Origin of the sequence: Sulfurospirillum sp., assembly GCF_036802865.1 — a bacterium.
Classification (GTDB): Bacteria; Campylobacterota; Campylobacteria; order Campylobacterales; family Sulfurospirillaceae; genus Sulfurospirillum.
Map to the genome: position 1 here is coordinate 114,389 of NZ_DAIRVK010000002.1, position 113,474 is coordinate 227,862.

The window sequence follows — 113,474 nt, forward strand, 5'->3', positions numbered from 1 at the left end:
TTCGCTCGTTAATCGTAATGCTGATGAGGCTGGCAATGCCAAGTAGTCCCATCAAAAATGCCACCGCACTGATGACGTTGGAAGAGGTCTCAATGATCTTGAATTGGTTGTAATTTTCCACAAACTCATGTGTGGTTTTGGCTTCGATGTCAGAACTCAGTGCACTGATGTGTTGCATCAATGCATTTGCGTCGGTGTTTCGCTCGATGCTTACCAGTAAGATGGACGCCTCTTTGTTGAAGATAGCACTGGCATCTTCACGGTTCAGCACAGCACCACCATCTTCAAAGCCCACACCATTTTCAAAGATGCCTGAAACGGTGAAGGTTTTGTTCGAAATTGAGACAAATTTAGGCGAATGAAGTCTTGCATTGATATTTTTTCCTAGAATGACTTCGCCTTTTTTAGGGTAAACACCATCAGTTAGGGCATAGGTTTTAAAGCGGTTTTCACTTACGCCGTAAATGGCAGCGATAGGAAGGTCATTGATAGGGCTAGCACCTAAAATGAGCGCATAGACCTCTTTAACACCTGTGATTTTTTGAATGGGAAAAGTGAGCGAAGCGTTGACGTCACTGAAAAAGGTATCGGCGATTTTGGCTTGCGTGACAATAATGTCACCCTCTGTTTTAAGCATAGTGGAGTACATACCGATGATGCCACGAGAAATGGAGGTAATCATAAAAATAGCCATAATCGCAACGGTAATGCTCGTATAAATCAAAAAGGTTTTAAAGCGGTTTCGATTTAGCGCTTTAAAGAAAAGTGAAATCAATAGAATTCCTTTTACGTTATATTTTAATGACAATTTTAGATGATAAAGATGAACACAGTATGAATTTTTCGCAGATATAAAACATTTGAAAGCTATGTCGAAGTACAATGTAGACAATGTTGCAAGAAGGATCGTTATGAAAATCATAGTTTTAGATACCGAAACCACGGGCATGCTTGAAAAAGACCGCATTTGCCAGCTGAGCTATTTAGTGCTCAACGAAGAGTTTGAGATCGAAGAGATTCATAACGATCTTTGCACCCCACCACTTCCTATCTCATTCGAGGCGATGGCGATTCACCACATTACCCCTGAAATGGTTGAAGGCGAGCCAACGTGCGTGCAAACCAAAGCGTTTAAACGGTTGTGCGAGCTCAATGTTCCAACCAACATTCTCGTTATCCAAAATGCCGCGTTTGACCTTGGAATGCTTGCTAAAGAGGATTTCACCTCACAGATGAATCTCATCGACACATTCCGTATTTTGCGTGCCTACTACCCACTTGATGGCTCTTTTGGCTTACAGTTTAAACGCTACCAATGGGGACTTTACAAAGAAGAAGAGGGTTTAAGCAAAAAGCTTGGTATCACCATCAAAGCACACGATGCCCTAGGCGACGTCATCGTTCTTAAACACCTCTTTGAAAGGCTGTGCGAAGAACACTCCATGCCAAAGATGATCCTCCTTTGTTCCGAGCCTATCGTTTTAAGTCACATTCCTTATGGTAAAAACAAAGGCAAAAAATTTGTCGATGTCGCCCGCACCGATCGCCAAGACCTCCACTACATGCAAAACGCCAACGGACTCGATGAAGACATGAAAGCCTCCATACTCCACGCCCTTGAAAGCACCAAAGAGAACGTCACCCTTACCATCAGCTTTGGCAAATACGCAGGTAAAACACCAGAGGAAGTTTTAGAAATAGACCGTAATTATCTTTTATGGATGGTCAATAAAATGGATAACCTGAGTGCTGAGTTGAAAGAGGCGATAGAGAAGGTTTTGGGCTAAAATCCGTAATGTTTTTATTTTCACTATTTTAAGATAAAATTGTACTAAATCAATAAAGGTCTAATGATGAGTAACGATATAAGATGGCAACAACGGTTTTCAAATTATAAAAAAGCTCTGTCTCAATTAAAAAATGCCGTTAATTTATCAGGAGAAAGAGAACTTTCATTATTAGAAAAGCAAGGGCTTATTCAAGCATTTGAGTACACTCATGAATTAGCATGGAAAACGATGAAAGATTTTTTAGATTATAAAGGCTCAACTGAGCAGATATATGGTTCAAAAGACGCAACACGCCAAGCCTTTCTTATGGGTTTAATGACGCATGGGGAAGATTGGATGAAGATGATACAAAGCAGAAATCTAACATCTCACACGTACGATGAAAAAACAGTTGAAGAAATAGTGGATGAAGTGTTGGGGAATTATATTTTTAGATTTGAAGAGTTAGAGCAAAAATTGTCAACTCTTTTAGAAGAAGAGAGCCACTAAAAATGCCCTTTGGTTTGAGCCATGATGTCATTGAAAAAATCAAGCACATTTTCGCGCAGTTTCCAAACATAGAGCAAGTGCTTGTATTCGGGTCTCGTGCTAAGGGAAATTATAAAGAAGGCTCCGATATTGATCTAGCACTGAAAGGCACTGCTCTAAACCTCAAAACGCTGCAAAATCTTGAACTCAAACTAGACGAACTTTATTTACCTTATAAAATTGACATGGTGATTTATGAGAATATTGCTAATGAGGCGCTTAAAAATCACATTGATAGAGTTGGTATTGTTCTTTATCATGTGTAAATTAATTGGCTAAAAAAGGATTTTAATGGGTAATTCAGACGATAATATGAAGTTATTATTTAACACACTGTGGTTGACGAGTAAATTATGGCAAAGATTATTTATTTATGTAGCTATTTTAGGCATTAGCTATGTGGTGATGTCTTTTTTTGTTTTAATGGGAAATTGGATGATACCAATTGATAAGTTTTGTGGAACGACAAGATTAAATACAAATTTTTTAAAAGAATTTTTATTATATTTAATAGCTTTTGGTCCAGGGGTGTTAGTATCTCTTATATTTGAATTAGAAATTCGTCAAAGACAAAGAAGATTAGGTAAACATACAATTCGAGAAATAAAAGAAAATACATATAAAATCATTAAAAATGAATAGAAAAAACAAAGGGTCAGGGTTAAACTTTTAACTTTGCCCTAACTCCTCTTTTACATGCAACAACAACCTGTTAAAATCTTCAAAATACGCAATTGAGCGTTTACGCAGTTCTGGTTCATCGGTTTGCGCATAGGTGTCACGTATGGTTATCACATCGATGCCCGCATTTTGAGCTGCTTCAACGCCTACCAAAGAGTCTTCAACGACCAAGCATTCATGAGGCTGAACGCCAAGCTCTTGCATGATGAACTGATGCACTTCGGGATGCGGTTTTATCTTGCTTACGAGTTCTCGCCCTAAAATCAGTGAAAATGTTTTTTCAAAGTCCACTTTTTGCCTCATGGCATCATTTTCGTTACTATAGATGTTTAGGATGTTTTGGCTGGTCGTACTTGCGATGACAAGCTGATAACCTTGCTCTTTTAAGTAATACAACAACGTATGCGCATCTGGTTTAAAGTCGATGACATTTTTGAGATAGTGCTGAGCAATAGCATAACGCATGGAGCGGATCACATCTTTGGAAAAAGGTGCATGATAGGTTTGTGCTAAAAAGTCACAGTACTCTATGTACGCATCTTGGGCGTGGCTGAAAGAGCGCAAAAGCTCATCGCGCCGTTGTTGAATGTGTAGCTCTGGCAATGTTTCTCCGCCAAGTTGTGCTATCAGCTCTCTGTCGACAATGTTCCAAATGCCCACCGAATCGATAAGCGTGCCATCCATGTCGAAGATAATGACTTTTTTTTGATAAAACATAGAACTCCTTGATGGTATCTATAAAATAAAAGGAATAATTCTTTTTGTGTGTTGCATGTACTCTTTGTACTCGCTAGAGTGTTCCATCCACAATATCTCTTCTTTTTTCGCTTTTAAAAATAGCGTTACGACTAAAAGCACGTAGATAAAATAACTAAATAAAGTAGGCTTAGACACCACAATGCCAAGTATCATTACAAGCACTGAAAAATACATAGGATGCCTGATGTAGCGGTATGCTCCTGTGGTAATGAGTGTGGCATTTTCTTTGATTTCGGGCGTGATGTTGAAGTTGCCAAGTTTGTTATGGATTATCGTATAAAGCCCGAAAATACAGCCTAGTAAAAAGATCAGTAAAGAAACTAAATTGGGTGTGTGCATGTCGTGATGTACTACGAGAAGTGCGATGAAGATGAATTGTAACGAGACTAAGAGGTAAGAAGTGCGTTTGCTTTTCATGTTGCCTCTTTAAGCTCCAACTTTAGAAGTTGAAGCTTTACATGTAAAAAGTTTTATTTTTTTTCTTCTTCTGTTTTGGCAGGTGCAACAGGTTTTTTAGCAGGTTTCGCGATAATTTCGATGTAACATTCGCTCCATTTTTCACTGTGTGCTTTGTCAACTTCAGTGCCAAGGTCAGCTTGGTGCACAACACTTGCGTTTTCACTTGTTTGTCCGAATTTGCAGTCAAAGTCCCAGAAATGAAAACCTTCGGGTGTTTTTTTAGCACGTTCACGTTTGATGTATTTGCGGATTTCGTGTTTGATGGACTCTACAAGTCGGTCACTGTTTTTATTTTCTTCTTGAATGAGAAATATTTTTTTCAAGGATTGCCTTTTAGGGTGTTAATTTTTGAGTTTCTTATTGTACTTTATTTCACCTTTGAATGTCTCGTTATTTGAACTCTGCTTTGTATGCGTTTTCTAAAACAGTCATAAATGAGGCTGGGTCCATATAGCCCGTATAGCCTTCGATGATACTATGGCGTGTTGGCGATAGAATGGCATTTGCAGGGGTGTATTTGGTGCGTAAATCAGCAGGCAAGGCTGGATCGTAAAGATCGATGGAGACAAAAACAAACTTTTGGTCTATCTGTTTTCGATAGGTCGCATTATTGAAAATCTCTTTTTGCATTTGCTTACAGTATGGGCATGTCTCCGTGACAACATTGACAAGAATAAGCTTTTTTTCTTTGATTGCTCGTGCACTCTCTTCTTCTAAAAAACTCGCATGAAGCATTGTAAAGCTGATAAATACCATAAATAGGGCTTTAAAAAGTGTGTGCATACTAATCCTTTGTTTCAAAAATTTAATTTTAATCAAACTCTAACACAAGCTTAATAAAAGGATATTGAACATTGTCGTTATCTATTTTTAAAGCGCTGATATGTTAAATTGCACATCATATTTCAATGCTAAGGAAGCGTCAATCATGGCAAATCTTCGTGAAATTTATCAACTGGGTTCTGAGGTCATTCGAAGTATAGCTGAGCCCGTAAAAGAGATTCACACTCCTGAAATTCAGGCATTAATAGACGATATGATTTTAACGTGTCAAAATTCCAAAGGCGTGGGAATTGCTGCACCACAAGTGAACTGCTCTAAAGCAATTGTTATCATAGCATCCTATCCCAATGAACGCTATCCAAATGCTCCTAAAATGGAGCCAACTGCGCTGATTAATCCTAAAATCATCTCTCATTCTAAAGAGATGTTCAAGGATTGGGAGGGGTGTTTGAGTCTTCCAGGCATTAGAGCACAAGTCCCTCGTTATAACGAAATTAAAGTTTCCTATACCGATCGAGAAGGTAAATCACACACGGTTGTTTACCATGACTTTGTGGCACGCATCTTCCAACACGAATATGACCATTTAATCGGAAAAGTCTTTATAGACCGAGTTGAATCAACACACGATATTGTCATGGAGCAAGAGTACAGACGTATCATTGGAATGTAATAGCCTTAGGTTAAAAAGAGTATCTCATGGATAACATAGCATTTCTAGGTGCTCCATAAACCATAAGATTTGTTCCAATGCCTTCATAATAGGTCTTGTCAAAAAGATTGTTGATGTTTAACTGTAACTCAGTATGCTTGTCAATTTGATATTTTGCCATTAAGCTCGTAAGTGTGAATGCCTCTTGTTCGATGTAAGAGCTTCCCGTACCTGTATAAAACTTGCTATAGTAATTGAGCCCACCACCAAGGCTGAGCTTATTATCTATTTTATATTTGGTAAAAGCTGCCATTGTTGTTCGTGATGCTTTGGTATTGAAGGTATCGCCTTTTGCGTCTTCTGCTGAAAAATTTGCTAAACCAAAAGAGAGGCTCCATCTATCGGTTAAATCACCCGATGCGCCAACCTCAAAACCTTTACTGGTAACACCTTTTGCCGCTTCATATGCCCACTCTCCGCTGAGTAGTTTGACACCATTCGTTGGGGCATTGTCTTGTATAATTTTAAACAGCGCAAATGAAGTATTGAGTTTTCCTCCAAAATACTCTCCTTTGATGCCCGTTTCATAATTTTTACCTACAATAGGGTCTAAATAATCACCATTGATATCTTTAACACTTTGAGGTTTAAATATATCGGTATAACTTACGTACACAGAGTGGTAGTCATCTACGTTATAGACCAAGCCCGCATATGGGGTTACAATATTATTAAAAGATCTTTCTGGAATGCTCAGGTTTTCATTATCGTATTCCCATTTAGAGACTCTCACGCCTGAGATTAGCTTAAGACTTTTACTGAGCGAAAATCTTCCTGCAAGGTAGGTTCCTTGTTGCGTTGTTTTATCACTTGGTTCATCTTTATACATTGTTGAAGTCAATGCATCTTTGACTTGATAATTGTTTATATTGCTAATAGTGCCTGTTAATGGCCATAACTCTTTATCGCGCCAGTCTTTTGTTCTTTTGTTATAGGAAAATCCAGATATCACTTCTTGTGACAAGCCATAAAAAGAAAAAGGAACACTAAGATAAGAGTCAAAGTTTGTTTCATCGTATTCTCTTTGCGTGGCATATTGATTATAGGTTATGCCACCTCCTGTTGCTTTATTGATTTTGCCTGAATATTGAACCGTGTTGGACTCTTCATTGGAGCGGTTAAAAGATGAGGCAAGGTGCAACGCTATATCATCGTAGAGGTATTGTTTAATCGTTGCAAAAACCTCTTTTGTCTCTAAATTTGCATATGCCCATTCTGGGGCAAGTGCAGTTGAGCGAGAAAAATTGGTACGGGTATTGTCCGAATAAAATGCAGGCAACCCAAAGTTCCATGCACCATCTCTTTCCAAATCTTGATACGTTACGCCAAAAGAGACGCTTGTCATATCGCCCATATCCGCATCAACAACGCCATAAAATAATTTATTTTTTTTATCGTAATTGTTGTAAAAAGCTTTAGAATCTTCATTTTTAACGATAAAACGGCTTCTTACAGTTTTGTCTTCGTTGATGGGTGTTGAAATATCAAGTGACTGAGCGTAAGAGTCCCATGAACCTGCATTGAGCGACACATTACCTTCAACTTCTTTACTGTTGGCATGTTTACGAATAAAATTCATAGCAAAAGAGGGGTCGCCTTCACCCGTAGTCAGTCCATTTGCTCCCTTTACAATTTCAATTCTATCGTAGATAATGGTGTCAAAATTGTTTTGATTGACTGTTGAATACGTGGGCATTCCATCAATCTTAAAATAGTTCAAATTAAACCCTCTTACAAAAGAGACATAGTTGTCACCTCTGTTGTTAATGGTTAATCCTGGAATGTTTGCCAAAACATCGTGAAAGGAATTGATTTGTTTGTCTTCCATCTCTTGTGCTGTCATAACGCTAATACTTTGAGGGGTCTCTTTGATGGATAAATCCAATTTAGTCGCGGTATTCATTGACTGTGTGGTATATGTATCTACTTCTTCGGTTGTGGAATAAGCCTTATTGGTAGTTGTAACTTCAATGGCATCTAAAGACACTGTCTCATTGCCAAGCGTATGGGTATTAAGGGCGATGATAGTGACAAAAGATAATAAAACAGCATCTTTTTTGTTTTTATACATAGGTATTCCTTAAATAAAATAATTGATAAATTAAATATAAATTAAATTTATAATTTAAAAGTTTGATTTTTACGAAGCAGTATTAAAATAGTGTTAAATACTCTCATGTATTGCAGATGAATAGAATGCAAAGTGGTGTTAAAGAGATGGTTTAGTACAATAATCTTTTTCATAATCTATTAAAAAATGAATGCCTCAAAGAAGGAAATAAACGATGAAAACACGCATTTATTACGATGATACAGACGCGGGTGGTGTAGTTTACCATGCCAACTACCTCAAATTTTGTGAGCGCGCAAGAAGTGATCTTTTTTATGAAAATGGCAAGAGTCCTGCAGTTGATGGTGGGCATTTTGTTGTACGTCATTTAGAAGCTGATTACATTAAGTCTGCCAAATTGGGTGATCTTATTGAGGTTAAAAGTGAGATGGTTGAACTTAAAAATGCTTCGCTTATTTTAAAACAAGAAGTGTGGAGAGATGATGTTAAACTTTTTGCGATGACTTCCACTCTTGCGTATGTTAAAGAGGGAAAGCCATGCAAAATTGATGAAGAGACAAAAGCCTTTTTTAGGGGCTTTTTCATTTAAAAAGCTCTTCTAAGCAAAGCTCAGAAGGCTACGTATTTAATTTCCGCGAATAAACTCACTGCGACCAGGTTGATATAATGAGGTATTATAAACAACTTGGTTATTGGTGACGTTCTCTTTAAAGGTTCTTGCAATTTTGCCATCAAAGAACTGCTGACACAAATAATCCGCTCCGATAGACGTCGAATAATTGACCCAGTCATAGACAATGTCATGCCCAAACATCGTGTTAATTTCTTCCAGTGCGGGTGGCGCTTTTTGGATGGAGTTTGCGATGTACATATGATCTCGGTCTTCATACTGTGTTAACGTTAAAAGTAATGGATTGTAATTCACTTGCGTTGAAAGTAGGGTGTATGGGTGGATGTCATTTGCACGCAGTTGTGATGCAATTAAGCTTGAAGTCACAAGCTGAGTGTTGAGGTAAAGCGAAGCATTACTCAGTGAGCTGTTACCTTTAAACATCTGTTTAAAGTTTGTTTTTGGACTCTCTACTCGTTTCTCATAAAAGACACGGCTGTTATTTTTTTTCACAAAACCATTGAGTTGATAACTTAAGCTACTGCCATCTTCAAAGGTTCCAACACGCTCATTGGCTTTGGTCGCCAAAAGGGCAATTTGTTGGTCATAATCAATACCACCAAAGATGATGTTTGAACCCGTACTGCGTACACTGGAGCGATGCAATGTCGGAATGAACACAAGCGTATCTGAGACACGACTAGCAATAATATTGGCACCATCCGCTGTTACAGGGGCTATAATGTAGTGATAACCACCTGCTTGAATATCGGCAAGTGCTTTTGCAATGGACTCTTCTCTTTCATCGCCTGAGTTAAAGACGTTAAGGTCAAAGTAGTAGTTTTTATACAAAAGATACGAAATGACCGAGTTAACGGAAGTGATAGCGTATTTTTTAATCGTTTTTTGAGGCACTAAAACAGCAATTTTGATCATCGTACTGTCATCATTCAAAGGCTTTGGCATCGGTGCTGCAACAACAGGTACCAATGAAGGTTCTTGTGTTGCAGATGCATCTATCGTTGATGATGGCTCAGCAGGGGACTCAACACTTGTTTTAGGTGTGGGAGTTGCCATGGCTAAGGTGGTTGAACTAATGGTGCTATCAATGATGACAGGCTCAGAAGAAGGCAGTGTCTCTGCTTTTTTTGCAGCCGTTATTGAACCATTGGTGATTGTCTGTTTTTCAGAACCTGGATAGGACGCAGTACTTTTTTGATTGACTGCGGTACCTTTTTTAGCGGTAGATGAAATGTTGTAGGTACTTGGTTTATAAGGCTCTGGGGTTGGGCTTGTTGTTGTACAGCCTGCAAAGATGAATAAACTCAGGGCTAGGGGCAACCAAAATTTCATAACATGCTCCTTACTTTTAGCATATCTGCAAAAACCTCTTTTTTAGCACTGGGGTTTCGCAGTAAAAAACTTGGGTGGAATGTCGGGATCAACTTGGCTTCGCCAAAATTGAGCACGCTTCCTCGTATTTTATCGATAGGTGTATCATACTCTCCGGTGAGATGATGAAAACTGGTTGATCCAAGGGCAACGATGATTTGCGGTCGAATCGTTTGGATCTGTTGCATCACATACGGTTTGCAACACGCAACTTCTTCAGGTGTGGGAACGCGATTATCAGGTGTTTTACACTTTAAGATGGTGGTAACATAGACCTCTTCTTTAGGGATGAGGAGGACTTTTTCGATCATGTTCGCAAGCAATTCACCGCTTTTACCTGTGAAAAGCATACCGGTTTCATCTTCACTGACACCAGGATTGTCGCCAATGAACATGACTTTGGCTTTCAGATTACCTGCACCAAAAATGACGTTTTTACGACTTTTTGCAAGGGCACAAAGATGGCACTGTGCAACACTGCTTTTAAGCTCTTCTAAATTGTGCGACAATACAGGTTGTTTGCTTTGGGAAAGTGGTCGATACTCTTGAAAGTATTCAAATCCCATAGCTCTGTACTGGTACAAAAGTTTTAAAAGTCGTATTTTTTCAATGTGAGTCATTCTTATATGGTAGCCAAGCAGGAGTTAAACTATCCTTATTCGACGTCACAGTACTCTAAAGAGGGGAGGTTTGGCTTCTCTAAATTGTGGTTATTGGCGATAAAAAGATTTTTAAGGTTTGTCAGCTTTTGAATTGAGTTTGGAAGCGATTGCAAGAGATTTGCTTCAACGTCCAATTCATAAAGATGTGAGAGATTTCCAATGCATTCGGGAAGTGATGTGATGCGGTTTTCACTAAGATCTAAAGAAGTAAGTTTGCTAAGCTGGCACAGAGCGTTTGGTACACTCTCAAGCAAGTTGTTTTCCAAAGAGAGAATTTGCAAGTCTTCTAGCTTTGAAAGCTCAAAGTCAATAGACGTGAGATGGTTAGAGGCTAGATTGAGTTTGACGAGCATATCGTGTGCTTCTAAGGAAGGGAGATTTTGCAAAAGATTTCCCTCTAGGATGAGCGTTTCTAGCTCTTTAATTTCCCCAAGTGATTCTGGCAAAGTTGTTAGTTTATTAAACGAAAGGTCTAAATAATAGAGCGATTGCATGGAGTTGAACACTTCAGGCAAACTATCAAGATAGTTCGTATCTAAGCTTAAATGCAGCAGTTTTTTGAGATTTTTAAAGGCAATATCTAAGTGGCTGAGGCGATTGACAGCAAGGGTGAGACGTGTCAGTTGTGTCAAGTTGTAAAAGCTCTGTGGTAAGGTGCTGAGTTGATTTCCGTTGAGATTTAAAATAACAAGGGAACCAAGCTCTCCGAAATTCTCTGGAAGGCTCTGTAAAAGGTTGTTCTCACACTGCAAATTACGAAGATTTTTAAGCGTTGAAATGCTTTTTGGAAGCTCACTTAAACGGTTACCTGAAATTTTTAAAACTGTAAGATTTTGAAGTGCTCCGATACTTTCAGGTAAGCTTTTGAGCTTTTTACGGCTAAGATCAAGGGCTGTGAGGTTTTCAAGTTTGGAGAGTTCACGAGGCAACGTATGCTCTAATCCTTGGGATTTAACCCAGTGTGCAAAATCTCGAATGCTCTCACTCATCGCTCGCTCCTTCATCAAACCGGCTATTTTTCTGATCGATCAAAAAGGCAATCTCTTCGTAGTCAATTTCTCCAAATTCTACCATGTTGAACAGCGCCATTAACGGTCTTCTGCAACAGGTTTGGTTGCATTCGGTTACCAGTTTTTTGGCTTTTTTATAGGGTAGGGTAGTGGATTTAAAAATATCAATCGCATCTTGAATGCTCTTTTGTCCGCATTCACAGATGATTTTTAAGGCATATTCTTGCATGGTTTTATCCCGCTTTTGAAGCGATATAGAGCGCTTTTAGCTCCTTCTTGTTGAGAACTTTTTTACGGTTTGTCACTATTTCTCGTACCTGAGGAAGCATCTTATTGATAACCTCATTTTCAGGCTCGTACCCCATGGAACGCAAATGAAAGAGAAGCGTTGAACTACCCGAATGCTTGCCAATAGGATAACTGCGTGTCATACCCACACTTTGGGGCGTAAAGGCTTCGTAGGCTTTTTCATGCTTAATCATGCCATTGACATGAATACCCGATTCATGTGAGAAGATGTTTTTACCCACAATCGGCATCGTTGAGGAGATAGTTTGGTTTGAGGCTTTTTCCACAAGTTCCACCACATGTTTGAGTGCGTCAGCATTAATGATGCGCTCTTCTCCAAAAAGGTGCGCAAGGCTCATCAAGACTTGTTCAAAGCTTGCATTTCCTGCGCGTTCACCAAGACCTATGACTGTGGTGTTAACACTTGTTGCTCCTGCTTCCAGTCCACTGATAGCATTTGCTGTTGCCATGCCAAAGTCATTGTGTGTGTGCATTTCAATGTCTAAAAGGTTGAGGCTTGTGAGGGTGGAGATGTGCTCATAGATTTGGTGAGGTCGCATAATGCCCACAGTATCGCAGTAGCGAAATCGATTGGCTCCCATACTTTGTCCTAACTCCATCACTTCTTTGAGAAAGCCGAGGTTTGCACGTGAACTATCTTCACCACCGATACAAGCGAAAATTCCCTCTTGTTTACTGATGCGTAAAACGTCTTCCAGTTGTTTTAGAAGGCGTGTTTTATCGCCTCTAAATTTGGCTTCGATGAGAATGTCCGAAACGGGGATGGAGAGATCAACCGCTTTTAAACCACACGAGAGTGAAGCTTCTAAATCACTCATAGTGGCACGATTCCAACTCATGATACGAAGCGGAAGATCAAGGGCTAATATCTCTTTGATGTCGGCTTGCTCTTTAGCACCCATCGCAGGAATGCCCACTTCAAGCTCGTCGGCTCCTGCTAGGTACAGTGCAGAAGCGATGGCGATCTTCTCTTCGGTGTTAAACGCAACGTAGGGCGCTTGTTCACCATCTCTGAGTGTGGTATCGTTGATAATCATTGTGTATTCCTTTGCTTCTTATGAAGCGGCAAAAAAGTGTTTACGTACACCTTTCAATACTGAAATTTCAATAGGCTCATCCGCAAAACTATCATCACACGTGAGGTGAATACTCTCTAGCTCTTTTTGTGGGCATTCACCAATTTTTTGTGTCAATAAAAGATGGCAATCCGAAAGTGCATTTTTAATCTCTTCGATTGGGTAGCTTCCATCGCATCCCTCTTTACCCATGCAGTAAGACTTCTCCACTTTGCGGTGCATGATAAATTTGATCGCACGATCTCCTGCTTCATAGATCAGAAACTCTTTGGCACTACCGAAGTGATCGTTGATGAGACCATTACCACGTGTGGTAACGGCTACCAGCATCGTATTTCCTGTGGAGCTGAGTTCTTCTTTGTTGGCTGCTTCTTGGCTGATTTGTCCATTGGCTGCACGTAAGGCTCTTCTCCATGTCTCGATATTTTCATGTGTTTTCATACGCTGATTTAGGTCATAGTGATGGGAGAGTTCTTCAAAGCTTTTATCTGCAAAACTCTCTTTGAAAAACTCATCGCTTCTATCTTCACCTAAAAGTCCTACTGCATCGGCACGACATTGGCGGCAGTGGCGCATCATTTTGACATTGACATCACACGCTTCTTGGGCACGCATGAGTTGTTTGTGGCTCGCACTCGGAATGCCATCTAAGCCAAACTTTGTACCAAACTCTGGTTTGGACATAAGTGGCATGACGTTAAAGATAAAGACACCAAGCTCTTTGACTTTGCGCGAAACAAATGGTAGGTGTTCTTCATTTACACCTGGGATAAGTACCGAGTTCACTTTAACTAAGATGCCTCGTTCAACGAGCATTTTAATGCCTAACAGTTGCTTTTCAAGGAGAAGTTTAGCTCCTTCAATACCACGATGTTTTTTGTGGTCGTAAAAAACCCATGGGTAGATTTTTGAGCCAATTTCACCTGTCTCATCGACCGTATTTAGCGTGACTGTAACATGTTCAATGTTGTACTTTGCAATCTCATCAATATGCTTATGAATCATCAAACCATTGGTTGAAAGACAGAGTTTGATGTCTGGCGCATACTTTTTAAGAAGAGAAAACGTTTTAAAGGTCTGCTTTGGATTGGCAAGTCCATCACCTGGGCCTGCGATGCCTACGACGCTCAGTTGTTGAATCAGACCGCCTACATGTAAAACTTTTTTGACTGCCTCTTCAGGGCTTAGTTTATAGCTCGTAACACCAGGGCGACTCTCGTTGGAGCAGTCGTATTTGCGGTTACAGTAGTTGCATTGTATGTTACAAGCAGGTGCAACGGCAACATGGATACGCGCATAATGTTGGTGGGCATCTTGGCTATAACAAGGGTGATTGTTAATCTTTTGCAAGATGCTGGCATGAAGTTCATTTTGGGTGTTGGTTGATGATGTACAAGAACAACTCATGTGCGATCCTTTAGAATTTCTTTACTCTAAAGTTTGCACAAAGTGTTCCTTAGGCAGGAAACGATTAGTCTTTCAGTTCCTGATAAATGGCGTGAATTTTTTCGATATTTTCATTGAAAAGAGTGATTAATACAGGATCAAAATGGGTACCGCTACTTTTGTTCAAATGTTCATGCGCTTTTTTAAAACTCCAAGCATCTTTATAAGGGCGTACTGAAATGAGTGCATCAAAAACATCGGCAATGGCAACAATTCTTCCATAAATAGAAATTTCTTCGCCTTTTTTACCCCGTGGGTAGCCCGAGCCATCCCATTTTTCATGGTGTTCCAGTGCAATAAGTGCAGCCGTTTTGAGGTACTCATTTTCGTCATCAAACAAAAGGTCATGTCCTAATTGTGCATGAGTTTTCATCATCTCAAATTCTTCCTCATCTAATTTACCTGGTTTGAGTAAAAGTTTGTCCGCAATACCAATTTTACCAGCATCATGCATAGGTGCAGCGAGTTCTATTTTGGTAATGTCATCACGGCACATGCCATATTTTTCAGCTAAAAGCGCACTATAGAGTCCTACACGTTTGGTATGTTTGGATGTCTCTTGGTCTTTAAATTCAGCCGCACTTGCTAGTTTATTGATAATCTTTGTTTGTGTATCGCGAAGTTTGTCATACAAAATGGCATTTTCAATGGCAGAGGCTGCATAATTGGAGATAAGAAGTAAAAGTTCAGCATCAATATTGGTAAAGATACCTTCATCTTTTTTATTGAGGGCTTGAAACACACCTATCGTATTTTCTTGGTTATCTAAGAGTGGAACGGACAGGATTGTTTGAGTGAGATAGCCTGTTGCTTTATCGACTTCTCGGTTAAAGCGGTAGTCATTATAGGCATCCACAACAATTTGCGTCTCTTTGGAAAGTGCGGCATAGCCTGCAACGCCTTGTTTTGTGCTGATACGAATTGGTTTAGTGCCATGTGCTACTTTAGACCAAAGTTCATCTTTTTGTTTATCGTAAACAAAGATAGAGCAACGATCTGCTTGAAGGATGTCCCTTGCAAAATTTGCCATAGACTCTAAAACATCATCTAAACTTTTTGTTCTGTTGATGACTTTACCAAACTCTAATAAAATAGCGAGCTGTTTTTCCGCTGTGTTCATGGTGGTCTCTTAGCTATAGAAGATGTAACAGAATTATAACAAAGTTTTAATTTGTTATATGCAAAATCATATCCTTTATGTATAATACAAAACAATAAAAGTTTGGAGTGGTTATCAAAATGCAAAAGAAAATTAAAGTCCTCTTAATAGAAGATGACTATGATGCGGCAGGTCAGGTCGCTCAGTATTTAGAGAGTGTAGGGTTTGAGCTTGATATTTCAGAAACAGCCGTCGACGGTCTTTTAAAACTCTCAGCACAACAGTATGATATTTTATTGCTAGATCTTAGTCTCCCTGATTTTAGTGGATTTGAAGTCATTAAGCAAATTAACAATCAAACAACTATTCCTATCATCGTTTTAAGCTGTCACTCAAATTTGGAAGCCAAAGTACAAGCCTTTCGTTTCGGGGTAGACGACTACTTATGCAAGCCTTTTATGCTTGAAGAGCTCGAAGTTCGTATGTGGGCAATTTTAAAGCGTTGCTCGATGATCAAACTTGAATTTAAGAAAAATAATTTAGCGGTTGATTACAATAACCAAACCATTTTACTGAACCAAAAACCTCTTTCTTTAACTGCCATCGAGTACAAAATCCTTTCTTTCCTCATAGAGAACAAAAATAGAGTGGTTTATCGCAATGTTTTAGCCATTCACCTCTCATCTTTGAGCTCACCACAATCTTTAAACTATCATATTCAAAATATTCGTAAAAAGCTCGGAGATGACCCAAAGAAGCCACGCTACATTATGACTGAATATGGAACTGGGTATCGTTTAGTGTTATAAAAGTGTTACATTTCTTATGATCCTCATAAAAAACTGATAATAGACCATATTTTTGGAGTATAATCCAGATATAGATCTAAAACATGGGGAAAATGATGGACACATCAGCAATGGAGAGTCTGAAATCTCGATGTAAAAATATTCGTATTTTATACGTTGAAGATGATGAAGTAACGCGAAAATATACCCACTCAATTCTAAATGAGTTTTTTGACTCTGTTGATGTTGCCAGTGATGGGCAGAGTGCATATGATATGTTTTTAGATGCTGAAATTGCTATTCCCCATTTAGGTATTCCCCAAGAAACCTCTACACAACGCTATAATCTTATCATTACAGATATAAAAATGCCTAAAATGGATGGCATTGCACTCATCGCTAAAATTCGTAAAATCTGCAAAGAAACGGCTATTATCGTGACATCAGCGCACAATGATGCGGAGTATTTGATTGAGACGATTCGTTTAGGTGTGGATGGGTATATTCTCAAACCCATTGAACTCGATCAACTTTTAGATTCTCTGGCTTCGACGGTTGAGACGATTTTACTGAAAGAAGAACACAGAGCTTATACCAGCTCACTTAAACAAACCATTGAATTGCAACAATCTGCCTTAGAAGAGCAACTGCATACGGATGCATTGACGAAACTGCCCAATAAAAATACCTTAGATAACATTTTGATGCAGATACAACCTGTAGAAGTACCCTCTTTATTTCTAATAAATATTGACAATTTTAAAAACTACAACAAACTCTATGGTCTTGAAATAGGCAATCAGATCTTAAAAGAGTTTGCTCGCCATCTCAAAGATGTCGCGATCTCCTTGTGCTATGATGTTTTCCGTATCTCTTCCAATGAGTTTGTGATGTTACGCCTTGATTCACAGCTTGATCCTGAGCATATTTACGAAGATATTACGCAAACGCTTGAAGTGCTCAATGGTATTGAGCTTAAAATCCCAGACCTCAATGAAAAAATCTTAGTCAATATCTCTATGGGTGTGACATTTGATCAAGAAAATCTTTTCAATAAAGCCTTTACAGCACTTGATTTTGCAAAACAAACAGGCAAAAGCTTTGTCGTTTACACCAGTAATTTGGATGAAACGGAATCGTTAGCCAATGATTTTTATTGGCAAGATGTCATCGCTGATACACTTGATAAAGACAATGTTGTTCCTTTCTTTCAGCCTATTTGCAACCCTGATGGGCAAATTATAAAGTATGAAGCACTGATTCGTATTAAAACCAAAGATAAATTAGAGCAAGAACAGTACGTTTCTCCGTACTATTTTTTAGATATTGCGCGTCGGACAAAACAGTACGATAGTCTAAGCCATCGAATGATCGAAAAAGTTTTAGAGATGATGACACTGCATCCTACCGTGACATTTTCCATCAACTTTAGTTTTAGAGATATGCTCAACAAAGATATCCGAGATATGGTGCGTTCTAAGATTGTGGCGATGAAAGAAGAAAAAAGAACGATCAATCTCGTTTTTGAAGTCATTGAGAGCGAAAAAGTGACCGACTACAATACCATTAAAAGTTTTTTGAAATACATCAAATATGATGATGGTCCTATCGCGATTGATGATTTTGGAACAGGATATTCAAATTTTACGTACATAATGGAAATGAACCCTGCATACCTCAAAATTGATGGTAGCTTAATTAAGTGTATTGATACCGATGAAAAAACGTTGAAGCTTGTTAAAGGTATTGTCTCATTTGCCAAAGCTTTACATGTTAAAACCATTGCGGAGTATGTTCATAACAAAGCAATTTTTGATCTTCTTGTAGACATTGGCGTGGATGAGTTTCAAGGCTACTATATCGGTGAGCCATGTTTGGAGCTACAATGTCAACTATGATGTTTATTATCCTTGGGGGTATTTTACTTTTAGGGATGCTGTGGATTTATGTGCTTATTATACAGCGTAAAAAATTTCAACAATTGATTGATTTTGCGATTGAGGGATTGGTTATTTCACATAAAGGGCTTGTTGTTGAAATTAATGCACAAGCATTGAAATTTTTTGGTGGAACCGATAAAGAGGAGATTTTAGGTAAGTCTATGTTTACTTTTATTGCCCCAGAATCAAAAGAATTGGTGCAAAAGCAATCCACCAATAGCCATACTGAGATGTACGAATGTACGCTTTTACGTAAAAATGGAACAACTTTTCCAGCCCTTGTACGCGGTTCTGATATGAAAAGCTTTGGAAAGAAATTGCGCGTTTCAGCTGTCATTGATCTGAGTGAACTTAAAGAAGCACAATACGCACTTCAAGCACTCAACGACAACTTAGAGATACAAGTCAAAGCTCAAATCGAGAAAAATCGTCAGCAAGAGATGATGCTTTTTCAACAATCCCGTCATGCCCAAATGGGTGAGATGATCAGCATGATAGCCCATCAATGGCGTCAACCCCTTAATGTACTCTCTCTTTTAGCTCAAAATATTGTTTTTAAATACAAACTGCATAAATTGGATGACTCGGTTATGGATGAGTTTAAAAATGATTCCATGCGCCAGATTTTACAGATGTCTAAGACGATTGATGATTTTAGAGACTTTTTTAAACCCGATAAATCGACAAAGATTTTTGATGTAAAAATGCAGTTAGCCCATGCGGTCGAGATGGTGAAGCCTATTGTCGCAGCCCATGGCATCGAGATTAGCTTTCATGGAGAAGATGAGCTTAAAGTGGAAAGCTTCCCCAATGAGTTTGGTCAGTCCATTATCAACATTCTTAACAACGCTAAAGACGTGCTTTTAGAGAGTTGTGGTGATTATGCCAAACAGATTGTTGTTGAGGCAAAACGTGGGGAAAATAACACGGTGATTGTTACCATAGAAGATAATGGTGGCGGTATTGACAAGGTCGTTATGCCTTATATCTTTGAGCCTTATTTTTCAACCAAAGGTGCAAAGCACGGAACGGGGTTAGGGCTTTATATGAGTAAAATTATTGTTGAAGAGCATATGCATGGTAGCCTCAGTGTGAAAAATGGCACAGAGGGTGCAAAGTTTGAAATTGTACTGCAAGGATTAGCATAATGGATTTGAGTCGACTCAAAGGTATTCGTCCTTTGATCATAGAAGATGAAAAAGATGTATTAGATTCGCTCTTTTCGATTTTTGATACAGTTTTTGATGAGTTTTATACCGCACGAAATGGAGAAGAGGGTTTGTACCGTTTTTACAAAGATACCCCCGATATTGTTATTACTGATCTTCAAATGCCCTTTATGGGCGGCTTTCGCATGTTAGATCGCATTCGCATTGAAAATAGGGACATCCCCATCATCATCACTTCTGCTCACAGTCAGGACAGCCACATGGAGCAAGCCAAAACGCTTAGTGTGAATGAATATCTCGTGAAGCCTTATGATATGGATGAACTTTTTGAAAAGATTTACGACTGTTGTATTCCTGAAAGATCAGGCAAGATCGATCTCGATCAATTTTCCTTGTAAAATTTCTGCAAATTCGACGCCAAATTCATAGCACGTTTGAAGCTCTTCTTGAGAGGGAATCAATTTAATCTTTAAAGGTGTTAGTGGAGGAACCCTTAATTTAAGGGATTTGAGTCGTGCCAAGATATGATCGACCGCTTCACCACTCCAACCGTATGAGCCAAAAGCCCCCGCACACTTTCCTTGTTTGTCTAAAAACATCAAACATGAAAGCAAGTCCCACACAGGTTTAGGGGCATCGGCATTGATAGTGGGTGTGCCGATTAAAAAGCCATCGCTCTCTTCTAAAATGGCCATCATATTTTGCTCTTCAATGGAAGCTAGATCGTACATATTTGCGACGACACCTTCAACACTCTCACACCCTTCAAAGATCATTTGTGCCATCTCTTGCGTATTTTTATAGCTGGTTAGATAGAAGATCGAGAGGATTTTTTTACCAGAAATTTCAGTGTCAATTTTATGGCTCCATTGCTTATAGGACTCGATATATTGCTGTGGATTGTCGCGTAAAATTGGTCCATGAAGTGGCGCAATCAGGGCTATATCAAAACGCTCATACAGTTTCAACGCACTTCTAACGTAGCTTTGAAACGGACGCATAATGTGGTCATAATAGTACTGAAACGCATAGGAAAAATCACCCACTTTATCGTTAAATAGACGCTTGTCGTAGTAGTGTGAACCAAAGACATCGCCACTAAAAAGTAACTTGCTTTCATGGACATAACTGCTCATAGTTTCAGGCCAATGCAGATAGGGTGTGGTTAAAAAGGTGATGGTTTTACCGCCCAAAGAGAGCTGTTTGTTGGTCCAAATCGTCTCAAAGTTGATCTCTTCGGTGTTCGTGAGGGCTTTAAGCATCGTGGTTGCTTGAGGCGAGATGAGAACCTTGGCTTGGGGTGCTTTTCGGATGAGTTCAGGCAGTGCCCCCGAGTGATCAGGCTCGATATGATGGATGATGACGTATTTGATTTCATCATACGTGCACAATGCCTCAAGATGAGCAAAAAATTCAGCTTGAAACTCTTTTTTAACCGTATCGACGATGATGACACCTTCATCAGTCTTGATAAGATAAGCGTTATAACTTGAACCATTTGCAGTGCGCATCACAATGTCAAAGGTTCGAATATTGGGGTCAAATACACCTATATAATAGATGTCCTTAGCTATGATTATGGGATGTTGGTGCATGGAGAAACCTTTGCATCCAAAGAGGCGGATTGCTATTTTTTAACGTAATGAGTGAGTTTAAAAGCGCATCAATGCGCTCATTTTCTTTTTCAACTTTGAGAACAAAAATACCTGAACCCTTGACCATCAATGAAGCGCGCGGGCCTATGTGTGAAACACATAAAATATTGGCATCTTCTAAGCATTCGATTTTATAAGCGAGTTTGTCGCCTTCTTCAGTAATCTCCTTGGAAGAATCCAGCGCTTTAAGAAAGACAAAACTATCTTCCAATAATTCATAAAGATAGTAGCATTTGCACCAGCCAAAGTGGTCATTGGCATGAATGTTATCTGTCGATGCAAATGCTATTTTCATGTTTTTACTCCGCTACAGGCGTTTGAGCTTGACGCGCGGCAATAGAGATCGCTTCGCGGTAAGGCTTAGGAGAAATCTCTGGGAACATGATGCCGTTTTTCTTATGCTCACGAATGTTATAAAGACCACTCTCATGACCCGCTACATAGTACGCATTGTACTCAGCCGTATAAGGCATATCCCATACGATAGCACCCTCTGTTGGACAGGCATCTGCACATTTTGGTGTTGTACCATCGGAACACTCGATGCATTTTTCAGGTTTAACATACGTTGTGTCACCATTAATCGGTGAATCGCTTGCACTAACGATTGCTGTTGCTGGGCACTCGTCGATACAACTGTCACAATTGATACATACTTCTGTAATTCTTACTGCCATGATAAATCCTTTTGATGGGAATGGATTAGTAACTCAAAAAAGCCTTGCTGAAAAATAGCCCACGATGCAAAAAGGGCTTGATCGCATCGTGGGTGTTGAGTAAGGGTTTTTAAAGGTACACATCTGTGTATTTGCAAGAGGTGTTCCATAAAGGATTTTTCAAAGTCAGAGAAAAGACTAAAAAGAAAAAATTATATGAGGAAAGGCTTAGTCTTTTAATTGGTGCACTACTGCTTCGAGGTTAGCATAGAGTGCATTTGTAGGGATTTGCCAACGTTTTTCTTCTCTTTGAGCAATAAATGTTGGAACACCATTGGCGCCAAATTCCTGCATGAAAGCCTGTGCTTTGGTGATGCGCGTGTGATTGGCTTCGATGAGTGTTTTATCGTTAGCCTCAAGCATCATGGAGGCATCTTCAAGCTCAAGCGTTTTTAAAATATGCGTCAGCGTTGTGAGGGAAGTGATATCTTTACCATCAACATAGCGTGCGTGCTGAATTGCTTTAAGGACTTCAAATTCTTTTTCTTGATTTGTTAACATGACAGCCGTCAACGCCATTGTTGCGGCACTGCTATCAAAAAATTGTTGACGATCGCCAAGAACATTTTTACGATATGCCTCAGTAAAACTTTGCCCTGTCATATGTGCAATCTTTTGATCATTTTCCCAAGCATATGCTGCGAAGTCAGCATCCATTTTGCGCACTTTTCCTGTGGAAAATAGACCCGTAGGCATTAAGGAAACATCAATGCCATACGTCTCAACAAGTTTAGAAACAGCGCCTGAAGCGCCATAACACCAACCACACAATGGGTCGAGTAAATAATATAATTTAGCCATATTGTCTCTTTTGGCTTAATTGTTGTAAAACATGGTGTTGTTGTTTTCTGACTTCTCAGGAACGGCTTGGGCTACATCCCAATGCTCAACGATTTTTCCATTTTCCAATTTGAAAATATCGATGATGGCTCTGCCAAGTGTTCCTGGTTCACGTACAGCATGTACATGTAAAATGACATAATCACCCTCAGCAAAAGAGCGTTTAATCTCACTGTGAGATTGTGGGAACTTCTCACGTAGAAAAACAATGTAATTGCTAAGCCCATCAGGACCATCTTTGACATTGGGATTGTGCTGGGTGTAGCGATTGCCAAGATAGGGCATAGCCGCATCGAGGTTTTTTTGATTGAGCGCTTTTTCATAAAAATCAAGCACAATTTGGCGGTTTGTTTCTTCTTTTGCATGGGTGTTATCACTGGCAGTTGCAGCTGGTACGAGTGCAACAAACGAAGCGATGAGTGCCGTCGAGATAAGTTTCAACATTTTTTTCAATAACATCTTTTTGTCCTATTTATTTGATTTCGGTAACGGTTCCGCTGAGTGGAATAATTTCAGCGTCAATTTTCAAAAAGGCATTGATTTTTTTCTCTTTGAGATTTAAGACAAGACTTACACCTAAACCATCTGCTTCAATCCATGATACAAAGAAGGTATATGGATTAAGTTGCTGTAATGCGTATGTTTCATCTGATTCTTTTCCAGCTTCTTCGCCTTTGATGGCTTTCCAATGTAATGTCTCGGTTGATTTATAGTTAACACGATACACGGCAGTACCATAATCGTACTCAAATGTTTTTCCAGCCAATGTCAAGGGTTCACTTTTTTCTGGCGCATCTTTTGTACAACCTATAAAGCTTAATACGAGTGTTAAACAACACAGTGACATCAATAATGTTTTAAAATTCATGGATTCTTTGCCTTTAAGGTATTTTACGAATCAAGTGCTCTAACGTAACCGCTTTTAAAACAGTTTCCATGGCACTTTGAGCTTCATTCATAATGGTTTCAAGTAAAAATTGAATGGAAGCACCTATCTCACAGTCTATATTTGGATTTTCATGGATGCTAAAAAGTTGCATTGATTCATTCACTGCAACAGCGTTGTAAATATCCAAAAGTGTTATTTCATCTGTTTTTTTCTTCAACACATAACCACTTTTCCCCCTAATGCCAGACAGTAAATCCGCTTTTTGCAAAAGCCCTATAATACGTCTTATAACGACAGGATTTGTATTGACACTCCCTGCGATAAGCGCGGAAGTACAGGGCTCTTTTTCTGTCGCAACTAAAAGTAATGCATGCACAGCAACAGAAAACTTTGTGCTAATTCTCATAAAAATCCTTTTTAGTTGTAACCATTATAGTTACAAGTTGTTAATATGTCAAGGGTAACGTGAAATTATACTTTTAAAATTTGTAAGAAGTCTATTGCACAGAATGGAATGAATTGTGCAACTCTCTTAGTATGGTAAACAAAAAACTGATCAAGGATTTGTTAAACGAGAGTGCTTGTTCTCATAACAAAACCAAAAAAGCGAGCTGTGATAAACCGAAACCTGGAGCGACGAGCGGAGGGTGTGCGTTTGAGGGAGCGCAAATATCACTTTTTCCTTATGCGGATGCTGTGCATTTGGTGCATGGTCCCGACACTTGTCTTGGCGCTTCGTGGGAGACTCGAGCTACGCTTACAAGCTATGAGGGTGAAAACAACACACCACTAGGCTATTGCACCAACGTGACCACGCAAGACATCATTTTTGGCGGTGACAAGAAGCTTGCTGACGCAATCTCGTACATCGTAGAACATAAAAAGCCTAAGGCGATTTTTGTCTATGAAACCTGTGTCACAGCGATGATCGGTGATAATATGGACTACACCTGTCAATGTGCAGAGGAGCAGTTTAACATACCCATTGTCGTGGTACATTCTCCTGGGTTTGTTGGCAGTAAGAACTTAGGCTCACGTCTTGCGGGTGAAGCGGTTTTAGATGCACTGGTGGGTACACGCGAGCCAGAATTTGTGCATCCGTATGGCATTAATTTGATTGGTGATTATAACGTGACAGGTGATATGTGGCAGTATAAGCCTATACTTGAACGCATTGGTATCAAAGTCGTTGCTACACTTTCAGGCGATGGACGCATTGAAGATATCCAAACAGCTCATACCGCGAAGCTCAATGTCATCGTCTGTGCGAAGTCCTTAGTCACCTTGTGCCGTAAAATGCAAGAACGCTACAACATCCCTTATGTCAGTGTCTCTTTTTACGGTAAACGTGATACTTCAAATGCCATTCGCTCTATCGTGAATGCGTTTGGTGATGCTGAACTTATTGCCAAAGCGGAAGTGATTATTACCGAGGAAGAGGCGAATTTGGTTGAGCGTTTGAAGCCGTACCATGTGATGCTCAAAAATAAAAAAGCCATCTTAAACACAGGTGGCAACAAGTCGTGGTCTATTGCTTCGGCATTGCAAGACATCGGCATCGAAGTGGTGGCAACTTGTGTTCAAAAAGCAACCGAAGAAGATGTCGCGATAGCAAGTTCGTATGTGCCCATTGTCTTTAAAAACCCTGGCGTTGAACAGCCTAAACTCATTGATGAGCATAAAGTGGACATTTTGCTGGCGGGTGGACGTAGTCTTTATACAGCGATTAAAAAGCGCATCGCTTTTGTGGATGTCAATCAAGAAAAAAAAGTGAGTTATGGCGCATACGGTGGACTTGAAAACCTTGCCATCGATGTATGCGCAGCACTTGCAAATCCAGTCTTTAAAATTGTTGGAAAGGTCGCACCATGGGAGCTACAATGAACATCAAGGCGTTTAAAACGGCTACGGTAAAGCCTTTACATGTAAACCCTCTTAAGCTCTCCCAACCGATGGGCGCTACTTTGGCATTTTTAGGCATTAAAAACTGTATGCCTTTGATGCATGGAGCGCAAGGGTGTGCTTCGTTTACGAAAGTACTTTTTACACGCCATTTTAATGACCCTATCGCCATTCAAACCACTGCGGTCAATGACATTACTGCGGTCATTGATGGCGGTGAGCGTGGCATTTCCGAAGCGATTGAGAACATCACCAAAAAGGTTACGCCTGATTTGGTAGGGCTTTTTACCACAGGTATGACGGAAACCAAAGGCGATGACATTAAGGGAGCGAGTCTGTTACTCCAAGAAAAGCAAAAAATTGTTTATGTGCATACGCCTGATTTTGAAGGTGGGTTGGAGAGTGGTTGGAGTTTGAGTGTTCAAAATATCATCTCACAACTCATCGCTCCAACGAGCAACATGCGAAAAGATAAAGTACTTCTCATCCCCAATGTCAATCTAAGCCCGATAGAGGTGGAAAAACTCAAAGAGACACTAGAAATTATGGACTTTAATGTATTCGCACTTCCAGATTTAAGTGATTCATTGGATGGGCATTTGGGGGTTAAACAAGGTGCACTTAGCAGTGGTGGCATCAGTGTCGCCGAAATAGAAAAGCTTGGAGATGCTGGGCTTGTTCTCTCCATCGGGCGTTCGGTTCAAAAATGCGGTGAGCTTTTTCATGAGAAATTTCCTCAAAGTACGCATCTGCATTTTGATAGTCTTATAGGGTTAGAAGCCAGTGATGATTTTTACGCGAAAATATTAGCGTATACCCATGAAATGAGTGTTCCAAGTGTTGTCAAACGCTGGCGTGCTCGCTTGCAAGATGTTCTTTTAGACACCCATTTTACGCTTGGAAAAGCAAAAATAGTCATAGCCGATGAACCAGATAGTGTGTATGGCATCGCCAAAGCGTTACAAGAAGTAGGGGCAAGTGTTGAGGCGTTCATCGCTCAGCGAAGTTCCATTCAAGAAAGCTTTACGTGTCATGTTTCTGTTGGAGATTTTGAAGATGTTGAAAAGGCACTGCCCAAGTATGACATGCTGATGGCTAACTACCATGGCGAGAGAATTGCACATCAACATCATAAAGCGCTTCTCATTCGAGGATTTCCAAATTATGAGCAAGTGGGTGTTGGACTTCGTCATAACATTTTGTATGAAGGCAGTTGCAATTTCCTTTGTGAAGTAGCAAATCTTTTAGGGCATCATTAAATAACAAATGTTAGTATGTTCCAAAAAGAGGGAGAATATGCAATGAACCCTATTGCGGAAATACTTTCAAAGCAAAAAGTACTCATTATTGATGGAGCCTTTGGTACAGAGCTTGAGCGTAAAGGTTATGACATCAACGACTCTTTGTGGTCAGCAAAGTTTTTGATGGAAAAGCCTGAAGCGATTGGTGAAGTGCATAAAGACTACCTCGAAGCGGGCAGTGATTGTGTGACAACGGCGAGTTACCAAGCGACGTATGAGGGTTTTATGAAGAGAGGAATGAGCGAAGCAGAAGCCAAAGCACTTATTCAATCATCTGTCAAAATCGCTCAAAATGTTCGTGATGATTTTTGGAAAGACTCCAAAAATCATACCAAAAGGCAAAAGCCTTTGGTTGCCGCTTCCGTAGGACCTTATGGGGCGTATTTAGCTGATGGTTCGGAATTTACGGGCAATTATGGGCTAAGCGTGGAAGAACTGATGCGTTTTCATCGTAAGCGTCTAGCAACACTCATTGAAGCCAAGCCCGATCTTTTAGCGTGTGAGACGATTCCGTGTTTGATGGAAGTGAGAGCATTGTGTGCGCTTTTAAAAGAGTACCCAGAAGTATCGTCATGGGTAAGTTTTAGTGCCAAAGATGGAACACACATTAACAGTGGCGAAAGTGTGCGTGAATGCGCTCAGTTTTTAGAGGCTCAAAAGCAGATTGTAGCTATTGGGATAAACTGTACGGCTCCGCAATACATCGAATCGCTCATCAGTGAGATCAAAGCGGTCTCTTCAAAACCCATCATTGTTTACCCCAATGGTGGCTCTACCTACAATGCGCTTACAAAAACATGGGATGGCATTTCTAAAAGCACGTCGTACGGTAAAATGGCATATGGGTGGTTTCAAAAGGGTGCTAAGATAATTGGAGGATGTTGTCAAACGACGCCCGAGGACATTGCTCAAATAGCCAAATGGGTGAGAGCTTAAAGAACCATTATGATTTTTTAAATGTACTTCCTGCAATGGCTATAACGATGAGAAAGATGGCAATCCATTGATGGCGTAAAAGTTCTTCCCCTAAAATGATCCAACCGCATAAAGCCGCGATGATGGGAGATGCACTGACGATAATGCTAAAGATATGCGTCGGCAAGCGTTTAAGCGCCATCATCTCCAAGGGAAACGGCAATGCGCTTGAAAACAGAGCAACTAGCAGTCCCATCCACAAAACAGAAGGGGAGAGTAAAGCCATTCCTGCTTCCATAATGCCAAATGGAGCAGCCACACAGGTGGCGATAAACATACCCAGTGCTACGGTGTTTAAGGTTGAGCCAGAGGAGAGTTTTTTACCAACAAGGATGTAACACGCCCACGATAACGCAGCGGCGATGGCAAATAAGATACCCACAAGGTCTAACGAAACTTCGTTGGTTTGTAATGGGAGAAAGAGACAAAGTCCCACGACTGCAAGTATAAACCAAACAAAGTCAATCACACGTCTGGCACTGGCAAGTACCACGCCTAAAGGTCCCAAGATTTCAATAGCGATAGCAATACCGATAGGAATTCTGGCAAACGCTTGGTAAATCAAAAGATTCATAAACCCTAAAATAATGCCATAAAGTGCGATTGTTTTCAGGCTTTGAAGATCAGGAAGTTTGCGCCATGGACGGCAAATAATCATCAAAATAAGTGCTGCAAAACCGATGCGCAATGTGGTCATGCCTGCCGCACCGATGAGGGGGAAAAGATGTTTGGCAAATGCCGCACCTGCATTGACACTGATGCTTGATGCTAAAATGGCAAGTATGCCTAAAGTTGTTTGATTTTCGGTTTGTTGGGTTTTCATGGTTGAAAAGTATATCTTTTGAATGCGATGAGTTGCCTTAATGCATGGATCTATGGCATACCTTTTTAGTTTGCTTTATATGCAAGAAAAAATCCTTACATATAAAACATTAAGCAGGCTTATTAGCCATCGCAGCAGCTGCCATTGCGGTTGCTTTTTTCTTACTACGCTCCATGGATTGAAGGACTAAGTATTGCTCGCCGAATTTCAGCATATTTTCCATCTCATCATCAAATTCAGCGTAATGACCTTCTTCGTCCACGACAAGTTCTTCAAAGAGTTTTTTACTTACGCTATCGGCATTGTTTCCACATTCAATGGCAAAGTTATTGTAGGTTTCGATAGCTTCTTCTTCACTGGCTCTTGCGAATTCAAGCATCGCTTTTACCTCGGTGATCTGTTTAACTTCTTCGGAAGCTTTCATCTCAATCGTTCCTTTTAAGAAAAGCACACGATCGGCAAGGCGTTCTATATGCAACATCTCAGCAATAGCTGTACGTTTAAAGAGGGTTGAAAGTAGGTCATAGCCTTGGTCATCACAATGAAAGTGTAAGAACATATATTGATGCACTGCTGAGAGCTCATCGGCAATGGCACGGTTGAGTAATTCGATACTTTTATCTCTTTTCATAAGGCACTCCTTCAAAATTTCTTTGTGTAAATACTACCATAAAAACAGGATTTGAAACGACTGTTTGTGAAGGAATTTCTACGGAACACTTTTTGTATAGTATTGAAAAAAATACCATCTGCTTTTTAAGACAATTCCAGTTTTTATTTCTCAATTCTATCACGAAAGAAGGTCTATTTTTATGTCCGAACAAAGCCATACTGCACGATATAATGCCTACATTCCTGAAGTTGTTGCTTATCAAAAGTCACTCGATCAACTCTCTGAGCGTTGGAATTTACTCTCACTTTTGGGGCAGATGAGTAACATTGGTATGGACATTTCTGAGACCAGACAAGCCTTTAGCAACCTTTCTGAACAACTCTTGCAGCGACTTTCCGAAGAGACGGTTAAAAAGCTCTCTGTGGAGCTTGGTGCTAAAGCGCAAGTGGCGATTGATATTTTAATTCGCAATCTCTTTGAACGTACCGCAGACATAGGCTTCTTAGCGATGGATACCATCATTTGTGATTTTGCAAAGAAAAATAAAGAAGAGCAAGAGGCTTTTTTACCTTCGCTTCAAAATCGTTTCCATGAATACATCGAAAAATACAGCGTTTATAATGACGTGTTGCTGTTTGATATTGAAGGTACGCTTATCGCTTCATGTGAAGACGACAAAATAGGAAAAAAGATAGAAAGTTCCTTCATTTATGAAGCGATGCATACGTCACAAGAGTACGTGGAGTGCTTTGGCATTTTCCCTCTGGTCAGTGAAAAAGAGAGCCTGCTCTACAGCTACCGTGTTTGCGATGCTATGGGTACACCGCTTGCCGTGCTTTGCCTTGTGTTTAAATTTCAAGATGAAATGCGTGTCATCATCTCCAATCTTATAGAGAATGAAACATGGGCTGACATTCTTCTCTTAGATGAAAACAATAGTACCATTTACAGCAGTGCCCCTTTTCATTACGCTCTTGGCGCACCCCAAAAGACTGCCTTAAAGCACTTTGATATTGTCCCTTTTGCAGGAAGCGAATATGTGGCAAAGACACAAAAAACCAAAGGTTATCAAGGTTTTTACGGGCTAGGCTGGATGGGACATGCACTGATGCCATTAGCTTTTGCTTTCCAACAAAAACAAGCACAGGTGCCTTTTACAGAAGAGCAGATCAAGATCATTAAAAACTCCTCGCTTTTCTCTGAAGAGTTTACGAGTATTCCCACCAAAGCCGAAGCCATACAAAGACGTCTTGATATGACCATTTGGAATGGAAACGTGCAAATTGCTAACCAAAAAAGTGGCGATAACTCTTTTTCAAAATCACTCTTAAATGAGATTTCACGCACAGGGGCGCAAACCAAAAAAACATTTGAAGAGTCCATTGGCAATCTTAACTGGACGGTTGTCGCTTCGTTTATTAACGATGCAAGCTTTAATGCCAAACTTGCTATAGATATTATGGATCGCAACCTTTATGAGCGTGCGAATGATTGCAGGTGGTGGGCGTTGAGTCCTGTGTTTATTAAAGCATTTAGCGCAAAATACAAAGAGTTTGCGAGCATTCGCAAAGAGTTTGGACATGAGATTACTGAGGTACTCAGTGCCATTAATGCCCTTTATACGGTCTATAGCAATCTCTTTTTATTTGATGCACAAGGATGTGTGATCGCGGTGAGTCAAGAAAAGTACGCACACCTCATTGGTAAGCGCATAGGCGCACATTACATTGCACAAACACTGGCACTTAAAAGCTCCAAAGAGTATGTGGTTAGTCCTTTTGAGAGAACAGAGCTTTACGATGGAAAACACACTTATATCTATAGTGCGCCTATATTTATTGAAGGGGTTAAAGAGGCACAAGGTGGCATTGGCATTGTCTTTGATGCGGAAGTACAATTTGAAGCGATGCTTCAAGATGTTGTAGGCGTAGATGAACGCTCCTTTGCACTGTTTATAGAGAGTAAAACCAACAGTGTCATCGCTTCGACCAATCCTGCTATTCTTATAGGAGAGCGATGTGTTTTTTGTGATTCTATGGAAAATATGGTGTTGATTAAAGATGAGTACTACATCCTTGGTAAAGGCAAATCGCAAGGCTATCGAGAGTTTAAATGCAGCGATGGCTACTGCAATGATGTAACCGCCATTGTGTGTATTAAGATCGCAAACCAAGAGGCTTGCGTGGAAGATGTACGTAAAAATGGCAAGAAACAGTATCTCTACCCTAAAGTAGGCGCATCAGAGAAGACGGTTGAACTCTCGACATTTTGGATGAATGGCAATCTTTTTGCCATCGAGAGCCAGCAAATTTATGCCGCACTTGAAGGTCAAGATGTCACACAGGTGATCGGGTGTGATGAGATTTATGTAGGTATGATTACGTGGAATAACAAAATGATCCCCGTAGCATCCTTAGCCAAATATTTTCACCATGACATCGCATACTCTAAAGAGTTGCATCACATTGTTGTGCTAAAAGGCAGTGAAGAGAAGCCATTTGGTTTGGTTATTGACATGGTACAAGACAGCCCCGAAGTGCCCGAGCGTTGTGTGGATGAGACCAGTCAAGCGATGATGGGTCAGCACACACTCACCAAAGCCATCGTGAAGTCTGATGTCGGGCAAGAAAAGGCAGAGATGCTCTCTATTCTTGATCCTTTGAAGGTAGAACGTTACTTAATGATGGAGAAAAACACCCTTTAATGGTCTTTACAATTCTTCTTTTTTTGCTTGTATCTCTAATTTTTCATTGGCATGTGTGTCAATACTTTTGATATGCAAATCTTGCTGTGGAAAAGGAATTTCTATACCATTTTCGTTGAGTGTATTGTAGATGAGAACGTAAAACCTCGACATTGTTTTGGTGGGTGCTAAAATCTCTTCACCGTGTATCCATACTTGCAGTGCAAAGTTAACGCTGCTATTTCCCATACCTGTCATGACAACACTGGTAGAGCGCTCTGGTGTCTTGATGACGTCTTTATAGTTACATTGATCTACGGCTTTAACGATGATATCTATCACCTGTTCAGGCTTTGTACCATAGGCAACACCAAAAGGAATATCGAAACGTTTGAGTTTATCGTGCATGGTCCAGTTAATAACATTGCTTTCAATAAAATTGCGATTGGGGACGATGACATCTATATTACCATTGGTATTAAGCGTTGTTGAACGCATACGAATGTCTGAAACATGACCACGTAATGTATCGGAGAGTTCTACAAAATCGCCAATTTTTATACTTCGCTCAAACATCAAAATAATGCCAGAGACAAAATTTGAAACGACATTTTGCAAACCAAAACCAATACCCACAGAAAGGGCACCTGCAACAAGTGCGATGGAGGAAAGATCAATACCCAAGATATTGAGGGCTATAAAAAAGGCGGTAATGACGATGAGGTAATAACCAATATTTGCCAACATGGTACGGGTTGCTAAATTGATAGATTTGCTGTTAGACGCTATCTTTTTGATACTTGTTTTATAAAATCCACCAATAAAAATGCCGATGACAAAGATGAGCGCTGCTAGGATAAGTTTAAAAATATTAACGGGTGTTCCATTGACCGTAAAAACAGGCTCACTAATCATCATCCATGAGGCTTTTAGGATGTTTTTGAACTCTTGTGTGGTTGAACCCGTTATCGTATCAATCGTTCCAAGATAGCTCTTTTCCATGCTGTGCAATAAAGAAGCGATGTCATCTTTGATGGCGTGAGGTGTTTCCATATTGGAAATTTCGTCAAGCATCTTTTTTTCTAAAGCAAAGGCTTTGTTATCTTTCAGTTTTAAAGCATTGGAAAACTCTAAAAATAACGAGGCAACACTCGCTTGTAAGGCTTTGTTGTAATTCTCTTTTGTGCTTGCAATTAAATTAGGTGAGACCCCTCTATCTCGCTTATCTCCCAAAAGCTCAAATCGTTCTTTTTTGACCAAGATATTTTCCATGGAAGAGCGCAATTTAAAAGCTTCTTCTTGATTGGAGAGTGTTTTCGCTGCTAAACTTTGTGGCTCAAACGTAAAAGTGTTCAATGTGTCGATTAACATTTTTTCAATCAATGGCATTTCTTTGCTAATGACATCATTTTGCTCTTTGTACTCTTGGACTGATTTAAGATACAAAGCACTTTGCAGTTGCAGTGTACGTTGCGCTAAAGGATCATTGTCTAAGTTTTTAAGCTCTTTTTCTAAGGTTTTAATTTTCGTGCTAATGGAATGTATTTTTGTAGTAAGCATGTCTTTTTTAACAACATTGTCCATGTAACGGCTAAAGAGTCGACTATAATCATCCATGTTTTCAGGTGTTTTTGGAGGTGTAATCGTGACCGAAGGTGTCACATTGATGAGCTTTTCAAGCAATATTTTTTGCAAAGCGGTTTCGTCATTGGATATTTTAGAGTCATTAATGGTTTTTAAAAGATTGGTATAGGTTGTTTTGTCGGCATTGATTAAAGTGCTGTTTTGATCATCACCAAACAGAGGGTTGCCTAGCAGTAGGGCAAAAAATAGACTGATATGAAGCGCAATAATCCGCATTAATTTTCTCCAAAATAGTTGTAATTTATAAAGAGTGATTATATCGCAATTTACATTTCCCCTTTGCGTATCATTTTTTAATTTTGGCTGTATCTTTCAATGGAACACTTCTTGTAAATGAATGAATAACGTTTAGCATAGGAGGATAAAAAGATGGTCAAGGTAGCGTTTTTCACAAACGATCTTAAAAACATTGATGCCCATTTTGGCTCAGGAGAGCAATTTGCCGTGTACGACGTGGGTGCTGAAGGTTTTAGCCTTTCTGGGGTTATTCCAACAGGCGAAGAACGAACCGAAGGTAGAGTCGAGATGTTGCAACATGAGAACGTTGACATTATGTACTGTGTCGAAATTGGACCTGCTGCGGCTGCAAAAGTCGTCAACAGCAAAATCTTTCCTATCAAATACAAAGAAGTGGTGAGCATTGAGACAGAACTCAATAAACTTCAAACCATGATGGCAACCAATCCTCCACCGTTCATCAAAAAAATCTTAGAAGCGAGAGGATAGGGCGATGAATGAACTTGAAAAGTTGTTCATCGAAACCCTGACATCTCAAATCAGGGCGCTTGACCAGTTTGGTACATGGGCGAAGAAAAGTGATGAAGAAATTTTGTCTGAGAAGTATGTTAAAACCAAAGAGCAACTCAAAAACGTCCCTATAATTGCGGATATTGATGAGATGCAGATTAAAGATATTCGTCTTATTTTTCAGTCCATTGCGTTGGCGTTTGAACTGAAGCTGGGTATTATGTGCTCGGTTGTCATGGAGATGAGTCACGAGGGATTTGGTCGCGCTGTGGTTTTAGCTGAGAAGATTGTTGTCACCAACAAGTTTTTCAAAGACGCGCATCGTTACAGTTTTAGAACCTATGATGATCTCATCAAAGAGGGTGGCAAGATGTTAAAAGAGGCCATCGAAATTTACGAAACGTATAAAAAATAAGCAGGATAGAACATGGCAAAGGTTGGTATATTTTACGCAAGTGCGGGCGGGTCAACAACATTGGTAGCGGATGCTTTAAAAGAGGCGTATGAGCTTGAAGATGATGATTGTATTTTGATGGAAGATGACTTTGATAGTGTTGAGCAATTTGACAACTATGATGTGCTTTTCGTTGGTTCTTCAACATGGGGACAAGGCGACGTGCATTTTAGTTGGGTTGACCCACTTTTTGAGATCACTTCTGAGAACATCAGCTTTGCAGGTAAAAAAGTTGCGTTTTTTGGCGCGGGTGATAGTAAGACACATGGCGAACATTTTTGTTCTGCGCTTGGTAAGTTCAATCAAATTTTTACCAAAGCGGGTGCTAGTGTTATCGGCTTTGTGGACAAAGAGGGATATAACTATACGGCATCTTTGGCAGAAGTGGGCGATAAACTGTGTGGTTTAGCGATCGATAACGTCAATGAAAAAAGTAAGACAAGCGAGCGCATTGAAAACTGGATAGAGCAGTTACAAAGCGAGATCTAAATTTCTGCCTCGAAAGAGGCAAGCTTTAGCGCCACAGTGGCTAACGTAGCCATAAAAAGCTTTGCTTTGTTGGCGTATAAAGAATAAGTACACAGTAAAAGGAAATAACATGAGAACGCTTGAGCAATATTATGAACTAAAAGATGCAGAAGATTTTTTTGAGTTTTTTGGTGTCGAGTACGATAAACACATTGTTGAAGTCAAGCGTTTTCATATTATGAAAGAGTATGGAAGCCTTATTAAAAAAGGGTTTGAAAACTTTAATGGCGATGAGAAGTACCTCATGGATTTTTTAAAGTTCGCTTTGATTCGCGTTTACATGGACTACAAACATGGACATGCCCCAAGTGCGGCTGAAGTTTGGGGTATGCTGGAAGATGGCAAAGCGAAGGGCTGTTTGGCATGTACCACATCATCTGAAGGAGGAAACTGTGCTTGCTAGTGAAGAAGTTGTTTTGCATAACAATGTAATGGCAAAACTTTCAGGAAAAGACGAAACGAAAGCCAAGTATTTTCTCGGGCAAAAAGTGAAACTTTTGGAAGATGTCAAGAACGATGGTACCTATCCGTATCTTGGGATTGGTGAGGTGATGATTAAAAAAGGCTCAGTTGGGTACATCCGAACCATTGGTGAGTTTTTACAGGTCATTCGTGTCTATGAAGTCCATTTTTTAGATGCCGAAGCGGTCATTGAAGTGATCGGATGTAGGGAGCATGAGCTTGAAGCGCTTGAACCTTACCGCGACCTTGAAGCCGAAGAGACAGAATGGATGATGAATCACTACAAAAATAAGTAGTAAATTCTGCCTTGTAAAAGGCAAGCTTTAGTGCCCTAGTGGCGAACGTAGGCTAGGAAGCTTTGCTTAGTAGCCGTTATAAAAATAAAAATAGTTAGTAAAAATCTTAGTAGGGAGGAAAAGTCATGGCGAAAGTAATCTTTATGCATTTTGATAAAGAAAAAGACGGTATTTATGATGCCAAAATAGGCGAGCCAGTTGTGCGTCTAGCAAAAGAGAAAGGGATTCCAATTCCTTTTGATAGCAAAGACTATGCTCAGTGTTTGGTCAGCGTTGAAAATATCAGCGATGAAGAGCCAACAAGTTACATGGAAGACGAAGAGCTTGATGAGCTTGTAAAGCTTGGTGCCATCACGCAACAAGATGCAGATATTTGTCAACAGTTTACCGTTAGTCCTAAAGTTCGCATCGCTTCGATGATGATGATTAAGGGCGATGTTTTGATTAAACCATTTAAGATTTAAAGGAGATAAGATGACAACAAGAGTAGAAATTATCAACGATTTTTTAGCAATTAACGTAAAACCGGGCGCCACCATTCAAGATGTCGTAGAAGCAAGTGGTAGTGCACTTCCTTTTGGCTGTCGTGATGGTCAATGCGGTACATGTGTGGTTGAGATCGTTCAAGGTATGGAGTTTTTATCTCCAAAAAATGAGAAAGAGTTTAAAGTTCTTAAAGAAGTATGTGCGGGCACATGTTCAGAAAATTCACGCCTTGCCTGTCAGATGAAAATTGACAAGCCAAACGGCGTTGTACGTATTAAATACTAAGATATATTCTGTAAAAAACACTTTTCAACGCCACAGCAAAGAAAACTCTCTGGTGTGGCGTTGAGACTCTCTCAAAATTCCGAAAACCTCCTTTTTTATGCATAAATTTTAATCACTAAAAACGATAAAAAGTATCCACACTTTGGCATAATTTACGCATGAGAAGTATCAACCTAGAATTCAAACAAAAGCAGAGCTTAAACCTCTCTTTGAAACTTTGGCTCCCACTGTTACAGCTACCTCTTCAAGAGTTAAGTACGCACCTAGAGACGTTGTCGTACGAAAACCCTTTTTTAGAGGTCAAGCGTCCCTTTGAGCAAAACCTAGGCTCTAGCCATGGCATTGTCGAAGAGTTGGTACTTGGCAGTGAGTCTTTGCACGAGAAAATCATTGAACAAATCGTGCCGCCACTTTTCCCAACCCCCATCTCTCAAAAGGTCGCGCATGAAATTCTCTGTGATATCAACGAAGATGGCTATTTTGATGGTGACATTGAAGCGATTGCGCAAACCTGTGGCGTTTATACCGAGTATGTTGAGCGCATTCGTCAACGATTCTCCAAGCTAGAGCCGTATGGCATAGGATCACTTGAGAGCCACGAGTCTTTTGTGTTTCAACTCGATGCGCTCAGCGATGACATCGATGATGAACTCTATAACTTGGTGCTTAAGATGATCGATCAGATGGCAAAGGTCGATAAATTTTCCAGACACGGACGTTTTGAAGAGGCCAAAGCGATCATCAAAAAGTTTGCTAATCCTCCAGCGATTGAGTATCAAGCGACACCAAAGCAGATCATTCCTGATTTTTTTGTGGAAGTGGGCGATGACATTAACCTTCGCATCAATAACGACTATTACCCCGATATACTGATAACAGACCCTTTTTCAAGTAAAAGTGATACTATTAAAGAGAAGCTCAAAGAGGCACGTGACATCGTTAATCTTTTAGAACTTCGTAAAACAACGCTGTATAAAATTGTCCTTTTGGTGGTTGAGCGACAACTCTCTTTCTTTGTAGGTGGCGAGCTAAAGCCCCTCAATATGGCACATTTAGCCGATGAACTCTCATTTGCAGAGTCCACCATTTCGCGGGCTATTTCAAACAAATACATTGAGTCTAAGCAGGGCGTTTTTCCGCTTAAATCGTTTTTTACCAATGCTGTTGCCACCAAAGAGCTTTCCTCTTCAGAGATAAAGAATTTTATCAATCAACTGATAGAATACGAAGATAAAAGCGAGCCGCTCACCGATGATGATCTTTTAGAGCGCATTGAAAAACGATTTAGCATTAAGATGGTCAGACGTACCATCACCAAATACCGCAAATTGATGAACGTAGCATCATCCAAAGAGCGCAAGAAAATTTATAAGGTACAAGCATGAACACAACACTAAATGAGAGCTTGGATAGCAGGTACAGCAAACTGGAAATGCTCAAACTTGAACGTGAAGTCATGGTCTTTTTACAAAAATATGCCAAAAATCGTTACTCAAAGTATGTCATAGCACCCCACATCGCGGCAATGTCCTTGCAGATGAACCATCTCTATGAAGCGATGGGCTTTCGTAACCGCGTGCAGATGGGAAAGTACATGAAGTGCCATTTCCCTGAGCTTGTTGCACTTAAACCAGTCGATAAACTCTGGAAGAAATTCATCTACGATTCCATCGATAGAATCGCCCCTGCGTGTTTTACATGTAAAGATAATTCCAACTGCTTTGCGTGCCAGTTGGCGGGATAAGGAAACGTGATGATTCGAGTTGCACATGAAAGTGATTTGGAAGAAATATTAGCAATTTACAACGATGCAATTTTAAATACCACTGCGGTTTATACTTACAAAGAAGAAGATATACATGAACGCAGAGAATGGTTTTTAAGCAAGAGAGAAAAAGGTCATCCAGTTTGGGTGTACGAAAAAGATCATCGCGTGGCAGGCTTTGCAACGTACGGTTCTTTTCGAGAATGGCCTGCTTACAAATATACGGTTGAACATTCTATTTACGTTCATAAAGATTTTCGCAATTATGGTATTGGAACTGTTCTACTCAAAACAGTGGTAGAAGATGCTCAAGAAAAAGGGTATGCCACCATCGTTGCAGGCATTGATGCCTCTAACGCCAACAGTATTCATCTGCATGAAAAATTAGGTTTTGTCTCCGCTGGGCTTATCCATAAAGCAGGGTATAAATTTGGTCAATGGCTTGATTTGGCATTTTATCAATTGATACTTGATGGACCAGACAATCCTAGTGAAGAAAATCGTTAGTCTTCTGGCCCTATCGTCATAAAAGGGTTATGAGCGATTTCCCACAAATGACCATCGGGGTCTTTAAAGTAGCCACTATAGCCACCCCAGAAAACTTTTTGAGGTTGTTTGGTTGGTATTGCACCTGCTTTTAGGGCTTCTTCAAAAAGTGTGTCAACTTCTATTTCACTGTTTAAGCAGTGTGCAAGCGTAAATCCATGAAAGCTACTCTCTTCAAAAGCAACATTTGCATCTTCTGCAAGCGCCTTTTTTTCGTAGAGTGCAAGCCAAGTGCCATTGAGTGCAAAAAATGCGATGCTCTCTTCGTAGGGTTCAAGCCTAGGAAACCCCAGCCCATGTTGATAAAAAGCAATCGACGCATTCAAATCACTCACGCCTAAGCTGATCATGCTGATGAAAGGTTTCATTTTTTTCCTTTAAAATACCCTATAAAAGCATCAAGATGGATTTGCCAATGTATTAACCGTAAAAAATTCTTTTAGAGCATCATACGCCAAAGGTTTTGTGTACAAAAATCCTTGAAAACGGTCACAGCCGAAGCGTTTTAAGATGGCTTCTTGCTCTTTGGTTTCCACACCTTCTGCCAAAATATGCATCTCTAAATTTTTACCGATTGAGATGATGTTTTGTACCATCTTTTCAGCGGTAATGTCATTTAAAATCGTATCGACAAAGCTTTTGTCGATTTTGAGCTCATCAATAGGAAGTTTACGCAAAATACTCAAAGACGAGTATCCTGTGCCAAAATCATCCATAGAGATAGAAAGCCCCATTTCATGGACTTTTTGCAGTATGGGTAAAATGTAGTCAATATCTTCGATAAACAGACTTTCCGTGATCTCCAAACACAAAGAAACACGCTCAAGTCCAGCATGTTCTATCTCTTTCATCAGGTTTTCTAAAAAGTGCGTTTGCATGAACTGTTTGACCGAAATATTTAAAGAGGTTTGAAATGAAACTCCTAAGTCGGATTGTAGTTTTTTCATCTCTTTAAGTGTTGTATTGATAATAAAATGCCCAAGATGAGGCATAATCCCAGAGGCTTCTGCGATAGGAATGAATTGATCGGGTGGAACAAGCCCGAGCTCTTCACTTTGCCACCTTGTCAGTGCCTCAACACCGTAAATGTTTCCATTTTTATCCATTTGGGGATGGTAAACCATATAAAGTTCATGTTTATCGAGTGCTTTGCGTAATGCTTGTTCTACATTCACACGGTTCAGATACCCCGCTTGTAAAGAGGGATTAAAAAGATGAACACTGTTTTTATATTTTTTAGCTTCATACATCGCAATGTCAGAGGCTCGCAAAAGCATATCGAGTGATGTGCCATGTGCTGGGAACTTAGCGATGCCTATACTCGCACCAATAACGAAATTAAACTGTTTAATATGATAAGGTTTTGAGATTTCATCTATAATGTTTTGTGCATGTGAAAGAAGCTCTTCATCATTGTTTCGATAGCTTAAAATGATAAATTCATCGCCCCCTTGACGAATCACAACGCTCTCTTGTTGCACCATTCTTGAGATGCGTTTGGCAAACTCGATGAGCACTAAGTCTCCAAACTGGTGACCAAAACTGTCATTGACATTTTTGAAATGATCCATGTCGAGATAATAAAGGCTAAATGGCGGTGCCCCTTCATAAATCCAATGGTTGATATTTTGCAATAAATAGCTACGATTTGGTAGCTGTGTCAATGCGTCATGGGTTGCTTGAAAAACCAGATCTTTTCTTCGTATAGCTTCAGCATTGCCAATCATTTTAAAGAGTAAGAACAAAATGACATGAACGATAATAAAGACAAACACATAGCTTGTAAAACTCTCAACAAACTCTTTTACCAGTTGGGAATGGTCTATTTCTGAGAGTATCCAAAGCTCATAGCGAGGGTCGTATTTCAGAGAAATTTGCACACGTTTTCCATTGGCATTGGAGGTTATCAATTCATAGATTTCAGGCTTTTGTTTCATCTCATCAATAGAAATGCGGTACTTTTGTGCAATGTCACTCAGAAGCGTATTGAAAAAGTCATTGGGTAAAGGCGTTTCATAAAGATTTTTAGGTGTTTCAGTTTGGGAGGATTGAAACTGCACAAACTGGTCACGATCTCGTATGAGCATTACCTTGTTGTAATCTCCAATCGAGAGGTTTTCTGTGAAGATTTTAAAAGCACCTTCTATCGCTAGTCCTGCGGTCATAACGCCTATGACTTTGCCCTCATTGTTATGAACGCTTTTGCGAATGGGTATGCCCCATCTCCCACTTGCCGCTATAAAATACGTGCGTCCAAGAACCATCTGTTCTTGGGTCATTGTGTAGTCAAAAGAGTCTCTTGTTATGGCTTGTTGCCTGAGATTGGGGAGTTTTGTTTTATTGAAATTGGAGCTAACGTGAAGATAGTTACCTTCTGTATCTACAAATCCAAATGCAACCACGGAAGGATTAAGAACGAGCAAATCATCCATGATACGCGGGTCTTTATCTTTTAAAATCTGGTTACCTAAAATATTAAGGGTCATCTCTTGCGATAAAAAAAGTGTATGTGTCGCGTTGGAGATAAGTTTGACAAGATTGGCTTGATCGGTCGTATAATCTTCATGTATGCTGTTCCATTTTGCATACGAAACAACTCCTAAAAAGATAAAAGCACCTGCTAAAAGAATATAAAAAATCATCCATATGTTTTTTTGAATAATAGCCATATGAACCCCCTCTGTCTTCGTAAAATAATCATAGCATAATTTTATTGTCACATACTATGATTAAATAATCGACAAAGATTTACGGTACTTTGAGCACTGCGCTATTGCAGAGATCATCACTTTCAAATTGTGTTATGTCGCCTGCTTTGAGGTTTGGAACGGGAAAAAGTCTCACGGTGAGGGGTTTGTTGAGTCTAAAAGCCAGCGTGCCTGTGTCACAGCAGATGTCGGCTATCTTTTGTGCGGTGGTATCGCCTTCTATGGGCACGGTATCAAGACCTATGCCACATACGGCTGAGTATTGGAGTAGGGCACGTATATCAAACTCACCTTTGGTTGCAGACTCTGCCAACCCACTGTCTTCAACGACTGCTAACATAAGCCCTGAAAAGCCGATGAGTGTGCATCCTTTTTGCGCTTTAAAAACCTTGGTTAAAAGCGCAGAAGCTTCCAGTGTACCTGATGCCCCAAAGTAGGGCACTCCAAGAAGTTTATACACATCAACCATTGAAGCACAGTTTTTTGAAGGCGCGGCAGAAGTGTCGATGCCTGCAAATGTGGTTTTATATGGGTGCTCGAAGGCGTTTGTGATGTTAATAATATCGGTTATATGGTACTGCAACGCATCTTTCATGACGGTGTAGGACTTGTGCATCTTTGTATTGTGGTTGGTTTCTGGTTTTAAACTTTTAAGGGCATCTACTAAAAGATCAGGCGTTTCCAGTCCTAGTGCAAAACAGTTCTCATCGTGGCTATTGTGGTAGGATGCTGGAAAATAGGGAATGAGAGGCTTACAGTTATAGTTGATCGTGAAGTTAAAATTACCTTCGCCTCGGGTCGTGATCTTTCCTATCTCAACGACGGCTTGCGCACAACTCAGCGTGAGTTCTCGATCAGGAACGCCCAGTTCATCGACACTGACGTTAACACAGGCATTGCAAATGTCTCCGTACGCTTTGATAAGCTCCGGTAACATTGCTATCTCTTCAGCACTTTTGGCTTCACCAATGGCAAAACGAATGCGAATTTTTGGCATAGCAGGGCTTTTAAGAACTTCTTCGAGTTGATGCATATCTTTCATGATTGCATGGTAAGACGAGGTGTCAAGGTATTCGCCAAAAGCATTTGTTACAATGCGAATAGACTGCACGTGGTAGCCATGTGTTTTAAATTCATTTGCCAAGTCTCCACCAAAGTTTGCTGCTTGAGAGATGGTTTTTTCCCATTGGCTTTTGTCTTGGGTTAGTGTGACAAAGGAGGTGATGGTGCGAATTTTGCATAGATCTTTCTTTGTGAGATTTTCGTTTAGCATCGCTTATCCTTAGTACATTTGTGCAAAATCATAGCTAATTCATTTTTACATGTAAAGGTAAAACGGTATAATTTTCAGTGATAAACCAGAAAGGAAGCAAATGTTTCAAAAATTACTTTTAATAATTGGCTTGGTAGGCTCACTTTGCTCTGAGGATGTCAGCATTGCTAAACTTTTTGAGAATGAAACTATAAAAGGATTGATGCTCATTGAGTCTTTGGATGGTAGCGAGCAGTATGTCTACAATGAAGAGCGCGCCAAGATGCCACTGCTCCCTGCTTCAACGTTTAAAATTCCCAATACACTTATAGCCCTGCAAGAAGGCGTTGTCGATGAAAACTCCACGATCAAATGGGATGGTGTTGAGCGAAGTGTTCGAGCTTGGAATCAAGACCAAACGCTCAAATCTGCCTTCAAAAGTTCATGTGTTTGGTGTTACCAACTTTTTGCACGTACCATTGGAGTTGAAAAATACAATGACTATCTCACAAAACTTCACTATGGCAATGAAAAAGCAACCCCTGATCTGGAGCGCTTTTGGCTCGATGGAGAGCTTCGTATCAGCGCATATGAGCAGATCGCTTTTTTGAAAAAGCTTTATCTGAGTGACCTGCCGTTCAAAGCAGAACATATTGATCTACTCAAAACGATTATGATAGATGAGCAAGGTAAAAATTATACTATACGAGCAAAAACAGGTTGGGCTATTCCCAAAGATGCCGAGCATCATGGTTGGTATGTAGGCTATGTAGAAAGTTCTCGTGGTGTTTATTTTTTCGCAACCAATCTGATAACATCTTCGTTTGATGAGTTACCACTTCGTAAATTACTAACACTTGAAGCATTAAAAAGCAAGGGTATTATAGAGTAATTCAGGCGTTATTTTTAATCAGCTATAGTTTTTTAACTCGACTTTGCATAAAGTTTGACTCCAAATCGTAAACGAATTAATAAAATGCAACACTTTTGTCACATATGTTCGGTATACTTTTTACGTCATTTAGACAATCAAGGAGTCCGTATGTTACCAAGCACAATTCGTTTCAAACTTTATATATCAGCTTCTATTTTAACTTTTGTTGCCATTTTTGTTGGTTTATTGGGATTGTACAATCTTAACAATGAAAATGAAAATTTTAAATCAGTCTATGAAGATCGTATTGTTCCCTTAAAGCAGCTCAAGATTATTTCGGATTTATACGCAATCAATATTGTCGATACGGTACATAAAACAAATGCTCAGGCATTAAGTTATGATGATGCCTTTAAGTCAATAAAAAACGCTAGAACGACCATTGCTAAAACGTGGAGTTCATACATTGCTACAAAATTAACGACAGAAGAAGAAAAACTTGCAGAAACAGCTCAAAAACTGTTTATCCCTGCTGAGCGTATGGTTGATGAACTTTTATCTGTCATTGAAAAAAAAGATAAAGAGAAATTGGCGTATATTGGTGCAAAAGAGTTGTATCCAGCGATTGATCCTATAACTGCATCTATTGGCGATTTAGTAGATCTCCAAATAAATGAGTCTGAAAAAAGTTATTTAGAAGCGGTTTCTCATTATGAGTTTACTAAACTATTTTTTAGTGCTGTACTCATTCTTGGTATTGGATTTGGTGTTCTCATCATAGGTTATACAATTCAAACGATTATTAGCTCGCTTAATGCACTGAAAGATAAGATGGTTTATATTGAGACCAATAAAGATTTTTCTCAAAAAATCCAATTAAAACACCGAGATGAGTTACAAGAGCTTGCTATCACATTCAATGCCCTTATAGAGTCTGTTAGCCATGCGCTTTCCGACGCTAAACATATGGCACATGAAAATGCGACAGTATCGGAAGAGCTTTCTATGACATCCTTACAAATTGGTAAAAGTACGGAAGAAACCGTCTCACAGATGAACGCAACCATAGCGACTACTGAGTCAGTTGTTCACATATTACAACAGGGTGAAGCTAGTTCGGAGGAATCTGGAAAAGTTATTGCTGAAATGACAGAAGAGATCAATAGTGCCGCAAGCAATGTTTTAAATGTTTCTCATGATTTGGAAGATGTTGTGGTGTCCCAGTCTGACCTTTCTGAAAGGTTAGAAAGACTGTATCAAGAAATAGACCAAGTTAAAAATGTACTCTTGGTGATTAATGATATTGCCGATCAGACAAATTTATTGGCACTTAACGCAGCGATAGAAGCAGCACGTGCAGGAGAACATGGTCGTGGCTTTGCTGTTGTTGCCGATGAAGTTCGAAAATTGGCTGAACATACCCAAAAAAGTTTGAATGAGAGTAATTCCACTGTTCAGGTGATTATTCAATCAGTGAGTACATCGGTCGAATTAATGCAAAAAAATGCCCAAAATATTAAAATGCTTAGCGGTCGTGCCAAAGAGACAGAAGCATTGATGCGTATTAGTGTCAGCAATGTTGCAAATGCTAAGATAATTGCTGAACGAACAGCCGAAGATGCTAAAAAAGGAAGGAAACAAGCAAGCGAGGTCATCGAAAGAATTCATACGATTCATCAAATTTCTACAACCAATGCTCGAAGTGTAGAAGAGATTGCCTCAGCATCAGAACATTTAGCAAAACTATCAGAAGAGCTAAGTACCACAATTTCTCAATTCAAAACAGCTTAATAAGCCTCTACCGAGGCTTATTATTTACTCTTTTTTGTTTAAAAAGGTTTCGATCTCTTCAATGGCTTTTTTGTTGGAGAGGTTAAACTTAATCTCAATACGTCTGGATGCCTCTTTATCTTCCACCCCATTTTTCAAAATAAGATCGCTGTAAGCCCTACCATTGGCACTGAGGTATTTTTGAAGCATAGCGGTGCGTTTTTCATCTAAAGAGTAGATAAATGCCATCACCGAATATGCACGTTTTTGGGAAAGATCAAGGTTGTGCATATAACTTCCATCAGAGTCAGTATGTCCTTCAATGACGATATGATCGATATTTTCACGTATAGTATCATCATTGAGCAGTACATCGAGGTATGGTTGGAGTGTCTCTTTGAGCTGTTTTTTGGCTTCTGGTTTAAGCTCATACGAATCGACAGCAAAAAGTACGGAAGCTGGCAAACGAATGGCTCCACTGTTAGGGTCGATGTTGATTTTTTTGCCCAGTTTCTCTTTAAGTTCTTGTACCACTTTAATGCGAATACCCGTGAGGTTTTTAATACGTGCTTTCGTGAGATTAAGATCTTCCACCAACTGTTGATGTGATGCCGTACTTTCCAAAAGCTTGGCACTTAAAAGCTCAAGCTCGCCGTCTTTGAGTTTGAGGGTTTGCGTTGTCGTACCAAGCTCCATTTGACTTGCTACAAGTTCACCTTTAACTTCATCGCGGGCAAGTTCGGTGTCGAGCAGAAGCTTCTTGAGGTTTTCGATTTCTCTATCTGAAAGTTGCAATTTTGCAGTAGCTTCATCGAGGTTGCTCTCTTTTTGCATGAGTAACTCTTGCGCGATTTGCAAAGAGGAACTTGTTACGTTCATATCGGCACTGAGGCGTAAGAAGTCACGTTTTTTCTGTGAGAGTTCTTGTTGGTTTAGGTGCAAAACGCGTGTTTGCTCTTCGAGGTCATTTTTAATGCCTTTCAGATCGGTCTGCACGTAAACATACTTCACGACAATCGCCCCAATGAGCAAGATAAACACAAAAAGCAATCCTGCCATTAAGTCCGCATACGAGACCCAGAAGTTTTGGTCAGAACTTCGTGAACGGTTGTAACGCATTATTTTAACGCATCCATTTTTTGGATGATCTCTTCGGTTTCAGCATCGATGATTTTAAGGCTCTCTTTCAGCGACTCAACCTCTTCGTTTGGCGCACTCTCTATACGTGCTGCACTGGCTTCTTTAAGTGCTCTTAACACCTCCAAGTTGGTGGCGATCATCTCTTCATTGCCTTCAACTATTTTCCCGTGTAATGCCATTGTCTTTTCATTGAAAAGGTCCAGTTGCTTCACCATGTCTTCGTGGACAAGGGCTAAATCTCGTTGTTTTTCTTGTGAGCGAGCAAGTGCTTCCATACCTTCTTTGATGTGCTCAGCCCCTCGTTTAACGGCTTGGGCTTCAAGGGAAAGCATATTGTCAAAAAGGCTAAATTTTGACTCGATTGTTTGACCTAAATGCTCAAAAAAGTCATTGGAGCTTAAGCGTTCAAACATCTTACCAATGCGCTCAAAGTGTTGGAGATTTTCTTGTAAATAAGCTTGTTCTATCTCTTCTTTTGTCCAAAAAAGTGCAGCAGTTGAGCTTTGGATGGTCGCAACTTCTCTATCAAAACGGCTAAGACCTCTTTTTTCAAAGAAAATCCACCACAATGAAAGCAAAATACCATAAATAGAGACATAAAAAGCAGTTCCCACACCACTGAGCAAAAGTGAAATTTCATTTTCAAGTGCACCCGCTGTTTGGGATGAAAAGTCAGGCAAGGTTAACGCAATAGAAATAAACGTACCCAAAATACCCATCGTAGGGAAAATAGAAGCCGCTACTGAAGCGTAGTTGTCGTTGCGAATCCCTTTAGCATAGGTGTCGATGAAATTTTCAAAAGAGGCATTGGACTTAAGTTTATCGCCTATGGGCATTAAATTTTTGGAGACATATGCGTGCAGTTCATTTTCAAACTCTTTAGAGTAACGTCGAAACGTACAGACACCAAACTCGCCATTGTGCTTTGCAAAAATGAGCGCAACAATGTAAATAAACCCAATAAGCACGATACTGTGAACGCCTACTTTAAAATGCAAAATCCCTAAATAACCGAGCAAAAAGTAAACGTAAGCCAAGGTTGGCAACAAAATGAGCTTGAGGTAAACCAAAGCACAGTTACGTTTTGGCGACTCGAGCGTGGCTAGATTTTGGAGTGTTTCGTTCATATCTTCTTGCATTAAAAAGCCTTTGTGTTAGATCAATTTATTTCTTTACCTACATTATAACGCGCCTTTATATACAGATGCTTAACAAGGGTGAAAAAGGCACTATTAACGTGGAATTAATCTTAAAAGACTACAATTTTTCATATCAAAAAAAGATCGTCTCACCTCACTAAACGCGCGTTTTACACATACCAAGGTGGTCAAATGTCTTCAAAAATACCTAAGTTAGATCGTCACAGTGTCAAGTCTTTGCTCAAAAACACACTCTTAAATACCATTGAAAACATCGCAACGCATTTGAGTGATTTTTTAGAGAACCATGAGCCCGAAAGCTTACACCAATACCGTGTTAACGTGCGTATGGCACGTTCTGTTTGCTTGGAATTTAGCGAATTTATGGAAGAAAAGCGTAAATTTAATTTAGAAAAAATCCTCAAAACACTCCAAAAAGAGACAAACGATATGCGTGACCTCGATGTCTTTTTAGAGTGCATAGAAGCGTATAAAAGTATGGTTAATCCTTCGTGTTTGAACGAGTTTCAAGACTTGGAAATGAAGCTTAGAATGGAAAAAGAAGAAGCGTATAATACCTTTGAAGCGAAATTCACTCAGGCATTTAAAGAGGACTTAATCGCACAACTGCAAGCCATCCAAAGCGATAATAAGCTCTGTCTTCCAAAATCGGAAGAAAAGATATACAAATACGTCAAAGAGATACTCTTAGCGCGTCTTAAAAAGATCGCTAAGGCTTCTCAAAAACTAAGCTTAGATTCGCCCAATGCACATTTTCACAAGCTCAGACTTCACTACAAAAAGCTTCGTTACAACACCGATGCCATCAAACTCAATCAGTTTTCAAAAAGTTTTAAACCCATTCAAACCGCTTTTGGGCGAGTGCAAGATAAAAACAGCCAAATCGAGCGCATCAAACGCTACAATACACAAAACAGTACGTGTTTAGAGCAGATCGCCGCTCTTTTAGAGCAAGAACTCATCGCCGATAAACAAGCGTGCATCGAAAAATCCAGTAAAGAGAACATCGCAAAAATGCAAAACACCATTCAAAAAACCTTTACACATAAAGCCAAATAGCCGTGCCAAATTTAGAATTTATTGCTCATTATCCTGAGCATCTCAAAGATCAAATCCGCCGTCTCATTCACGAAAAAAAGCTTGGTGCATACCTGCTTTCAAAGTACTCCACAACCCATAACATTTCAAGTGACAAAGCGCTTTATGCTTATGTTATGGAGCTTAGAAGTGAATTTTTGCGCAAAAGTGAGCCTATAACCAAAGTGCTTTACGATGGAAAAATAAGCGACATCAACGACGCGTTAGGACTGCACCGTGTCACCATCAAAAACCACGGAGGACGTCTGCGAAGTAAAAGTGAAATCCGCGTGGCATCGGTGTTTAAAAATACCCCTGAAGCCTTTTTACGCATGATAGTCGTGCATGAACTTTCCCACCTCAAAGAAAGGGAGCACAATAAAGCTTTTTATGCCATGTGTGAAAAAATGGAGCCAAGCTACCACCAACTCGAATTTGATGTCAGGCTCTATATGACACATTTGGAGTTGTTTGGGAAGTTGTACTAAAGAAGTTTTATGTGTTGCACCGTTGTCTATACGAGTCAAAAAATAAGGAAAATCATCTATGTCCCAAATGCCAATCTCTCTTGAACCTATGCACTCAAAATTCACTCCCGCTGTGTGTGAATTGCTTACCACACGGTTTCGACGGAACTTTAAACAATGCCAATCCTTAAGTGATGCACAGTTAACACATTTTTTTGAAAAACAGTTAGCGGCTTCTTTGTTAGATGCATCTGCCCATCACATGATCGCTCTATGCGATGACAAAGTGGTAGGAAGCCTTTTTCTTACATGGAAAACTGAGTTCGATCAACCTAAAAAACAATACACCTTTGTTTCAAAAGAACATTTAGCGTTGTTTGGGAAATGGGACTTTTTAAAACTCGGGCTTTCGCTTCATCTCTTAGCACACAAACCCCAACTGCAAGAGTGTTACATCGCACATCTTTTGGGGCATTCCCAAGAAAGCGAAAGTAGGGTTGAAACAGCACTGCTTCAATACGCCAATGATTTTGCTCACAACGACGCTCGTTTTGATCTTTTAACCGTACACGCTGCAGGAAAGGACGAAGAATCCATACGTTTGTATGCAAAATATTTTTTCAAAACGTGTCTGCAAAAAAGTAGTCTAACACGTTCTGTTTTCTTCGGCGACGCTCGATGGAACTTTATGACGTTGCCATTGAAGTAAGCAAGATAGTTCACTATAATAAACTGAGTCGTAAATAAAAGGATTTTATATGAAAAGCTCCCAATTTCCCCTTTACATTGTAGATGCCTTCACCAGAGAACTCTTTCGCGGCAATCAAGCCGCAGTTGTGCCACTCGATAGTTGGTTACCAGAATCTGTCATGCAAAATATCGCTTCTGAAAACAACCTCTCAGAGACAGCCTTTTTTGTGCGAAACGATGCAGGTGTGTATGAGATACGTTGGTTCTCGCCGCTTAAAGAGATTGATTTTTGTGGTCATGCGACGTTGGCGAGTGCGTATGTCATTTTCAATCATCTGGGTGAGAAAGAACGCATCACTTTTTGGGCAAAAGCGGTCAATACGGTTGAAGTCCACGAAAAAGAAAATGGGCTCATCGAGATGAGTTTTCCTAACCGTGCGCCAGACGTTGTGAGTGAAGTGCCAGAAGCCCTAAATACTGGGCTTTCTATAAAGCCTTTGGAATTTCATAAAAACCAACAAGCCTATTTTGCGGTCTATGCAAGTGAAGATGATGTTAAAAATGTTGTGCCTGACCTTGAAAAGCTCAAAACACTTGCACCATTTGATGTCGTGGTAACGGCTCCTAGTCATGCGTATGACTTTGCTTCACGTTACTTTTGGCCTGCCAATGGGGGTGTTGAAGACCCTGTAACGGGTTCTATTCATGCAGGGCTTGCACCGTTTTGGGCAAAACGCTTAGGTAAAAATGAGCTGATAGCACTACAAGCTTCACAACGTACGGGTGTACTGTACTGTCGCGTGAGTGAAGAGCGCATCTTTATCTCGGGAGCTTGCAAAGAGTATTTGGAAGGTAACATTAGCATTATGTATTAATGAAAAGGCATCATTTTTTGGCATTCCCTTTAAGCAGTAGCAATGTTGAAATAGCTGAAATTCCAATGCCTACAAGCACTTCTCCTGAAAGTGTTATACCATCCAAGAGAAAAAGCAGTAATGCAATGGTCGCAGGACTGAGGTATATATACGCCATAACTTTTTTAGGACCGATGGCAATGGTTGCTTTTTGGTACAAATAGACAGTAAAAAAAGTCGCAACAATCGCCAAGTAGAGTAAATAATTTAAAGACTCTAAACCTATAGTCGTCCATTCTAAGGGGATGCTGAAGATGAGGAGTGCGCATAACATCCAAAAAGAGCCTCCTACAAGAGTCATGAAAACAAGCACACTGAGTTCATCGTCTGTGCGGTGTAAATATTTCATCGTAATAGAATAAATCGCCATGCTTATAACAGCTCCTAGGTATATGAGATCGCCTTTGCCCAGTGTAAAATGAAGCAATAACGTAACATCACCTTTAAAAACAACGATCAGTGTTCCAACGATACCAAAAAAGTAAATACCAAGTTGAGCCTTACTGATGCGCTCTTTAAAGAAGAAAATGCATAAAATGCCTGTTATAAGCGGTACAAGTGTATAGAGTGTTCCAGTGTTGAGCGCTGTGGTGTACTCAAGTGCTTTAAAAAAGGCGATAAAGTAAAGCGCGTAAAAAAAGCTGATAATGAGCGCTCTTGGAATGGTACGAAGTATGTGCGAACGCTTTTTAGGGTTTAACAGCACAAAGGGTGCAAGAACAAGGGACGCGATGATAAAACGAAGCAGATTGAGTGAAATGGGATGAATGACGCCTGCTAGTTTTTTAGAGATAATAAATGAGCCTGCAACAAGCAATGTCGCAAGAAGCACCATAAGATGGGCTTTAAATCCGTTTGTCATACCAATCCTTGAACTAAAATGAGCGTTATGGTAGCGGGTTTAAAAACGGTTGTCATTTACCTATGTTAAGATTTTTACGAATACGGCTTAATTGAGTGGGCGTAATGCCAAGATGTGTAGCGATGTGGTACTGTGAAATTCTTGTTTCGATTTGTGGATATTTATCTATAAAGTTTTGGTAACGCGTTGTGGCGTTATCGATGATGAGCGAGATTTCATTTTTTTCTTTTTCAATAATCCAATTTTGCTCTAAGTACCCAATATAAAAGTTTTTAAACGCTTCTTGTGTGTCGATAAGATGACGATAGCCTTTATAGTCTATTTCGATGACAGTACTAGGTTCAAGTGCTTCGATGCACAAATAAGAGTTCTCTCCTTTAAGCAGTGAAACAACAGACGCTGAAAAGTAGTTTTCCATAAAAAGATTTTTGTTATAAGTTGTACCATTTTCGTGAAGATAATAAGTACGCAATAGCCCTTTACAGATAAAATAAATAGCACTAGCCGGTGTGTAATTGTCTTGCAGTAAATCGCCTTTTGCGACATTTTTTAGTTTGAGATACGGTCTAAAAAGTACAAAATCTTTGTGGCTTATGGGTGCATAACGGTTTAACACCTCATAAAACTGCTCCCAAAATTTTGTTTCATTTTCCATACCATTCTCCTTTTAAAAACCGTTTTATCATAACGCATTTTAGGTGACATGTAAAGCAGTAAAGCTTATTTTTCAAGCACGAATTTTGCGTGAGTATGGGTATAATGACGACTCATTTAAAATTGTAGGAAGACGTATGGTAGCTTTGATCGCACTTGGGTTACTCTCAGCCCTGTTTTTTAGCTCAACATTTGTGTTAAATCGTTTGATGAGTTTAGAAGGCGGTCATTGGGTCTGGTCAGCTTCACTTCGTTATGTTTTTATGATTGTTTTTTTACTCATAGTGATTCGTCTTTTTCAAGGTAAAAAGCCATTGAGCGAACTGTTAAAGCTTTTTAGAGAACATTGGCTTTTTTGGACGGTTGCTGGAAGCATAGGTTTTGGTTGTTTTTACGCTCTTTTGTGCTTTAGCGCAGACTATGCGCCGGGATGGGTCATAGCCGCTACTTGGCAACTGACTATCATCGCTTCGTTGTTTGTTCTCATGCTTTTTGGACGAACTTTTCCCAAACGCATTTGGGTTTTTTCAACTATTATCGTCATCGGGGTAGGGCTTGTCAACACGTCACATACCATTGAGCATTTTCACTTTGTTGAGTTTGCAAAAGGGGCTTTTCCTGTACTGATTGCAGCGTTTTGCTATCCATTTGGGAATCAACTCGTATGGGAGTCAAAACATGGGCACAAACATTTCCCAAAGATCGATTCGGCGTTACTTGACAATGCTTTTAACAAAGTCTTTTTGCTCTCGTTAGGCTCACTCCCTTTTTGGGTGTTGCTTGTTGTATGCATTCGCCCATCTGCACCGACGTTTGGGCAGGTGTTTAACACCTCTTTGGTTGCATTGCTCTCTGGTCTTGTTGCCACCACACTGTTTTTACTCGCGCGCCACCGCGCACACAAATCCAGTGAATTGGCGGCTGTTGATGCAACACAAGCCAGTGAAGTCATCTTTGCACTTATAGGAGAGATGCTTTTTTTAGGTACAGAATTACCCAATGCGCAAGCGTGGATTGGCATCAGTTTAGTGTTTATAGGGCTTGGTTTTTTTATCTATTTTCAAGAAAAAAAAAGCGCTATTCACGATTAATTCATAATAATGCGTTACAATACCGCAAAAGTTTATAAGGATTTTTGAAATGAAAACGCTTAAAAAAGCATGTTTGGTTTTAGGATTGGCTTTAGGAGTTTATGTGTACGCAGAAACTCCTAAAATGACACTTCCTTTTAACATCACCCCTGAGATGTACGCCTCTTTTATGGCACAAAATTTAGCAGGGAATTTGCCTAAAACCTTTAAACATAAAGATTTGTCATTGGTGGTCAACAAAGTACACGCAGAGCAAAATAAAGTCTTTTTTGATTCAACGACAAAGCAGTATAAAGAAATTCTTGCAGAGCTTAACAAGTACCATACTTTGCCAGATGATCTCAAAAAACAGTGTAAAGATTTTTCTCAAATTGCTATGGTGAACAAAGGCGTGGAGTACTACTTAAGTGTTGAAGAAAATGAGAAAAAATTTATAGTAAAGTATGACAAAGACGCTTGTTCAGACAATTTTGACCCAGCGCAAAAGATCTATATAGGCGGTTATAATCGCTATGGTTTTGATATCAATGGCGTCAACAAAAAAGACACACTTGCTAAAAAAGCGAGCAATTAATTAACGAACGCAGTTACGCCCCGCGTCTTTCGCTTCGTAGAGCTTTTCATCTGCTTGGATGTAAAGCTCATCAAAGCGTTTGATGTGTGGGGCAAGCATAGAAAGTCCGATACTCACTGTAAAATTGAGTGATTTCCCATTTTTTAATGTTACCGCTAGATGGCTCATCTCACGACACAATGTTTCAAGCTTTTTGTGTGCTTCTTCTTGGGTTACATGTAAGAGTAAAAAGGCAAACTCCTCACCACCTAAACGTCCTACAAGGTCAGTCTCTCTAAATGCATGATTTAAAGCGTGACTAATAGCTTGAAGTACGGCATCGCCCGCTGGATGTCCGAACGTATCGTTGATATTTTTAAAATGGTCGATGTCAAGAATAGCAAAGCAGATAGACTCATCATAACGCAAGGCACGTTGCAGCTCTTTTTCTGCTTCTTTCAAAAAGTAGCCACGGTTGTGAAGTCCTGTAAGGGTGTCCGTTTGGGCAAGGTACTGTAACTCTTTTTCAAGAACTTTGCGTCTGTCTATCTCTTCTTTTAGGAGAATTTGCTCAAAACAAAGCGCTTCATGTGTCTGTGTAGACTCTTCTTGAAAACGAGAGCGATGGTACTCAATCCAACTGCTAATAGTCATTACCATCATATAAGAGATACAAAAACGCACTTGAAAAGGAGTATGATAAATCGTTTGCATTTCAGGGACAAAGAAAAAAAGCCCTATGACCATCATTAAAAAGAAAAAACTCCAGATAAATCCTAAGCGATTGCCAAACAAGAAGATAATACCAATAGGATAACAGTATGCCCATAAAATGCGTGATTGCTCTGTGTCAGCATAGATGATGTAACCCAGTAACGAAACGAGAATGAGATTTGCAGGGTGGTAAAAAAGATAGGTTTTATCTGTCTTGTGAATGAGAAAAAGTGTACCTAGCAAATAGAATGAAAGAAAAGTAATGCCACCTGCAATAATAAATTCATGTTTGAAACTGTTGTAGAGTCCAAGTCCTATAGCAAGAGGTAAAATCATAAGTGTTACCCAGACGTAATGATTGAGTCTCGCTAATTGATCTTCGTTATGGACTGGCGATTTTGCAACAATAAGATCAACAGTTTGCTGAATATGTTTCGCAAATATGAGCATCAATCTTCTTTATGATAGAGTAGCTACTATTATAGACCACTCAAGCTTGTTTATATGTAAAGATAATTCCCTACTCACCAAAGTTTTTATCTGCTCCTACCAATGTGATACTTTTCATTAACGCACGCAGTTACGTCCTGCATTTTTTGCTTGGTAGAGCTTTTCATCTGCTTGAATGTACAGTTCATCAAAGCGTTTGACCTGTGGTGTAAACATCGCCAATCCAATACAGACAGTGACACTCAGTGTTTTTCTACCATCGTAAGGAACGTTGAGTTCACTTATTTCTTGTCTTAATTTTTCCATCTTTGCTCTCGCTTCATCTGCGTTTACATGTAAAAGTAAGAAAGCAAACTCTTCACCACCAAGACGTGCTACAAGGTCTGTTCCTCGTATGGTAAGAAGGCAGTGCTTTGCTATGCTTTGCAGAACACTATCGCCTATGGGATGCCCAAATGTATCGTTGATATGTTTAAAATGGTCTATATCAAGGATCGCAAAACAAAGAGAAGTGTTATAGCGTTGAGCGCGTTTGAGCTCTTTTTCGGCGGACTCTAAAAAGTAACCTCGGTTGTAAAGAGAGGTAAGAGGATCCGTTCTGGCAAGTCGTTTAAGCTCTTTTTCCAATATTTTGCGTCTTTCTATCTCCTCTTTAAGTAATTTTTGCTCTAAAAAAAGTGCTTGATGAGAGCGAGCCCCATGGTATTCCACCCAACTGCTAATAATCGCTACAACAAGATACGAGATACCAAAACGTACTTGAAAAGGGATACTGTAAATGGTGTGAATTTCAGGGAGAAAAAGAAAAAGCCCAATGATCATGCCTAAAAGTAAACAGCTCCATAAAAAGCCAAGGCGATGCCCCAATAAAAAGATGATACCAATAGGATAGATATAGGCCCAAAGAATGCGGGAGTTTTCTGCATCGGCATGAAATACCATAAAAAGAACCAAAAAAGCGTAGAGAAGATTGGCACTATGGTAAAGCAGATAGGTCTTTTGGATGGTGGGAATAAGAAAGAGTGAGCCAACCATATGCCCTGAAAAAAGGATAATCAAAATGGCTAGAGTATAGTTGTGAATGTAGATATTGTATGCGCCTGAACAAAATGCAACAGGCAACATTAAAAGGGCGATCCAGACATAATGGTTGAGCCTAAAAATCTCGTCTTCATTATGTGTGAGTGCTTTTGCGACAATAAGATCAACTAAATGTTGAATTTTTTTGGCCAATATAATCATCTCAGCCCCCTTTTTCAAATTGTACATCAGCTATGTGACAAAGGTGTTGTATGGAGAAAAAAACGCTATGGAAGAAATGACACAATGAAGCATTAAGGCGTAAGTGTTTTTATCCATATTTTTTTTAGAAGCATTACTGCATCGTCTATCTCCGTTTCTTGCAATCCGCCAAAGCCCATTTTTAGGGCTTCCCATGCTTCACCATAGTCATCGCTTCCTAGATAAAGTTTTACGCCTTCTTTGAGGGCATTAACACGTAACTTTTGAAGATCTATACTGATGGTTGGACGCACCATGATGGCAAGTCCACCGCCTTCGCTGATAATCTCTATATCATCGCCAAACACATTTTTAAGGGTCTCTCTCATCAGGTCATGCTTTTTTCGGTTGAGTGTGCGCATTTTACGTAAATGACGCTCCCAATGCCCCTCTTTCATAAAAAGCTCTAATGTTGCCTGTGTGGAAAGTGCCACGCAGCATCGAAGATGATGTGTATGAGCTAAAGTTTTATACGTTTCCAAATAACGATGTGGAAGTACAAGGTAACTGACCCGAAGTGCAGGAGAGAGTGATTTTGAAAAGGTTCCAACATACATAACACGGTCATCGTTATCAAGCCCTTGGAGTGAGGGAATAGGGCGATTTTGGTACCTAAGTTCACTGTCGTAGTCATCTTCGATGATGATCCCACCAACTCTCTTTGCCCAATTTAAGAGCTTGATGCGGTTTGAAATGGGCATATTGACCCCTGTTGGGTACTGATGCGAAGGGGTAATGTAAACCAGTTTCGCCTTGGTTGCTTCGAGTTTATCGACATCTAAGCCGTTATGATTGATGTCAATAGGTGTCAAAGCATAACCATAATCTCCAAAAATCTGACCCGTGACAGGATACCCAGGATACTCAATAGCAATCTCATGTAACTGTTCCACAAACAGTGCTGCTATAAGGTTCATGGAGTCTGTAAACCCTCCGCAGACAACGATTTGTGAAGCATCGCAAACAACACCACGGGATTTGATAAGGTAGTTTGAGATCTCATCTCGCAGTCCTCTTTCACCTTGCCTATCGCCATATTTTCCAAAATCCAATTTTGCTTCCATTGCCTTGATGAAAAGGCGTTTCCAAAGTTTTAAAGGAAATGTATCGGGGGTTAATCGCGCGGGAAAAAAATCATAACGTAAAGCCGTTTGCGATAACTCGTGCTTCTTTTGCATCACAGCGGTATCATGATGCGTTTCCAGTAAAGTATCGGCAACAAAATAGCCACTTTTGGGAATACTCTCGATGTAGCCTTCGGTGTAGAGCTGTTTGTAGGCCAATTCAACCGTATTTTTGCTGATTTTGTATTCTAAAGCGATTTTACGAACAGAGGGGAGTTTTGCACCCGCTTTTAAATGGTGTGAAATCTCATCTTTAATGGCATCGTAGAGTTGTATATAAAGAGGTTTGCTTGATTCTTTTTCTAAGATGTACATAACTGACCCCTAAAATATTTAATAAACTGGCTCTTGTGTAGAGTACAGTTTGAGAATATAATACCGAAATTATGATTTAAATTAATTTTATGGAGTATCCAATGATTTCTGAGACGTTAAAGAGTGTTATGCAAAAAGAGGGCGTTGTTGCCATCGTCGCCCAAGGAAAAGAGTTTCCACATGTTGTCAACACGTGGCATTCTTATGTCAGTGTAGGTAAAGAGAGTTTTATCGTTCCAGTAGGTGGAATGCATGGCATGGAAGAGGCGTTAAACCATGATGAGAGAGTCTTGGTAACGGTTGGGAGTAAAGAGGTTGAGGGTCTGCATGGGATGGGAACAGGGTTCTTGCTGAGTGGTCATGCGAAGATGATTTCTGATGGTGAGGAGTACGATCTTATGCAAAAGCGCTATCCTTGGGCAAGAGCTATTATGAACATTACTATTTTAAATGCCACTCAAACAGTCTAGGAAAAACAATGCGAAGATCTGAATTTGAAGTCAATGACATTCAACTGGCACAAGAAATACTAGCGTCATGCGAGCATGGAACACTCTGTTTAGTTGATGGTGATGAGCCTTATGCTGTTCCACTTAATTTTGCTTGGTATGATGGAAAAATCTGCTTTCATGGCTCAAAAGAGGGACGTAAGATGGAAGTAATCGCTAAAAACCCCAAAGCGAGTTTTAGCGTAGTCAAACCTCTTTCATTGTTGCCGTCTTATTTTAGCAATACCCGCGCTGCTTGCCCTGCCTCACAGCTCTATATTTCGGTGCATTTTGTAGGCATGATTGAGCTTGTGGAAGAGCTGAGCCAAAAGGCAAATGTTCTCAATGCGCTTATGCAAAAACTTCAGCCAGAGGGCGGGTATGAGAACATAGAAGCATCAAATCCTATGTATAAAAAAGCAGTTGAAAACATAGGCATTGGAACGCTTATTCCAACATCAATTTCGTTTAAAATCAAAGCAGGTCAAAATCTGAACGAAGAGCGCAGAGCTTTGTTAATTGAAAAATTGAGCGAACGTGGAGAGCCACTGGATCTTTTGAGTGTAAAATTGATTAAGCAGATGAACGAGAAAGTGTAAAGAAGAAAGAGGCTTTACATGTAAAGCCTCTTGTGAGAAAATTTTAATTAAGCGTTTGCTTCTTTGAGCGCTGCTTCAACGTACATATCACGTAGTTTTTTCACCATAGGACCAGGTTTTCCACTGCCGATAGGTTTACCATCAATCTCGATGATCGGTAGAACAAAAATAGTTGCACTTGCCATAAATGCTTCATCGGCATTTAACGCTTCTTCAATGGTAAATAAACGCTCTTCGACTTTAATGTTATGCTCTTTTGTGTACTGCATAAGAAGTTTTCGGCGAATACTTGGCAAAATAGCATTTGAAAGTGGACGTGTAATGATGACATCGTCTTTAATGATAAACGCCGCTGATGAAGTTCCTTCAGTCACAAAACCATCTTCAACCATCCAACCCTCATAAGCACCTTTTTGGTGGACTTCTTCTTTGGCTAAAACTTGACCGAGAAGTGAGATAGACTTAATGTCGCGTCTTTTCCATCTGATGTCCGCACAACTGACTACTTTAATACCTTTGTCTGCAAGAGGGTTTTTGATGATCTCTTTTTTAAAGGTAAATGCCATAAACGTTGTTGGAGTATTTTCAGGGAAGTAGAATTCACGAGGCGCAACACCACGTGTCACTTGCATATAAATGCCACCTTCCACAACATCATTTTTAGCAATCAAAGTGTCTAAAATAGTTTCAATCTCAGCTTTACAAAAAGGTGCTTTAAGACCAATTTTGCTCATGCTCGCATTGAAACGCTCATAAAAAGGCTCTTTATCAATTACTTTTCCATTAATAACAGGTACAACTTCGTAGATGCCATCACCAAAAAGATAACCACGATCAAAAATCGATACTTTGGCATCTTCCTCTTTACAAAAATCTCCGTTTAAAAAAACAATACTGCTCATTACAGACTCCAAAAAAAATAGTGATGAAATTGTACCAAAAGGTTTCTTAGGCATGTGTGCAATAAGTAGGCAGAAGGTCTTTTTTTGTTTGTTCGTTGTTCTATTCTTAAAGATTAAAGAGATATTATTTTTGAAGCGTTTGTGGTAGATTGGGTTGCAGTGCAAAAAGTTAAAAGTTTAGCCATCTCCCTAAAGTTCTTAAGTTCTCAACTAAGATGTTATGCTAAAAGGATAAAACATGAAATTTTTACTAACTAGTTTACTTTTTAGTTCAATCTTATTTTCTGCTAGTTTTGATTGTTCAAAAGCCACGACAACATTAGAGGAATCAATTTGTGAGAATGTGGACTTAAATCAACTTGATGATATGTTAGGAAAAAAGTTTTTTTCTATAAAAAAACAACTCAATGAGACAGATGTCAAACTCTTACAAAATGAACAGAAACAATGGCTGAAAGAAAGAACATCCATATGTAGTAGAAATGATGTTGCATGCCTCATAAATTTATACCAAGTCCGAATTAATTCCCTACAAGATGAATATGCTAGCAAACTTCAAAAAAACATGCATTTAAATGTCCTCTGCAATCAAATTAAATCTGATTTTGAACAAGCTATTGAAAAATGTGTGTTTGATCAGGACTGTATATCATCGGCATTATCGAAAAGTGCGTCCGGACTTAGGAGATATGAACATCCTGAAGTTGCAGTCAATAATTTTGGATATACCCAGATAAAAACCGCTTCAGCAAAGACCAGCGCTAAGGGAACTAGCTTGGTGCAATTGGATAAATTTCAAGGAGACAGATTCCCTAGATTTCGTGAGAGTAGATTGGTAGACTCTGCTACTTTATCAGAAATTCTTTCGCTACCTCGTAAAGAGTCTCACAAAAGAAGCGATAATGCCGAAGAGTTTCAACAAGTATTAGACAAAGGGCAAAAAGTATCTGACTATATGGCATATCTCTACTACGTAGATGGAGTTGGCGATATTGTAGTAATACCTGATTGCGAAATAGAAACTGAGTATGGTGCAATTGACAAGTGTGCTCAAGTGAACACTTTAGATGTATTATTAGTTTACAGTAACACAAATACTAAAAAAATTTGTCATTTCGATACACTTGAAATAAATCCACAAATAACAAAAATAGAAAATATTTTTTTATCTTCAGATGAACCTTCTGAAAGACTTGAAGCTTTAAAAAAAATCAACACATTGTCACCAGATAAGCAATATAAATACAATTGTATTGCATTGAATGATCAAGATGCAAATGTAAGATATTATGGAATCATGAAGTTTAGAGGACCTGCAAAAGAGACTATACCTTTAATGTTAAACACTATAATTCAGGATCCAGTAAAAGACAATAGAGATATGGCTTTATTTATTCAATTAACCCCACCATTTACTGACAACGGTGCAGATCCATGCGAAAACTTTTCTATTATTGAAGAAAATCTTGATTTAGCATTCGAAGTATATGATCGAGTAAGCTATTCCTCAGAATCTACAGTTGCTATGCGTAATCTTCTTGGTTCAGGTTCTCAGTGTTGTACAACAATGAAAAAAGAAAATATTGAGAGGATATATAACAAACTTGCATCTCAATTTTGGTCTGAAGATAAAAAGAGATATGAACAATGTTTAAATTTGAAATAGGAAAAAAAAGGGGGGACAGCTACTTTAATGACTGCCCCCCTCATTTTAGGGGTCAGGGCTAAATTTTTAACTTTTGACAATTTATAGAAAATGGAGACAGGCTATTTTTACAGAATTAGACAATAAATCTTTTACATGTAAATAAAAAGTAGCCAGTGCCGAATGGCACATGGCTCAAACGCTTTTTTTCAACAAAACTGATGGATTACGTGGCACGAAAATCAAGTGATTAAAGCCCTAAAATAGGGCTTTAACTTATGTTCTAAATTGATTGAGAATGGTGTTGAGTTTTTCGGTAAGGGTATTGAGGTGATCACTCGCCCCTGCGATTTCTTCCACACTTCTTGTATTTTGCGTTGCTAACGTATTGATTTCTTCAATTTTGGAAACGATGGTATCGATTTTTTCACCTGTTTGGATGTAGTCGTTAACCGTTTTTTCATTGAGTTTGGTTGCAACATTCATCATAGAAACAGTGTTATCCAGTTTGCTTTCCACATCCCCTGCGAGCACGTTTAATTCTTGGATTTGTGCTGAATTAACATTCATTCTCTCTGAGCTGTCCGTGATAGCTTGAACTATGACATTAATGGTTGCGTTGATTTCAACCAAACTTTTTTGGGTGCGCTCTGCTAAGGTGCGTACTTCATCGGCAACGACTGCAAAGCCTCTTCCATGCTCTCCTGCACGTGCAGCTTCGATGGCAGCATTGAGTGCTAGAAGGTTTGTTTGATCAGCAATATCGCCGATGACGGTAAGAACATTTTTAACTTGGTCGGCATCAGAGCTAAGTTGTTGGATTTTTTGTGCAAGTTCTTGCTCTGTTTGCGCGCTCTCTTGAACACGCTGTCCCAGTTTTTGAAGGAACATACGAGCACTTTGGAGTTCATTATTTGCCTTAACAATCTCTTCTTTTGAAGCTTTTGCTTCATTGACGGAAGAGACAATTTCTTGTTTGGTCTCGCTTGACATGTGTGTGGCTTGAGAAATGATGATTGCAGAGTCTTCCACGCGTTTGCCCACTTGCAGGGTTGTCGCTGAGAGCTCATGCGCAATCGATGCATTTTCAGAACTGGTGTCTTTTGCTAATTTGATGGTTGACTGAACTTTAGCGATAAATTGGTTAATCTCATGGGAAGCATCACCAATTTCATCTTGATTTTTAATAGCTAATTTTTTGGTTAAATCACCATCACCCGTTGCCAAATCATGGGCAGTTTCTTTAAGGCTTAAAAGAGGTTTGGCAATAATACTGGTGGTAAGAAAATAGATGGCAATAATAGCCAGTAAAGCAACGATAAAACCAACGACAACTTGCAACGAAGCATTGCTGTAAAGTCGATCGCTCATGTCTTTATCAAGTACCAACGCTTTAGCCAAGATAACTTCTCGTGGTACTTGAATCAAAACCGCCCAAGGTTTGCCCGTTTGTCCAAGCTTGATTGGCGCAACTGTTTCTATCATTCCACTATCATTGTTGATCCTAACTAATGCCTTACCTGATTGAATAGCTGTATAAATCTCTTCCCAACCTTTAGGCATCACTTGTTTAAAATGACCTCCAATCATAGAAGGGTTCTCACTTTGAGCTACCAAGAGACCATTGTCAGAAATGATGGACACTTGCCCATTAGCTTCAAACAATGCTTTATCAGCTTTTTCAGCAATTTTTTGAACAAAGTCTAAGTTATAATCAGCTCCAGCCACGCCATAGAATTTACCATTGACATGAATTGGCACAGACATCGTTGCGAGGAATACTTGCTTACCTTGTACGATATAGGGCAAAGGTCCAAGTACACTTTCTTTATTCTGCTCACGTGGTGTAATGTACCAGCCACCTTTAAGAACACCGTTAGGATGCTTGTCGTAGGTGTCGTACTCTACTAAAGGTTGAACGGCAATATTGCCTTTATCATCACGCGTCCAATAAGGAGTAAAGCGCCCCGTAGTCGGATTGTTCCCGTCTTTGTCCACATGGAAGTTGGCATCCATGCCATCGATTGCATTTGGCTCCCAACAGGAGTATGTACCATTAAAGCTCTTGTTACTTTTCAATACATTGAGAAGCACAGCATTGAGCTGGTCGCGACCAATGCCCAGCGCTTCTTTACCATCTTTAGGTTTGAGTTTACTCACTTCAAAGGTATTAGCCATCGTACGAGCAGCATCCAAAGCTAACTCCAACTCGGACTGAATGGTACCACTTTGCTCACCAGCTAAATTTTGCAGTCTCTCCATGTTGAGCTCTGTTAACAAAGAAGAAACCTCCGCGGAAACGCGATCTTGTGTTCTCGTGGATGAAAACAACCCGTAACCCACCAATAGGATAACTGCTGAAACCAAGCAAAGCCCAGCTATCAAAACAATTTTAGTTTGAATCGACTTAAATATCATCGTACGTCCCCCCTTTTATTATTATTTATTGTATATAAAAATATACAATGAACTGATATTGCTATCCATTGTTTACCAATTAACATGAAACTCCTTATTTGATATTTGTCACGCTATAACAAATATTAGTATTATGAGAAATATGGTCCCATATTCTTCATGCTATAACTTAAACATTTAAGATTTACTTAAAAGTAAGCTTCATATGGTTAACACGTGATAAGAAATCACAGATTGTAGAAAAGTTAACAAAGAGCGATAAATAGCATTCTAGGTACAATTATTTAAACTATTTTAGATGAAAATTGATTCGTAATTTGAAGTAACTAATGCAATTTTTTGAGATTAGAAACGAAAAATGAGCTTTGATATTTTTCAAGTCTAGCTTCATCTGTTTAAGCGTCATCCATAAATCACCAAGCTTGCCTCCATTCTTCCTTCTTCCTATAACTATAGGGATTTACTACAACCAATCAATATTTTGCTTTTTGTTGAAATTTTTTTTCAAAAGTATTTTTCTACGGAACACTATATGCAAAAGTGTGTAGTGAAATAAAAACTCACAAAGGAGAACAAAATGGCAGAGCTTCGACAAATTGCTTTTTACGGCAAAGGCGGAATTGGTAAATCTACCACTTCACAAAATACACTAGCGGCAATGGCGCACTATTTCGGTAAAAAAATTCTTATCGTTGGTTGTGATCCTAAAGCAGACTCTACACGTCTTATCTTGCATGAAAAAGCACAATGTACCATTATGCAACTAGCAAGTGAAGCAGGTACAGTTGAAGACCTAGAGCTTGAAGATGTATGTAAACCAGGTGCGGCTGAGTTTGATCCAGATAACACAGATATTACAGAAGGTTTTATTATGTGTGCTGAGTCTGGTGGACCAGAGCCAGGAGTTGGTTGTGCAGGACGTGGTGTTATTACAGCGATTAACTTCCTTGAGGAAGAGGGCGCTTATGACCAAGATTTAGATTTCGTCTCTTATGACGTACTAGGGGATGTTGTTTGTGGTGGATTTGCGATGCCAATTCGTGAAGGTAAAGCACAAGAGATCTACATCGTTATGTCAGGTGAGATGATGGCTATGTATGCGGCAAACAACATCTCTAAAGGTATTTTGAAATACGCAAATACCGGTGGTGTTAGACTTGCAGGACTTATCTGTAACGCTCGTATGACAGACCGTGAGTATGACTTGGCAAAACATCTTGCTGAGCAAATCGGAACACAACTCATTCATTTCGTACCAAGAAGTAACCACGTTCAACGTGCAGAGCTTCGTCGTATGACCGTTGTTGAGTTTGCGGATAAAACAGACCAAGCGTTTGAGTACAAAGAGCTTGCTCGTAAAATCATCGCGAACGATCTTAAAGTAATCCCTAAACCATTAGAGATGGATGATCTTGAGGCATTGTTGATGGAATTTGGTTTAGAAGAAGAAGTCGAAGCAGACGCTATCGGCAAAAAAGCAACAGCATAAGCCATTTGTGACACGCTTTTAAAGCAAAGCTCTAAAAGCTACGCTAACGCTGAGTAACGCTTGGCGGGATGCCCACGCACCCTTGGTGCTATAAAAAAATTTAAATGTAATAAGGAGCACACCATGTTTATTTGCGGATACCACTTCCCAGCATCTTTGGGAAATAAAATTAGTCATGAGCAAGTCGTAGAGAGAGTCACAGCAGAAGTTGGCGATCTTTCAGACGTTAGTTACGCAGTCCTTACCAGTGAAAACCGTGATGGCATCAAACAAGAAGACCTTCGCGTTGAGAAAGGAACATTTCTTTTCACTGCATTGGCTGATTACTATAAAAAGTCAGACATTGAGGGTGAATACAAAATGATTTTTTACACCAACAAGTATCAAATGAGTGAAGTTTCAAAAGCAGTCGATGGTGGCGTAACAGCAGCTGTTTGCAAAAAGCTTGATGATATGCTTCTGTATCGGGTCAAAGTCGCTTAAGTAGCGGCTTACATGTAAAAGGAAAAGAGCATGACAACAGAAACACTACTAAGCCAACAAGAAGCTGCGATCGCGGAAGTGCTTGCTGCTTACCCTGAAAAGGCGAAAAAAAGTAGAGAAAAACACCTCGGCGTTGATATGCCTGATGGTGTTAAAGGTGCTTGTGATGCAACCAAGAGCAACAAACAGACCGTTCCAGGTGTCATGAGCCAAAGAGGTTGTGCTTATGCTGGAAGTAAGGGTGTTGTTTGGGGTCCTGTGAAAGATATGATTCATATCTCTCATGGACCGGTTGGTTGTGGTCAATATAGCCGTGCTGGTAGAAGAAATTATTACATCGGAACAACAGGCGTTGATACCTATGTAACGATGAACTTCACAACAGATTACAATGAAAAAGACATCGTTTTCGGTGGCGATAAAAAGCTTAAAGCGGCACTCGCTGAGATTGATGGTCTTTTCCCACTTAACAACGGTATTTCTATTCAAAGTGAATGTCCAATCGGTTTGATTGGGGATGATATTCAAGCGGTGGCTAAAGGCTACAAAAAAGAGTCTGGAAAGCCTACTGTTGCGGTTTCGTGTGAAGGTTTCCGTGGTGTTTCCCAAAGTCTTGGTCACCATATCGCGAACGATATGATTCGTGATGAGGTTTTACCTGATAACTCGTATAAAAAAGATTTTGAATCAACACCTTATGATGTTGCGATTATTGGCGACTATAACATCGGTGGGGATGCGTGGAGTTCAAGAATTTTACTTGAAGAGATGGGTCTTCGTGTTATCGCTCAATGGAGTGGTGATGCAACCTATAAAGAGTTGACCATCGCTCCAAAAGCGAAAATCAACCTTCTACACTGCTACCGAAGTATGAACTACGTTGTTCGTCACATGGAGCAAGAATTTGGTGTGCCTTGGATGGAGTATAACTTCTTTGGTCCTAGCAAAACAACAGAGAGCTTACGCAAAATTGCGGCGTTCTTTGATGAGACTATTCAAGCTAAAACCGAAGCGGTTATCGCTAAATACACTGCAATGACAGACGCTGTCGTTGCTAAATACCGCCCGAAACTAGAAGGTAAAACCGTTATGTTGTACGTCGGTGGTTTACGTCCTCGTCACGTTATCGGTGCTTACGAAGATTTGGGAATGAAAATTATTGGAACGGGTTATGAGTTCGGACATGGTGATGACTACAAACGTACCAAAGACGAACTTAATGGCACAACCTTGATCTATGACGATACCAACGAGTACGAATTAGAGCAATTTGTCAAAAGACTTAAACCAGATCTTGTAGCGAGCGGTGTTAAAGAGAAGTACGTTTTCCAAAAAATGGGATTACCATTTAGACAAATGCACTCTTGGGATTATAGTGGTCCGTATCATGGATACGATGCCTTTGCAATTTTTGCAAAAGACATGGATTTGGCGTTGAACTCCCCTGTATGGGCTCACACCAAAGCACCATGGGAATCTAACTAAGGAGAGCACAATGCAAGACGTAGAAAACATAGTAAACGGGCAAAAGCTCTTTTTAAAACCAGAGTATCAAGAAGTTTTCAAAAACAAAAAGCAATTTGAAAGTAACACAGGTTCAACAAACCCTGAAAAAGTAATCGAAATTGCTAAGTGGACAACCACATGGGAATACCGTGAGAAAAACTTAGCACGTGAGCACATCACGATCAACCCAGCCAAAGCGTGTCAACCTTTGGGTGCTGTTATGGCAGCACTTGGGTTTGAAAACACCATGCCGTATGTTCATGGAAGTCACGGTTGTGTAGCTTACTTTAGAAGCTACTTTACACGTCACTTTAAAGAGCCAACACCGTGTGTGTCTGACTCTATGAGTGAAAGTGCAGCGGTTTTCGGTGGTTTGGCAAACATGAAAGAGGGTTTACGTAACTGTAAAGCACTCTACAAACCAGACATGATCGCAGTTTCTACAACCTGTATGGCAGAAGTTATCGGTGATGACTTGAACGCGTTTGTGATCGGTGCGCGTAAAGATGCTGAGGGTGAGCTTGACAACACGCCAATTCCAGCGGCACACACACCTTCATTTGTTGGTAGCCACATCACAGGTTATGACAATATGATGAACGCGATTCTTCAAGAACTGAACATGGTTGAAGAGGGCGTTGAAGTAGAAAAAGATGCTGAGCGTATCAACATCATCCCTGGTTTTGAGCCATACCTTGGAAGCTTGAAAGAAGTGAAAAAAATCGCTTCTATGTTCAGCGACAAGATCGTTATGATCGGTGACCATGAAGATCAGTGGAATACACCAGCAGGTGAGTATAAACTCTTCTCTGGCGGTACGCCTTTAGCCGTTGCTAAAACAGCAAGAAGTGCAGGTGCAACTATCTCTTTGCAAAAGTACTCTACACAGGCTACTGCGAAGACGATCAAGGGTGACTGGAAACAAACTTACGCTACGTCTAATCCAATCGGCTTAGGTGGAACAGATGAGTTTGTCATGAAACTTAGCGAGCTTACAGGCAAGCCAGTCCCTAAAGAGTTGACATTGCTACGCGGTCAACTTGTAGATGCGATGCAAGACAGCTACCCGTATATGCACGGTAAAAAGTTTGCTATCTGGGGAGATCCTGACTTCTTGTTAGGTGTTGTTTCTTTCTTGGTTGAGATGGGTGCAATTCCTGTACACGTTCTTTGCCATAATGCACCACGTAAAAACTGGGAAAAAGAGATGCAAGCCATCCTTGATAAATGTACCTTCAAAGAAGAGTGTCATATCTGGGCAGGAAAAGACTTGTGGCATTTAAGAAGCCTTCTTTTCACAGAACCAGTTGATTTTATGATTGGTAACGTTTATGGAAAAGAGCTTTACAGAGATACCAAAATTCCTTTGATCAGAATTGGCTTCCCAATTTTTGATAGACATCATCTACACCGATACTCTATCAGCGGATACGAAGGTGCGCTAAACCTTTTAACTTGGATTACCAACTCCGTCTTAGACGCGTTGGATGAAGAGACAAAAGATATCGCAAAAACCGACTACTTCTTCGACTGTGTGAGATAAGAAGAGAGCCTAAGCTCTCTTCTTTTATACTTTTAATAGTGTGTCAAAATTTTCTTTAATATACTCTGCAACGCGAAATGCATTGGCATAAATTGTCCATGTATAAGGCACACTACCACCTGTTGGCATGAAGCTACCATCGGTTATAAAAAGATTGTGTATGTCATAGCTTTGGCAATAACGATTGAGTACATGTTTTTTCGGATCATTTCCAAAACGACATCCTCCTGCTTGAAGATTTTGCGGAGGCAGTGGCGAGATAGCGTAGGTAATGTTTTTTGCTCCCATTTTTTCAAGCACTTGTACCGCTTTTTGGGCTAAGAATTCTCCTACTATGACATCTTGAGGATGCGCTCCTATACGAATGTTTGCAACAGGAATACCGTATTTGTCCTTGTATACTTCATCAACAGAGACAAAACAGTTGTCATTGGGCATCCAATCATTAAAGACTTCAAAATTGAGTACCCTCTTTGTTGTTAAGGTTTGAAAAATTTTATCTTGAAGTTTTTTCCCAAAGATCAATGTCCCATCTTCTCTTTTCAGGCTGTTTGCACGTCGTATTGGATTGGCATGTTCAAATAAAAAATCAACAACGCCCCCTTTAAACTCTTTCGTAAAATACCAATCTTTGAGCGCACGATTGACAAAAAGGCCTGCTTGTAAAAGTGTCTCTTGATTGAAATGGCTTAAATCAAACTCTCCTGAACCGATACCTCCACCTGAAAAGACCATATTTTTTCCAACAGCCCCTGATGAGTTAGCAAGTCCTTTTGGAAATGCCTTGTTTTTTGAATTTAATAATAAGCGCGAACTCTCCACCGCTTGTGCTGCAAGGATAAAAAGCTTAGCATGGACATACTTTTTCGTCCCTTCTTGTGTGAGGTACTGGGCTCTTTTAATGGTGTGTGTGTTGTCTGTTTCTAATTTCACAACGAACGCATTGGCGATAATATGCAGATTTCCCGTTGCTAAAGCGGGCTGAATAAGCGCAGCACGTGAACTTCCCTTTGCTCCACTCGAACAGGCATACGAACCGCAATAATTGGAGTAATAACAAGGGTTTCGCCCTTCCTTGGGCTCTGAGAGAATAGCCCTAGGCGTTTTAAAAGGCGTAAAATGCAAAGCCTTGCAAGCCGTGTCAAAATTTTCAACAATAGGATGTTCTGCTAAAGGAGGGTATGGATATTGCGCGGTACTGCGCGGTTCTTGGTGCGCGTACTCTGTCATCTCGCCTGAGACACCTACGATTCTCTCTGTGCGTTCATAAAAAGGTTCAAGCTCTTCATACGTAATAGGCCAATCTTCAATATTGGCTCCTTCATAAGCCCCATAAAGAGATTTTAACTTAAAATCATTGGGTTTAAGACGATGAAAAAATCCACTCATAAAGTTTGAAGAACCTCCTAAAAGGCTACCGTTCCAGAAACTCCAGTTATTTTCATACGAAGGTGTTTTGACCCATTTTCCCTCTTCAAAGCTCTCAATGACATGGTATTCGTCTCTTAATTTTGGGGTAAAAACATCACGCTTGGTATAGGCTATCTCATCTTTTGAAAAATCTTTTTCACTGTAGATGTCTCCTTTTTCAAGGATCACCACTTTTTTGCCCGCACGAGAGAGTTCATAAGCAAGAGGCCCAGCACCTGCGCCGCTTCCTACAATACACACATCATATGTCATATTTTTCTCCCATAGGTACTTTTCGGACGAGGTTCTCCCTTTACATGTAAAACAGATTTCCATCCTATTTCCTCTGTGTTACCCCCGTAAATTGGATCGCCAAACATTGCTTCAAGCGTGTAATAAATCAGCCGTGAGAGCCATTGCTCCAAATACGCATCCTCACTTGCTAGCTCTACGATATGGTATTGAGCTTCTGCATTTTCTTGAAAAAAATGAGAAAATTTTTGGTTAAAAACAGAAGCTCCTTCGATCAAAAGTTCCAAATCATTTTGATCAAAATAGGGGCTGGTGCTATTGACGATTAAAAAGGAAAGGGCATTGACATTTTTTGCAGAGGGCATCTGTTCGGTTGCAGGCAATAAGACTTCTTGGACACTTTCGATGGTTCTCCACACAGAAGCAGGAACATCTTTAGCATACGCGTCTATGCTTAAAAAAAAAGGTGATGAAGCACTCAGTGCCATAAATGTACGTCTATTCATAGGGTGCATTCTAACACATGCATGTAAAACTTTTGTGTAATACGACTACATATTCACTACACAAAATGTCATTATACTGTCACTATCCAAACCCAAAAGGAGATCTACAATGCAAGTATTTTCAAACGTTAAACCTCTCGCAGCACTCTTCATCGCTGCTATGTTCGTAAGTGGCGCTATGGCAGCTGATAGTAAATGTGGTGGTGATATGAACGCTACGAAAGATGCGAAAGAGATGAAAAAACCAGCTGACACTAAATGCGGAGGCGACAAAGCGAGTGATGCTAAAAAACCAGCTGATGCCAAATGTGGTGCTGCTAAATGCGGTGGCGAAAAGAAATAATCTGCAATGCGGTTATTTTTTGTTAACACAATGCAATCAATCGTATTGTTGAGTGTGAGAGTTATGTTGGCATATGGATTTTATGAACCATCTGTACGGAAGTGGAGCGATATTCACTCCGTTGCAGAGTGGTTTGAAACACTTAATATTCCTCTGCCTTTACTCAACGCTTACCTTTGCGCAAGCATTGAGAGTGTGGGTGTCATTTTACTGATTTTAGGCTTGTTAACGAGATGGATTTCGTTACCATTAAGTGCTGTTATGGTGGTTGCAATTCTAAGCGTTCATTTAAGCAATGGCTTTAGTGCAACCGATGGAGGTTTTGAAATTCCTCTTTACTATCTACTATTTCTTGGGGTACTATGTGCCTTTGGTGCAGGAAAAATCAGCGTAGATTATTTTCTTTTTGAGAAAAAAAAGCCATCATCATGTATGCCATAGCTTTGCAAAAGGCTATGGTATAATTGGCTTAAAAGGAAGTGGTCGATGAAAATTTTATTGCTAGAAGATGATCCAATTTTATCTGATATTCTACTCTGTCATCTAAATCGCCATCTTCATCAAACGACTCACTTTAGCGATGGACAGTCGGCTTCTGATGCGCTCAGTACCCAAAAATTTGATCTTTTAATCCTTGATATTAATGTCCCAAAACTCAGTGGTATTGATCTTATTAAAGAAATTCGTACCTATAAGGACACGACACCTGCTATTATCATTACCGCGTTTCAAGATACGGCTCATTTGAAAAAAGGATTTGAAAATGGTTGCGATGATTACATCAAAAAGCCTTTTGATCTTGAAGAGCTTGACTTGCGCATCAAAAACATTCAAAAACGATTTAATCTTATCAATGAACAAGCCATCATTATTGATTCCCATCTTTCATTAATGGCTTCTAAAAACCGCTTGTATGTCAATGAAGTACCTTATACCCTGACGCGTAAAGAGTGCAAAATCTTACTCTATTTAAGTAACCACAAAAGTAAGGTTGTCTCCTCAGAAGAGCTGATGCAAAATTTATGGGATTATGATGAAATGCCTAGCGAAGCGACGATTAGGGTTTACATTAAAAATCTACGCAATATTATTGGAAAAGATAAAATTCAAACCGTTAGAGGGAATGGATATATTTTTGAATAAAGAAGAGCAGGGCGCATTATGGCGATTTTTAATCATCTATGTCACTTCGGCACTCTTTCTCATGAGTATTATTGCTATCTTGTACTACAACAATGAAACCAATAAGCTTCATGAAAAACGTTCAATGGAAATTAAAACCGTTGTGATGAGTTACGAAAAAGAGTTGATGCAAGCGGAGATGGATAAAGTGCCGTATCTGTTTCATCCACCCAAAGAATTTTTCACGGTTGCTCTGTTAAAAGAAGATAAACAGACTCTTTTTTCAAGCTTCAAAACGCCGTTGCTTGATTTAAATACAACACCCTATGCTGTTCATCAATTAGCAACTCCCATTAATGGCGTAGCTTACATTGTTGTTGATGAAGACATGAGCGAACGAGAGATACTCAGGCTTAAATTTATTATTTTGTTTACAATGGTTATATCTGCGCTCTTTGTGGGTGTTGAAGGCTACTTTTTAAGCCGCTTGTTGCTTAAGCCGGTTCACTTGCGCATTGAAAAGCTCAATCATTTCATTAAAGACAGTTCTCATGAACTAAATACACCCGTTGCCGCTTTAATGATGAGCGTTTCAAACTTGAAGCAAAGCTCTTTTAAAGATGTACGTGTTATCAACCATATTTCCATTAGCACAAAACTCATTTCTCAAATTTACAATAGCCTTAGTTATATTGCATTTCATGATATTGATGAAGTGTTTGAAGAGTCATTTGATCTTGCCCTTTTAATTCAAGAGAGCGTTGGATTTTTTAATGAAATAGCTTCGACTAAAGACAATACAATTACGGCACAACTTCAAACAACATTTGTTTACATGGATAAATCACGTATTCAAAAAGTGATCCATAATCTTCTCTCGAATGCTATTAAATACAGTTATCCCAAAACAGCGATTTGCGTTGAGCTTTCAGAACATCTTTTAACCGTTAAAAATGAAGGTGTTGGCATTTGTAAAGAGAATCAAAAGAGCATTTTTAAGCGCTTTGAGAGAAGAAGCAATGCGGTGGGAGGCTTTGGTATAGGGCTTGATATTGTGAATTCTGTTTGTAAAATGTATGATATAAAAGTATGGGTTGAATCCATCCCAAATAAAGAGACAAACTTCTTTTTACAATTTCCTATCACTCAAATAGTTGTAAAAGATTAACTTCATTAATACGTTTATTCAACCAACCCTAAATTCAAACTGTGCTAAGATGACCCTTATACTTTTACCTCTATTTTGGGAATAAAAAGGAATTTTTTTATGGCAACGAATGACGATTTAAAACAGACAAACAAACTGATACTCCGCAATTTACAACCCGAAGATTATGCGCAAGTTAAAGAGATTATGGATCGAGTTTATCCTACATTGGGAGGATGGACACTTCTTGAATTCAAAGCTCAATTAAAGACTTTTCCTGAAGGGCAGATCTGCATCGAAGATGATGGCAAAGTGATCGCAGCGGCTCAGAGTTTGATTGTGGATTATGATAAATACGGCGATCGCCATACGTACAATCAAATTACAGGGGAAGGGCTCATCTCAACGCATGACCCTAAAGGCAATACACTTTATGGTTTGGACATCTTTGTTGATCCTGATTACCGTGGTTTGAGGTTGGGAAGACGTCTTTACGATGCTCGAAAAGAGCTTTGTTACAGGCTTAATCTCAAACGCATCATCGCAGGAGGGCGCATCCCTGGATATGCAGAACATGCCCATGAAATGCCCCCTTCCAAATACATTGAACTTGTCAAAGATAAAGAACTTCAAGACCATGTTTTGGGCTTTCAACTCGCCAATGACTTTCACGTTAGACGTGTTTTAAAAGGCTACCTTAAAGGTGACACCGCTTCAAAAGAGTATGCAACACTGCTTGAATGGAGCAATATGGACTATGAAGAGCCACACATCAATCCTAAGATCAATCGTGGCATCGTGCGTGTGGGCATCGTTCAGTGGCAGATGCGCAGTGTTAAAAGTGTGGAAGAATTTTTGGATCAAGTCGAGTTTTTTGTGGATGCCATGGCTGGGTATAACGTCGATTTTGTACTCTTTCCCGAATTTTTTAATGCGCCACTCATGGCACTCCGAACAGATGAAAGTCCTGAAACGGCGATTCGTACGGTTGCGGCACATACGGAGACCTTAGTCGAAAAAATAGGACAATTTGCAGTGCGTTACAATGTCAATATTATTGCAGGAAGTATGCCAGAGTATTACGATAACACGCTTTACAATGCAAGTTATTTGTGCAGACGTGATGGTACGAAAGATTCACAGAAGAAACTGCACATTACCCCTGATGAAGAGGCGTATTGGGGAATGCACGGCGGCGATAAACTGTGTGTTTTTGAAACCGATGTGGGGCGTATAGGCATACTCGTTTGTTACGATGTCGAATACCCAGAACTTCCACGCCTTTTAGCCGATAAAGGCATTGATATACTCTTTGTGCCGTACTGGACAGATACCAAAAATAGTTATCTTCGAGTACGTCGTTGCGCGCAAGCAAGAGCGATTGAAAATGAGTGTTATGTGGCAATATCAGGCAGTGTCGGTACACTTCCGAGGGTTGAAAATATGGACATACAGTATTCACAATCAGCTGTTTTTAGTCCCTCTGACTTTGCTTTCCCTCACGATGCGACCATTGCAGAAGCCACGCCAAATACCGAAATGACGTTGGTGGCTGATCTTGACATTAGCCTTCTCAAAGAGCTACGAGAGCGAGGCAGTGTCCGAAACCTACGTTCACGTCGTAATGACCTCTACAGCTTACGTTGGAAAGGTGACAAGGAAGACTTTGTCGTGGTAAGCGGTTAGGTGTCACGCATCTTACTGTTTACTGATGGCAGTGTCAATACGCAAAGCAATGTGGGGTACGGCGCATACTTGAGCGTCAATGAAGGTGAGCCTTTTGATGCCGATAATCTTCCATCTATTCATCTCAAAGTGTTTGAGCAAACCTCTTCTACCAAGCTTGAACTGCAAACCTTACTGTGGGCATTGGAAGAGGTTAAAAGCTCTGGAGCGCACATCGTCATTCACACCGATTCTCAAAATATCATTGGTTTGCCAAACAGGAGAGAACGTTTTGAAAAAAGTCATTTTTTAACTAAAAAGAACAAACTTATTGGCAATTATCTTCTGTACCAAGCGTTTTATAAAATGATGGATGAATTGGAGTGTACGTTGGTGAAAGTGAAAGGGCATAAGCTTTCAGGTGATAAAGATGAGATCGATCGCTATTTTACGCTCGTTGATCGTGCATCGCGTGAAGGTGTGCGAAAGCGTTAATGGACACTCAGAGAAAGCAGTGATACTTCCTCTGAGTCTGAAATGCTATTTACCAAAATACTTTGTAGCATGGTGTAGGGTTGATTTGGTTGATTGCCAAATGGATTCAACCCCTTTTTTCATAGCGTCAAATTTCTCTTCGCTTGCAGCTACAAGTTCAGCAAGTTTGATTTTGCCCTCACTCATTTTTTCTTCAAGTTGTTTGATCTGTTTATGCATCTCTATTTGAGCTGCTGCTGTTGCACTTGAAGCTTCTGTTTTAAATTTTTCAACTTGAGTTTTACACTCATCAAATTGTGCCTTGATTTTTTCTTCATATAATTTTTTATCGCTCATTGTAAATCCTTTAAGAGTTTGGTGTATCAATTTTTATTGGTAGTCGTATAGACGCTTTCTCCTTTATGCGATAGCTTTAAATTTTGCAGTCGTGTCATCAACCGTAGCAATGATAGAATCCCATGTTATTTCAAAACCTTTTTTCGCTGTTTCAAAACCACTTCCTGTCGTTTTATGTAATTCTGCAAGTTTTATTTTTCCCTCTTCCAGTTTCCCTTCAAGAAGTTTGACGTGTTTGTTCAACTCGACTTGTGAATGGGCGCGTGCGGCTAAGGCTTGAGTTCTTAGCTGTATCATTCCCGATTTCCACTCATTGAGTTGTGTCTGTTTTTTTTGTTGGTAAAGTTCTTTATCATTCATGGTATATCCTTGGTTTCGTTCATTTATAGATATTGGATAGCGTGTTGTAGCTTGAAATGTGCAGGGCTTACAAAATGTTATTGAACACTTTTCTCTGAGATGCGTTCAAATATGCCTAAGGGTAGAAATGACGTTTAAAACGAAGAAGATAAGGTGTTGTGAGCATTTTATGGAGTTAAGAGTCCTATCTACTGTTTTCACTATACTCTTATTTGGAAGATTGTGGTGCTTTTAATGAATTTAACTGAAATATAACTTAATTCATTACGAAAGTACCCACCACATTTTTTGTGTGATGCGTATAGAGCTTTACATGTAAAGCTCTATACTTTCAATAAAGAGAGAGTCAAGAGACTCTTTTTTATTTTAAACTTTGAATTCATTAAGCTTTTCATGAAGCGCAACACCCCAATTATCGAGGACTGTTGTTATCTCCATAATTTCTTCACTTTTTGTATAGTTTGCATGAAAAATAGTTTCTATGGTGTGTGAAGCGTCTTTCATTTGCTCTGTCTCGTGCTTGAGGTCAATTGATTTGTTGGCAATGGCATTGGAGAGTGCGATGTTTTTATCGGCTACATGAACCAACTGGTTGAGCACAGTAGTGGCATTGGTTGAGACATCTTGAAGAATGTTGATCTCAGAGGCATTGTCTTTCATCTGCTGACTGATGGAGGTGATGGAGCTTACGATGGAGGTAATCGTTGCATTAATCTCTTCAAGGCTTTTTTGTGTCTTCTCTGCCAACAGTCTTACTTCATCGGCAACAACGGCAAAACCACGCCCATGTTCACCTGCACGTGCTGCCTCAATGGCGGCATTAAGAGCGAGTAGATTGGTTTGATCTGCGATGTCGTCAATGACACTAAGAATATTTTTGGTCTCTTGCGTATCTTTACTTAACGCATTGAGTTGCGTGACGAGAAGGTTCTCTTTTTGAACACTTTGTGCGATTTTTTCACCTAATTCGATAATGTTTTTTTGAGTATCGCTAAGGTAGTGTCCGATTTGTTGCATCTCTTCTTTACTGGTGTGCGCACTGTTGCTGATGTCATCAAAGACGACTTGCATATTGTTCACATGTTTCGTACTCTCATCGATGATACGCTTCTCTTTTTGCGTTTGTGTATGGAAAAAAGAGGCGATTTGTTGCAGTTGCGCTGAGATTTGACTGTGCGTTGTAGCGTGGGCTTGAAAGCCTAAAATCGCATGTTTGATTTTCTCTTTAAAAAAGACAACGGAGTCTAGCATCTTGGCGGATTCTGCGTTAAAACTTGTGTTGATTTTGATCTCTTTGGTAAGGTCCATCGATGCTAAGGCTTGGTTGATTTTAAGGCTCAGGTCAACACCCCATTTCTTTTCATCAATATCATGCACGATGAGGATAACAGCGATAGTGTACTGGATGATCGCACCGAGTGTATTGGTGGTAAAAAAGAAAGCATTGAGTGGGAGTATCAAAAAAGCTGCAATGTGTATGACTCTCATTCTAAGAAACAGAGATTTCATTATTTTTCTCCTGTATGAAATAGAATTCGCATTCTACTTCATACGGAAAAATAAAGGATTGATCTGTGTCAAAAAATGAGATAGATTTCCTCTCTTTTAAAAAAGAGACAATTATCGGTCGTATTTTTTGGCGTACTCAGCGTCGTTATAGATTGCTTCACCGTAAAGTTCTTTTCCAAAATTACGAATAATCGTCTGTCCTTCGCCCTTAGCAACAAAGTCTATGAACTTCGCACTGATATTTTTTTGAGGTGTATCTAAGCCATTTTGTTTGAGGGCATTGTAGGTATTGACGAGGAAAATATCACCTCTAAAAAGAATCTTCATGTTTTTAAGCTCTTTTTGTGCCGCTACCCACGTGCTACTGTCGGTCATAAAGTAAGCACCTGTGGTATCGGCTTTTTTGAGAGTTGCCAGCATGAAGTCTTTATTGGCAGTGTACCAGTTGCCTTCAGGTGTGATATTTGCTTTTTTCCAAATGTCGAGCTCTTTTTTGTGCGTTCCAGAGTTGTCTGCACGGGTATAAAAAAGGGCTTTTTTCGTAGCAATGCGTGAGTAAGCCTCCACAACACTGGAAGAGTCTTTAATCAACGCAGGATCACTTTTGGGACCTGTGATGTAAAATTCATTCGACCCAATCAAAGAGCGATCACTTGCCCAACCCTCTTTAAGCGCATCTTTTTCACCCTTAGGTGCATGCACCATAATGAGATCTACATCTTTGTTTTTAAGCATAGAGAGTGCTTCCCCTGAGCCTACTTTGATCCAACAGAGAGATATATCATTGGTTTTTGCAAACGCTTCGGCTAAGACTTTGACAAGACCCAACTCTCCCGGACTTCCTGTTGCTAGTTTGATTTCCAATGAGCCTTTACCATAGCGCTCCGTACACTCCGCACCAAACATGAAACTGCATACCACCAGTATTGATGTAAAAACTTTTAAAAGCATCCTGCCTCCTTGTAAAGTTATATGATTTAACCTAACACATGCAATGCAACAAAGCCCTTAAATAAGCCGTGCATGATGAAAATGATATGAGTAATGTGTAAAATTTACATATTTATTTTAAGATAAAATTGTTGTAATAGAAGATGCAAAGAATATTAAAGATAGATGTAAATATAGATACTTAAATCATGTTACAATAATGGCGTTATAAAAGAATGGAGTGCATTAATGGCAAATAATGACAATGAAATTGTAAAAATACAAAAGATATTTAAAGATAATAATGCAGAATTAAATCAGCTTGCATTAAAGCTACAAACACAATTTAATAATTCATTGTATGCCAAATTATCACCAATTATTCAAAACCAAGAGTTCCTACTAGCATATGGAAAATCGCAAAAAGCATGGCAAAGTTGTATTCATAATGTAGCTAAACAAATAAGTCAAGTCAAAATTCCTATTATAAATAATGATTTACAGTTAACTATCCAAAAGATAGCAGAACAAAATCGCTCGTTTCAAAATATAGATTGGAAAGCTATAGAAAATACTCTAATTAGATATACGGAGCTTCTAATTGAACAGCAATTACCACCTTTGAATGAAATTGAATATGTTGAAATAAGAATTCTTATTGAAATGGAAGATAAAATTGAAGCTCGTAAATCTTTGATTGAACATATGACGCGTGTTTACAATGAGCGTAGAATTACAAATATGTTAGAAGAATGGAAATCTTTTGATATAGCCAAAAAAAGAATACATATTTTTGAAGAAATTATTTGGGCACATCAAAATAAAAAATATAACATTGTTATTCCCGCATTAATCGCGCAGTTTGAAGGGTTAATCTGTGATATTGTTAATGTGCAAGGAATTCGGCTTGATGATGTACTAAAAAGTCATATAAAAACAATTTTAACGACAGACGATAAGTGTGAAGTTGCGAATGTTGCAAAAGAATTTTGGATTAATGTACTTCTTGATAATACAGTCAAGAAAGACAGATTTTTAAGTAGACATGCCATTTTACATGGACAAGATATAAATTATGGTAATTATGAAAAATCATTAATTCTTCTTATAACGATGGATTCTATTTTGGAATGGTTTAATAAGGTTTCTGAAGATGTGATAGAACATTCAAAAGAAGAAGCGCAAAAAATAATTCAAGAGAAACAAAAAAAAGATTTATTAAAGTAAAAATATCGTCTGAAAATTCTCAAATAGAAATTTCAGACCATTTTCTTAATGTCAGGAAAATGGGTCGAAATAGGCTCAAATGCACAACGAGAGATAAAAGACTGAGGAGCTAGATTTTAACTCCTCATTTAACTTACATGTAAAGCTTCTGATCCTCAACAACGCCCAATTTTTGGGCTATCGCAACAGCGGCAGTTCTTCCATCAAGTGCAGCATTAACAACCAAGTTAGCGCCTCTTACCACGTCGCCACCTGCGAAGATGAATGGGTGCGACGTCTCTTTGTTTTCATCCACGATAAGCGTGTTTGAACGTCCCACAGAGAGGTTAAGTTCATCGTAGAAGCTAAAATGCTTGGCTTCAAAACCAAGCGCTAGGATGATGCTATCGGCGGGTAGGGTTTGAACGCTGTGTGGTTTGGTTTGCAGTTTTTTATTTTCATCCATGTAGGTTTCAAGAATTTCAAGTCCGACGACACGGTGTTCTGCATCGACAAGTGCTTTTTTAGGCAGGGCGTTGAAGATGAACTGTACCCCTTCTTCTTTGGCATTGAGTACTTCGGCTGGACTTCCTGGCATACTTTTTTCATCACGTCTATACACACAAGTCACACTTTTGGCTTTATGGCGAATGGCGGTACGCAGGGCATCCATCGCAGAGTCACCTCCACCGATGACGACAACGTGTTTGTTTCGTAAAATGGACTTTTGAAGGGCGTGATCAAAAAGGTTTTTTTGCGTTTGTGTGAGCAGTGTCATGACTTGATGTACGCCATCAGCATCTTCATTTTCCATGTCGGCACTGCGACCTTTTGGCACGCCAAGACCCAAAAAGATGGCATCAAATTTCTCTTGCAACTCGGGAATAGTAATGTCTTTGCCCACTTCGGTGTTAAGATGCACTTTCATACCCGCATTTTTCATCCACTCAAAACGCCTTAAAATAACACTTTTGGGAAGCTTGAAGTTAGGAATGCCATACATCAAAAGTCCACCCACACGGTTTTCTCGCTCAAACATCTCTACTTCAATGTTGGATCGTAGGAGAAATGTTGCACAGCTAAGGCTTGCTGGTCCACTTCCCACGACAGCGACTTTGAACTTTCGTCCTTCTTTTTGCCCATAATCAGGCACAGCGCCTTGCTCGTACGCTGTTTCATTTAAAAAGACTTCGACATTGCCAATGGAAACGGCATGGTACTCAGTTTTTTCCAGTGTACACGAACTCTCACAAAGCCCTTTTTTAGGGCATACTCGACCAAGTATTTCAGGAAAAGGTGAACGGGCATTGGAGAGTTCAAAAGCACCTAAATAGTCATGTTCATATGTCTTTTTAAGCCATCTTGGAATGTTGTTGTTCAAAGGACAGCCCGTGCGACAGAACTTAAACTCGCTTTCAAGGCCACGCAAAAGATCAATGGGGCATTGAAGACAACGGCTCGCTTGCGCCTTCGCTTCGCTCTCTTCAAAGTTATGATAAATCGGGTAATAATCCTCAACACGTTCCTCTGCAGGACGTTTTTTAGGGTAGGCTTTTGCGATTGTTTTATATTCTCTCATGCTATTCCTCGATGATTTCTATACTTTTGACATGTAACTCTTGCCCACCTATCATGGTAAAGTCTTCACTGTGACATTTTGGACAGATAAAATGGTTCTCTTTGACGACACTTTTTTCATGACACGTTGCGCATAAAAGTACGACTTCGCACAATTCTACAACCAACGTAGCATCGTGGCAGATGGTGTCTTCTTTGAAGGTGTCAAAACACTGTTCCAAAAAATGTATTTCAATGCCACTCAGTCTTCCCACACGTATTTCAAGGCGTTTAATGGCTTTGGCATGGTTTGTCTTCGCCTCTTTTTCGCACAAATCAATGAGTGAAGCGACGATGGTGTACTCATGCATGAAAACTTAGCCTTTTTGCGCCATTAACCGAGTGTACTCATCATAATCGACCAGCGAAATTGCATTGGTCGTACAGACGCGAACACACGAAGGTCCTTCTACGCGTTTGAAACAGAGGTTGCATTTAACCGCAACAAGATGGTCTTCTTTAGGGCGCATCGTAATCGCACCGTAAGGACACACCAAGGAGCAACAACCACAACCCACACACGCTTCTTCATGAATCTTAACAAAATCATCCATCTTCTCGATGACGCCATGCGGACACACTGCCATACACGAAGGAGACTCGCAGTGCATACACTGAAGGGGCGCTGTTTTACCCTCAAATTTGACAACACGGTTACGTGAAATAAGCGGCAGTTTCGTAGTATAAGCTTCTTCAAAAGCAATACCTTGGTAACTCGCCGCACAGGCTAACTCACAACTTAAACATCCGACACATTTGGTACTGTCTGCAAATATAAAATGATGTCTCATCTTAACGCTCGGTACACGAAATACAAGGATCGATGCTGTTAAAAATCAGCGCAACATCGTCAATGCTGTTGTTTGGCATCATCACTTTAAGCGCCTCCCAGTTCATGTAAGTCGGCACACGCCACTTCATGCGCTCGGGTTTTTGCGAGCCATTGGTTTTGAGGTAATACACTAGCTCACCACGAGGCGCTTCCGTGCGAGAGATCGCTTCACCTTCAGGAATGAGCGTACGTGTTGGAAGGACAACATCACCATCTGGCAAAGCATCTAGGGCTTGATGAAGTAGTTTCATAGACTCTAAAATTTCATAAAGGCGCACTTTAGCACGAGAAAGCACATCGCCATCTTTTTGAAGCATGACATCAAACGAAAGTTTGTCATACGCGGCGTAAGGAGCGCGTTTGCGTACATCGTTGTTGACACCACTCGCACGTGCCACAGGTCCTACAACGCCCAATTTTAGGGCATCTTCATAACTCAAAGTTCCCACACCACGAAGGCGTGTGATGAGTGTTTCATTGGTTTCAAAAAGCGCAATAAACGCTTCGATTTTACTTTTATTTTTATCCAGTGTCTCTTTGATGGTTGTCATGAGTTTTGTGTCAAGGTCAAACTTTACACCACCGATGGTGTTGGCACTTAAGTCCATGCGATTGCCCCAAATAAGCTCTTTGAGGTCTTGAAAATCCTCTCTGGTTTCAAGAAGCTGTGTCATCAACGTTTTGTTGTGAATGAGATGGCTTAGCATTCCAAGGTTAAACAAATGGCTGGCAATGCGCTTGATCTCATCGGCAACGACACGAAGGTAAAGGGCGCGTTCTGGAAGGCTGAGATTCGCTATTTTTTCCACTGCCATGCAGTAGGTAAACGGATGGTTGTTTGAGCAAAGTGCACACACTTTTTCAGTGATGATGAGATTTTGTAAAAAATTCTTTTTCAGCACGATAGATTCAATACCACGGTGTACAAAACCGTTGATCATATCAACACTTTTTATGGTTTTACCATCCGTATTGGGTTCTATTTTAAAGTAAACCGGCTCTTCAAGTGCGACATCAAAAGGTCCTAAAATAACTTTTGTTTTATCCATGAATGACCCCTTTTTCAGCTTTGACTCTGTTCCAAAGTGACTCACTCACTTTGCCATTGATTGCCGATGAAAGCGAGTAATACTCATTGAGCACGCTCTCTTTAATCGCCTCATCAAGAAAAAGACGTTGAGGGTTGGGGTGATTTTCAATGGCAATACCATAAATTTCACTCAGTTCTCTCTCCGTCCAGTCGGCACTTTTAAAAAGCGGAGTAATGGATGGAACACGTTTGTCCATAATGTGCAGTTTGAGATTGATCATGACACCATTCAGGTCAAAATGATAGACCAATTCGTGTTCATCGTCTTTTGCATAAGCGGTTATCATACAGACACGTGCATTGAGTGTTTGAAGGATTTCTGCAAGTTGTAAGAGAAGATTTTTATCATCTATTTCACACCACAGACTATCACAGTTTGGTTCAAAATGGCAACGAAGAGCCATTGATTTGGTTATGTCGTTTAGTTTTACATGTAAAGATTTCATTTAAAGAACTCGCTTTGCAAATGTATGGTCACGTCTGCATTGAGGGCAGAGGCTGAAGAGCGATGTAAGCTCTTCTGTGACGTTTTTAAACCCTTTTTGTAGCATGGATTGTGGCACGTTAATCAGAGGAGCATGACACTGAGTACACGCACCATATTCGACCATATTGGCAGTAATAGCAGTGTATTTTTCACTTTGTGGTGTGGCTTGTGCTAGATCATTGCTAAGATAGATAGCACCCGTTGGACAAAAATAGGCACAGTTCCCACACAAGGTACAGGTGTTATGCCAGATGATAAAATCATAGCTTTCTTGAGGTTTAATACAGGAAATATTGATTGCTCCAGCAGGGCAAACGAACGCACAGGTTTGACACAGTACACATTCATCTTTATGAAAGTCTACTTTTCCTTTGTAGGTATTCATGCATTCACCTTTACATTCCAAAGTTCACACGCTTTAATGAGACCATCGACAATCGTTTGAGGCGATGGTGGACATCCTGCGATGTTGACATCGACATCTACGAAACGATCCAATGGACCTTCTATAGAGTAGCTGTCGCGAAAAACACCACCCGTAATCGGGCAAATACCCATCGCAACGACCACTTTTTTGGAAGGGAGTCGCTTGAGTGTTGCTTCTAAAAAAGGTTTTGAACGTGCGGTGATAGAACCTGTGACAATGACGATTTGTGCCTCATCAGGGTCGTTAGTGTAGGTGCAATGAAGGGTATCAAAGCCAAATTTTGGAACAAGGATGCTAGCTAGTAGCTCTACATCACAGCCATTACACGAGCCTGCGTTAATACGATAAACGTTGATGTTATCCGCCATAAAGGTCTCTTTAATTTTAAGTTATGACACTAAGATTAATTAAATATGTAAAGATTAATTTAAAGACATAATTGTAACACAATTATTGAGAAATTTATAAAATTTAATCATATATCACAGAATAAAAAATTATTTTGTTGCAAAGAGTTTTCATTAAAACGGTAAAATGCCTCATTACTATATATAAAGGACAAAAATGCCTACACGAGAAGATGCGTTTAATCTGCTGAAAGCCTATAATGGTGATGCACTGGTAATTCATGGACTTGCTGTTGAAGGAACAATGCGTTACTTTTCACAAAAAGCAGGTGAAGATGAAGAACTATGGGGTCTTGTTGGATTGTTGCATGATTTGGATTATGAAAAATTTCCTGAACAACACTGCCATAAAACAGCAGAAATTTTACGAGAAAAAGGGTACAGCGAAGAGATTATACGTGCTATTATGTCTCATGGATGGGGCATTTGTACCGATCTCGAACCACAGAGCAAAATGGAAAAAACACTTTACGCAGTCGATGAACTCACGGGGCTTATCACCGCATGTGCATTGGTTCGCCCAAGCAAATCTGTGATGGATTTAGAGCTTTCATCGGCAAAAAAGAAGTTCAAAGATAAAAATTTTGCCGCAGGAGCAAGCAGAGAGGTTATTTCAAAAGGGGCTGATATGCTGGGTGTCACGATAGACGAGCTCATTGTAGATGTCATTGCTGCTATGCGAGCCATAGCCCCTCATTTAGGGCTAGAGCTTAAAAACTAATCTAGCGCCTGCGTCTTTTTGCGGGCGCTTTTTTAACAATCGGTCGGTAATCAACAATGGTTGCCGTTCCTTTTCCCGGGTAGCGATTCATCTCAAAGTGTTCACTCAGTTTGGCAAGAAGCGAGGTCATTTTACTGGAACCATAGGTACGTGGATCAAAGTCAGGAGACTGTCGTTTGATGTAGGCACCTGCGGCTGAAACGCTCGCCCAGCCTTCATCATCTTGCGTCTTTTCCCATCCTATCTGTAAAAGTTTTATAAGTTCTTTTAAACTGTCATCATTGGATGCTGCTTTGTTGGAGGTTTTAACTTCGGGTGCCTCTTCGAGTGTTTCAGCATTGACGCTGAGATTTTCGGTGAAAATAAAGTCATCGCAGGCATTACGAAATGAGATAGGCGTTTTGTGTTCACCAAACCCAAAGACATAAATTTCCGACTCTTTCAGACGAGAGGCAAGTTTGGTAAAGTCACTGTCGCTTGAAACCAGCGCAAAGGCATCGAATTTTTGCGTATAAAGCAGGTCCATCGCATCAATGATCATCGAAGCATCGGTTGAATTTTTCCCCGTGGTATAAGCAAACTGCTGAATAGGCTGAACCGCAAGCTCGTTGAGGATCTCTTTCCAATTTTTGAGGTAGCTACTTGACCAGTCACCATAGGCTCGCTTAACGATAATATGACCGTGCGTAGAGAGTTCTGCAAGGATGAGTTCGATCTTGCTTTGTTGGGCATTATCGGCATCAATTAAGACAACAATTCGTTTTTCGTCACTGATATTTTTCATGCTCATGCCTTTAGAAAGTAATGCACAGATTATAGCTTAGTTATGCTGGCTTGGCGTGTTCTTTCGCTACTTTCCATAAATAGGGTAAAAAAGCCGCAATGATGATGAGCGCAATACAGCCTTGTAAAAAAAGCGTTTCATCTGCACCAATATAATGTGAGACCGTACCGATTAAAAGTGCACCAATAGGTTGCATACCAAAAAATGCCATGGCATAATAACTAATGACTCTTCCTCTCATTTCACTTGAAGAGGTTGTTTGAAGTAAGGTATTGATGATGGTTGTATGGAGCATCATACCAAAGCCTGCAATGGTGCAAAAGAAAAAGGCAAATGGCAATGTCTGTGAAAGTGAAAACAAAAGAAGCCCTAGCCCAAAAAGCGTGGTCGCGAGGATGAGTAGTTTTATCAGATTTGCTGTGTATTTTAACGATGCCAGTAAGATTGCTCCACTAAAGGCTCCTACGCCAACAAAACTGTTAAGATAGCCATAAATTGAGGCATCACCGCCTAGAGTCTCTTTTGCGATAATTGGAAAAAGAGTTATATAGGGAAGGACAAGTAAACTAATGAGGGCAAGGAGCAAAATCAACACACCCAGTGATGGTGTAGATTTGAGATAGTTCAGACCATCTTTAAGATCAGTCAGTACTTTCTGTTTTCGAGGATTTGGAATGTATGCTGGTAATTTCATATTAAGCAGTGAGCCAAGAACGGCGATGAAACTTAGGGCATTGAGCATAAAGCAAATCCCTGCTTCAAAAGCTTCAAGTGCGATACCTGCAACGGCAGGACCGATGAGACGTGCTAAGTTCACCATGGATGAATTAAGGGCAATTGCATTGCCAATATCTTTTTGATTAACCATCAAGTGAATTAAAGATTGGCGTGCTGGTACATCAAAGGCATTGACTACGCCTAAAAAAAGGCTCAGTAAGATCAATTCTGTTACAGAATAATCTGTCCATATAACAATGACTGTCATGACAATCGCTTGCACCATCGAAGCAATTTGTGTAAAGAGAAGCACTTTGTAACGATCGTATCTATCCGCGATAGCCCCACCTAATAATGAGAACAAAAAAGAGGGAAACTGAGAGGCAAAGACACTTAGTCCTAGGATAAAAGCAGAATGCGTTTGCACGTAAACAACCCAATATACAGCAGTTCGCTGCATCCACGTACCCATAAGAGAGACAGATTGCCCTGCAAAAAAGAGTCGATAATTTTGGCTTTCGAAAGCTCGGAAGGTATTGATGTTCATGGTGATAAATGCTCTTTGGTTGAATATGGAAATTATAGCGGAGTTAAGGTTTGAAACTGTTTTAGATAAATGTAGCGAATCATTGATTTATGTATAAATTATCCTATAATTATTTAACAATTAATGGGGAGGTATTTATGAATTTGACAATGTTACGTAGGGTCTTTGTAGGATTATGTATATTATTTCCTCTCTATTCTTGGGCAGAATTCAAAGATGAAAATCTTTTACAGACATTACCTAATGGCTATAAAATTGATTTCCAAACGCGAAAAGGAAATATGAAAATAATAGAGATGGTTCCCCAAAATGAATCTGTCAATAATTGGTCTGAAATGGTTACGACACAAGTTTTTTTCGGGCTTAATAATGCAACTCCCGAAAGCTTTCAAGCAGGTATTCAAAAGATGTGGGATGATTCCTGCAAGGATGCTGAGTTTTTTCATATAGCAAAAGATACCGAAAATGGGTATCCATTTACAATTTGGCTTCAAATATGTCCTTTAAATCAAAAAACTGAAAAACCCGAATATACACTATTTAAAGCAATAAAAGGAAATGATAGTTTCTATGTTGTTCAAAAAGCATTTAAATTCGAACCTAGTAAAGAACAAATTGCATTTTGGACAAAATATTTTAAATCAGTTATGGTATGTGATACTAGATTAGCAGAGCGTGATTGTCCTAAAATAAACTAATGTTTTGTGAAGAAGAAAAAAGAGAATTTTTCTTCTTCACATTAAGTTTTGAATTTTCTATTTCATTATGTATCATAAAGTAAACCCCATCTTCTCTCCTTTTCACAATCTTGAAAATCTCATACATTCATCATTTGCATGCGTTAAAATGTTTGTATATTTGGATTAAATATAATAATTTATATTTAGTTAAGAATGTAATATGCTTGTAAATAATATCTCACAATACAAGGAGACGTACCTATGTTTGAAAATTTTAAAGCAAGAGCTGAAACATCGGGCAATACCGAAGTGAAGCGTTTTGCAACAACCCCTGAGGCACTTGGATTTATCGAAGAGTTACTCGCGCAAGAAGAAGTAAAAGAGGAGGCAGGTTCTTACGCTGTGTGGGCAGATAGTCCTATCTTAAAGCAATTTGATAACGAAGCAATGGCACAGAAGTTTCCAGGTCTTCATTTTGAAGTGAATAAAGAGTTAGCAAAAGGTGCAAAAGTAGGCATTACTCAATTAAAATGGGGATTGGCTGAAACAGGAAGTATGGCGCAAGATTCGACAGATATTGCTCAACGCCTTGCTTCTGCGCTTGCATGGATTCACGTGGCGATTCTTCCAACTTCAAAAATCATCGCAGATATTCCTGCGTTGATGACCAAAATGCACCCTAAAAATGACAAATACATCACGCTTATCACGGGGGCTAGTAAAACAGCAGACATTGAACGTGTCCTTGCTGTGGGGGTTCATGGTCCTGAGCGATTGGTGATTGTGTGTGTCGATGATTTAGAGTTAGAAGGAGTAGCATAATGAAACAAGATATGTCAGCATCCATCAACAAAGCCCTTGAAAATCAAAATCTTGCAGGTATTTTAGACAGATGGAATTATCCAGCAACACGTGCCAAAGCATTTGAAGGTATCGATTTTGAAGCATTGCGTACGACCATCGCCGATATTAAAGGCGAAGCGGCAGGTCATCTTCGTGAACTCGCACACACCTTTAAGAAAAATGCCGAAGCCAATGGCATCAAAGTATTCATCGCCAATAGCCCAGAAGCAGCACGTGAGTACATCGCTAATTTGTGTAAAGAAAAAGGTGTCAAAAAAATCGTCAAATCAAAATCAATGGCAACCGAAGAGATTCATCTTAACCATTACCTTGATGAATTTGACATTCAATCTGATGAAACAGACTTAGGTGAATGGATATGCCAGCTTGCTCACCAAACGCCTTCACATATGGTTATGCCAGCACTTCACTTAACCAAAGAAGAGATTTCAGAGCTTTTTGCTAAAGAGACTAAGCAGATGCTTGATAGCGACATTCAAAAGTTGGTTAAAGTGGCACGAAAAGCGATACGAGAGAAGTTTTTTGAAGCCGATATGGGTATCTCAGGGGCTAATATCGCTATTGCAGAGACGGGTTCTATCGTTATTTGTACCAATGAGGGAAATGCTCGTCTGGTAACAAGCCTTCCTAAAGTACATGTGGCTTTAGTCGGACTTGAAAAACTGGTTCCAAATTATACCGATGCAGCGCCTATTTTAGCGGCACTTCCACGCAATGCTACCAGTCAACTTTTGACCAGTTATGCCTCATTTATCTCTGCTCCAACTTTGAATGATGATGGAACGATGAAAGAGGTTCACATTGTTTTAATGGACAACAACCGAACCAAAATGGCAGAAGACCCGAAATTTAAAGAAGCACTTCAGTGCATTCGCTGTGCCGCCTGTTTGAACGTTTGCCCAGTATACCGCTTAGTGACTGGACACGTCTTTGGTGACATTTATACTGGGGGTATTGGTACCATTTTAACAGCATGGTTTAATGAGTTAAAATCAGCAGAAGACATCCAAGCACTCTGCATCGGATGTGATAAGTGTAAAGAGATATGTGCCGCTAAAATCGATATTCCAGGACTTATCTTAGAAATTCGCCGTCGAGCAGCCAATAAAGAGGGCTTACCGTTTATCTATAAAAGCGCACTTCAAGTTATCAATAACCGTAAGGTTTTCCATACCATGCTCCGTACCGCTTCGGTGCTTCAAAAACCATTTGTGAAAGAGGGTTATATCAGACACTTGCCGATGTTCCTCTCAGGTTTATCTGAGTATCGAAGTTTACCTTCGGTTGCACCTTCTCCTTTTAGGGATATTTTTAAAACCCTTAAACAACCAAAATGCGATGAGAAGGCAGTTTTTTATGCGGGTTGTGCGCTTGACTTTGTTTACCCAGATGCGGGTGTCGCGATTGTTAAGATTTTAAATAAAGCGGGCATTGAAGTGCTGTTTCCAGAAGAGCAATCGTGCTGTGGTATTCCACATTGGGGAAGTGGCTCGTTTGATATGGCAGCGGACGCTGCAGAGCGCAACATTCTTCCGCTTTTAGAGGGCGATCCGAAGTATGTCGTGGTAAGTTGTGCGAGTTGTACAACGGCTTTGAAAAAAGAGTGGGCAAAAATACTGAAAGAGCAACACAGAGAAGCATTGATTCCAGAAGCAAATAAAGTAGCAGAACGAACTTATATGTTTACAGAGTTGGTCGATAAGCTCATCAAAGAGAAACGTCTTACCCCTAAAGAGGGCGTAGAAATTCATACCTTAACCTACCATGACTCATGCCATGCAAAACGACACGTAGGTGTTTTCAAAGAGCCTCGTGATGCATTAAGCGCTGCTGGCTATGAAATCAAAGAGATGAATGAATGCGATACCTGCTGTGGTATGGGTGGTTCGTACACCATCAAGCAACCTGCAATTTCCATGGAAATGTTGAAACGAAAGCTTGAAAACATTGAAGCAACGGGTGCAGAATTTGTCTCTGCTGAGTGTCCTGGTTGTTTGATTCAATTACGTGGTGGGCTTGATAAATCTGGCTCTAAAGTAAAAGCAGTGCATCCTGCCGAGTTGATGTTAGATAAGTTTAAATAAACACATATAAGGAAGAGTTTTAAACTCTTCCTTACTGCTTTTATCTTGCGTGTTCTTCTTTGATCTCTTTTGCAGTTGCTTTGCGTACATCTAAAACTTTAGCTTTAAAGACAACATCAATGCCTGCTAAAGGGTGGTTTCCATCGAGTGTGACTTCATCTTTGGTTATCTCTTTAATCGTATACGAAATTTTTTGATCGTTTTCTTCATCAAATTCATCTTCGATGATTTCAACAAACTGCTCACCGACAAAAATTTGGTCATCAAATTCACTGCGTGCTTCAACGCTGACTAATGAATCATCATACTCCCCAAACGACTCTTTGGGCGTGAGTTGTACTTTAATGGTGTCTCCAACCTTTTTACCATCGAGCTCTTTTTCGATTTTGGCAAAGACATCATTGTAGCCACCGTGAAGGTAAATAAGCGGCTCTGCGCCTGAGTCAAGTAGGTTTTTTTCGGTATCGGTAATGGTGTACTCAAGCGTAACAACCGTGTTTTTAGAAATTGTCATGGTATCTCCTTAAAATTATTTGGTATTCTATCGTTTTATAGGTGTAAATAATTACTCTATCTTTTGTATGAACCAATCAAATTGTCCGATACATGTTGTGGTCTCATTGTTATCTTTTATTTCTACTTCAATGCTTAAAATAGCACGTCCTTTTTTAGTAAGTTGTTCTTCAAATTTTACTTTAGCTTCACCGTCAATATGCGCTAATCCGTAAATATTTCCAGTAGCAGGTTTTTTGAATTTGATGTGCGATTCTCTTAATATGGGTATGACTTTACCAACAAGATGTGGAAATGCCAGTTGCATTGCTTCCCCACTGATAGTTTCAGCAAGGGTAAATTGTGCACTTGCATGAACTGTTTGGAGATGGTTTTCGTTGCTTTGATCCATCTGTAATGTCAAGTTGCCTTCGTGCGTGCGTGTTAGTCCCACTTTATGCACAAATGGTATTTCTAAAATATTCATGGTCGTGATTGATTCAAATATGTCTTAAGTCGCTCAATGCCTTCACGCATATGTTCGATATTTCTTGTGTAGGCAAAGCGGAGGTAGTGGCTGGTACCATTGCTTCCAAAGTCGATGCCAGGTGTGGTCGCGACGTGGATATTTTCTAAAAGTTCTTTAGCAAAGGCAAAGCTATCATCGGAATATTGTGAGATGTTTGCCCAGATGTAAAAAGCACCTTCTGGTTTTGCGTCGATCTCAAAAAGGGTTGAGAGTTCAGTGTAGAGAAAATCACGTCTGGCTTTGAATTCGGCTTTGATGGTTGAGAGATACGCCTCATCAAATGCTTCGAGTGCACCGTATTGGGAAAGTGTGGGTGCTGAGATAAAAAGATTTTGTGCGACAATCTCGGCATGGCGCACTTGCTCTTTGGGTACGATGACCCAGCCAAGCCTTTGTCCTGGCATACAGTAGTATTTTGAAAAACCATTGATGACTAAAACATTTTTACCATACTCAAGCGCACTATGGGCATTTTCTTCATATGTAAGTCCATGGTAAAGTTCATCGGAGATAAAGGCGATATTATGGGCTTCACAGTATTCTACCAATGCTTTTAGGTTCTCTGGTTTGTAGATATTACCCGTTGGATTGGCAGGGGAGGAGATTTGAAGTGCATTTAAATGATGAGACTGTAAATCCTTTACATGTAATTCAAAGTCATCCTCTTTACCGATGGGCATAAACAGTGGTTTGATGTCGAGAAGGTGAGCAAAATTTTTGTAACATGGGTATGAAGGATCACTCAGTCCCAAAGTGGCACCACCTTTTAGGGTAAGGGCGTAGGCGATTAAAAATGCACCACTGGTTCCCGGTGTTAAAAAGATTTGGTCGATGTCAATGTGCACACCATAGGTTTTTGCATAATGTGTAGCGATTTCCTCACGAAGTGCTATTAAGCCGTGGCTTTGGGTGTACGAGAATTTGTCGTTATCGACAGCTTCGTGTAACGCTTTTTTGACGTTTGGTGAGGGTGGAAGATCCGGCTGACCGATCTCAAAATGGATGCTATCATCAAATTTTTCAGCCTCTTTGACGATGTCCATCACAATAAAAGAACTCATTTCTGTGCAACGCATACAGTGCCTTTGGGTTTAAAACCCTTGTTTTTGCGACATTATAACGAATTTTTGAGGGAGAAAACGAAAGCGATGCTTCCCATTGTGAACAATGGGTTAAGCAACGATGGTTTGTAAAAACTCTGCTTTGAGTTCTTCGTAAGGCAGTGTACGACCGATGACAACCAGTAATGATTTTCGCTCGTTCTCAAACGGCGATCCAAAATCAAAACCAACCACTTTATGAACGCCTTGAACAATTAAGCGACGATCATCACTATCTACAGCAAGAACACCTTTGTAACGAAGCATATCGTTGCCATAAATTTCTACAAGATTTTCCATAAAGGCACCGATTTTTTTGATGTCAAGCTCTCCTGCTTCAAATACGTAAGAGGTTATATCATCGTTCCATGATTGTTGTGGTTTTTGAGCACTAAAGCTTTTAAATTGGATGTTCTGAACATCTTTGGCTTGGTAAAAACCTTGGTTGACACTCAAAGCATCATTGAGATCAAATGCACCTATGCCTATCCAGACTTTTTTAGGTAGAGCACCTTTCAAAGCTTCAAAAATTTCTGCTTTGGAGTTGATGGCATTAATACGTGAGAGCACATACTCTTTTTGCATTTCATCGACGCTATCGGCTTTTGTGAGAATAATCCTGTCTGCAAAACCTATTTGAGAAGCGGCAACTCGGTGTTCATCGAGTTGTTTGATGATATGAAAAGCATCGACAAGGGTAATCACAGCGTCAAGCATAATGCGTTCACGAATGATTTCATCGACAAAAAAAGCTTGAACGATGGGTGCTGGATCAGCAAGTCCTGTGGTTTCTAAAAGAAGGCGGTCAGCTTTAAAAGCACCAGAATCCATTTTTGCCAGTAAATCATGAAGGGCTTCGGTGAGCTCTCCTCTGATGCTACAGCACACACAACCGTTGCTCAGTTCGACGATCTCGACATCAGCATCTTTTTTGAGTAATGCACCATCAACATTAACCGCACCAAATTCATTTTCAATGATAGCAATGCGTTCGCCGTGATTGTGTTCTAAAAGGTAGTTGATGAGAGTAGTTTTACCCGAACCTAAAAAACCTGTGAGAATAGTAACGGGTAGAGGCATTTTTGGAGTCATTTCATCAGCAACAACGGGAACTGCCATTCTTGCCTCCATACCGTGCTTCAACACGTTCTTTGTAAAATTCTTCGTAACTCATCGGTGTTTGCTCAGGATGTGTGAGGCGTATATGTTGCACATACGTGTCATAATCAGGTACCCCCACCATCAAGCGAGCAGCCTGTCCCAAATATTTCCCCGCTTTCGCAAGATTTTCAAACATCGCTTTTCCTTATTGAAGTATCAAGAGATGTTTCCATCTCTTGATAGGCGTTTATTAGTGAGCAGTTCCGCTTATGATCGCTTCTGCATTCGCAGGAAGAGGAGCATAAGGGATCTCTTTTGCTGTTGGTTGATCTGATTTAAGTGCTTTAAGGCACGCTTGTACCGTAAAGCCAATCATTACAACCACAACTACCATAAATCCAACAATTAAGAAACCATCAAGCTGGTTATTGAAAATAACTTGCTCTACTGCTTCTTTGGATTTAAAGACAGCACCTGGTTTAAAGTTGCCACTTGCAAGAAGTGCTTGAAGTTGGTTTGCTTTAGCAAAGAAACTGACCGCAGGATCAGTACTAAATGCTTTGAGCCAAGCAGCAGCCATCGTACAAATAACAAGCCATGTTGCAGGGACGATAGAAACCCAAGCATACGCTTGACGTTTCATTTTGAAAAGTACCACAGTACATAACATCAAAGCAATCGCTGCTAGCATTTGGTTGGTAATACCAAAGAGTGGCCATAATGTGTTAATACCGCCCAATGGATCGACAACACCGACATAGAGGAAGTAACCCCATGAAGCAACAACCAATGCTGTGGCTAAAAGACTTGCAAACCATGAGTTGGTTCGTTTGAGGTTTGGATTGATGAGTCCTAGTAAATCTTGCAACATAAAACGTGCTGCACGCGTACCAGCATCAACCGCAGTCAAGATGAAAAGTGCTTCAAATAAAATTGCGAAGTGGTACCAGAAAGACATAGAACCTAGTCCGCCAAGTGCACCGTGAATGATTTGAGCCATACCAACCGCTAAGGTAGGAGCGCCACCTGCACGAGAGATAATACTTTTTTCACCAACATCGGTTGCAATTTGAGTCAATACATCAGGAGTTACAACAAATCCCCAGTTACTTACTGTTGTAGAAGCTGCTGCTGCAATGTCTGCTAAACCGGTTGGGTTTAGTGCGCCCATTGGAGAGTTCATCGCAAAGTAAACACCTGGATCAATGATAGAAGCTGAAATAAGTGCCATCATCGCAACGAAAGATTCCATGAGCATACCACCGTAACCAATCATGCGTGCTTGTGTTTCATTGGCAAGCATTTTAGGTGTGGTACCTGAGGAAATGAGTGCGTGGAAACCTGATACGGCACCACATGCAATGGTGATAAACAAGAATGGGAACAATGTTCCTGCCCATACTGGACCATGGCTATCAAAAGCGTATTTGGTAACAGCTGGCATTTGCATATTTGGCATCATAACCACAATACCAATAGCTAAACCTATAATAGCACCAATTTTTAAGAAGGTAGAGAGGTAGTCACGTGGTGCTAAAAGAAGCCACACGGGAAGAACCGCTGCAATAAAACCATAAACAATAAGTGCCCATGTAAGTTGCACGCCACTTAAGTCAAAGTAGACTGCCATTGCTGGATTGAGCGCTACTTGTCCACCGTAGATAATGCCAAAGATAAGACCGGCAAAACCGATAATAGATGCTTCAAGAATTTTACCTGGACGAATAAAACGAAGGTAAATACCCATAAAGAAAGCGAGTGGAATAGTAAAGGCCACGGTGAAAGTTCCCCAAGGACTATGTGTAAGTGCTTTAACAACAATCATTGCAAGAACCGCTAGGATAATGATCATAATCATGAAGCACGCAATAAGCGCGATAACTCCAGGAATGGTTCCCATTTCTGTTTTGACAAGTTCTCCGAGTGATTTACCGTCACGTCTGGTTGAGACAAATAGAACCATGTAATCTTGAACAGCACCTGCAATAACAACACCGACTAAGATCCAAAGCATACTTGGAAGGTAGCCCATTTGTGCCGCTAAAACGGGACCAACGAGAGGACCAGCACCTGCGATGGCCGCAAAATGGTGACCAAAGAGAATGACTTTGTTTGTTGGGACATAATCAAGTCCATCATTATGACGAAACGCAGGTGTCATACGTGTCGCATCTGCTTGTAAAACCTTCTTTTCAATGTAAAGGCTATAAAAGCGATAACCAATCAAATAGACACACACCGATGCCGTTAACACCCACATAGCATTAATCGATTCGCCTCGATTTAATGCAATATAGCCAAACGCAATAGCGCCTAAAATGGCTACAAATAACCAAGCTATCTTTGACGATGAGCTTGAACTGTTTGTTGACATATCTTACCTCCGTATAAAATTTGCAATCGTAAAACGGTCAAGGTAAACCTTAACATTGCTAAAGCGTTCCTGAAACTGCAACACCTTAACAACGCCCAAAAGTTAGCATATATTCTTTTAGTTTAGCTTTAATTGTACGCATCTTTAATAAAAGATAACGCATTTAGAAGTCCAATGTTTCAAAAAGTGTTTATCTCTTAGACGAGGGGTTTTGAGCATATTTATAACAACCTAAAAAACATTTTTTACAGTGTTGTTTTTAAGGTTAGGATAAATGCCTTACGCAGTGCACGGAACGTTTCTTGTATAGTCTGTTGTAAAAAACGAGGTGCCCAATGCGTTTTACTCATGCAACTCCTGAAGCTACTTATGGTTTTGCCAAACGTTTTGCACACTATAAAGATTTTTATGCACGGTATGATGGATTGATTTTTTCCAAGCTTGGTTTTGGAACATTTAAAAAAGAGCCTTATAAAGAAGAAAACTATACTTTTGATTATAAAGATGCGCTAAAAACGGCTATCTCTAATGGTGTTAATGTTATAGACACGGCGATCAACTACCGTTATCAGCAAAGTGAACGTGAAATCGGCGAAGCCTTAGAAGAGCTTATGCACAAGGGTGAGGTGAAGCGTGAAGAGCTGATTATTTGTTCTAAAGGTGGCTTTGTACCGCTTGATTTTCCTTTTCCAAACAATCCCTACGAGTGGATCAATGAAAACATCATCCAAAAGGGTTTGGCGACATCTTTTGACATCGAGTTAGATCAGCACTGTATGACACCAGCCTTTCTCAAAGACTCATTGGAGCGTTCGTTGCGTAATTTAAAAGTAGAGTGTTTGGACATCTACTTTTTACACAATCCCGAGACGCAACTTACTAAAATTGGGTATGACCATTTTCTTACAAAATTGGAAGATATTTTTGCCAGCTTCGAAGAAATGGTAGAGAATGGAAAAATAAAAGCCTATGGTTTAGCCGTATGGAATGCGTTTACATACGAAGAGGGCAATAGTGAGTATATAAATCTTGAAGATATTTATGATGTCGCACGAAAAGTGGGTGGAGTCAACCATCACTTTAAGTACATTCAATTACCTTTTAACATTGCTAAAACCAATGCATACAGTGTGGCAAACCAAAAAATGTCTGATGGCAACTACTACACGCCTTTGCAGGTAGCCCACAAATTAGGGCTTGGTGTGATGAGCAGCTCTTCACTGTTGCAGATGCATCTTTTTCAAAAGCCATTTAAACCAGAAGTTGGCTATCTGCTTGATGCCAAAATGGAGTTACAAAGTGACGTCCAACTCGCTCTTCAATTTGTTCGTTCAACCAGAGGCATTGTCACTTCGCTGTTCAGTTCCAGTAAAAGTGATCATGTGAGCAGTAACCTTGGCATTGCAACACTGAATGCTACCACGAGTGCTAAATACAATCTTCTTTATAAGGTGGAGCGATAACATGACATATGACGTAATCGTAATAGGCTCAGGCATCGCAGGTCTTATGGCAGCGATTGAGGCAAAGAGTGAAACCAACAGCGTTGCCATCATTACGAAAAGCAATATTTTTAAATCAAACAGTTCTATTGCCAGTGGAGGTATTAACGCTGTTTTAGATGAAAAAAATGAAGTAGAGATTCAAAAACACATCGACGATACCATGAAAAGCTCCAAAGATTTGGGCGATAGAAAAACGATCGGTTATTTGTGCCATCAAGCACCGTTGATTATTAAAAAATTAGAAACATATGGCGTCTTGTTTGATCGCGATGAAAACGGAAACATTTTGCAACGTAGCTTTGGTGGAGGAAGTTCTAAACGAACCTGTTTTGTGGGCGATAGTACGGGCTCTGCCATTACGCAAGCACTTATAAAAAAAGCAAAACTGGTGGGTGTTGAATTTTTGGTCAATCATTTTGTTATGGATATCACGAAGATAGAAGAGTATGTCAGTGGTGTGGTTACGCTTAAAAAGCTCGACTCAACGGTGACCGTTTACCCCACTAAAGCAGTTGTTTTTGCAGGGGGCGGATATGCAGGCATATACAGAGGTTTTAGCACCAATGCACAAGACTGTACAGGTGATCTTTTAAGTGTAGCACTTCGTGCGGGTCTGAGCCTCAAAGATATGGAATTTGTTCAGTTTCACCCCACAGGATTTGCTAAGACAAGCTACTTGGTTTCTGAGGCCGCCAGAGGCGAGGGAGGTTACCTTGTCAATGCGGATGGTGAGCGTTTTGTCAATGAATTAGGCACGCGTGATGTGCTTGCACGTGCCATTTTTGAGCAGATGAGGTCGGGTAAAAAAGTCTATCTGGATATGCGTCATATCTCCAAAGAAATTTTGGAAACACGTGTTCCCTCTTTGTATAAAAATGCTTACAATCAAGTGGGAATTGACCTATCCGATGAACTCTTAGAAATCAAACCTGTGGCGCATTACAGTATGGGTGGCATTGCATCTTCAATGACTTCAAGTGAACTCAAAGGGCTTTTTATCTGCGGTGAAAGTGCTGCTCTTGGCGTGCATGGTGCAAACCGATTGGGTGGAAATTCGCTTTTAGAAGGTGCTGTTTTTGGAGAACTTGCGGGTAAGAAAGCAAGAGAATACGCATTCAATAAGGATTTTTTACCGATTGATTACAATGTTGTGATTAAAAACATGGATTTGGTGCAACGTATTTTTGATGGGGATTGTTCTAAAAACTTTAATGCAATGCGCATTTCAGTAGGCAAAATCATGTTTGATAAAGCAGGTATTTTTCGCAATGAAGTAAGCCTACAAGAAGCATTTGACTATATGAAGTACCTCCGTTTAGAGTCCAATACATTGCACTGTATTGATAAAGGCAAAAACAATAATGTTGAATTAATTTCGATTTTAGAGCTCCGCAATGCACTGGAGTTAAGTGAAGCAATCATACTTTCAGCGATGCAGCGACGTGAGAGTAGGGGCGCACATTATAGAGAAGATTTTGCGTTTATGAGTAAAGAAGGAAATCGTCATGTGCTTATTAAAGAGCTTCAAAAGGGGTTTTTTAAAGTGCAGTATGAAGAGAGTGGTTTGACAAAGTGGCTCAAGAAAATTTTAACATAAGGGAAAGACAATGGCAAAAGTAATGCTAAGAGAAGAAAATAATGAGCTCTATTTTTATATCGCAAAAAAAGATATGGAAGAGACAATCACAAAAATAGAATTTGAAACAGAAGAAAAATGGGGTGGCGAAGTGGTGCTTAGCAATGGTGAGACATGGTGGATTCAACCAAATCCGAAAAAACTTCCTAAAGAAGAAGTCTGTAAAAAGTTGTCTGATTAAAATATAAACATAAAAATTGAGCATTAATTGCTCATTTTCAACTATAATATTTTAAACGGATAAAGGGGTGCAAAATGGTCGCGTTTGATGCTAAGTGTGGGGATTGCCTCACCACCAGAGAACTGATGACACTCTATGAAACAGCGATGGTTGTTTCCAACTCTTTAGATTTGGTTGCTTCACTTGAAAAAGCACTACTTATTTTAAAAAATCGTTTGCATTTAGAAAAATGCGTTATTCATGCATTGAATGATGAAAATCTTTTAACGGTGTACGCCTGTATCGATTTTAGCAAGCACCAAAAAGAGCTAGCAACGTATAAATTAGGCGAGGGTGCTACGGGTTTTGCGGCGCAAAGTAAAGAACCCGTTGTTATCGAAAATTTACATAATGACATGCTCTTTTTAAATAAATCAGGCAATCGCGATCAAAATGCACTCTCTTATATCGCAGTGCCTATGTTGGTAGATCAAGAAGTTATCGGTGTTTTGGGTGCAAATATTACGAAAACAACGGCGATTGATTTTGAAAGTACAATTCGTGTTTTGACGATTTTAAGCTCTATTTTTGCGCAATCTATAAGGTCGCATGACATCAATCTTAAAGAAAAAGAGCGCCTTAAAGAGCTCAAACTTTACTATAAAATGGAGTGGGACTCAAAAGTGCACAATTTTGGTGATATTATCGGTGAGAGCCCTAAAATGAAGAGTGTTTATAACGTTGTAGAGCGCATTGCTGAGAGTAATGTTACAGTTTTAGTGCGTGGTGAAACGGGTACAGGAAAAGAGCTTGTAGCTGCAGCAATTCACAAGCGTTCTAAACGTCGGGATGAGCCGTTTGTTAAACTCAATTGTGCGGCTATTACCGATACACTGATTGAAAGTGAACTTTTCGGGCATGAAAAAGGTGCTTTCACCGATGCAAAAGAGGCACGAAAAGGGCGTTTTGAACTTGCCGATGGAGGAACACTTTTCCTCGATGAAATAGGCGATATCTCATCTTCTGCTCAAGTCAAGCTTTTACGCGTTCTACAAGAGCGAGAGTTTGAAAGAGTGGGTGGCTCTAAAACGGTTAAAGTCAATGTTCGTTTAGTTGCTGCAACGAACCGAAACCTTGAAGAGATGGTAAAAAATGGTACATTTAGAGAAGATTTGTACTACCGCCTTAATGTTATACCGATTGATTTACCACCGCTTCGTGAACGTGGAAATGACATCATCCAACTGGTTAATTTCTTTTTGCAAAAAGCAATCAGCAATCACAAAAAACGTGTTGTCATCACCGATGAAGCGATGGAGATTTTGTGCCAATATACATGGCCTGGAAATGTAAGAGAGCTTGAAAATACGGTTGAACGTATTGTACTTATGGGAAGTGAAGACGGCATTAGTGCCGATGAGATGTTGTTACTGCTTCCAGCCTTTAATCAAAAATTGATGTGTCAACGAAGGATCATGAGTGAAGAAGAGTGAATTAGAAGCCCAAATTAAACTGGGCAATGTGGTTCCATTTATCGGGATGGGTGTCTTTAAAGAAACTAAAACAGAAGATGGATCTCAAATCCCCTTTGATAGCGATTCGATGATCTTAAGCCTCAATGGCGGAAGGGCGATGTCTCCACGTTTGATGTATGAGTACTCTAGAGCTGCCATGAGTTTGGAACAACGCAAAGGAAGACCTTTCATTGAGCAGATGACCAACCATATCTTTACAGCAAAACCTTACCCCATGCCAGAGGTTTATACATGGCTTAAAACTTTGATGCCTCAGTATGTTGTTGATCTCAATCTAGACGATTCTCTTTTGAAGCTTTATGCTGAAATGGATCACTTCTTGATTACAGGTGTGAGCCGTATTATGGCAGGGTATGATCGCTTCTTGGTTTACAGTTACACAGCATCTTCTAAAGAATACCATCGTGTTGAAAAAGAGATGTTGAGTCCTATGCAGCCCATTATATTTAAGCCTTTAGGTTGTACGGTCCCTGAAAAAAGCTTTATTATCTCTGATGCAGATTTTGTTGATTGGTTGACTGAAGCAATGGGTGGCTATGCGCTTCCACCTTTTTTAAAAACATTTAAAAATGACAAAAGCTATCTTTTCTTAGGCATTGATTTTGATCGTGATACGTATCGTATGGTGGCAAATGAAGTGACTTTGGGGTTAAGTGGTGGCTACTTGGTGAATGATAAAGAAAAAATCAGTAAAAAAGAAGAGAAGTTTCTCTTTTCACATAAAATTGAAAAGCTAGAAACTTCATTGGAGGATTTTTTGAAGAGTGTCGGATGAGGCACTCTTCATCTGCCTATTCTTCGACGCTTACTTCAACAGGATCGCTTTCCCAAACACCGTGTTTTGTACAGTAGCTTTGAGCAACAAGTGTTAGTTTTTTACCTGTTGGAACGATTGTAAATGTGACTTCAGCTTGTCCCTTTTTGTCTTGTCCACCCAGTGTTCCAGAAACAAAATCAGCGCGCGCTAAAAGAACGTCACCATTATAAAGTTGAACATTTGCAATGTAGTGGTCAAAATCATCTGGATGCGTATAGGCATTACCAACTTTTACAGTTACTTTAAACGGTGCATTTTGTTTTGCACCCTTCTCACAGGTAATAAACGGAGAGTGTCTATCAATATAATCTTTTCGTGCTTCTCTCTCAACACTGTCAATATCAACATAACGATTGATTTTTGGCATTTATAACTCCTTTTTTAATATTAAGTTTTGAAATGATATTAAAATCTCACACAAATGTCTCTTAAGAAGAAGATAAAATAAGTCTTATTTAGATTGATTTAAGGAGCAGAGGGTGTGCTGCTCCTTAGGAAGTTTTAGATAAGTGTGATCGCTACTTTGTGTTGATCAAGACCAATAACTTTTTTATTGGTTTCACCAAAGGCAAGCAGTAGTAGTTCCGCAAGGCTTAAAACGCCAAGTTTTATTTCGCGTCCAGCAATTTTTTCAAGTTCTTTTTGATAGAAATCAAACATAATAAAACTTCTAGCATCGCTCACAAGAACAAAATCTGCGGCATTGTCAAACATGTCGAGCATGGATTTTGCTCCAAGTTTTTTAGCCAAAAGTGGCGAAGCATCATAGACTTCAAAGCCATCACTTTCATAGGTGCTTGCATGTTTAACACATTTGAGTTTAATCAGATCAAGAAGTTGTGTTAAAAGATCTTCTTTGCGGTATTTTTTAGCACGACACGCGTTAGAACCCAAGAAAAGGGCTGTTTGGAAGTTCACAAAAGGGTATTTGAGTAAAACAGATAGTTTTTCAGCTCCCATTTCGTCAAGAAGCAATTGCTCAAGAGAGATAACATTGACCTCTAAGTTAAGGGTTAAATGGTGTTTTGCTAAACGCTGTGCGATCTCAAATTTGAGATTACTATCGTTTAGAAGAATCTCTTTTGTATGGGCATGTGAGACAAGAGAACTTTGTTCAAAACAGATGATGTCTCGTTTTTGTTCAGCTGCTAGGGTTAAATTGTAGGCATAATGCTCTAAAAATTTTAAGCGATCAAGCCCCATAAATTCACTTCCAAGATCAGCTTTAGCCCCTTTAAAAGAGGGAGCATCAATGTTTAGAAGTTCAATCAGTTTTCGAGCCGCCAAAATCATTGGGGCTGTTTTTTCACGCTGAATCAGGGTATCAAAAAGAAAATAGTTTTTCATGGCTTATCCTTACAAAAGATCAATGTGATGCGAAAATTTTTCAACAAGGGCATTCGTAAAAGGTCGATGTTTCATCACTTCGTTTTTCAGTTCCGTGATTTTTTTCTCGACATCTGCACCGCAAGGATAAATTTTCTTACACAGTCTTACATGTAAAAATAGACCCGTGTGTTCATTGGAAACAATTTTCAAAATTTCACGTTTATGTTCAGGGTACTTGTGCATCATGTCATAAGCAAATGCAAAGAGCGCATCACCTTGAAAATCAGGCACAAAATCAAGCACACTTGAGGCGTAGTGATAGATAATATACTGCTCAAATAAGGCTTTATCTTTCGCATCAACCAAAGTTTCGAGTAAATCAAAATTTTTGTAAAAATCAGTGGTATCAATAATCATATCTTTTGTGACATACTTGGTGTTGAGAGGCTCTAGTGTGAGCGATTTTCCAAAGGTGTTGATGATGCCATCGACGCTTACATCACTAAAAAGTGCTTTTCCATTGATTTTTAATGCAGCTAACTTACCTTTTGGATAATCAAAACTGCCATCTTCTGCTTGGATACGGGCTAAAAGATCATTGACACTCAGGCTACGATCAATCGTAATAAAATGTTTTTTATAATAAGGCAAAAAATCCGTTTTAGCGTCAAAGCGAAAGACGCTTAGCTCGAGCTTACACTCCATATTTAAGGACTCCTTTTTAGGTGTATTAATCTATTCTAGCGCAAGATTACTTGTAAGATTCTGTTACTTAAAAGTTAACTATAACACTTGTTTTAGGCTAAGTGTTCAGTGTTGTTTGGAGATGATACGGGAGTCTAATGGCTTCTTAATGCACAACATCTTACAATAGAGTAATTCAATCAGTAGGACAACATGTCAAAAGAGGCATTTTTTATCTCAGGATTTTCCAGCAAACACATTGGCGATGATGGTGCTATTATGAACAACAATCAGGTCTATTCGAAAGACCTTTTTTGTGAAGATATACACTTTAAACGCTCTTGGATGAGCTTGAACCAGATCGCGCAAAAAAGCATGTTGGTTAACATTTCGGATGCCATTGCGATGAATGCAAAACCCAAATGGGCAATGATTGGCGTAGTGATTCCTAGAAATTTTTCCTACCATGAGTTGCAAGAACTCAGCAGTGGTTTTCAAAGCGTTGCAAAGTCGTATGGCATGGAGATTATTGGGGGCGATACGACGGCTGGCGAAAAGTTGATGATTTCTATCAGTGTTATTGCTGAACTTCAAGGTAAAGCGCTTTACCGTAAAAATGCTAAAGTGGGTGATTTTGTAGCATTCACCGGAACACTTGGTAAGTCTTATAAAGAACTCACTCGGCTTTTACGAGGAGGGTACATTGGCAAAGATTCACGTTTTATGAAGCCAACGTTAAAAGCAGATTTTATTCTCAAGGCGTCAAAACATTTACATGCGGGCATGGACATCTCTGATGGGCTTTCCAAAGACCTCTCAAGACTCTTATATGCCAGCGGTGGTTTAGGCTTACATGTAAAGCATAAAATGCCCAAAAGAATCTTGTGCAGTGGAGAGGAGTATGAGATGCTCTTCACATTTGAGGCTCGTAAGAAAAAGGTGATAGAGCGCATAGCCAAGCAGACACGTACACCGATTACCATTGTAGGAAAAATAGCACGAAAGCGCTTTACCTGCCGTTGTAAAGAACACCATTTTTAACCATTTTAAGGACATCTATGATTAGACAATTTTTTCTCACCCATTCGCCCATTAGTGCGATGTTTACCAAAAATAGCAGTGACTTCGTGGTCAGTGAAATTCCTCTTTACCCTTTTAGTGGTGAGGGTGAACATTTGGTTTTACATATACGAAAGAAAGATATGACCACATGGGATATGTTGCAGTATCTCAGCGAAGTGACAGGTTGTAAAGTACGTGATTTTGGCTATGCAGGGCTTAAAGATAAAGATGGCATGACGACGCAGTACATTTCACTGCACAAAAATTTCGAAGCTAAACTTGCTAATTTTACACACGATAAAATCAAAATACTCGACACAACATACCATAATAATAAAATTCGCACAGGGCATCTCAAAGGTAACCGCTTTTTTGTACGCCTTAAAAAAATCAATCCGATCGATGCGAGAAAACTCCAAGATGGGCTTAAAAAGATCAGTAAAGAGGGCTTTCCAAACTTTTTTGGCTATCAACGTTTTGGTATTGATGGAGACAACTATGTCAAAGGTAAAGCAATCTTAGAGGGAAAACGCAAAGAGCATAATCATAAGATGAAAGAGTTTTTTATCAATGCCTATCAAAGCTATCTCTTTAACAATTGGCTGAGTAAACGCATCGAACTTAGTCGTTTGATTGAAGAGTTTAACTTGTCTGATGCAACACGTGCGACCAACTTACCGAAAGAGATGGTAGATAGCCTTAAAAAACAGCCACAATTTTTTAAGTTGATGCATGGTGATGTGTTGCATCATTATCCTGCTGGAAAAGCGTTTATTTGTGAAAATGTAGAAGAAGAATTACCACGCTTTTTAGAGCATGGCATTACCATCGCTGGTTGGTTGCTGGGTGGCAAAAACATTCGAGCAGAGTACGAAGCTGGTGTGATTGAAAAACAAATTTTTGAAGAGTGCGAACCTTTTTTAAACAAACTCAATGGAAGCAGACGTTTTGCATGGAGCTTTGCAGAGGATGTTGAAGGTGTCTATAAAGAGGAAGAGGCATGGTTTGAAATGCACTTTTCATTGCCTAAAGGCTCTTATGCGACCGTGATTATAGAAGAGCTAATAAAAGATACGCTATAATCCACGCTTCAAAAGGTGTGGTAGGTGATTGCTTGAGAGTTTCTCTTAAGAGGAAAGTCCGGGCTGCATGTGAGACATGGTTCCGTCTAACGGACGGCTAGGGTAACCTAAGGGATTAGTGCAACAGAGAGTAAACTACCATTATGTCGCTCTTGCAAAAGAGATGACGTATGGAAAAGGTGAAACGGTGGGGTAAGAGCCCACCAGTGCTTTAAGTAATTAAGGCAGCTATGTAAACCCAACCTGCAGCAAGAAGGGATGGTTTTGGTCTCACACACGATAAACCCTTCGCTAGAGGTCTATCGTAAGATAGATCGTAGATAAATAATCACCCACGACAGAACCCGGCTTATCGCCACACCTTTTGTCAACAAAGCCCTAAAAAAGGATGTTTTTGGAAAATCTTATCTTTTTAGCGCATGTTGTGCTTTTGATGGTTATTTCTCCTATTATTTCACGTCTTTTCCGCATTCCAACCCCTGTAGTTGAAATTTTATTAGGCTCGTTTGCTGTGTGGATAGGGCTATTACATGTAGACAATGAAGTCTTTCGAAACCTCGCTAAAATAGGCTTTTTTTACCTGATGTTTCTTGCAGGTCTTGAAATCGACATTCAACGTTTTTTACACTATCGTGATCGTTTTTTAAAAAAAGCTATTTTATACTTTATTTGTTTGTACAGTATTTCCATTATTTTTTATATTGTATTTGGTCTTTCACCTGTCTATATCGTAGCCATTCCTATCGTTTCTCTGGGTATGATTATGGCGCTCATTAATCAACATGGGCGAAACCACAAATGGTTAGAACTCTCTTTAATTATTGGTGTTATTGGTGAGCTTATTAGTATTGGGGCACTTGTTATTTTTGACGGTGCAATTACCCATGGTTTGGGCTGGCATTTTACGAAAAGTATTTTAATGCTTATTGCCGTTTTATTTTCATCCTATTTTCTTTACCGCTTGCTCAAAATTGTCTTTTGGTGGTATCCAAATCTTAAACGTATCATCATGCCTCACAACGATACGATGCAACAAAGTTTGCGTTTTAGTATGGCGCTCTTTTTTGTACTGATTGCAACGATGCAATGGCTTGAGATTGATATGGTTTTGGGAGCATTCATAGCAGGTATTTTTATCTCAAACTTTTTTGCGCATAAAAAAGAGCTTCCGCATCAACTTTCAATGTTTGGATTTGGTTTTTTAGTACCACTCTTTTTCATCTTTGTTGGTACGACGCTTGATCTTAAACTTGTCTTTACAACGCATATCTTAACCCATGCGCTCTGGATTGTGCTTGCCATGGTGGGCGCTCGTATGGCAAGTTCGTTTGCTGCATACTACAGCTATTTAGGACTGAGAAGTACCATTCTTTTTAGTCTTGGTGATTCGATGCCACTGACATTTTTAGTTGCGATTGCAACCATCGCGGTTAAAAATGGTGCTATTGATGCTGAAGAGTATGCATCATTTATCGTTGCAGCTTTGATGGAAGGTATTGTGATTATGACATTGATTCAATTTTTGATGTTTATGTTCAAACGTTTTGATAGTCAAACAGAAGAAAAAATATAGTTTTTTGATTCCAAAGGCTATTTTGCATTGCTCTATTTATTCCCGAAGTTAGTTCTCTTTTTTATGTAAAACACTGTTTCATCACAATCACCTAATTATTTACTAATTATTAATATGATAGGATGAAACAGTACATTTTAATTAAAGAGTTTTACGGCGGGAGTTTTGATGCGAAAATGGCTTTTTGTTTTTTCTGGTGTGCTTAGTTTGAGCATCAATGCCTTTTCTGAGAGTTCCATCGAAGGGCTTTTAAATACGCTCGAAAAGAAAAATGACCTTTCTGAAAAAACCAAGTTAGAAAACAGTGGCTTTTCAACCATCTATACCCGCAATGATCTTGATATGATGCAGGTGAAATACCTGAAAGATATTTTAAAATATACCCTTGATGGGTATCGTGAGAGTCGTTACGGATTGCCTGATCCTCTTACCTTTGGACCCATTCCTTTTGCTTCCAGTCTCATACGCATTTTTATTGATGATCAAGAGATTACAACGGCAATGTATGGTAGTGGTATGGCTCTTTTGGGAGACTTAGATTTAGGGTTTGCCGATCATATTGAAGTGTATACTCTTTCAACTTCTTTTGCCTATACCAGCGAACCCACTTCTGTCTTGATTCGTATTTTTTCCAAAAAAGCAGACAGAGATGAAGGTGGAAGCATTAAGGGTATGATGACAAGCCGTGGTGGTTCTACGCAAAATGTTCAGTACATTGGAAGGGAAAATGAAACAGACTATCTTGCACGCATCTCTTCTTCATACGATAAACGTAAGGAATACGAAACCAATAAAGATGATTTAAACCGTGATGTAAAGCGTTATAATGTTTTGACAAGTATTAAAGATGAGACACAAAGTATCCTCATCAACGCTTCCAAAACAGACAAAGGCGGTTGGATAGGTCTAAGTGCTGATGCGAGTTTAGATACCTCCAAAATCTCTGCGGAAGATGTGCATATTGGCTATGCTAAAACGCTTGATGATTTTAAGTTTTCGATGGCATATGATGGTTTAAAAGATCATACGCAATACAAAGATTCTCCGTTGTTTTTTTATAAAGGAAACCCTATTTATAGCCTTGAGGATAAAAGCAATAGTTCAGCACTTTCTTCGGAGCTAAAATACAATACCCAAATCGGCGATCATCATCTCATAACAGGCATTAAGTATCGTGAAAAAATAATCAACTTTGATCTCATCCAAATGAATGGAGTCGATATTCCTAAAAGTGGGCTAAGTAGACAAGGTGTTGGTTCTATTTTTGTTGAAGATAGTTATGTGTTTGCAGATAATTTAGTCAGTACATTGGGCGCACAAACGAGTCAAGTTTATAATAATGGTGGTTATGGCACAGATGACGTTCAGATGCTTCGTGCTGGCATTACCTACACCAATGACCAATGGACCTCCAAAAGTTTTGTATTTCATACCGAGGGGTATATTGAACCTTATTTAATTGGTTCGTTTTTTATGAAGTCAGCTTATCCTGAAAAAACAATACTTGATTCTATTGCACAAGAGTTTAAATACGAAGAAGGTCCATCCCTTTATGAGCTTTTTGTGAGTTATGCGTGGATCGATAATAGTCCTTATGTCAACGCAGATTTACGCGTCGATACAGCAAAAGGGACGACAACACATTTAAATTCTTACCTTCAGTATACTTACCACTATGCGACGTTGGATAAAATTATGGTAGCGTACCGATACAAACAGATCGATCATTCTGGCTATCATAAAGAGTTTAGAAATCATCAAGTGGTACTTCGTAACCAAAACCGTTACCGTAAATTTGATTTTTTTGAAGAGATGTTCGTAACAAGGAGTGAATACTACGATGACACAGGCTATGATCTAACATTGGGAGTGCGCTATCATATGAGTGATAACTTTATTCTTTCACTTAAAGGTCAAAACTTACTTAACAAAGCTGAAAAACAGTCTATATCGCGGTTTGATTTTTCGACAATGTCATCTTTAGAATCATTGAAAATTCCTATTCAAGAGCGAATCGTGATGTTAGGGGTTGAATGGCTCTTTTAAAGCTTTTATATGTGTGGGGATTATTTCTTTCAATGAGTTTTGCTGAGACGCCTGAACAAGAGCTTATTGTTAAGGTACTCAAACTTATCTCCATAAAAAATGTTTCTGTTGTCATTTACGAACATGAGCCTTCGATAACATTGCAAGGAAGTACTTTTACCAACCTTGTACAACAATGCTCTCATGCTGATATCGTTTATGGCAGTAACTTTGAAACTTTACCTGCATCGTGTAAAACTCTTCCTCGTTTTTCAACGGATTATGAGATTTTTCAAAAAGATGAACATGTGATAGGGGCTTTTTATTGGCGAAAAGGTCGTCCACAGTTGCGTTTTAACGAAGAACGATGTGAACGTTTTGAAATTGTATTACCGCCTGAGTTGGTTCGCTATGTTCAGTAAAATAACCTTTGCACGTCTGTTTATTTTTGTCACCATCGTTCTTTTTGTGACAACGCTTTTACTGTATCTTTTCTTTACGCAAACCAAAAACGATATTGTGACGAGTTTTGAGCGTACAGGTGTCGAAGAAGTTGAAGAGATCGCGAGCAATATTTCACGTTATATTGTAACAAGCAATAATTCGACAAACCTTCATAAAGCTTTATCGGAAGATTCTAAACTCAAAGATGCATTAGAGAATTTTCTCTCTACTTTTCAAACACACAAAATTAAAAATATTTTTATTGTGGATAAAACCAATGAAAATTCTATTTTATTTCGAGTTTTGCTTGATGGAGGAAAAGAGAAGAGTGATAAGTTTCAATTTGAGGAACTTTTTGAGCCAGAAAATGTTGATTGGTATGATGTTATGCGCTTTCGTGAACCTAAGGTTATTTATCAAGAAGAGAACATAGATTCGCTTTGGGCAACCTTTTTATATCCTATCGTTCAAAAAGATGGACATATTGCTATTTTAGCACTCGATTTTTCAAAAGAGCATTATCAAAAAGTGGTTTCATCGCTTAATGGACTTGAATTTTTTCTTAAAATAATCGTTCCTTTTTTATTCTTTATTTTTATTATTATGACGATTGTTATTCAATTTGATAAAAAAAGAGAGAGTGAGAAATTAGAAGCACAAAAGGCTCTGGAAGAGCTTAATCTTACTTTGGAAGAGCGCATTGCAGATGAAGTTGAAAAAAATAGGCAAAAAGATCAACAGTTGATTCATCAATCAAGGCTTGCGTCCATGGGTGAAATGATCAATATGATTGCACATCAGTGGCGACAGCCTTTGAGTGCTATTAGCGCAACGGTGCAAGGATTAAATTTAAAGCTTACACTGAAAAAATTTGATGAGACTTTGTTCAGTGAAAAGTTGAGTGATGTCAACCGTTATTCACAGTATCTCAGTCAAACGATAGATGATTTTAGGCAGTTTTTTAAAACAAGTAAAGAGAAACAAGAAGTTACGTTGGAAGAGGTCATTGAGAAGGTTTTGGGCATTATTCATGTAACGCTGGAAAATAAAAAAATTGCATTGGTGATGGATTTTCAATCCAACGAACCTTTACAAACCTATGCCAATGAACTCATGCAGGTTTTACTCAATTTAGTCAAAAATGCTGAAGATATTTTAGTCGAAAACAAGATAGAAAACCCATGGATAAAAATGAGAACATTCAAAAATGAAACCAATCTTATTTTAGAAGTAAGTGATAATGGGGGAGGAATTCCAGAGGGAATTCTTGCGCGCATTTTTGATCCTTATTTTAGTACGAAGACACAAAAAGATGGTACTGGACTAGGACTTTATATGAGTCAAAAAATCATAGAGGAGCATTGTGGTGGAAGTTTATGCGTATCAAACAGTTCAGTAGGCGCTGTTTTTACGGTAATATTACCACGTTAAATGCTTGAAAAGGATAATAATGGAATCTGTATTTAAAAAATGTATTGCTGATGCTCGCAATTTAACACTGTTGTATATCGAAGACAATATTGGTGCACGTGCAGGTTCAATGTTGATTTTTGAAGAATTTTTTGGTCGGGTCATTGAAGCTGTTGATGGCGAAGATGGATTGGAAAAATTTAAACAGAACCATGTCGATTTGATTATCACTGATATAAATATGCCAACAATCAATGGTTTTGAGATGGTGGAGTTGATTCGCGAAATGAGTCCGCAAACACCTATTTTAATTCTCTCTGCCTACAACGAAACACACTATTTCATCGAGAGTATTCGTTTGGGTGTTGAAGGGTACTTATTAAAACCCGTTGAAATAGGGCAGTTTATGGAAGTTTTAGGAAAAGTTATTGAAAAGATCCAGCTAAGATCGGAACACGATAAATTACAAACGCTCTTAACACAATACGTTGAAGTGACCGATAAAAGTGCGATTGTCTCTAAAACCGATAAAGAAGGGATTATTACCTATGTCAATGATGCTTTTTGTACCATTTCTGGATTTTCTCGCAATGAAATTATTGGTCAAAAACATAACATTGTTCGTCATAAAGACACCCCACAACAACTTTTTAAAGAGCTTTGGGAGACAATCAGCAATGGTGAGATGTGGCAAGGAATTATCAAAAATCGTTGTAAAAATGGTAGTAGCTACTACATCAAAACGGCCATTAAGCCTATTTTAAATCCTCAAGGTGAAGTGATTGAGTATATAGCACTTTACAATGATATAACCGAAGTCATGAATCCCAAAAAACAGCTTTTTGATTATATTAACAGTACCAAAGAAGCGGTTGTTGTTCTTTTGAAAATTGAAGATTTTTCAACCGTAGAAGATTTTTACAGCACTAATTTGGTTGAGCTTTTAGAGTTAACATTAGGTGAAAAGCTCTTAGATGGAATTACCAAAGAGTGTCCTTTTGGGAAAATTTATACC

At 39.5% G+C, this 113,474-nt stretch carries 120 protein-coding genes, 1 other RNA gene and 1 pseudogene (2 of these 122 running past the window's edge); 63 read left to right on the forward strand and 59 right to left on the reverse strand.

Features of this window, described 5'->3' with window-relative positions; translation table 11 throughout:
* On the reverse strand, positions 1 to 775 hold the 5' portion of the coding sequence (locus V7Q04_RS04930) for an ABC transporter permease (protein ID WP_333803813.1). It extends 308 nt beyond the left edge of the window; only the first 775 of its 1,083 coding nucleotides appear in the window; its start codon is at positions 773 to 775; its stop codon lies beyond the left edge, outside the window.
* 136 nt (positions 776 to 911) lie between these two features.
* Between V7Q04_RS04930 and V7Q04_RS04935 the strand changes: the two genes are divergently transcribed.
* The 4 genes from V7Q04_RS04935 to V7Q04_RS04950 all read left to right on the forward strand — a co-directional run bounded on the left by V7Q04_RS04935 (position 912) and on the right by V7Q04_RS04950 (position 2,960).
* Positions 912 to 1,787, forward strand: a complete 876-nt coding sequence (locus V7Q04_RS04935) for a 3'-5' exonuclease (protein WP_333803814.1) — start codon at positions 912 to 914, stop codon at positions 1,785 to 1,787.
* 66 nt (positions 1,788 to 1,853) lie between these two features.
* A complete protein-coding gene (locus V7Q04_RS04940) occupies positions 1,854 to 2,279 on the forward strand; it encodes a nucleotidyltransferase substrate binding protein (RefSeq protein WP_333803815.1) in 426 nt (141 codons plus the stop codon).
* 2 nt (positions 2,280 to 2,281) lie between these two features.
* Entirely contained in the window at positions 2,282 to 2,584 is a 303-nt protein-coding gene (locus tag V7Q04_RS04945) for a nucleotidyltransferase domain-containing protein (protein ID WP_333803816.1), read from the forward strand.
* Between the two features lie 25 nt (positions 2,585 to 2,609).
* Complete coding sequence (locus tag V7Q04_RS04950; protein WP_333803817.1) at positions 2,610 to 2,960, forward strand: hypothetical protein; 351 nt, start codon at positions 2,610 to 2,612, stop codon at positions 2,958 to 2,960.
* A 27-nt stretch (positions 2,961 to 2,987) separates the two neighbouring features.
* Here V7Q04_RS04950 and V7Q04_RS04955 read toward each other — a convergent pair whose 3' ends face one another.
* The 4 genes from V7Q04_RS04955 to V7Q04_RS04970 all read right to left on the reverse strand — a co-directional run bounded on the left by V7Q04_RS04955 (position 2,988) and on the right by V7Q04_RS04970 (position 5,000).
* Complete coding sequence (locus V7Q04_RS04955) at positions 2,988 to 3,716, reverse strand: HAD family hydrolase (RefSeq protein ID WP_333803818.1); 729 nt, start codon at positions 3,714 to 3,716, stop codon at positions 2,988 to 2,990.
* Positions 3,717 to 3,734: 18 nt separating this feature from the next.
* Complete coding sequence (locus V7Q04_RS04960) at positions 3,735 to 4,175, reverse strand: methyltransferase family protein (RefSeq protein ID WP_333803819.1); 441 nt, start codon at positions 4,173 to 4,175, stop codon at positions 3,735 to 3,737.
* A gap of 53 nt (positions 4,176 to 4,228) precedes the next feature.
* Complete coding sequence (locus V7Q04_RS04965; RefSeq protein WP_333803820.1) at positions 4,229 to 4,540, reverse strand: DUF6172 family protein; 312 nt, start codon at positions 4,538 to 4,540, stop codon at positions 4,229 to 4,231.
* Positions 4,541 to 4,607: 67 nt separating this feature from the next.
* Positions 4,608 to 5,000 carry a thioredoxin family protein gene (locus V7Q04_RS04970; protein WP_333803821.1) on the reverse strand — a complete coding sequence of 131 codons (393 nt, stop codon included), beginning with the start codon at positions 4,998 to 5,000 and terminating at the stop codon, positions 4,608 to 4,610.
* Positions 5,001 to 5,145: 145 nt separating this feature from the next.
* On the opposite strand from V7Q04_RS04970, the gene def reads away from it, so the two are divergent.
* A complete protein-coding gene (gene def / locus V7Q04_RS04975) occupies positions 5,146 to 5,673 on the forward strand; it encodes a peptide deformylase (protein ID WP_333803822.1) in 528 nt (175 codons plus the stop codon).
* A 10-nt stretch (positions 5,674 to 5,683) separates the two neighbouring features.
* On the opposite strand, the gene V7Q04_RS04980 is transcribed toward def, so the two are convergent.
* Positions 5,684 to 7,783 (reverse strand): TonB-dependent siderophore receptor, encoded by a 2,100-nt coding sequence (locus V7Q04_RS04980; RefSeq protein WP_333803823.1) that lies wholly within the window; start codon positions 7,781 to 7,783, stop codon positions 5,684 to 5,686.
* Positions 7,784 to 7,997: 214 nt separating this feature from the next.
* Between V7Q04_RS04980 and V7Q04_RS04985 the strand changes: the two genes are divergently transcribed.
* The gene (locus V7Q04_RS04985) at positions 7,998 to 8,372 is read left to right on the forward strand and encodes a YbgC/FadM family acyl-CoA thioesterase (RefSeq protein WP_333803824.1); all 375 of its coding nucleotides are present in this window, start codon (positions 7,998 to 8,000) and stop codon (positions 8,370 to 8,372) included.
* Between the two features lie 36 nt (positions 8,373 to 8,408).
* On the opposite strand, the gene V7Q04_RS04990 is transcribed toward V7Q04_RS04985, so the two are convergent.
* From V7Q04_RS04990 to V7Q04_RS05020, 7 genes are all read right to left on the reverse strand, one after another.
* Positions 8,409 to 9,746: a hypothetical protein gene (locus tag V7Q04_RS04990; protein ID WP_333803825.1), complete on the reverse strand. Its 1,338-nt coding sequence runs from the start codon at positions 9,744 to 9,746 to the stop codon at positions 8,409 to 8,411.
* On the reverse strand, positions 9,743 to 10,405 hold the full coding sequence (locus tag V7Q04_RS04995; protein ID WP_333803826.1) for a uracil-DNA glycosylase: 663 nt from the start codon (positions 10,403 to 10,405) through the stop codon (positions 9,743 to 9,745). The genes V7Q04_RS04990 and V7Q04_RS04995 overlap by 4 nt, the downstream gene beginning before the upstream one ends.
* Positions 10,406 to 10,440: 35 nt before the next feature.
* A complete protein-coding gene (locus V7Q04_RS05000; RefSeq protein ID WP_333803827.1) occupies positions 10,441 to 11,436 on the reverse strand; it encodes a leucine-rich repeat domain-containing protein in 996 nt (331 codons plus the stop codon).
* Positions 11,429 to 11,686, reverse strand: coding sequence for a hypothetical protein (locus tag V7Q04_RS05005; RefSeq protein WP_333803828.1), 258 nt, complete (start codon positions 11,684 to 11,686; stop codon positions 11,429 to 11,431). The genes V7Q04_RS05000 and V7Q04_RS05005 overlap by 8 nt, the downstream gene beginning before the upstream one ends.
* Before the next feature lie 4 nt (positions 11,687 to 11,690).
* Positions 11,691 to 12,803 (reverse strand): homocitrate synthase, encoded by a 1,113-nt coding sequence (gene nifV, locus V7Q04_RS05010; protein ID WP_333803829.1) that lies wholly within the window; start codon positions 12,801 to 12,803, stop codon positions 11,691 to 11,693.
* An 18-nt stretch (positions 12,804 to 12,821) separates the two neighbouring features.
* Entirely contained in the window at positions 12,822 to 14,249 is a 1,428-nt protein-coding gene (nifB, locus tag V7Q04_RS05015; RefSeq protein WP_333803830.1) for a nitrogenase cofactor biosynthesis protein NifB, read from the reverse strand.
* Positions 14,250 to 14,313: 64 nt separating this feature from the next.
* Positions 14,314 to 15,408, reverse strand: a complete 1,095-nt coding sequence (locus tag V7Q04_RS05020) for an HD domain-containing phosphohydrolase (protein WP_333803831.1) — start codon at positions 15,406 to 15,408, stop codon at positions 14,314 to 14,316.
* A 119-nt stretch (positions 15,409 to 15,527) separates the two neighbouring features.
* Between V7Q04_RS05020 and V7Q04_RS05025 the strand changes: the two genes are divergently transcribed.
* The 4 genes from V7Q04_RS05025 to V7Q04_RS05040 all read left to right on the forward strand — a co-directional run bounded on the left by V7Q04_RS05025 (position 15,528) and on the right by V7Q04_RS05040 (position 19,682).
* Positions 15,528 to 16,196 (forward strand): response regulator transcription factor, encoded by a 669-nt coding sequence (locus tag V7Q04_RS05025; RefSeq protein WP_333803832.1) that lies wholly within the window; start codon positions 15,528 to 15,530, stop codon positions 16,194 to 16,196.
* A gap of 95 nt (positions 16,197 to 16,291) precedes the next feature.
* Entirely contained in the window at positions 16,292 to 18,073 is a 1,782-nt protein-coding gene (locus tag V7Q04_RS05030; RefSeq protein WP_333803833.1) for an EAL domain-containing response regulator, read from the forward strand.
* On the forward strand, positions 18,061 to 19,263 hold the full coding sequence (locus V7Q04_RS05035) for a PAS domain-containing sensor histidine kinase (RefSeq protein WP_333803834.1): 1,203 nt from the start codon (positions 18,061 to 18,063) through the stop codon (positions 19,261 to 19,263). The genes V7Q04_RS05030 and V7Q04_RS05035 overlap by 13 nt, the downstream gene beginning before the upstream one ends.
* The gene (locus V7Q04_RS05040; RefSeq protein ID WP_333803835.1) at positions 19,263 to 19,682 is read left to right on the forward strand and encodes a response regulator; all 420 of its coding nucleotides are present in this window, start codon (positions 19,263 to 19,265) and stop codon (positions 19,680 to 19,682) included. Before V7Q04_RS05035 ends, V7Q04_RS05040 begins: the two co-directional genes overlap by 1 nt.
* On the opposite strand, the gene V7Q04_RS05045 is transcribed toward V7Q04_RS05040, so the two are convergent.
* The 7 genes from V7Q04_RS05045 to V7Q04_RS05075 form a co-directional block, all read right to left on the reverse strand.
* Positions 19,647 to 20,879: an FprA family A-type flavoprotein gene (locus V7Q04_RS05045; RefSeq protein ID WP_333803836.1), complete on the reverse strand. Its 1,233-nt coding sequence runs from the start codon at positions 20,877 to 20,879 to the stop codon at positions 19,647 to 19,649. The two genes, V7Q04_RS05040 and V7Q04_RS05045, sit on opposite strands and share 36 nt — an antisense overlap.
* Positions 20,851 to 21,234 carry a NifB/NifX family molybdenum-iron cluster-binding protein gene (locus V7Q04_RS05050; protein ID WP_333803837.1) on the reverse strand — a complete coding sequence of 128 codons (384 nt, stop codon included), beginning with the start codon at positions 21,232 to 21,234 and terminating at the stop codon, positions 20,851 to 20,853. Before V7Q04_RS05050 ends, V7Q04_RS05045 begins: the two co-directional genes overlap by 29 nt.
* Before the next feature lie 4 nt (positions 21,235 to 21,238).
* The gene (locus V7Q04_RS05055; protein ID WP_333803838.1) at positions 21,239 to 21,616 is read right to left on the reverse strand and encodes a DUF362 domain-containing protein; all 378 of its coding nucleotides are present in this window, start codon (positions 21,614 to 21,616) and stop codon (positions 21,239 to 21,241) included.
* A gap of 207 nt (positions 21,617 to 21,823) precedes the next feature.
* Positions 21,824 to 22,456 carry a DsbA family protein gene (locus V7Q04_RS05060; RefSeq protein WP_333803839.1) on the reverse strand — a complete coding sequence of 211 codons (633 nt, stop codon included), beginning with the start codon at positions 22,454 to 22,456 and terminating at the stop codon, positions 21,824 to 21,826.
* Positions 22,457 to 22,471: 15 nt separating this feature from the next.
* The gene (locus tag V7Q04_RS05065; protein ID WP_333803840.1) at positions 22,472 to 22,954 is read right to left on the reverse strand and encodes a nuclear transport factor 2 family protein; all 483 of its coding nucleotides are present in this window, start codon (positions 22,952 to 22,954) and stop codon (positions 22,472 to 22,474) included.
* Positions 22,955 to 22,967: 13 nt separating this feature from the next.
* Entirely contained in the window at positions 22,968 to 23,363 is a 396-nt protein-coding gene (locus V7Q04_RS05070) for a MoaF-related domain-containing protein (protein WP_333803841.1), read from the reverse strand.
* Between the two features lie 13 nt (positions 23,364 to 23,376).
* A complete protein-coding gene (locus V7Q04_RS05075; RefSeq protein ID WP_333803842.1) occupies positions 23,377 to 23,790 on the reverse strand; it encodes an Rrf2 family transcriptional regulator in 414 nt (137 codons plus the stop codon).
* 158 nt (positions 23,791 to 23,948) lie between these two features.
* Between V7Q04_RS05075 and V7Q04_RS05080 the strand changes: the two genes are divergently transcribed.
* Genes V7Q04_RS05080 through mmuM form a run of 3 tightly spaced genes read left to right on the forward strand, consistent with a single transcriptional unit; the run spans position 23,949 to position 27,523 of the window.
* Positions 23,949 to 25,268 (forward strand): nitrogenase component 1, encoded by a 1,320-nt coding sequence (locus V7Q04_RS05080; protein ID WP_333803843.1) that lies wholly within the window; start codon positions 23,949 to 23,951, stop codon positions 25,266 to 25,268.
* Complete coding sequence (nifN, locus tag V7Q04_RS05085) at positions 25,253 to 26,545, forward strand: nitrogenase iron-molybdenum cofactor biosynthesis protein NifN (RefSeq protein WP_333803844.1); 1,293 nt, start codon at positions 25,253 to 25,255, stop codon at positions 26,543 to 26,545. The genes V7Q04_RS05080 and nifN overlap by 16 nt, the downstream gene beginning before the upstream one ends.
* A 42-nt stretch (positions 26,546 to 26,587) precedes the next feature.
* Positions 26,588 to 27,523, forward strand: a complete 936-nt coding sequence (gene mmuM / locus V7Q04_RS05090) for a homocysteine S-methyltransferase (protein WP_333803845.1) — start codon at positions 26,588 to 26,590, stop codon at positions 27,521 to 27,523.
* Positions 27,524 to 27,530: 7 nt separating this feature from the next.
* Here the strand turns inward: mmuM and V7Q04_RS05095 are convergent, their stop codons facing one another.
* Both V7Q04_RS05095 and V7Q04_RS05100 read right to left on the reverse strand, forming a co-directional pair.
* On the reverse strand, positions 27,531 to 28,385 hold the full coding sequence (locus V7Q04_RS05095) for an EamA family transporter (protein ID WP_333803846.1): 855 nt from the start codon (positions 28,383 to 28,385) through the stop codon (positions 27,531 to 27,533).
* A 109-nt stretch (positions 28,386 to 28,494) separates the two neighbouring features.
* The gene (locus tag V7Q04_RS05100) at positions 28,495 to 29,016 is read right to left on the reverse strand and encodes a ferritin-like domain-containing protein (protein WP_333803847.1); all 522 of its coding nucleotides are present in this window, start codon (positions 29,014 to 29,016) and stop codon (positions 28,495 to 28,497) included.
* Between the two features lie 181 nt (positions 29,017 to 29,197).
* Between V7Q04_RS05100 and V7Q04_RS05105 the strand changes: the two genes are divergently transcribed.
* A complete protein-coding gene (locus tag V7Q04_RS05105) occupies positions 29,198 to 31,702 on the forward strand; it encodes a chemotaxis protein CheW (RefSeq protein WP_333803848.1) in 2,505 nt (834 codons plus the stop codon).
* 6 nt (positions 31,703 to 31,708) lie between these two features.
* Here V7Q04_RS05105 and V7Q04_RS05110 read toward each other — a convergent pair whose 3' ends face one another.
* Positions 31,709 to 33,541: a mechanosensitive ion channel family protein gene (locus tag V7Q04_RS05110; protein WP_333803849.1), complete on the reverse strand. Its 1,833-nt coding sequence runs from the start codon at positions 33,539 to 33,541 to the stop codon at positions 31,709 to 31,711.
* A gap of 153 nt (positions 33,542 to 33,694) precedes the next feature.
* Between V7Q04_RS05110 and V7Q04_RS05115 the strand changes: the two genes are divergently transcribed.
* From V7Q04_RS05115 to V7Q04_RS05160, 10 genes are all read left to right on the forward strand, one after another.
* Complete coding sequence (locus tag V7Q04_RS05115) at positions 33,695 to 34,051, forward strand: NifB/NifX family molybdenum-iron cluster-binding protein (protein WP_333803850.1); 357 nt, start codon at positions 33,695 to 33,697, stop codon at positions 34,049 to 34,051.
* 4 nt (positions 34,052 to 34,055) lie between these two features.
* On the forward strand, positions 34,056 to 34,487 hold the full coding sequence (locus tag V7Q04_RS05120; RefSeq protein ID WP_333803851.1) for a NifX-associated nitrogen fixation protein: 432 nt from the start codon (positions 34,056 to 34,058) through the stop codon (positions 34,485 to 34,487).
* Positions 34,488 to 34,499: 12 nt separating this feature from the next.
* On the forward strand, positions 34,500 to 35,015 hold the full coding sequence (locus V7Q04_RS05125; protein ID WP_333803852.1) for a flavodoxin domain-containing protein: 516 nt from the start codon (positions 34,500 to 34,502) through the stop codon (positions 35,013 to 35,015).
* A 109-nt stretch (positions 35,016 to 35,124) separates the two neighbouring features.
* Positions 35,125 to 35,457: a nitrogenase-stabilizing/protective protein NifW gene (locus V7Q04_RS05130; protein ID WP_333803853.1), complete on the forward strand. Its 333-nt coding sequence runs from the start codon at positions 35,125 to 35,127 to the stop codon at positions 35,455 to 35,457.
* Positions 35,447 to 35,812, forward strand: coding sequence for a nitrogen fixation protein NifZ (locus V7Q04_RS05135; RefSeq protein WP_333803854.1), 366 nt, complete (start codon positions 35,447 to 35,449; stop codon positions 35,810 to 35,812). Before V7Q04_RS05130 ends, V7Q04_RS05135 begins: the two co-directional genes overlap by 11 nt.
* Positions 35,813 to 35,937: 125 nt before the next feature.
* A complete protein-coding gene (locus V7Q04_RS05140) occupies positions 35,938 to 36,276 on the forward strand; it encodes a hypothetical protein (protein ID WP_333803855.1) in 339 nt (112 codons plus the stop codon).
* Positions 36,277 to 36,286: 10 nt separating this feature from the next.
* On the forward strand, positions 36,287 to 36,583 hold the full coding sequence (locus V7Q04_RS05145) for a 2Fe-2S iron-sulfur cluster-binding protein (RefSeq protein ID WP_037961522.1): 297 nt from the start codon (positions 36,287 to 36,289) through the stop codon (positions 36,581 to 36,583).
* A 158-nt stretch (positions 36,584 to 36,741) separates the two neighbouring features.
* Entirely contained in the window at positions 36,742 to 37,968 is a 1,227-nt protein-coding gene (locus V7Q04_RS05150; RefSeq protein ID WP_333803856.1) for an RNA polymerase factor sigma-54, read from the forward strand.
* On the forward strand, positions 37,965 to 38,327 hold the full coding sequence (locus tag V7Q04_RS05155; RefSeq protein ID WP_333803857.1) for a nitrogen fixation protein NifQ: 363 nt from the start codon (positions 37,965 to 37,967) through the stop codon (positions 38,325 to 38,327). Before V7Q04_RS05150 ends, V7Q04_RS05155 begins: the two co-directional genes overlap by 4 nt.
* A 9-nt stretch (positions 38,328 to 38,336) precedes the next feature.
* Positions 38,337 to 38,855 (forward strand): GNAT family N-acetyltransferase, encoded by a 519-nt coding sequence (locus V7Q04_RS05160; protein WP_333803858.1) that lies wholly within the window; start codon positions 38,337 to 38,339, stop codon positions 38,853 to 38,855.
* Here the strand turns inward: V7Q04_RS05160 and V7Q04_RS05165 are convergent.
* From V7Q04_RS05165 to V7Q04_RS05175, 3 genes are all read right to left on the reverse strand, one after another.
* Positions 38,852 to 39,262: a VOC family protein gene (locus V7Q04_RS05165; protein ID WP_333803859.1), complete on the reverse strand. Its 411-nt coding sequence runs from the start codon at positions 39,260 to 39,262 to the stop codon at positions 38,852 to 38,854. The two genes, V7Q04_RS05160 and V7Q04_RS05165, sit on opposite strands and share 4 nt — an antisense overlap.
* A 30-nt stretch (positions 39,263 to 39,292) precedes the next feature.
* Complete coding sequence (locus V7Q04_RS05170; RefSeq protein ID WP_333803860.1) at positions 39,293 to 41,563, reverse strand: bifunctional diguanylate cyclase/phosphodiesterase; 2,271 nt, start codon at positions 41,561 to 41,563, stop codon at positions 39,293 to 39,295.
* 79 nt (positions 41,564 to 41,642) lie between these two features.
* Entirely contained in the window at positions 41,643 to 42,875 is a 1,233-nt protein-coding gene (locus tag V7Q04_RS05175; protein ID WP_333803861.1) for a DUF711 family protein, read from the reverse strand.
* 100 nt (positions 42,876 to 42,975) lie between these two features.
* Between V7Q04_RS05175 and blaOXA the strand changes: the two genes are divergently transcribed.
* Complete coding sequence (blaOXA, locus tag V7Q04_RS05180; RefSeq protein ID WP_333803862.1) at positions 42,976 to 43,746, forward strand: class D beta-lactamase; 771 nt, start codon at positions 42,976 to 42,978, stop codon at positions 43,744 to 43,746.
* Positions 43,747 to 43,896: 150 nt separating this feature from the next.
* On the forward strand, positions 43,897 to 45,519 hold the full coding sequence (locus tag V7Q04_RS05185; protein WP_333803863.1) for a methyl-accepting chemotaxis protein: 1,623 nt from the start codon (positions 43,897 to 43,899) through the stop codon (positions 45,517 to 45,519).
* A 24-nt stretch (positions 45,520 to 45,543) separates the two neighbouring features.
* Here V7Q04_RS05185 and V7Q04_RS05190 read toward each other — a convergent pair whose 3' ends face one another.
* Positions 45,544 to 46,617: an OmpA family protein gene (locus tag V7Q04_RS05190; protein WP_333803864.1), complete on the reverse strand. Its 1,074-nt coding sequence runs from the start codon at positions 46,615 to 46,617 to the stop codon at positions 45,544 to 45,546.
* Positions 46,617 to 47,777: a MotA/TolQ/ExbB proton channel family protein gene (locus V7Q04_RS05195; RefSeq protein ID WP_333803865.1), complete on the reverse strand. Its 1,161-nt coding sequence runs from the start codon at positions 47,775 to 47,777 to the stop codon at positions 46,617 to 46,619. Before V7Q04_RS05195 ends, V7Q04_RS05190 begins: the two co-directional genes overlap by 1 nt.
* Before the next feature lie 192 nt (positions 47,778 to 47,969).
* On the opposite strand from V7Q04_RS05195, the gene V7Q04_RS05200 reads away from it, so the two are divergent.
* From V7Q04_RS05200 to V7Q04_RS05215, 4 genes are read left to right on the forward strand one after another with little or no spacing between them, the layout of a single operon-like run.
* Positions 47,970 to 48,857: a CHAD domain-containing protein gene (locus tag V7Q04_RS05200; RefSeq protein ID WP_333803866.1), complete on the forward strand. Its 888-nt coding sequence runs from the start codon at positions 47,970 to 47,972 to the stop codon at positions 48,855 to 48,857.
* A gap of 2 nt (positions 48,858 to 48,859) precedes the next feature.
* Positions 48,860 to 49,363, forward strand: a complete 504-nt coding sequence (locus V7Q04_RS05205) for a M48 metallopeptidase family protein (protein WP_333803867.1) — start codon at positions 48,860 to 48,862, stop codon at positions 49,361 to 49,363.
* A gap of 58 nt (positions 49,364 to 49,421) precedes the next feature.
* Positions 49,422 to 50,051, forward strand: coding sequence for a hypothetical protein (locus V7Q04_RS05210; RefSeq protein ID WP_333803868.1), 630 nt, complete (start codon positions 49,422 to 49,424; stop codon positions 50,049 to 50,051).
* Positions 50,052 to 50,100: 49 nt separating this feature from the next.
* Complete coding sequence (locus V7Q04_RS05215) at positions 50,101 to 50,907, forward strand: PhzF family phenazine biosynthesis protein (protein WP_333803869.1); 807 nt, start codon at positions 50,101 to 50,103, stop codon at positions 50,905 to 50,907.
* Between the two features lie 10 nt (positions 50,908 to 50,917).
* On the opposite strand, the gene V7Q04_RS05220 is transcribed toward V7Q04_RS05215, so the two are convergent.
* Positions 50,918 to 51,808, reverse strand: a complete 891-nt coding sequence (locus V7Q04_RS05220; RefSeq protein ID WP_333803870.1) for a DMT family transporter — start codon at positions 51,806 to 51,808, stop codon at positions 50,918 to 50,920.
* Between the two features lie 52 nt (positions 51,809 to 51,860).
* Positions 51,861 to 52,463 carry a Crp/Fnr family transcriptional regulator gene (locus V7Q04_RS05225; protein WP_333803871.1) on the reverse strand — a complete coding sequence of 201 codons (603 nt, stop codon included), beginning with the start codon at positions 52,461 to 52,463 and terminating at the stop codon, positions 51,861 to 51,863.
* A 136-nt stretch (positions 52,464 to 52,599) separates the two neighbouring features.
* Here V7Q04_RS05225 and V7Q04_RS05230 point away from each other — a divergent pair, with 136 nt between their 5' ends.
* Both V7Q04_RS05230 and V7Q04_RS05235 read left to right on the forward strand, forming a co-directional pair.
* Positions 52,600 to 53,553, forward strand: coding sequence for a DMT family transporter (locus V7Q04_RS05230; protein WP_333803872.1), 954 nt, complete (start codon positions 52,600 to 52,602; stop codon positions 53,551 to 53,553).
* A 49-nt stretch (positions 53,554 to 53,602) separates the two neighbouring features.
* Positions 53,603 to 54,127: a hypothetical protein gene (locus tag V7Q04_RS05235; protein WP_333803873.1), complete on the forward strand. Its 525-nt coding sequence runs from the start codon at positions 53,603 to 53,605 to the stop codon at positions 54,125 to 54,127.
* On the opposite strand, the gene V7Q04_RS05240 is transcribed toward V7Q04_RS05235, so the two are convergent.
* From V7Q04_RS05240 to pdxR, 3 genes are all read right to left on the reverse strand, one after another.
* Positions 54,128 to 55,270: a GGDEF domain-containing protein gene (locus tag V7Q04_RS05240; RefSeq protein WP_333803874.1), complete on the reverse strand. Its 1,143-nt coding sequence runs from the start codon at positions 55,268 to 55,270 to the stop codon at positions 54,128 to 54,130. It lies immediately after the preceding gene.
* A gap of 117 nt (positions 55,271 to 55,387) precedes the next feature.
* Entirely contained in the window at positions 55,388 to 56,512 is a 1,125-nt protein-coding gene (locus V7Q04_RS05245) for a GGDEF domain-containing protein (protein WP_333803875.1), read from the reverse strand.
* A 92-nt stretch (positions 56,513 to 56,604) separates the two neighbouring features.
* Positions 56,605 to 57,990 carry a MocR-like pyridoxine biosynthesis transcription factor PdxR gene (pdxR, locus tag V7Q04_RS05250; RefSeq protein WP_333803876.1) on the reverse strand — a complete coding sequence of 462 codons (1,386 nt, stop codon included), beginning with the start codon at positions 57,988 to 57,990 and terminating at the stop codon, positions 56,605 to 56,607.
* 101 nt (positions 57,991 to 58,091) lie between these two features.
* Here pdxR and V7Q04_RS05255 point away from each other — a divergent pair, with 101 nt between their 5' ends.
* Both V7Q04_RS05255 and V7Q04_RS05260 read left to right on the forward strand, forming a co-directional pair.
* Positions 58,092 to 58,460, forward strand: coding sequence for an FMN-binding protein (locus tag V7Q04_RS05255; RefSeq protein WP_333803877.1), 369 nt, complete (start codon positions 58,092 to 58,094; stop codon positions 58,458 to 58,460).
* 8 nt (positions 58,461 to 58,468) lie between these two features.
* Positions 58,469 to 59,077 carry a pyridoxamine 5'-phosphate oxidase family protein gene (locus tag V7Q04_RS05260; RefSeq protein WP_333803878.1) on the forward strand — a complete coding sequence of 203 codons (609 nt, stop codon included), beginning with the start codon at positions 58,469 to 58,471 and terminating at the stop codon, positions 59,075 to 59,077.
* A gap of 47 nt (positions 59,078 to 59,124) precedes the next feature.
* On the opposite strand, the gene V7Q04_RS05265 is transcribed toward V7Q04_RS05260, so the two are convergent.
* Complete coding sequence (locus V7Q04_RS05265; protein WP_333803879.1) at positions 59,125 to 59,979, reverse strand: D-amino-acid transaminase; 855 nt, start codon at positions 59,977 to 59,979, stop codon at positions 59,125 to 59,127.
* A gap of 238 nt (positions 59,980 to 60,217) precedes the next feature.
* Between V7Q04_RS05265 and V7Q04_RS05270 the strand changes: the two genes are divergently transcribed.
* Complete coding sequence (locus V7Q04_RS05270) at positions 60,218 to 61,645, forward strand: lysozyme inhibitor LprI family protein (RefSeq protein ID WP_333803880.1); 1,428 nt, start codon at positions 60,218 to 60,220, stop codon at positions 61,643 to 61,645.
* Positions 61,646 to 61,900: 255 nt separating this feature from the next.
* On the opposite strand, the gene V7Q04_RS05275 is transcribed toward V7Q04_RS05270, so the two are convergent.
* Positions 61,901 to 64,042 carry a methyl-accepting chemotaxis protein gene (locus tag V7Q04_RS05275; RefSeq protein ID WP_333803881.1) on the reverse strand — a complete coding sequence of 714 codons (2,142 nt, stop codon included), beginning with the start codon at positions 64,040 to 64,042 and terminating at the stop codon, positions 61,901 to 61,903.
* A 577-nt stretch (positions 64,043 to 64,619) separates the two neighbouring features.
* Here V7Q04_RS05275 and nifH point away from each other — a divergent pair.
* From nifH to nifK, 4 genes are all read left to right on the forward strand, one after another.
* A complete protein-coding gene (nifH, locus tag V7Q04_RS05280) occupies positions 64,620 to 65,531 on the forward strand; it encodes a nitrogenase iron protein (protein ID WP_041959604.1) in 912 nt (303 codons plus the stop codon).
* A gap of 123 nt (positions 65,532 to 65,654) precedes the next feature.
* Entirely contained in the window at positions 65,655 to 66,014 is a 360-nt protein-coding gene (locus V7Q04_RS05285) for a hypothetical protein (protein ID WP_333803882.1), read from the forward strand.
* Positions 66,015 to 66,044: 30 nt separating this feature from the next.
* The gene (gene nifD, locus V7Q04_RS05290; protein ID WP_333803883.1) at positions 66,045 to 67,499 is read left to right on the forward strand and encodes a nitrogenase molybdenum-iron protein alpha chain; all 1,455 of its coding nucleotides are present in this window, start codon (positions 66,045 to 66,047) and stop codon (positions 67,497 to 67,499) included.
* A gap of 10 nt (positions 67,500 to 67,509) precedes the next feature.
* Entirely contained in the window at positions 67,510 to 69,063 is a 1,554-nt protein-coding gene (gene nifK, locus V7Q04_RS05295; RefSeq protein ID WP_333803884.1) for a nitrogenase molybdenum-iron protein subunit beta, read from the forward strand.
* Positions 69,064 to 69,087: 24 nt separating this feature from the next.
* On the opposite strand, the gene V7Q04_RS05300 is transcribed toward nifK, so the two are convergent.
* A complete protein-coding gene (locus V7Q04_RS05300) occupies positions 69,088 to 70,746 on the reverse strand; it encodes a GMC family oxidoreductase (protein WP_333803885.1) in 1,659 nt (552 codons plus the stop codon).
* Positions 70,743 to 71,231: a gluconate 2-dehydrogenase subunit 3 family protein gene (locus tag V7Q04_RS05305; RefSeq protein ID WP_333803886.1), complete on the reverse strand. Its 489-nt coding sequence runs from the start codon at positions 71,229 to 71,231 to the stop codon at positions 70,743 to 70,745. Before V7Q04_RS05305 ends, V7Q04_RS05300 begins: the two co-directional genes overlap by 4 nt.
* Before the next feature lie 109 nt (positions 71,232 to 71,340).
* On the opposite strand from V7Q04_RS05305, the gene V7Q04_RS05310 reads away from it, so the two are divergent.
* The 6 genes from V7Q04_RS05310 to V7Q04_RS05335 all read left to right on the forward strand — a co-directional run bounded on the left by V7Q04_RS05310 (position 71,341) and on the right by V7Q04_RS05335 (position 76,003).
* The gene (locus tag V7Q04_RS05310; RefSeq protein ID WP_333803887.1) at positions 71,341 to 71,574 is read left to right on the forward strand and encodes a hypothetical protein; all 234 of its coding nucleotides are present in this window, start codon (positions 71,341 to 71,343) and stop codon (positions 71,572 to 71,574) included.
* Positions 71,575 to 71,580: 6 nt separating this feature from the next.
* On the forward strand, positions 71,581 to 72,015 hold the full coding sequence (locus V7Q04_RS05315; protein WP_333803888.1) for an HvfX family Cu-binding RiPP maturation protein: 435 nt from the start codon (positions 71,581 to 71,583) through the stop codon (positions 72,013 to 72,015).
* 45 nt (positions 72,016 to 72,060) lie between these two features.
* Entirely contained in the window at positions 72,061 to 72,717 is a 657-nt protein-coding gene (locus tag V7Q04_RS05320) for a response regulator transcription factor (protein WP_333803889.1), read from the forward strand.
* Complete coding sequence (locus V7Q04_RS05325; protein ID WP_333803890.1) at positions 72,710 to 73,864, forward strand: sensor histidine kinase; 1,155 nt, start codon at positions 72,710 to 72,712, stop codon at positions 73,862 to 73,864. The genes V7Q04_RS05320 and V7Q04_RS05325 overlap by 8 nt, the downstream gene beginning before the upstream one ends.
* A 99-nt stretch (positions 73,865 to 73,963) precedes the next feature.
* Positions 73,964 to 75,529, forward strand: a complete 1,566-nt coding sequence (locus tag V7Q04_RS05330) for a GNAT family N-acetyltransferase (protein WP_333803891.1) — start codon at positions 73,964 to 73,966, stop codon at positions 75,527 to 75,529.
* Positions 75,530 to 76,003, forward strand: coding sequence for a ribonuclease HI (locus V7Q04_RS05335; protein WP_333803892.1), 474 nt, complete (start codon positions 75,530 to 75,532; stop codon positions 76,001 to 76,003). It abuts the gene before it with no gap.
* A gap of 45 nt (positions 76,004 to 76,048) precedes the next feature.
* Here the strand turns inward: V7Q04_RS05335 and V7Q04_RS05340 are convergent, their stop codons facing one another.
* From V7Q04_RS05340 to V7Q04_RS05355, 4 genes and pseudogenes are all read right to left on the reverse strand, one after another.
* A complete protein-coding gene (locus V7Q04_RS05340; protein ID WP_333803893.1) occupies positions 76,049 to 76,339 on the reverse strand; it encodes a hypothetical protein in 291 nt (96 codons plus the stop codon).
* 63 nt (positions 76,340 to 76,402) lie between these two features.
* Positions 76,403 to 76,699, reverse strand: coding sequence for a hypothetical protein (locus tag V7Q04_RS05345; RefSeq protein WP_333803894.1), 297 nt, complete (start codon positions 76,697 to 76,699; stop codon positions 76,403 to 76,405).
* A 366-nt stretch (positions 76,700 to 77,065) separates the two neighbouring features.
* Positions 77,066 to 77,614: pseudogene (locus tag V7Q04_RS13145) on the reverse strand (methyl-accepting chemotaxis protein); the annotation flags it as partial.
* Between the two features lie 705 nt (positions 77,615 to 78,319).
* Positions 78,320 to 79,159: a substrate-binding domain-containing protein gene (locus V7Q04_RS05355; protein WP_333803896.1), complete on the reverse strand. Its 840-nt coding sequence runs from the start codon at positions 79,157 to 79,159 to the stop codon at positions 78,320 to 78,322.
* A gap of 228 nt (positions 79,160 to 79,387) precedes the next feature.
* Between V7Q04_RS05355 and V7Q04_RS05360 the strand changes: the two genes are divergently transcribed.
* On the forward strand, positions 79,388 to 80,365 hold the full coding sequence (locus V7Q04_RS05360; RefSeq protein ID WP_333803897.1) for a hypothetical protein: 978 nt from the start codon (positions 79,388 to 79,390) through the stop codon (positions 80,363 to 80,365).
* A gap of 133 nt (positions 80,366 to 80,498) precedes the next feature.
* Here the strand turns inward: V7Q04_RS05360 and V7Q04_RS05365 are convergent, their stop codons facing one another.
* The 7 genes from V7Q04_RS05365 to V7Q04_RS05395 are packed head-to-tail and all read right to left on the reverse strand — an operon-like array spanning position 80,499 to position 85,165.
* Complete coding sequence (locus V7Q04_RS05365; RefSeq protein ID WP_333803898.1) at positions 80,499 to 81,923, reverse strand: glutamate synthase subunit beta; 1,425 nt, start codon at positions 81,921 to 81,923, stop codon at positions 80,499 to 80,501.
* Position 81,924: 1 nt separating this feature from the next.
* Positions 81,925 to 82,272: a hydrogenase maturation nickel metallochaperone HypA gene (gene hypA, locus V7Q04_RS05370; protein ID WP_333803899.1), complete on the reverse strand. Its 348-nt coding sequence runs from the start codon at positions 82,270 to 82,272 to the stop codon at positions 81,925 to 81,927.
* A 6-nt stretch (positions 82,273 to 82,278) separates the two neighbouring features.
* Positions 82,279 to 82,752 carry a 4Fe-4S dicluster domain-containing protein gene (locus tag V7Q04_RS05375; protein WP_333803900.1) on the reverse strand — a complete coding sequence of 158 codons (474 nt, stop codon included), beginning with the start codon at positions 82,750 to 82,752 and terminating at the stop codon, positions 82,279 to 82,281.
* Between the two features lies 1 nt (position 82,753).
* Entirely contained in the window at positions 82,754 to 83,842 is a 1,089-nt protein-coding gene (locus V7Q04_RS05380) for a hydrogenase large subunit (protein ID WP_333803901.1), read from the reverse strand.
* Positions 83,835 to 84,329 carry an NADH-quinone oxidoreductase subunit C gene (locus V7Q04_RS05385; RefSeq protein WP_333803902.1) on the reverse strand — a complete coding sequence of 165 codons (495 nt, stop codon included), beginning with the start codon at positions 84,327 to 84,329 and terminating at the stop codon, positions 83,835 to 83,837. Before V7Q04_RS05385 ends, V7Q04_RS05380 begins: the two co-directional genes overlap by 8 nt.
* The gene (locus tag V7Q04_RS05390) at positions 84,330 to 84,755 is read right to left on the reverse strand and encodes a 4Fe-4S binding protein (protein ID WP_333803903.1); all 426 of its coding nucleotides are present in this window, start codon (positions 84,753 to 84,755) and stop codon (positions 84,330 to 84,332) included.
* Positions 84,752 to 85,165 carry an NADH-quinone oxidoreductase subunit B family protein gene (locus V7Q04_RS05395; protein ID WP_333803904.1) on the reverse strand — a complete coding sequence of 138 codons (414 nt, stop codon included), beginning with the start codon at positions 85,163 to 85,165 and terminating at the stop codon, positions 84,752 to 84,754. The genes V7Q04_RS05390 and V7Q04_RS05395 overlap by 4 nt, the downstream gene beginning before the upstream one ends.
* Positions 85,166 to 85,361: 196 nt before the next feature.
* Here V7Q04_RS05395 and V7Q04_RS05400 point away from each other — a divergent pair, with 196 nt between their 5' ends.
* A complete protein-coding gene (locus tag V7Q04_RS05400) occupies positions 85,362 to 85,925 on the forward strand; it encodes an HDIG domain-containing metalloprotein (protein WP_333803905.1) in 564 nt (187 codons plus the stop codon).
* 1 nt (position 85,926) lies between these two features.
* Here V7Q04_RS05400 and V7Q04_RS05405 read toward each other — a convergent pair whose 3' ends face one another.
* Both V7Q04_RS05405 and V7Q04_RS05410 read right to left on the reverse strand, forming a co-directional pair.
* Positions 85,927 to 86,709, reverse strand: coding sequence for an NYN domain-containing protein (locus tag V7Q04_RS05405; protein ID WP_333803906.1), 783 nt, complete (start codon positions 86,707 to 86,709; stop codon positions 85,927 to 85,929).
* 40 nt (positions 86,710 to 86,749) lie between these two features.
* A complete protein-coding gene (locus tag V7Q04_RS05410; protein ID WP_333803907.1) occupies positions 86,750 to 87,973 on the reverse strand; it encodes an MFS transporter in 1,224 nt (407 codons plus the stop codon).
* A 137-nt stretch (positions 87,974 to 88,110) separates the two neighbouring features.
* Here V7Q04_RS05410 and V7Q04_RS05415 point away from each other — a divergent pair, with 137 nt between their 5' ends.
* The 3 genes from V7Q04_RS05415 (at position 88,111) to ldhH (ending at position 91,601) form a co-directional block, all read left to right on the forward strand.
* Complete coding sequence (locus tag V7Q04_RS05415; protein ID WP_333803908.1) at positions 88,111 to 88,671, forward strand: hypothetical protein; 561 nt, start codon at positions 88,111 to 88,113, stop codon at positions 88,669 to 88,671.
* Between the two features lie 243 nt (positions 88,672 to 88,914).
* Entirely contained in the window at positions 88,915 to 89,475 is a 561-nt protein-coding gene (locus V7Q04_RS05420; protein ID WP_333803909.1) for a LutC/YkgG family protein, read from the forward strand.
* Positions 89,475 to 91,601, forward strand: coding sequence for an L-lactate dehydrogenase (quinone) large subunit LdhH (gene ldhH, locus V7Q04_RS05425; RefSeq protein WP_333803910.1), 2,127 nt, complete (start codon positions 89,475 to 89,477; stop codon positions 91,599 to 91,601). Before V7Q04_RS05420 ends, ldhH begins: the two co-directional genes overlap by 1 nt.
* Before the next feature lie 40 nt (positions 91,602 to 91,641).
* On the opposite strand, the gene V7Q04_RS05430 is transcribed toward ldhH, so the two are convergent.
* The 6 genes from V7Q04_RS05430 to cstA form a co-directional block, all read right to left on the reverse strand.
* A complete protein-coding gene (locus V7Q04_RS05430) occupies positions 91,642 to 92,115 on the reverse strand; it encodes an FKBP-type peptidyl-prolyl cis-trans isomerase (RefSeq protein ID WP_333803911.1) in 474 nt (157 codons plus the stop codon).
* Positions 92,116 to 92,166: 51 nt separating this feature from the next.
* On the reverse strand, positions 92,167 to 92,580 hold the full coding sequence (locus tag V7Q04_RS05435) for a YiiD C-terminal domain-containing protein (protein ID WP_333803912.1): 414 nt from the start codon (positions 92,578 to 92,580) through the stop codon (positions 92,167 to 92,169).
* Positions 92,577 to 93,698 (reverse strand): pyridoxal phosphate-dependent aminotransferase, encoded by a 1,122-nt coding sequence (locus V7Q04_RS05440; protein ID WP_333803913.1) that lies wholly within the window; start codon positions 93,696 to 93,698, stop codon positions 92,577 to 92,579. The genes V7Q04_RS05435 and V7Q04_RS05440 overlap by 4 nt, the downstream gene beginning before the upstream one ends.
* Before the next feature lie 96 nt (positions 93,699 to 93,794).
* Positions 93,795 to 94,841, reverse strand: a complete 1,047-nt coding sequence (locus tag V7Q04_RS05445) for a CobW family GTP-binding protein (RefSeq protein ID WP_333803914.1) — start codon at positions 94,839 to 94,841, stop codon at positions 93,795 to 93,797.
* The gene (locus V7Q04_RS05450) at positions 94,819 to 95,019 is read right to left on the reverse strand and encodes a YbdD/YjiX family protein (protein ID WP_333803915.1); all 201 of its coding nucleotides are present in this window, start codon (positions 95,017 to 95,019) and stop codon (positions 94,819 to 94,821) included. Before V7Q04_RS05450 ends, V7Q04_RS05445 begins: the two co-directional genes overlap by 23 nt.
* 54 nt (positions 95,020 to 95,073) lie before the next feature.
* Entirely contained in the window at positions 95,074 to 97,197 is a 2,124-nt protein-coding gene (cstA, locus tag V7Q04_RS05455; RefSeq protein ID WP_333803916.1) for a pyruvate/proton symporter CstA, read from the reverse strand.
* Positions 97,198 to 97,532: 335 nt separating this feature from the next.
* On the opposite strand from cstA, the gene V7Q04_RS05460 reads away from it, so the two are divergent.
* The 5 genes from V7Q04_RS05460 (at position 97,533) to V7Q04_RS05480 (ending at position 102,808) form a co-directional block, all read left to right on the forward strand.
* A complete protein-coding gene (locus V7Q04_RS05460) occupies positions 97,533 to 98,660 on the forward strand; it encodes an aldo/keto reductase (protein ID WP_333803917.1) in 1,128 nt (375 codons plus the stop codon).
* Between the two features lies 1 nt (position 98,661).
* Positions 98,662 to 100,299: an L-aspartate oxidase gene (locus tag V7Q04_RS05465; protein WP_333803918.1), complete on the forward strand. Its 1,638-nt coding sequence runs from the start codon at positions 98,662 to 98,664 to the stop codon at positions 100,297 to 100,299.
* A gap of 10 nt (positions 100,300 to 100,309) precedes the next feature.
* Positions 100,310 to 100,519 carry a putative nitrogen fixation protein NifT gene (gene nifT / locus V7Q04_RS05470; protein ID WP_333803919.1) on the forward strand — a complete coding sequence of 70 codons (210 nt, stop codon included), beginning with the start codon at positions 100,310 to 100,312 and terminating at the stop codon, positions 100,517 to 100,519.
* Positions 100,520 to 100,593: 74 nt separating this feature from the next.
* Positions 100,594 to 101,991 carry a sigma 54-interacting transcriptional regulator gene (locus V7Q04_RS05475; RefSeq protein WP_333803920.1) on the forward strand — a complete coding sequence of 466 codons (1,398 nt, stop codon included), beginning with the start codon at positions 100,594 to 100,596 and terminating at the stop codon, positions 101,989 to 101,991.
* Complete coding sequence (locus tag V7Q04_RS05480) at positions 101,978 to 102,808, forward strand: SIR2 family protein (protein ID WP_333803921.1); 831 nt, start codon at positions 101,978 to 101,980, stop codon at positions 102,806 to 102,808. Before V7Q04_RS05475 ends, V7Q04_RS05480 begins: the two co-directional genes overlap by 14 nt.
* A 16-nt stretch (positions 102,809 to 102,824) precedes the next feature.
* Here V7Q04_RS05480 and V7Q04_RS05485 read toward each other — a convergent pair whose 3' ends face one another.
* The 3 genes from V7Q04_RS05485 to V7Q04_RS05495 form a co-directional block, all read right to left on the reverse strand.
* Positions 102,825 to 103,217, reverse strand: coding sequence for a class II SORL domain-containing protein (locus tag V7Q04_RS05485; protein WP_333803922.1), 393 nt, complete (start codon positions 103,215 to 103,217; stop codon positions 102,825 to 102,827).
* 134 nt (positions 103,218 to 103,351) lie between these two features.
* Complete coding sequence (locus tag V7Q04_RS05490; protein ID WP_333803923.1) at positions 103,352 to 104,197, reverse strand: HdrB C-terminal domain-containing protein; 846 nt, start codon at positions 104,195 to 104,197, stop codon at positions 103,352 to 103,354.
* 9 nt (positions 104,198 to 104,206) lie between these two features.
* Positions 104,207 to 104,884, reverse strand: a complete 678-nt coding sequence (locus V7Q04_RS05495) for a DUF5644 domain-containing protein (protein ID WP_333803924.1) — start codon at positions 104,882 to 104,884, stop codon at positions 104,207 to 104,209.
* 192 nt (positions 104,885 to 105,076) lie between these two features.
* On the opposite strand from V7Q04_RS05495, the gene V7Q04_RS05500 reads away from it, so the two are divergent.
* The 8 genes from V7Q04_RS05500 to V7Q04_RS05535 form a co-directional block, all read left to right on the forward strand.
* Positions 105,077 to 105,904 carry a thiamine-phosphate kinase gene (locus tag V7Q04_RS05500; RefSeq protein ID WP_333803925.1) on the forward strand — a complete coding sequence of 276 codons (828 nt, stop codon included), beginning with the start codon at positions 105,077 to 105,079 and terminating at the stop codon, positions 105,902 to 105,904.
* A gap of 17 nt (positions 105,905 to 105,921) precedes the next feature.
* Positions 105,922 to 107,007 (forward strand): tRNA pseudouridine(13) synthase TruD, encoded by a 1,086-nt coding sequence (truD, locus tag V7Q04_RS05505; protein WP_333803926.1) that lies wholly within the window; start codon positions 105,922 to 105,924, stop codon positions 107,005 to 107,007.
* A 12-nt stretch (positions 107,008 to 107,019) separates the two neighbouring features.
* Positions 107,020 to 107,375, forward strand: an RNA gene (rnpB, locus tag V7Q04_RS05510) — RNase P RNA component class A.
* A 26-nt stretch (positions 107,376 to 107,401) separates the two neighbouring features.
* Entirely contained in the window at positions 107,402 to 108,580 is a 1,179-nt protein-coding gene (locus V7Q04_RS05515; protein WP_333803927.1) for a cation:proton antiporter, read from the forward strand.
* A gap of 168 nt (positions 108,581 to 108,748) precedes the next feature.
* Positions 108,749 to 110,626 (forward strand): hypothetical protein, encoded by a 1,878-nt coding sequence (locus V7Q04_RS05520; protein WP_333803928.1) that lies wholly within the window; start codon positions 108,749 to 108,751, stop codon positions 110,624 to 110,626.
* Positions 110,614 to 111,027, forward strand: a complete 414-nt coding sequence (locus tag V7Q04_RS05525) for a hypothetical protein (RefSeq protein ID WP_333803929.1) — start codon at positions 110,614 to 110,616, stop codon at positions 111,025 to 111,027. The genes V7Q04_RS05520 and V7Q04_RS05525 overlap by 13 nt, the downstream gene beginning before the upstream one ends.
* Positions 110,975 to 112,480 carry a sensor histidine kinase gene (locus V7Q04_RS05530; protein WP_333803930.1) on the forward strand — a complete coding sequence of 502 codons (1,506 nt, stop codon included), beginning with the start codon at positions 110,975 to 110,977 and terminating at the stop codon, positions 112,478 to 112,480. Before V7Q04_RS05525 ends, V7Q04_RS05530 begins: the two co-directional genes overlap by 53 nt.
* Before the next feature lie 19 nt (positions 112,481 to 112,499).
* A protein-coding gene (locus V7Q04_RS05535) for an EAL domain-containing protein (protein WP_333803931.1) crosses the window boundary here: on the forward strand, positions 112,500 to 113,474 show its 5' end (the start). The gene runs 1,026 nt beyond the window's last position; 975 of the gene's 2,001 nt are visible here — the first part of the coding sequence; its start codon is at positions 112,500 to 112,502; the stop codon falls past the right edge of the window.

Bases quoted from the DNA above. Each gene is read 5' to 3' on its own strand.
- V7Q04_RS04935 (WP_333803814.1), top strand. From the start codon at position 912: ATGAAAATCATAGTTTTAGATACCGAAACCACGGGCATGCTTGAAAAA.
- V7Q04_RS04940 (WP_333803815.1), top strand. From the start codon at position 1,854: ATGAGTAACGATATAAGATGGCAACAACGGTTTTCAAATTATAAAAAA.
- V7Q04_RS04945 (WP_333803816.1), top strand. From the start codon at position 2,282: ATGCCCTTTGGTTTGAGCCATGATGTCATTGAAAAAATCAAGCACATT.
- V7Q04_RS04950 (WP_333803817.1), top strand. From the start codon at position 2,610: ATGGGTAATTCAGACGATAATATGAAGTTATTATTTAACACACTGTGG.
- V7Q04_RS04955 (WP_333803818.1), bottom strand. From the start codon at position 3,716: ATGTTTTATCAAAAAAAAGTCATTATCTTCGACATGGATGGCACGCTT.
- V7Q04_RS04960 (WP_333803819.1), bottom strand. From the start codon at position 4,175: ATGAAAAGCAAACGCACTTCTTACCTCTTAGTCTCGTTACAATTCATC.
- V7Q04_RS04970 (WP_333803821.1), bottom strand. From the start codon at position 5,000: ATGCACACACTTTTTAAAGCCCTATTTATGGTATTTATCAGCTTTACA.
- def (WP_333803822.1), top strand. From the start codon at position 5,146: ATGGCAAATCTTCGTGAAATTTATCAACTGGGTTCTGAGGTCATTCGA.
- V7Q04_RS04980 (WP_333803823.1), bottom strand. From the start codon at position 7,783: ATGTATAAAAACAAAAAAGATGCTGTTTTATTATCTTTTGTCACTATC.
- V7Q04_RS04985 (WP_333803824.1), top strand. From the start codon at position 7,998: ATGAAAACACGCATTTATTACGATGATACAGACGCGGGTGGTGTAGTT.
- V7Q04_RS04990 (WP_333803825.1), bottom strand. From the start codon at position 9,746: ATGAAATTTTGGTTGCCCCTAGCCCTGAGTTTATTCATCTTTGCAGGC.
- V7Q04_RS04995 (WP_333803826.1), bottom strand. From the start codon at position 10,405: ATGACTCACATTGAAAAAATACGACTTTTAAAACTTTTGTACCAGTAC.
- V7Q04_RS05000 (WP_333803827.1), bottom strand. From the start codon at position 11,436: ATGAGTGAGAGCATTCGAGATTTTGCACACTGGGTTAAATCCCAAGGA.
- V7Q04_RS05005 (WP_333803828.1), bottom strand. From the start codon at position 11,686: ATGCAAGAATATGCCTTAAAAATCATCTGTGAATGCGGACAAAAGAGC.
- nifV (WP_333803829.1), bottom strand. From the start codon at position 12,803: ATGATTATCAACGATACCACACTCAGAGATGGTGAACAAGCGCCCTAC.
- nifB (WP_333803830.1), bottom strand. From the start codon at position 14,249: ATGAGTTGTTCTTGTACATCATCAACCAACACCCAAAATGAACTTCAT.
- V7Q04_RS05020 (WP_333803831.1), bottom strand. From the start codon at position 15,408: ATGAACACAGCGGAAAAACAGCTCGCTATTTTATTAGAGTTTGGTAAA.
- V7Q04_RS05025 (WP_333803832.1), top strand. From the start codon at position 15,528: ATGCAAAAGAAAATTAAAGTCCTCTTAATAGAAGATGACTATGATGCG.
- V7Q04_RS05030 (WP_333803833.1), top strand. From the start codon at position 16,292: ATGGACACATCAGCAATGGAGAGTCTGAAATCTCGATGTAAAAATATT.
- V7Q04_RS05035 (WP_333803834.1), top strand. From the start codon at position 18,061: ATGTCAACTATGATGTTTATTATCCTTGGGGGTATTTTACTTTTAGGG.
- V7Q04_RS05040 (WP_333803835.1), top strand. From the start codon at position 19,263: ATGGATTTGAGTCGACTCAAAGGTATTCGTCCTTTGATCATAGAAGAT.
- V7Q04_RS05045 (WP_333803836.1), bottom strand. From the start codon at position 20,879: ATGCACCAACATCCCATAATCATAGCTAAGGACATCTATTATATAGGT.
- V7Q04_RS05050 (WP_333803837.1), bottom strand. From the start codon at position 21,234: ATGAAAATAGCATTTGCATCGACAGATAACATTCATGCCAATGACCAC.
- V7Q04_RS05055 (WP_333803838.1), bottom strand. From the start codon at position 21,616: ATGGCAGTAAGAATTACAGAAGTATGTATCAATTGTGACAGTTGTATC.
- V7Q04_RS05060 (WP_333803839.1), bottom strand. From the start codon at position 22,456: ATGGCTAAATTATATTATTTACTCGACCCATTGTGTGGTTGGTGTTAT.
- V7Q04_RS05065 (WP_333803840.1), bottom strand. From the start codon at position 22,954: ATGTTATTGAAAAAAATGTTGAAACTTATCTCGACGGCACTCATCGCT.
- V7Q04_RS05070 (WP_333803841.1), bottom strand. From the start codon at position 23,363: ATGAATTTTAAAACATTATTGATGTCACTGTGTTGTTTAACACTCGTA.
- V7Q04_RS05075 (WP_333803842.1), bottom strand. From the start codon at position 23,790: ATGAGAATTAGCACAAAGTTTTCTGTTGCTGTGCATGCATTACTTTTA.
- nifN (WP_333803844.1), top strand. From the start codon at position 25,253: ATGGGAGCTACAATGAACATCAAGGCGTTTAAAACGGCTACGGTAAAG.
- mmuM (WP_333803845.1), top strand. From the start codon at position 26,588: ATGAACCCTATTGCGGAAATACTTTCAAAGCAAAAAGTACTCATTATT.
- V7Q04_RS05095 (WP_333803846.1), bottom strand. From the start codon at position 28,385: ATGAAAACCCAACAAACCGAAAATCAAACAACTTTAGGCATACTTGCC.
- V7Q04_RS05100 (WP_333803847.1), bottom strand. From the start codon at position 29,016: ATGAAAAGAGATAAAAGTATCGAATTACTCAACCGTGCCATTGCCGAT.
- V7Q04_RS05105 (WP_333803848.1), top strand. From the start codon at position 29,198: ATGTCCGAACAAAGCCATACTGCACGATATAATGCCTACATTCCTGAA.
- V7Q04_RS05110 (WP_333803849.1), bottom strand. From the start codon at position 33,541: ATGCGGATTATTGCGCTTCATATCAGTCTATTTTTTGCCCTACTGCTA.
- V7Q04_RS05115 (WP_333803850.1), top strand. From the start codon at position 33,695: ATGGTCAAGGTAGCGTTTTTCACAAACGATCTTAAAAACATTGATGCC.
- V7Q04_RS05120 (WP_333803851.1), top strand. From the start codon at position 34,056: ATGAATGAACTTGAAAAGTTGTTCATCGAAACCCTGACATCTCAAATC.
- V7Q04_RS05125 (WP_333803852.1), top strand. From the start codon at position 34,500: ATGGCAAAGGTTGGTATATTTTACGCAAGTGCGGGCGGGTCAACAACA.
- V7Q04_RS05130 (WP_333803853.1), top strand. From the start codon at position 35,125: ATGAGAACGCTTGAGCAATATTATGAACTAAAAGATGCAGAAGATTTT.
- V7Q04_RS05140 (WP_333803855.1), top strand. From the start codon at position 35,938: ATGGCGAAAGTAATCTTTATGCATTTTGATAAAGAAAAAGACGGTATT.
- V7Q04_RS05145 (WP_037961522.1), top strand. From the start codon at position 36,287: ATGACAACAAGAGTAGAAATTATCAACGATTTTTTAGCAATTAACGTA.
- V7Q04_RS05150 (WP_333803856.1), top strand. From the start codon at position 36,742: ATGAGAAGTATCAACCTAGAATTCAAACAAAAGCAGAGCTTAAACCTC.
- V7Q04_RS05155 (WP_333803857.1), top strand. From the start codon at position 37,965: ATGAACACAACACTAAATGAGAGCTTGGATAGCAGGTACAGCAAACTG.
- V7Q04_RS05160 (WP_333803858.1), top strand. From the start codon at position 38,337: ATGATTCGAGTTGCACATGAAAGTGATTTGGAAGAAATATTAGCAATT.
- V7Q04_RS05165 (WP_333803859.1), bottom strand. From the start codon at position 39,262: ATGAAACCTTTCATCAGCATGATCAGCTTAGGCGTGAGTGATTTGAAT.
- V7Q04_RS05170 (WP_333803860.1), bottom strand. From the start codon at position 41,563: ATGGCTATTATTCAAAAAAACATATGGATGATTTTTTATATTCTTTTA.
- V7Q04_RS05175 (WP_333803861.1), bottom strand. From the start codon at position 42,875: ATGCTAAACGAAAATCTCACAAAGAAAGATCTATGCAAAATTCGCACC.
- blaOXA (WP_333803862.1), top strand. From the start codon at position 42,976: ATGTTTCAAAAATTACTTTTAATAATTGGCTTGGTAGGCTCACTTTGC.
- V7Q04_RS05185 (WP_333803863.1), top strand. From the start codon at position 43,897: ATGTTACCAAGCACAATTCGTTTCAAACTTTATATATCAGCTTCTATT.
- V7Q04_RS05190 (WP_333803864.1), bottom strand. From the start codon at position 46,617: ATGCGTTACAACCGTTCACGAAGTTCTGACCAAAACTTCTGGGTCTCG.
- V7Q04_RS05195 (WP_333803865.1), bottom strand. From the start codon at position 47,777: ATGCAAGAAGATATGAACGAAACACTCCAAAATCTAGCCACGCTCGAG.
- V7Q04_RS05200 (WP_333803866.1), top strand. From the start codon at position 47,970: ATGTCTTCAAAAATACCTAAGTTAGATCGTCACAGTGTCAAGTCTTTG.
- V7Q04_RS05210 (WP_333803868.1), top strand. From the start codon at position 49,422: ATGTCCCAAATGCCAATCTCTCTTGAACCTATGCACTCAAAATTCACT.
- V7Q04_RS05215 (WP_333803869.1), top strand. From the start codon at position 50,101: ATGAAAAGCTCCCAATTTCCCCTTTACATTGTAGATGCCTTCACCAGA.
- V7Q04_RS05220 (WP_333803870.1), bottom strand. From the start codon at position 51,808: ATGACAAACGGATTTAAAGCCCATCTTATGGTGCTTCTTGCGACATTG.
- V7Q04_RS05225 (WP_333803871.1), bottom strand. From the start codon at position 52,463: ATGGAAAATGAAACAAAATTTTGGGAGCAGTTTTATGAGGTGTTAAAC.
- V7Q04_RS05230 (WP_333803872.1), top strand. From the start codon at position 52,600: ATGGTAGCTTTGATCGCACTTGGGTTACTCTCAGCCCTGTTTTTTAGC.
- V7Q04_RS05235 (WP_333803873.1), top strand. From the start codon at position 53,603: ATGAAAACGCTTAAAAAAGCATGTTTGGTTTTAGGATTGGCTTTAGGA.
- V7Q04_RS05240 (WP_333803874.1), bottom strand. From the start codon at position 55,270: ATGCTCATATTTGCGAAACATATTCAGCAAACTGTTGATCTTATTGTT.
- V7Q04_RS05245 (WP_333803875.1), bottom strand. From the start codon at position 56,512: ATGATTATATTGGCCAAAAAAATTCAACATTTAGTTGATCTTATTGTC.
- pdxR (WP_333803876.1), bottom strand. From the start codon at position 57,990: ATGTACATCTTAGAAAAAGAATCAAGCAAACCTCTTTATATACAACTC.
- V7Q04_RS05255 (WP_333803877.1), top strand. From the start codon at position 58,092: ATGATTTCTGAGACGTTAAAGAGTGTTATGCAAAAAGAGGGCGTTGTT.
- V7Q04_RS05260 (WP_333803878.1), top strand. From the start codon at position 58,469: ATGCGAAGATCTGAATTTGAAGTCAATGACATTCAACTGGCACAAGAA.
- V7Q04_RS05265 (WP_333803879.1), bottom strand. From the start codon at position 59,979: ATGAGCAGTATTGTTTTTTTAAACGGAGATTTTTGTAAAGAGGAAGAT.
- V7Q04_RS05270 (WP_333803880.1), top strand. From the start codon at position 60,218: ATGAAATTTTTACTAACTAGTTTACTTTTTAGTTCAATCTTATTTTCT.
- V7Q04_RS05275 (WP_333803881.1), bottom strand. From the start codon at position 64,042: ATGATATTTAAGTCGATTCAAACTAAAATTGTTTTGATAGCTGGGCTT.
- nifH (WP_041959604.1), top strand. From the start codon at position 64,620: ATGGCAGAGCTTCGACAAATTGCTTTTTACGGCAAAGGCGGAATTGGT.
- V7Q04_RS05285 (WP_333803882.1), top strand. From the start codon at position 65,655: ATGTTTATTTGCGGATACCACTTCCCAGCATCTTTGGGAAATAAAATT.
- nifD (WP_333803883.1), top strand. From the start codon at position 66,045: ATGACAACAGAAACACTACTAAGCCAACAAGAAGCTGCGATCGCGGAA.
- nifK (WP_333803884.1), top strand. From the start codon at position 67,510: ATGCAAGACGTAGAAAACATAGTAAACGGGCAAAAGCTCTTTTTAAAA.
- V7Q04_RS05300 (WP_333803885.1), bottom strand. From the start codon at position 70,746: ATGACATATGATGTGTGTATTGTAGGAAGCGGCGCAGGTGCTGGGCCT.
- V7Q04_RS05305 (WP_333803886.1), bottom strand. From the start codon at position 71,231: ATGAATAGACGTACATTTATGGCACTGAGTGCTTCATCACCTTTTTTT.
- V7Q04_RS05310 (WP_333803887.1), top strand. From the start codon at position 71,341: ATGCAAGTATTTTCAAACGTTAAACCTCTCGCAGCACTCTTCATCGCT.
- V7Q04_RS05315 (WP_333803888.1), top strand. From the start codon at position 71,581: ATGCGGTTATTTTTTGTTAACACAATGCAATCAATCGTATTGTTGAGT.
- V7Q04_RS05320 (WP_333803889.1), top strand. From the start codon at position 72,061: ATGAAAATTTTATTGCTAGAAGATGATCCAATTTTATCTGATATTCTA.
- V7Q04_RS05330 (WP_333803891.1), top strand. From the start codon at position 73,964: ATGGCAACGAATGACGATTTAAAACAGACAAACAAACTGATACTCCGC.
- V7Q04_RS05340 (WP_333803893.1), bottom strand. From the start codon at position 76,339: ATGAGCGATAAAAAATTATATGAAGAAAAAATCAAGGCACAATTTGAT.
- V7Q04_RS05345 (WP_333803894.1), bottom strand. From the start codon at position 76,699: ATGAATGATAAAGAACTTTACCAACAAAAAAAACAGACACAACTCAAT.
- V7Q04_RS05355 (WP_333803896.1), bottom strand. From the start codon at position 79,159: ATGCTTTTAAAAGTTTTTACATCAATACTGGTGGTATGCAGTTTCATG.
- V7Q04_RS05360 (WP_333803897.1), top strand. From the start codon at position 79,388: ATGGCAAATAATGACAATGAAATTGTAAAAATACAAAAGATATTTAAA.
- V7Q04_RS05365 (WP_333803898.1), bottom strand. From the start codon at position 81,923: ATGAGAGAATATAAAACAATCGCAAAAGCCTACCCTAAAAAACGTCCT.
- hypA (WP_333803899.1), bottom strand. From the start codon at position 82,272: ATGCATGAGTACACCATCGTCGCTTCACTCATTGATTTGTGCGAAAAA.
- V7Q04_RS05375 (WP_333803900.1), bottom strand. From the start codon at position 82,752: ATGAGACATCATTTTATATTTGCAGACAGTACCAAATGTGTCGGATGT.
- V7Q04_RS05380 (WP_333803901.1), bottom strand. From the start codon at position 83,842: ATGGATAAAACAAAAGTTATTTTAGGACCTTTTGATGTCGCACTTGAA.
- V7Q04_RS05385 (WP_333803902.1), bottom strand. From the start codon at position 84,329: ATGAAATCTTTACATGTAAAACTAAACGACATAACCAAATCAATGGCT.
- V7Q04_RS05390 (WP_333803903.1), bottom strand. From the start codon at position 84,755: ATGAATACCTACAAAGGAAAAGTAGACTTTCATAAAGATGAATGTGTA.
- V7Q04_RS05395 (WP_333803904.1), bottom strand. From the start codon at position 85,165: ATGGCGGATAACATCAACGTTTATCGTATTAACGCAGGCTCGTGTAAT.
- V7Q04_RS05400 (WP_333803905.1), top strand. From the start codon at position 85,362: ATGCCTACACGAGAAGATGCGTTTAATCTGCTGAAAGCCTATAATGGT.
- V7Q04_RS05405 (WP_333803906.1), bottom strand. From the start codon at position 86,709: ATGAAAAATATCAGTGACGAAAAACGAATTGTTGTCTTAATTGATGCC.
- V7Q04_RS05410 (WP_333803907.1), bottom strand. From the start codon at position 87,973: ATGAACATCAATACCTTCCGAGCTTTCGAAAGCCAAAATTATCGACTC.
- V7Q04_RS05415 (WP_333803908.1), top strand. From the start codon at position 88,111: ATGAATTTGACAATGTTACGTAGGGTCTTTGTAGGATTATGTATATTA.
- V7Q04_RS05420 (WP_333803909.1), top strand. From the start codon at position 88,915: ATGTTTGAAAATTTTAAAGCAAGAGCTGAAACATCGGGCAATACCGAA.
- ldhH (WP_333803910.1), top strand. From the start codon at position 89,475: ATGAAACAAGATATGTCAGCATCCATCAACAAAGCCCTTGAAAATCAA.
- V7Q04_RS05430 (WP_333803911.1), bottom strand. From the start codon at position 92,115: ATGACAATTTCTAAAAACACGGTTGTTACGCTTGAGTACACCATTACC.
- V7Q04_RS05435 (WP_333803912.1), bottom strand. From the start codon at position 92,580: ATGAATATTTTAGAAATACCATTTGTGCATAAAGTGGGACTAACACGC.
- V7Q04_RS05440 (WP_333803913.1), bottom strand. From the start codon at position 93,698: ATGCGTTGCACAGAAATGAGTTCTTTTATTGTGATGGACATCGTCAAA.
- V7Q04_RS05445 (WP_333803914.1), bottom strand. From the start codon at position 94,841: ATGGCAGTTCCCGTTGTTGCTGATGAAATGACTCCAAAAATGCCTCTA.
- V7Q04_RS05450 (WP_333803915.1), bottom strand. From the start codon at position 95,019: ATGTTTGAAAATCTTGCGAAAGCGGGGAAATATTTGGGACAGGCTGCT.
- cstA (WP_333803916.1), bottom strand. From the start codon at position 97,197: ATGTCAACAAACAGTTCAAGCTCATCGTCAAAGATAGCTTGGTTATTT.
- V7Q04_RS05460 (WP_333803917.1), top strand. From the start codon at position 97,533: ATGCGTTTTACTCATGCAACTCCTGAAGCTACTTATGGTTTTGCCAAA.
- V7Q04_RS05465 (WP_333803918.1), top strand. From the start codon at position 98,662: ATGACATATGACGTAATCGTAATAGGCTCAGGCATCGCAGGTCTTATG.
- nifT (WP_333803919.1), top strand. From the start codon at position 100,310: ATGGCAAAAGTAATGCTAAGAGAAGAAAATAATGAGCTCTATTTTTAT.
- V7Q04_RS05475 (WP_333803920.1), top strand. From the start codon at position 100,594: ATGGTCGCGTTTGATGCTAAGTGTGGGGATTGCCTCACCACCAGAGAA.
- V7Q04_RS05485 (WP_333803922.1), bottom strand. From the start codon at position 103,217: ATGCCAAAAATCAATCGTTATGTTGATATTGACAGTGTTGAGAGAGAA.
- V7Q04_RS05490 (WP_333803923.1), bottom strand. From the start codon at position 104,197: ATGAAAAACTATTTTCTTTTTGATACCCTGATTCAGCGTGAAAAAACA.
- V7Q04_RS05495 (WP_333803924.1), bottom strand. From the start codon at position 104,884: ATGGAGTGTAAGCTCGAGCTAAGCGTCTTTCGCTTTGACGCTAAAACG.
- V7Q04_RS05500 (WP_333803925.1), top strand. From the start codon at position 105,077: ATGTCAAAAGAGGCATTTTTTATCTCAGGATTTTCCAGCAAACACATT.
- truD (WP_333803926.1), top strand. From the start codon at position 105,922: ATGATTAGACAATTTTTTCTCACCCATTCGCCCATTAGTGCGATGTTT.
- V7Q04_RS05520 (WP_333803928.1), top strand. From the start codon at position 108,749: ATGCGAAAATGGCTTTTTGTTTTTTCTGGTGTGCTTAGTTTGAGCATC.
- V7Q04_RS05525 (WP_333803929.1), top strand. From the start codon at position 110,614: ATGGCTCTTTTAAAGCTTTTATATGTGTGGGGATTATTTCTTTCAATG.